Raw genomic sequence first — 90,789 nt, forward strand, 5'->3', positions numbered from 1 at the left:
TCGGCAAAATAGTCCTGCCAGCGCCAGACGGTGGTCTTCGAAACCCCGACCTCACGCATAATCGCCACGACGCCATGACCGTCCGCCGTCATCAGCACGATCCTCGCTCGCTTGGCGATCTTCTGAGCCGTGTTTCCATCGACGAGCAGTTGCTCCAGTTCCCTGCGAGCCTTGCGATCAAGTACAATCAAGTCATTTCCCATCCCGCGAGTGAATCATGTTCGCGACAAGCTGGGATTCAAATGTCAGTGACAGAACACTAGCGGACAAGACGCGTCGGGGTCTGCGGGGTCGCGTCGCGCACGGTAAGTCCGGCGGGGGCTGTGCTTCGGATATGAAGTCGTCAAGCAGTTCACTGCCGGCGGCGAGCCAATCCGCGGCGATCGAACGATAAACGAAGCCGAAGCGGCTGTCGTCCGGCGCATCTTCACAGATTACCTCTGTGGCAAATCCTCGCGCACGATCGCCTTCGAACTAAACCGCAAGGGTGTGCCTGGACCCCAAGGCGCCGAATGGGGACCATCGACCATTCACGGCAATCCAAAGCGCGGCGTTGGCATTCTCAACAACGAACTCTATGTCGGCCGCCTTGTGTGGAATCGGCTTCGCTACCTGAAGGACCCAGATACGGGCAAACGGGTTTCTCGGCTAAACCCCGAATCCGAGTGGGTGATTCTGGACGTTCCCGAATTGCGCATCGTCGATCAGGATACCTGGGACGCTGTGAAGACGCGTCAGCAGACGCTCGCCTACGAGCCCTCGGCCCCGGCGAGAACAAGCTTAACGACCGTCGGCGACCCAGGCATCTCTTCGCCGGTCTAGTGAAATGCGGTTGTTGCGGCCTCGTGGCAAAGGCAACGATTCGTCCCATTTGTACGCCACAGCTACCCCGCCGCAATATCTGCGCTCTCGATCCCTTTCTTGCTCGAAAAGCCTCGAGCCTAATGCCCCAGACCCGATCACGGTTCAGGGCAAAGGCATGAGCGGCAAGGACCAAGCGAATCGGATCGAGGGATTACGGGCGCCAGATAGTCTGAAAATGCCGCTCGCGACGAAGCGCCATCGCAAGAACCGTGGCATGCCGCCGCCCGCGACATTCGATATCGATACGCTGCCGGGCAGCTCCAACTTGACCGCATTAGAGGCGGCAGCGGTCATCCGGCGCACGCCCGGTGCACTTGAGCAGTGGCGGCGCGACCCGAACCACCCGCTGAAATGGCGCTACGTCGATGGCCGGCCACTCTATCGTGTCGATGCAGTGCGTGACTATCTGGCCAAGTGCGACAAAACCACTAAGACCCCTCAGCCGCATAATGCTCACGGAGACGCCCGAGGAGCTCGGCCTTGATCGGGTCAAGCGGATTCGTCCGCTGCAGGCGCACGATTTTGCCGACCCTTTTCGCGCCGACCAACTCCGCAATGTAGTCGTGAGCCGCTTCGAACGCCATCTTGCGGATGATCCACTGTTCGTCGTGATTGTAGACCTGATCGATTCCACTTGGCTTTTGCCCAACACACAGCCGCTGGATTTCGTTGTCGTAGCCACAGCGTGACATGATCGTGCGCAAGCTGCGCCTTAAGTCATGCATGGTGAACTTGGCGACGCTCGCTTCCTTGACCAGGCGGTTGACCATCTTTGTGAAGCCGGACATCTGGCCGCCGGTCTTTGGTGACGGGAAGACATAATCGGAGGTTGCCCGCTGGAAATGTTTCGCGGCCGCGAGCACCTCGTCAACGAGATGGGTCCGCGGCACGTCGTGGTGCAGGCCCATCTTGGTCCATGCCGCATCGAAGGTAATGCGGTCATCCATGATGTGCTTTCGCCACTCGATCATGGTTGGTTCGCTGCGACGCGGGCCACCGAGTAGGCACATGCGTGTCAATAGCCCAAAAGTCCCGAGCTTGCCGGACGCATGCCAGACTTTGATGATCTCCTCATCGGTCAGCGCGCGGCCCTTCGTTCGACGCCCGACCCTCTGCGCACGGGTTTCTTTGGGCGCGCGATAGCCGGCGAGGACGTTGTGCTCGACGTAACCTTCGCCGACGCACCATTCGAGGAAGGTGTGCGTGTGCTTGCGCAGGTCCTTGGCTGCGCCTCGCTTGCCGGTCTTGGCGATCCTGTCAACCGCCGCCATGATTTGCCGTCGCGTCAGCTCGGCGATGGCGTGGCCGAAATGATCCTTCAGACCGCGTTGCAGCGCCGACATGGCCGGTTTCCAGTTGACGACCTGGCGTCCGGTCAGGGACGTTTCGTAGGGGCCATCCTCAATGATCAGGGTCGCCAGCGTGGTGTACTGCTTCTTGGCCAGCTGTTGCCGCTTTGCCTCGCGTTTAGCGTCGTTCGGATCGACCCCAATGACCACCTCGCCGGCGGCGACGGTGGCAGCCTTGCGCGCGGCCTTCTCATTGAACTTGGGCCATGCGCCCAGCGTCTTGCGTTGGGTGCCTCTCGCCCCAGGCTTGGTGAACAGGAAGACCCAGGTCCGCCCACCAGTCGCGCGCATCCTGATGGCAAGCCCCGGCTGCTCTGTGTCGTGCAGATAGTGCTGCGATTTGCCCGGCGGCAGCGTGGCTGCGCGTATCGCCGCGTCAGTGAGCCTCAGGTAGTTCGCCGTCACCTCGGCTCTGAGACCCTTCTCGTTGTTTTCCATCGTTTGTGCCCTTACTCTTTGTGCCCTGGGACACGCTGAGAGAGATCCAAGAAACGGATCACAAACCGTTCCCCCAACGTTCCCAGCTCTGTTGTGCCCCATGGGAAAATTCACGAGGGGCACGGCCGGGACATACAAAATGTACCAAGGCCAGCTATGGCCTCCTAGGGGCCAATATGGCCACAAGTCCATGTTCTGCAAGGACTTTCAAAACTATACTATGGCGTGATTAGGTTGGCTATGGTCTACAGATTGTGGTTCACACGGGAGAGGTCCAAGGTTCGATCCCTTGTGCGTCCACCATTTCCTTTCCTGGTCGGCCGGGTGCGGACAATTGTCGACATTCTGGTGCCCTTCGGGACCGCCTCATCAAAAATGTCGAAAACAACCCCATGCAAAGTAGCCGACCCAAGCCGGATCAATGGGTTACGCCATTTCCGGACTTGATTGACCCGGGCAAAGCACCGGCAGGATGGCATCATCCGGCCACCGGCGACGACCAAGTCGCGGCCGAGGTTCCCGTTGCATCGTCGGCTTAAGGCGCTCAGCTCGGCGGGAGAGCATTCGCTCCACACGCGAGAGATCCATGGTTCGGTCCCATGTGCGCACACCGCTCTGGTTGGCTTGCTCGCTATCTCAACTGTAGCTTTTGCGCGCATCGACAATGCTGAAGCCAGTCTCGGCAAATCCTTCGCCTTCTCGGAAAGCTGGAATAGTTATCGTGCGGCGTCGCATCAAGTCAGCCCTGCACAGCGCCTCGGCGACACCTTGATCTGCTTCCGGCCAGCCGTCTCATGCTGCTGCGGTGGATCGAATCGTGAGTTCGCTGCTCTGGCGGACGGAACGCCATGTAATCCATAGATTACATTTTCCCGCTTGCAACGGCTGTAATCTATAGATTACAATCGAAGACATGATCGACGTTCGCGAAACGCCTGACTTCACCAACTGGCTTGCCGCGCTGAACGATCAGCGCGCCCGCTTGCAGATTGTTCGCCGCATCGAACGTGTTGCCGCTGGGAAACTTCGGAGACTCTAAGTCGGTCGGAGGCGCGATCAGCGAGCTTCGCATCAACCACGGACCGGGATACCGGGTTTATTACACTCGGCGCGGCAAGGTCGTCGTTATCCTGCTCTGCGGCGGCCACAAGCGGACCCAGAGTAAGGACATTCGGAAGGCCAAGGAAATCGCGGAGACATTGGAGGATTGAGGATGAAAGTCAGCAAACTGAAGAAGTTCGACGCCGCCGAACACCTTCGCACACCGGAGGCGCGCGCTGAGTATCTGAACATCGTTCTCGCCGATGGCGATCCCGCCGAAGTCCGTGACGCCCTCAATCTCGTCGCCCGAGCACAGGGCATGAGCGAGGTCGCCAAGGCCGCTGGCGTGACCAGAGAGGGGCTTTACAAGACGCTTGGCGAGAATGGCAATCCGGAGTTCGCAACCATCCTGCGGATCATCGGGGCCATGGGAATCCGGCTTACGGCCAAACCGGCGGGAGCCAAGCCGAAGAGGAAGAAAGCCGTGGCGTACTGGCGCCCGAAGCCGCCGATGAAGCCCGGCACATGAATCAAGAGCCTGCCGTCTACTTCGAGTGACGGCGAGCTATTGGACCTGTCTCTTCTGTCCCGACTCAGTTGGTGGTCGAGGACGTCCATCCACACAAGAAGGATCAGATACTCGGCCATGCCGTCGATGACATGAGCCGACGCTACACCCACGTTCCGCAGGCCCCGCGATCGAGGCGATCAGCACCCTGCCGACCATTCAGGAATGGCTTGATCAGGACTGGATGAAGACGCCGGTCGCCTTGGTCGGTCGCCGCGCCAAGACATTAAAGAAGCCCGAGCGCGAGGCGGGCATGGCTGCATATCGCTCCCCTAGCGGCATCTGATCTCTCCGCTCGTCCGGCCATTCCGGCTCATTGCCGGCGGCGGCGCGGTGCCGATGACGGCGTGACGGTGCGCCGGCCGAGCTTGCCGAGCAGGTCGCGAACCGCGCCGTCGAGTCCGTCGGGCGGGGTGACGTGATCGGCGAGTTGCGTGCCGGGCGGCCAACGGGAGGAGATGTCGTCATTTGTGGCCCGCTCCTTCGGCGCGTGAACACGCAGAGGAGACCGGCGCCTGCGGCGGGAGATCAGTTCGCGCACGCCGTACCCCGACACGAACCCGATCCCGGTGACGAGAACGACAATCAGAAGCTCCAGCATTGTGCTGTCCCGCAATCACCCTGCCGCAGTGCAATAAGCGCGACAATGCGGCAGGGGCTTGACCGGGACGGTTCCTTTTCACGGTATCGAGCAGAAAGCCACTCCACGCAGTCCTACGGGGTTTTGTTCGCGGGCCTCCTCGGCTACCTTCCCGGAACTCGCGGGGGCCGGGGAGTCTCGATGCGCAAGAGCAATGACTACATTCTGAAGCTGCGGCCGTGGTCGTTGTCGACGTTCGTCGTCGCCCTGCTTGCCGTGGTGCTTGCCACCGCGACGCAGGAGATGTTCGCGAGCTTCGGCATGCAGTTCTATTTCGCGGGCTTCGTACCGGCGATCCTGATTGCCGGCCTGATGGGCGGCGCACCGGCCGGCGCCTTTGCGACGATCATCACGGTTCCGATCGTCTGGTGGGCGTTCATGCCGCCCTATTTCGAGTTCGCCTGGCCGACTGCCGACGACTATGACAGCCTTGCGATGTTCCTGCTGTCGAGCGCGCTCCTAGTCTGTTTCTCGCAGCTCTACCGGGAAGCGCTGGCCATTTTGCGGAAGTAGGTGATCGGCGCAGCGCGCGGCGGCTCGCCGGCGATGGCAAGCCGGTCGGCTGCAGGGATCGCTCGTCCTCAGATCCCGAACATCCAGATCGCCACGATGGTGGCCAGTGTCGCCACGCCGCTGATTGTCCAGCCCACCGTGTAGAAGGTGTCCTCGGGTGCGGTGTCGAGCACCGTATTGGTGGTTTCCGTCATTGACCGCCAGCGCATGGCGTCTCTCCTCGGAACTCATTCCCTGTGAGATAACGCGGCTCGCGGTTCCCGGTTCCGCCCCCATGGCGGCGGCTGCGCCGTTCACGCGCAGCTCACGGACTGCTGATCGGCGTCGCGGAACCCTGCGACATTCTGTCCCGTTGAGGGTCGCCGGAAACCAACTTGGGAGAACCAATCCGATGCGAACACTGATCCTCGCCGCCACCGCTCTCGCCTTCGTCTCGTCCACCGCACTCGCGCAGGACAAGGCAGGCGGCAGCCCGGCCCCCGCAGCGCAAAGCGGTGACACGGCGACCAAGGGCGAGGCGACCAAGATGGCGCCGAAGAAGAAAGCGAAGAAAACCGCAAAGAAATCGAGCGCCAAGACGACGGGCGACGATGCGACCAAGCAATAAACAGAAACAATCGCACTCGGCGATCACGGAAAAGGCCGCCCGAAGGCGGCCTTTTTGCTGTCCCGGTGCGGAGCAGGGCAATCGCATTTGGAGAAATCTGGTGAAGAGCGCCCCTGCAACCGTCCTTCGAGACGCCCGCCTTTGGCGGGCTCCTCCAGCGACAAAGGCGAAGCCTTTGCGCGGGGATGAGGTCTCGTTTTGCGGCACAATAGCAGACCCTCATGGTGAGGAGCGCCGCTTGCGGCGCGTCTCGAACCACGAGGCCGAGTACGTGCGCAGCCGCCCAAGGGTCATATGCGATAGCCCTGCTGTGCGGAGACTGCCTCGGACCGTCACGTCGCAACCAAGTGCGCCGTGAGGCTTGGGGCAGTGAGGCATGGGATAGTGAGGCTTGAGGCAGTTAGAGCTGGACCGGTGAGACCGGGACCAGCGAATTCAGGTGCGGGAGAGGGAGCGAAAGAGGCGCAGAGCTGATAATCCGCACCGTCATCGGATCGTTCTGAAATTTGACCACCAGCTCCAGTAATTGCTCCACCTCCCGCGTCTTCAGTTGTGCCGTGCGCGGAGGGGCGACGCATGATCCAAACGGGCTATCACTGCAACGGAGAGAAAGATTCATCGATAAACTTAATGCTGGGCGCCATCGTCGCGCCTGGCTGCGAGCCCGCTCTCGCGCAGCCGCTCGGCGAACCAGCGTGACGCGGCGCTCTCGAGGGCTCCGCCTGCATAGACCTCGGAAAAGCTCACCCCGCTCGGACTGAAGATCACGAGAACGCCCATCGCATAGGCAAACCAGACATTCGGGTCGGTCAGCGCCTGCAGCTTGCGCTGGTCGTGCTCGACCGGCTGATGATTGCTCTCCTTGCGCAGTTCGATGGCCAGCAGATTGTTCGGGATGTCGCGCTGGTGCACGACGATATCGGGATAGATCGACTTGCCGAGGTGGTCGTCGGTCGAGATCGTCGAGCCGCGCGGCAGCCGCAGCGTGCGCTCGCCGAGCCGATCGTAGTTGCAATCGACCTGCCAGCCGGAGAACTGCTGCTCGACGTAGACCGCAAGCCGGTGAGTAAGCGTTCGCTCGCCGAGATCGCGCTCCAGCAGGAACATCTCCTGCGCATAAAACTCCCCGACCGCGGCTATCACCTTGTTCAGCTCAGTCTGCATTGACGCCTCCGACTGGACCAGGCCGCCGCCGCGGCCTTTCAGAACAATGCCTCTACATCTGCACTTCGATCAGCCGCGGTCCGGGCTCCGCAACGGCTTCCGCCAGCGCCTTGTTGAACTCGTCGGCTGATGTCACCGCCCTGCCCGGCACGCCCATGCCCCTGGCGAGCGCGACGAAGTCGAGCGTCGGCCGATCGATCTTCAGCATGTCCTGCGCCCGCTTGCCCGGCTCGCCGGCGCCGACGCCGTCGAACTCGCCGCGCAGGATCTGGTAGATGCGATTCGCGAACACGATGGTCACGACATTGAGCCCTTCGCGCGCCTGCGTCCACAGCGACTGGATCGTGTACATCGCGCTGCCGTCGCCGACCATGCAGATCACCTTGCGGTTCGGACAGGCAATCGCGGCGCCGGTTGCGACCGGCGTCGAGAAGCCGATCGAGCCGCCCATGTTCTGCAGCCAGTCATGCGGCGCGGCCGCCGCCGTCGGCGGGAAGAAACCCCGGCCGGTGGTGACTGACTCATCGACCATGATGGCGTTCTCGGGGATCGCACAGGCGATCGCCTGCGCGATCGTGCTGTGGTTGAGCGCGCCGGTCGGCTTGACCAGTTCCTGGTGCTGCTGCGGCTTGACGTCCTGCGCCGTCGCATGCAGCGCATTGGCAAGCGCCTCGAGGGCTGCGACCGAATTCTCGCCCCAGGCGGTCATGCGATGCACCTCGCAGCCTTCCGCCTTCAGCATGCTCGGCTTGTTCGGATAGGCGAAGAACGCCACGGGATCGTTGGCTTCGACCAGCACGATGTGACGGAAATTCTTCAGGATCGGCAGCGCCTGCTCGATCACATAGGGGATGCGGTTGATCGAGAAGCGGCCGCGGCCGCGCGCCATGCGCGGGTGATAGGTCTGGCCCATCACGGTGCAGCCGGTCTTGCCGGCGATGCGCTCGGCCAGCGCCAGCCCCTGCTCGGTCAGCGCGCTGCCGGTGACGAGCAGCAGCGTGCGTGCGGCATCGCCGTGCAGAATTTTTGCCGCGGTGTCGACCGCTTGCGGCGAGTAGCTCGGGCGCTGGTTGTCCACGGGCACTTCGGCGATGCCGTCGGCCTCGTTCCAGGCGGTATCGGCCGGCAGGATCAGCGTTGCGATCTGCGGCGGCGCGCTCTTGGCCGCGGCGATCGCGGCCGCGCCATCAGCGGCAACCGACTTGGCCTCGGGCGATGTGCGCACCCAGGACGACATCGGCCGCGCCAGGCCCTCGATGTCGGACGTCAGCGGCGCGTTGTAGCCGATGTGGTAGGTCGCGTGCTGACCGACGATGTTGACGATGCCGGAATGCGCCTTCTTGGCGTTGTGCAGATTGGCAAGGCCGTTGGCGAGACCAGGCCCGAGATGCAGCAGCGTCGAGGCCGGCGTTCCCTTCATACGGAAATAGCCGTCGGCCGCACCGGTGACGACGCCCTCGAACAGGCCGAGCACGCAGCGCATGCCCGGGACCTTGTCCAGCGCCGCGACGAAATGCATCTCCGAGGTGCCCGGATTGGTAAAACAGACATCCACGCCGCCTGCGACCAATGTCCGCACCAGGCTTTCCGCACCGTTCATGATCTCGCTCCCGCCAGAGTTGTTTCTTTGGGTTGGACCAGAGCATGATCCGACCCGATTGATCCGGTCATGCTGCTATCCTTTTGTTTGGTCGCGTTTTCTTTCCGCGAACCGGTATCCACTTCGCTTGAAAACGCTCCAGCTTTTGTTTGGTCGCGTTTTCTTTCCGCGAACCGGTGCCCGCTTCGCTTGAAAACGCTCCAGATCAACCATTCTTCATCCGCTTCGTCAAAGGCTTGGCCGGACAATGCAGGTATCGCTTCCGGTCTGTTGCCTTTTTAAACCGTGTTGCCCGAAAGTGCCTAAAGTCACGGCTTCGTCGCTTGCGAAACGCCGGCAATTGTGGCCTCTCTGGCTGTATATTTGATTGTTCGCGAGGACGATGACGATGCGCCCGACTGCCTTGATGTTTGCCGCGCTCACGCTCCTGGCAGGCGCCGGCCAGGCGCAGGCCCAATTTTTCGACTCCCGCGGCTACCAGTCTGAACCCTCGAGCTTCTTCGGTGGCGGCGGCGCAACCCCGATCCCGCGCTCCACCGTCAACTATCCGACCAACTATGCCCCCGGTACCATTGTGGTGAACACAGCCGAGCGCCGGCTCTATCTGGTGATGGCGAACGGGCAGGCGCTGCGCTACGGCATCGGCGTCGGCCGCGACGGCTTCCGCTGGGGCGGCGTCCACCGCATCAGCGCGAAGAAGGAATGGCCGTCGTGGACGCCGCCGTCGCAGATGCTGCGCCGCCGCCCCGATCTGCCGCGCCACATGGGCGGCGGCATCGAGAACCCGCTCGGCGCACGCGCGCTGTATCTCGGCTCGACGCTCTACCGGATCCACGGCTCGAACGAGCCGGAAACAATTGGTCAGGCCGTCTCGTCGGGCTGCTTCCGCATGACCAATGAGGACGTCACCGACCTCTATAATCGGGTCTCGATCGGCACCACCGTGGTGGTGAAGAACTGATCGCGTCGATTTCAACGGAACCAGGCGCCGCCATCCGGGTTGATCGCTGATCTTGCCTTGCGCTGCCGCAAGCGTTGCGGCAGCGTGATTCGGATGCGCCAACACCACGTTCTGATCCTGCTGCTGCTCGCCATTGTGCCGGCCGCGCCCCTCGCCGACGCGATCGTGCCGGCGACCGCCGCCGAGATTCCGGCAATCACGTCGCGCCAGCGCAACGAGAAGAAGGTCTTCACCGACGCCGAGATCGTCGAGGGTTTTCTGAAAACCGCGTTCGGCGCCGAATATCATCTCGCCGGACGGGTCGACCGCATCCGCAAATACGACGGTCCGGTGCGCGTGTTCGCCGACGGCAGCCGCGCCGACCGCAAGGCCCAGCTCGCCAAGGTCGTCGCCGACATCCGCAGCAAGGTGCAGCATCTCGACATCGCAATGACCGAGGACAACGACGCTGCTAACGTCGTGGTCAAGCTGGTGCGCGACCGCGAGCTCTACCGCACGATCGCAACCTTCTACGGCCAGGAGCGCGCCAAGGAAATCCGCTCCTCGCTCGACCCGCAATGCCTGTCCGGCTTCCGCAAGAACGAGAACTACGAGATCGAGCATTCCGATGTGATCCTCACCGTCGACAACGGCGATTTCGTCTTCCTCGACTGCGCCTATGAGGAGCTGCTGCAGTCGCTCGGCCCGATCAACGACACCGCAACGGTGCCATGGACCATGTTCAACGACAGCGTCTCGATGGGCTATTTCGACGTCTACGACCAATATCTGCTCAATCTGCTCTACGACCCCCGCGTCAAGCCCGGCATGAACGTGCAGGAGGTCAAGGCCGTGCTGCCCGCCGTGCTCGCCGACGTCCGCGCCTGGATAGCGAAGGTGAACCATCTGGAGTGATGGCATCTGCGAGTTCGGGAACGCACGTCCCGTCACACACTCCGGTGTCGTGCCTGCGAAAGCAGGGACCCATACTCCGCGGCGCTTGTTGTCGAAGGGACTCGTCGTACCAACATCGCTCACCAACAACCATTCTTGGTTATGGGTCCCTGCTTTCGCAGGGACGACGATGAGGATCGGTCGCAATTCAAGATGTCAAACAATGCGGTGTCATCACCCGCGCATGCGGGTGATCCAGTATTCCAGAGACGTTCGTGCTTGAGCTGAGAGGCCGCGGCGTAACTGGATCGCCCGGTTAAGCCGGGCGATGACAATTGAAGATCAGGACGGAGCTTCGCATTCTCGCGCGACGCGCACGCTTGAGGCAGCCACCGGCGGCAGGGTTCTCTCTCCCCTTGTGGGTGTTCAGACCGGGGACATGGCACGCAAGGGGGGAGCCTGACCGGCGTGCTCACCTCACCGCTATCCGATAGATGAGGATCACCACCCTGCCCGCTTGACCTTGCCCCTGCGGCCGCCTCCATAGAGGCGCGGTCAGACGACGCGAGGTGATTCGATGAATGCTGCTGCCGCCCGTTTCCTCAGCCCGTCCGAAGCTGCCAGGCAGCTCGGTATCTCGGCGAAAGCGCTGCGCCTGTACGAGGAGCGCGGCCTGATCGCGCCCGGCCGCACGCCGGCGGGATGGCGCGCCTATGGCCCGGCCGAGATGGCGCGCTGCGCCGAGATCGTCGCGCTGCGCGCGCTCGGCCTCAGCATCAATGAAGTGGCGCGAATCCTGAACGGCGACGCCGACATCCTCGGCCGCGTGCTGGCCGCGCATGAGGCCGCGCTCGAAGCGCGCATCCGCCAATGCGGCGACAGCATCGCCACAGTGCGCCGGCTCCGCGCCGACCTCGGCCGCGGCAAGGTGCCGGCGACGCGTGATGTGATCGGTGCGGTCAGGGCACGGCCGGCAATCGGCGTTGCGTTCGATCTGCCGTGGCCGTGGGGCGGCGAGCGCTTCGAGTTGCGCGACATCAAACGGCTGAACTACATCGTCGGCCCGCTCGGCAGCGGCAAGACGCGCCTCGCGCAGCGGCTCGCCGAGGCGCTGCCCGGCGCCAGCTTCGTGGGGCTGGACCGCGCAGCCGACGGCGGCGCGGCCGTGTGCGCGCGCCTCGACGCCGACCCGGCTCTCAAGGCGAGGGTGGAGGCGAGCCGTGCCGTCCTGCTGTCCGACGGCGCCGCGGACTCGGCCGCCCTGACCACCCTGCTCGCATTGCTCGAGGCCTGCGATGGCGCGATCCTCGTGATCGACATGCTCGAACAAGGACTCGATGCGGCCAGCCAGGAAGCCATGATCGCATATCTGCGCCGTCGCGGACCGGAGGCGCGACCCTTGTTCTTCCTCACGCGCTCCAGCGCAATCCTGGACCTCGACGCGATCGGCGAGGATGAAGCGATCATCCTGTGCCCCGCCAATCACAGCGTGCCGGTTTGCGTCACGCCGGTGCCCGGCGCGGTGGGCTATGAAGCGGTCGCGACCTGCCTGGCCTCGCCGGAGGTGCGCGCGCGCACCGAGGGCATGGTTGCGTGGCGGCCGTCATGACTTCTCGTATTGGTTGCATTGTAATAAAACGACAATGTACGACATCGGACGGATGCGCGCCAAAAAGTGTGCTATAGCACACCCAATGATCGAGCTTCCCCGTACCCAGGCCTTGCGTTGCTTCATCACGGTTGCCCGTGAGGGCACTGTATCGCGCGCTGCAGCGATGCTGAAACTGACCCAGCCGGCGGTCAGCCTGCAACTCAAGGCGCTGGAGGAAAGCATCGGACTGCAGCTGTTCAATCGCACACCCAGCGGCTTCACGCTGACCGAGGCCGGCGCTGCCCTGCTGCCGCTGGCGCACCGCGCGGTGGCGGCGGCATCCGACTTCAAGGCGATGGCGGATTCGCTGAACGAGGCGCAGCGCGGCACGCTGCGTGTCGGCACCATCCTCGACCCCGAATTCACCCGGCTTGGGCCGTTCGTGCGCAGCCTTGCGATGTCCTCGCAGCGCACCGAAGTGTTTTTGCGCCATGGCGTAAGCGACGACGTGCTGGCGCAGATCGGCCGGGGCGAGCTCGACGTCGGCTACTATGTCGACGCCACGCCGCCGGACCAGCTGGTCCATCACAGTTTCGCCGAGCGGACCATCGCCGACGGCCGCTACCAGCTGGCGCCGCTGCTCAGCTACGACTATCGCGTCATCGCGCCGATCGGCTGGCGGGACCGGGTGATCGGCAAGGGCTGGGCGGAGCTTGCCGAGCTGCCCTGGCTCGCGACACCGCCGCATTCCGGCCACCGGCGGCTGCTCGACGACATCTTCCGCCCGCTCGGCGCCCTGCCGAAGCGCACCGGCTACACCGATCAGGAAGAGGCGATGATCGACTTCGTCGAATCGGGCCTCTGCCTCAGCCTCGCGCGCGACAGCGTGCTGGCGCCGCGGCTGGCGCGCCCGCATCAGTTCGTGGTCGCCGACAGGGTGAAGCTCACCTGCGATCTCTCCTTCGCCAGCCTTGCCGCACGCCGCCAGGAGCCGGTGATCGCGCACGCCTTCGCAGCCGTGCGCGCGGTGTGGAATATAAAGCCGGCGATCGCCGGCGCCGGACCGACACGGACGCGCAAGGTCGCGAAGAACGTGTAACGCGGACTTGCGCCTTCCTACTTCAAAGCCAGGCTGGTGCAGTATGCGGAGACTTCACCGCTTCTCCAACCGGCGTTCAATCCGGTTTCCGTGCACTGATTATAGCTCTTGAAGGGGATGCCGCCGGGCCCGATGTTTCGGCATCCGGTGTAGGCGGACGCTCCGGCTGACCAGGAGCATCCGATCCATGGGCGGTCGCCCGACCTCATGCTCGTGACGCAACCGCCGACGCAAAATACTGAGGTCGCAGCCGTATGCGGAGACGCGTTTCTGTGAGCCGCCGCGTGCTGCTTCGATCTGTGTTGCGCTGCGACGTGGCTTGGTGCCTCTACCGAAATGTTAGGAAGCGGGTTGGGCTGCGACCACGCTGGGCCGTTTGATCCGCATACCAGCGACACGATCGACAAAACAGCGATAGCGAAATTCGTGACGAAGGGCGACGAGTCTTTCATAGCCATGTCCTCCCAAGATGCCGGACGGCAATTCCATCCCGGGATGCAGGCTAGCACACATTCAACCGCCCGAAATTTCTAATCGGGGTGTCGGCAGGTCATCGTGAGCCGAGACCTAGGCGGCAACGACCAGCGGTCGCGTCATCTCCGCCATTGTCGGCACCAGCGACGGCGCCTCACAATCCTGCCGAGCGAGTTCATCCACGAGCTCTTGCAGCCTTGGCGGCAGATCGGCGTAATCGCCGCGCAGGGCATAGCGCAGCCGCTCGCCGATCTCTTCGCAGATGGCGCGCGCGTGCTCGGGCGCGATCGGATGATGCTTAGTCATGGACATGGACCGCTTGCGACGACGGCGCGTCGTCGAACTGCACGTCTGCCACCACGGATCCCGCATGCCGAGATGCGATCAAGACGAGGATCCGAACAATGCTGAACATGGTTCGTACTCCCTTTTCCTGTCCTTCAATAACAGGAGGTCATTGCCGCCCGATTAGGGAAACTGGTTCGCGCGGCCTTTAAGGAAGTGGTAAACGTGAAGTTTCAGGGACGCGGATTGTCGCGCAACGTGCCCCCGGCGATTGCCCTCGCCCTGCATCGCGCAGCCCCAACCCGATGCCCGGACCGGGCGAGATCGAGATCCGGCCGCTGGACGAGATGGGCTGATCTTGGCTGAGGCTTCGGCGCCGCGCCGCCTGCCCAGATGTCCCCAATCAGGGGGACAGACGTATCACGCGGAATCAATATGATGCGAAACCGGATGCCGGTCGGCTATCATCGGCGGCGCATTATAGAAAAAAGAACCTGCTGGGAGGATTTGCAATGAAGCTGGCCATGGCCGGACTCTGGGTCGTCGCGAGTGCGATTCTGATGGCGCCGGATGCACGTGCAGACATCAAGGTCGGCGTCGTGGTGTCCGCATCCGGACCGGGCTCGGCGCTTGGCCAGCCGCAGATGCGCACCATCGCCGCGCTGCCGAAGGAGATCGGCGGCGAAAAGGTCACCTATATCGCGCTCGACGACGAGTCCGATCCCACCAAGGGCACGCAGAATGCCCGCCGCCTGGTGATCCAGGATGGCGTCGACATCCTGATCGGCTCCTCGCTCACCCCCGTGACCATGCCGATGCTCGACGTCGCCTTCGAATCCAAGACGCCGATCATCTCGCTCGCCGCGGCCACCGCGATCGTGCAGCCGATGGACGACCGCCGCCGCTGGGCGTTCAAGGTGGTCCCCAATGACGATCTGATGGCAGCTGCAATCCTGAAATACATCGCGAAGTCCGGCATCAAGACGCTCGGCTATATCGGCGTCTCCGACGGCTATGGCGAAGGCTATTACAAGGAAGTGTCGCGGCTGGCACCGACGCTCGGCCTCACCGTCACAACCCATGAGGTCTATGCGCGTGCCGACACCAGCGCGATGGGCCAGGCGCTGAAGGTGATCGCCACCAACCCGGAGGCCGTGTTCATCGCCTCCGCGGGCACCCCGGCCGTGCTGCCGCAGGAGGCGCTGCGCAGCCGCGGCTACGCCGGCAAGATCTTCCAGACCCACGGCGTTGCGTCGGAAGAATTTATCAAGCTCGGCGGCGCCAATGTCGAGGGCGCGATCTTCACCGGCGAGGCCTTCACCATCGCCGACGATCTGCCGGCGAACGATCCGTTCCGCCAGGCCCGCGACGCGTTCGCGTCGGCTTACGAGAAGGTCAACGGGCAGAAGCCGAACATCTTCGGCGCGCACCTGTGGGACGCCGTCACGCTGTTCAAGCGGGCAGCGGCGAACGCGCTGAAATCAGCAACGCCCGGCACCCCCGAATTCCGCGCCGCGCTGCGCGACGAGCTCGAGCGCGGCAAGGACGTCTATTTGAACAACGGCCTCTCGACGATGAGCCCGACCGACCACAACGGCTATGACGAGCGCTCGGCGTTCCTGATCAAGGTCGAGGGCGGCAAGTTCCGGCTGGTGAAATAGCGGCCGGTCGCCGGCCGCTGCGCCTCACACCTTGCCCGATCCGCAGACGCCCTTCAGCGCCTGCCATTCGGCGCCCGACAGCAGCGGCTCGCCGGTGAGCGAAGTGCCGGCATCGGCCCTGCCCATGCGTTCGAGGCGATCCTCGGTCAGCGGATGGCCGGAGACGAGCGAGAACCCCTTGCCGCCTTCCTTGCCGGTGACACGGAACATCAATTCGCCCATCGGCTTCGCCGGGCGGCCGAGCTTGTGCATGGTCTCGATCGCAAACGTGTCGGCATTGGTCTCGGCGTCGCGCGAATAGGATGACGTCACCAGCGAGCGCGAGGCGAAGATCAGCGCGCCGGAGCCGGTGATGTCGCCGAACAACAATCCGATCAGGAACGAGGTGCCGCCATTGTGGATCAGCTCGCGCATGCTGTCGCGATGCCGGAGATGGCCGAGCTCATGCGCCAGCACGCCGGCGATCTCGTCGGGGTTCTCGGCCTTCTCCAATAGCCCCTCGAACAGATAGACCTTGCCGCCCGGCAGCGCGAAGGCATTCGGCACCGGCGTCGCCATCACGCCCGACTGCACTGAATTGTCGAAGCCCGCGGACCCCCGCAGCTTGCCGACCAGCTTCGCGAAGGCCGCCTGTCCCGCCGCGTTGCTGCATGGCTTGCCGTCGAACAGCACCTTGACCTGCGCCTCCGCGACATCGCCGAGGCGGCGTTCGAAGGAGTCGGGCACCAGCGGCGTCAACCGCTCGGCGGCCAAGGGAACGCCGAACAGCACCACCAGCACGATCGACACCGCAGCCGCAAGCGACCAGCCGACGATCGCGGCGACGCCCCTGCGATTCGGCAGGTCGGCCTCGAGCGCGTCGCAGCGTGCGACGAGCTCGGCCATGAGCTGGGCGTCGCGGATGTCGAGCCGCGCCAGCGATGGCGCGGTCAGGCAGCTCAGCCGCAGCAGGCCGGACGGGCTGTCGGCGCGGCGGATGTCGTGAAACTCCCAGCGCGCCAGCTCTTCGCCGTCTTCCCTGATCTCCAGCGCATCGGACAGTGCGAGCGCGACGATGCGCCGCCGGTTCGACAGGCCGTCGAAGAAGACGCCGACGCGAGCCGGCGTCGCCGCGGAGCTGGTCTCGCTGGACTCGGATTCCATGTCCCTAGAAACCCGCGACGTCGAGGCCGTCGGCAAAACCTTCACCGAGCGCATTGGCGAGATCGCCGCGCGCGGTGACGTTGGCCGCCGCGCCGATGTTATGCACGATGGTCGAGGACAGCACCCGGACCCAGAGATCGCGCATCAGATAGACCCGCATCACCACGTTCATCGCCAGTGCAAAGGCGAGATAACCGATGCCGAGCAGGACGATCAGGGGAATGCTCTTGGCGAACGCCTCGGTCTTGAAGAAGCTCTCGATCGAGGAGCCGTCCATGCTGGCGACCAGGAAGGTGCAGAGCACGAGATAGGCCGCGAACACCATGCCGAGCAGCACGACCCAGCCGATCACCTTCCAGTACAGGCCGATCAGCGCGCTGCGGCGCAGGGTGGATTCCAGCCTGACCTCGCCGAAGCGGATGCCCGACAGCCACCAGCGCCACTCGATCGCCTTGAACGCCGCATAGGCGAAAGGCGCGAAGATCGTGCTGTAGAGCGCGAACGGCATCAGAAGCCAGAGCCACCAGCCGCGCTTGAAGAAATCCCAGCCACGGCCCTCGAAGGAGCCCTGCAGGTCGCCGTAATAGGAATGCCGCATCTTGTAGCGTTCCAGCGCCGCCTCGCGCCATGGCAGCGCAAGGCCGAGCGTGATCACGACGAGCACGCCCCACAGCGAGGCCTTGAGCGCATAGATCCAGCCCGAGCCGCTCATCCAGAAGCGGACGCCGCGCCACACCGTGCGGGTCAGGCGGTAGCGCCGCGCGCGATAGATCGCGAACTGACCGAACAGGTAGAAGAAGGCGACCAGCGGCAGCGAGGCGAACGCCTTGAGATGCTCCGCCTCGATGCCGATCAGGAAGTAGCCGAGATAGATCGGCACCAGGATCGCGAGCGCGACCAGAAAGCCGATCAGGAGCTCCTTGCCGCGGCCGGTATATTCCGGCGCGTCGCCATCGATCTGGGTGTTCGACCAGAGCTGACGGCGGATGTCGGTGGTGAGCCAGAACCGGTAGAAGCCGACCGTGACCAGTTCGAGCCCGGCGCCGCGCGCGACCAGGCGGAAGAACTCCGTCCGGCTCCCTGAAAACGCCACCGGCATCGGCGGCGGGACCGGTTGCGGGGGCGGCTGCGGCGGCCCCAGCGGGGTCCAGCTCATGTCGTTCACGGGGCCAACTCCAGGACGGGACAATCTCTGCGTATCAAAACCACAGGTTTGTCGCTGCGAGTGTGATCCAGGTTTCACACAAGGTCGAGATCGCCGGCCGATTTTTGGTGGGGTGCGGTTGGCCATGCCTTAACGGCATCGCCGCAAACAGCGCAGTCCTTGATGCGGGTATCGCCCCCGGCCGGAGCAAGATGGCCCCCTCGGCAGTCAAAAGCGAGCTTCGAACCCAAGGCGGGAATTGCATGACTTACGGATGAGGCGACGAGGAAACATGCCGCGCAAGCGAGGAAGGGTAGCGATGAGCAAGTGGATAGTGTCGGCATGCTTTCTAGCACTTGCGCCAGCTCCCGCCGCTGCGGTCGACGTACGGCTGGATTCCTACCGCAATCCAAAGAATGAGAATTTTCGCATCTTCAATCATATGTATCTGGACGGCGTCAGGGGCGGCCTGATGGCTTCCAATGCCTGGTTGAAACGGCACGGCGACCGACTGCTGTTCTGCATGCCCGACACCCTCGCACTGACCAGCGAGCAGACCGAAGAGATCATGCTCAAGTCCGCCGACAAGCGGTCCGCCAAAGGCGAGATGGTGGTCGCTCTCCTGCTGCTATGGGGCATGCAGGACAGCTATCCGTGCGAGAAAACCGACGGCCAATAGACCCCGCCGGTGCCGTCGGCACACCGCCGCCCAACCAGATCAAACGCCGTTTCAAACAGGCGTGGTCGCAGCGCGCGGTCCCGCCACCGCCGGAAGGGCCCGGATTCGGCCGCTTTGGCCTGACATCAATGCGGCCAAATGCGCGTCGAGAGCCCTTGCGCAAACCGCGGAATGAGAATGTAATTCGGTAAAACATGTCGCGCCGGCGATGCCCCGGCTGCGCAACGGTTGAGGAGCCGCTCATGCACGGGACCATCGATCTGGTCAAAGACACCAATCTGGACGCCGCGCGCGAACGCGCCAACACGCTTTCGCTCTCGGATTACGATCCCGGCCATCCCGAGCTGTTCAAGACCGATACCTTTTGGCCGTATTTCGACCGGCTGCGCCGCGAGGATCCGGTGCACTACTGCAAGGATTCGATGTTCGGTCCGTACTGGTCGGTCACCCGCTACAACGACATCATGGACATCGAGACCAACCACGCGGTGTTCTCCTCGGCCGCCTCGCTCGGCGGCATCACCATCCGCGACGTGCCGCCGGACCTGCGCCGCGAAAGCTTCATCGCGATGGACCAGCCGCGCCATTCGGCGCAGCGCAAGACCGTGGCGCCGATGTTCACGCCGACGCACCTCGACGAGCTCGCGATCAATATCCGCAACCGCTCGACCGAGTGCCTCGACAATCTGCCGCGCGGCGAAGTGTTCGACTGGGTCGACAAGGTCTCGATCGAGCTGACCACCCAGATGCTCGCGGTGCTGTTCGACTTCCCGTGGGAGGACCGCCGCAAGCTGACGCGCTGGTCCGACGTCGCGACCACCCTGCCCGGCGCCGGCGGCCTGGTCGCCACCGAGGACGAGCGGCAGGCCGAACTGATGGAGTGCGCGAGCTATTTCGCAAGGCTCTGGAAAGAACGAGCTGACCAGCCGCCGAAGAGCGACCTGCTCTCGATGATGGCGCACAGCGACGCCACGCGGAACATGGATCCGAAGAACTTCCTCGGCAATCTGATCCTATTGATCGTCGGCGGCAACGACACCACGCGCAACACGCTGTCCGGCAGCATCTATGCGCTGAGCAAGCATCCGGAGCAGTACCGCAAGCTCAAGGAGAACCCCGCCCTGATCGACAGCTTCGTGCCCGAGGTGATCCGCTGGCAGACGCCGCTCGCCCATATGCGGCGCACCGCGCTCGCCGACTTCGAGTTCCGCGGCCGCCAGATCAAGAAGGGCGACAAGGTCGTGATGTGGTACGTCTCGGGCAACCGCGACGAGGAGGCGATCGAGAAGCCCTACGAATTCCTGATCGACCGCGCCCGGCCGCGCACCCATATCTCGTTCGGCTTCGGCATCCACCGTTGTGTCGGCCTGCGCCTTGCCGAGCTGCAGCTCAAGATCATCTGGGAAGAGATCCTCAAGCGCTTCGACACCATCGAGGTGGTGGACGAGCCGCAGCGGGTGTATTCCAGCTTCATCAAGGGCTACGAGACGCTGCCGGTGCGCATTGCGGCGTGATGCGCATCCGCTATCGTGTCGAAACATTTGCGTCGCTTGGCCTGAGTTAGGAAGGCCCAATCGGATGGGTTCCCTCCCCGCTTGCAGGGGAGGGTTAGGGAGAGGGGTAAGCCGCACGGACAGTGCTCGGCTCACCCCTCTCTCCAACTCTCCCCCGCAAGGGGGGAGAGAGCCCAACCACCTCCCGTGCGGCTTTGGCAGATTATGTGGAGAGAAATCATGAACGTCCACGCCGCGATCCGTGCCGACCGGGCCGAGCTAGAGCGCCAGGCGCGCGAGGAAGCCTATGCGACGCCGCTGAAGGATTTTCATCCTGGCGCGCCACGGTTATTCCAGAGCGACACGCTGTGGCCGTGGTTCGAGCGGCTGCGCAAGGAAGAGCCGGTGCATTACTGCACCAATGCGCCGATCGAGCCGTATTGGTCGGTCGTGAAGTACAACGACATCATGCATGTCGACACCAGCCACGGCATCTTCTCCTCGGACTCCACGCTCGGCGGCATCTCGATCCGCGACGTGCCGCCCGGCTATGACTATCCGAGCTTCATCGCGATGGATCAGCCCAGGCACGCCCATCAGCGCAAGACCGTCTCCCCGATGTTCACGCCTGATCATCTCGACGAGCTGGCAAAGCTGATCCGCCAGCGTTCGGCCAGCGTACTCGACAATCTGCCGCGCAACGAGACCTTCAATTTCGTCGAGCGCGTCTCGATCGAACTGACCACCCAGATGCTGGCGACATTGTTCGACTTCCCCTGGGAAGAACGGCGCAAGCTGACGCGCTGGTCCGACGTCTCCACCGCCTTGCCGAAGAGCGGCATCGTGAATTCGCCAGAACAGCGCCGGCAGGAGATGGACGAGTGCTACGCCTGTTTCTCGAAGCTCTGGAACGAGCGCGTCAACTCAGCCCCGAGGAACGATTTGCTGTCGATGATGGCGCATAGCGACGCCACGCGGCACATGGACCCCGACAATCTGATGGGCAACATCATCCTGCTCATCGTGGGCGGCAACGACACCACGCGCAACACCATGAGCGGCTCGGTGCTGGCGCTGCACGAGCATCCGGACCAGTTCAGGAAGCTGAAGGAGAACCCCGCGCTGATCGACACCATGGTGCCGGAGGTGATCCGCTGGCAGACGCCGCTCGCGCATATGCGGCGCACCGCCCTCCAAGATACGGAGATCGGGGGCAAGACGATCAGGAAGGGCGACCGCGTCGTGATGTGGTACGTTTCCGGCAACCGCGACGACGAGGTGATCGACCGCCCCGACGAGTTCATCATCGATCGCGCCCGGCCGCGCATCCACCTGTCGTTCGGCTTCGGCATCCACCGCTGCGTCGGCATGCGGCTGGCCGAGTTGCAGCTCAAGATCGTCTGGCAGGAGATGCTGAAGCGCTTCGATCGCATCGAGGTGGTCGGCGAACCGAAGCGGGTCTATTCCAGCTTCGTGCGCGGCATCGAGAACCTGCCGGTGCGGATCCCGGGCTGAACCTAGATAATTCTTGGCTGCAAGTACGATCGGCCCTATGTCTGCCTGATGTGGTGGGTTAATGCGCCGCTCCAGGCCGCCCTTTTTGGTGCGCTATCCGGCGGTGTCCTGCAGTTTGGGCCAGTTGACACGACATGAACCGAAAAGAACGGCGTGCGGCCAATAAGCAACGCGACGAGTCCGCAAAGAGGCCAGCCGCACCTGCCTTCGGCTCCTCGGGCGTCAGCATCGCCGATCTCGCCGCGGAGGCAAGCCGCTTCTACGGGATGCGCCGCTTCAGCGAAGCGCAGGAGATCTGCCGGCAAATTCTCGCGCGTGAGCCTGCCCATGTGCAGAGCCTGAACCTTCTTGGCCTGATGGCGCAGGCAGCCGGCGATCACCGATCAGCCGTGAAGACTTTCGCGAAAGCAATTGCTTCGGACGAGGTCAACGCCGCCTGCCACTACAACGCCGGCAATTCCTACCACGCGCTGGGCAATCGCGCCAAGGCGGCCGCGCATTTCAGCAAAGCGCTGGCGCTCGGCATGGATGCGAAAGCCGTCGGCTTCATCATGCAGAACCCAACCGTCACCGCCTATGTCGGGCGGATTGCCGGCAAGTGGCCGCTGCCGGTCACGAACACCGAATTGTTCGGCACTGACAGCGTCGCCCCGCTTGCGCGCGACCTGTTCCTGCGCTCGGCAATGGAAGCGACGACGCTGGCGAGCATGCAGCTCGAGGTGCTGCTCGGCTTTGCGCGGGCCGAACTGCTGCGGCGCGCGGGCAATCAGGACTCTGTGGACGACGAGATCGTTGGCTTTGCCTGCGCGCTCGCCCGGCAATGCTTCATCAACGAATATGCCTACGGACAAAACCAGGCGGAAGGCGAACTTGCAGGCGCGCTGCGCGATCGATTGCTGCAGGACCTGGCATCAGGCGCCGCGATCATGCCGCTCACGCTGGCGGTGGTGGCGGCCTATTTCCCGCTTCATGCCCTGCCGGCGGCGGATGCACTGCTGCGCCGAGACTGGCCCGCGACCGTCGCCGGCCTGTTGCGGGTACAGCTTCGTGAGCCGCGCGAGGAGACGGAAGAGCGCAGCGCCATTCCAACGCTCACCCCGATCAAGAACGACGTATCCGTCGAAGTGATGCGCCAGTACGAGGAAAATCCCTATCCGCGCTGGACCGTCAATCCGCTGACGGCCTTCGCGGCCGATCGGGCGCGGGGACGGAGCGTGGTGACAGCGGAGCAGAAAGCCGAACTGGATATTCTGATCGCGGGCTGCGGCACCGGCTCGCACGCGATCCAGATCGCGCAGGTCTATCCGAACGCCCGCTTGCTCGCGGTCGACATCAGCATGACCAGCCTCGCCTATGCGCGCCGCAAGACACGCGAGCTGGGCTTGCGCAACATCGCATATGCACAGGCGGATATCCTGGAATTGGGCTCGATCGGCCGCACCTTCGACAGCATCGAGTCGGTCGGCGTGCTGCACCATCTTGCTGAGCCGATGGCCGGGTGGCGGGTGCTGGTCCCGCTGCTGCGGCCGGGCGGCACGATGCGCATCGGCTTGTACAGCGAGCTGGCGCGTCGCGTCATCGTGGAGGCCCGCGCCCGCATCGCCGCGCGCGGCTATCGCGCCACCGCCGACGACATCAGGCGATGCCGCCAGGACATCTTCCGTGAGGCGGAGCAATGGAAACCGCTGATCGGCGCCAAGGACTTCTACAGCATGAGCGGCTGCCGCGATTTGCTGTTCAACGTCATGGAACACCGGCTCTCGATCCCCGGGATCGCGGCATTCCTGAACGAAAATGACCTGACTTTCCAGGGCTTCGAGCCGTTTGACGATCCGGCGGTGCTCGACCAATTCCACAAGCAGTTTCCAGGCACGGCCGACGAGGCCAATCTGGATCAGTGGCACCGCTTCGAGGCCGATCACCCCGAGACGTTCTGGGACATGTACGTGTTCACGGCGGGCAAGAGCGCGCCCTGACGGCAGGGCGCTAGAGCATGATCCGGAAAAGTGTGAAGCGGTTTTCCGAAAAGATCATGCTCAAACAATGAGCTAAAGCGCGATGGCGATTCAGCCCAATCTCATCGCGCTTTAGCGCGCGTGTTGGCCTTTGTTGGTCGGCAGCGGGCAATTGGTACAGACCCTGTCGTCGCACATCCGGCAGATCGTGAAGCGATCCATCTCAGATGTGTCCTGCCTTGCCAGCAGCTCGCGGATCAGCGTTGCGAGTTGCTTCCGTTCGGCCGACGACAGCACATCCAGCAGTGACGTCACGGCGGAAATCCGCGACGCCAGCAGTTCGTTCCGGGACGCGGCGCCTGTCACCGTCAGGTGCAAGGCAACCTCGCGGCCGTCCTTTCCCGGACGGCGTTCGACAAGCCGATCCGAAACCAGACGATCCACCAGCCGGACCGTTCCGGAATGCGACAGGCCGAGGATCCGCCTCAGCTTGTCGTTGGTCATGCCCTGGCCGTAGCCGATGACGATGAGGGCCGCAGGCGTCTCGCCGCCGCGACCGACGACCTCCCGCGCGCCTTGCTCGATACGATCCATGACGGCCAGCGACAGCGCACCCAGCAGATTGGCGATTCCGTTTTCCATGCGGTGGATAATATGTGCGCTGCGCACAAAAAACAACTTGACCAGATATGTGCGCTGCGCACATATTCGCTCGGGAGAGCAACGACGACGAAAAATGGAGCGTAGCGATGACGACCCGAAGCACCGCACTGGCAATGCCTGATGCCGCCGGCAGCGAACCCGCCCTGAAATACGTCCAGGCCAACGGCGTGCGGTTTGCCTATCTCGAACAGGGCAGCGGACCGCTTGTCATGTTCATGCACGGCTTTCCCGACAACGCCTGGTCCTACCGCAAGCAGCTGCAGGTGTTCGCGGATGCCGGGTATCGCGCGGTCGCGCCGTTCCTGCGCGGCTATGCGCCGACCGAGATTCCGGCCGACGGCATCTTCGATCCGATCGCGCTGGGCCAGGATCTCGAAGCGCTGATCGCGGCGCTAAGCGACGACGGACAGGCCCGCGTCGTCGGCATGGATTGGGGCGGCACCTCGACCTTCCAGGCGCTGGCCACGGCGCCGTCAGCGATCAAGGCCGCGGTGGTGATGAACACCGCGCACCCGATCACAATCGCGAGCCTCAGGAGCGATCCCGATGCCGTTCGATCGGTCTTCCATGTCTATTTCTTTACGGTGCCTGGCGCTCACTCGGCGGTCAACATCGAGGGGCTTCCCTTCGTCGACTACCTTTGGAAGTTGTGGTCGCCAACCCTGGAGAACGACGAGCATCTCCGCTCGGTCAAGGAGACGCTCAGCTCTCCCGGCACCATGAAGGCGGCGCTGAAATACTACAATGGCCTGGTCGATGCGGGAGTTGCGGGCCGGTTGCCGATCAAAGACATGCATACGCCGACGCTGACGATTTATGGCGGCAACGATCCGACAGCGCGGTACTCGTTGAAGGAAGAGCCGCTCTTCAAGGGACCACATCAGCGCGTTGTCCTGCCCAGCGTCGGGCACTTCCCGCACCTGGAGCGTGAGGCCGAGGTCACCGGTCTGATCATGGACTGGTTCGCAACGCACGCCCCCGACTGAGTGGGCGTGCCGCAACCAACGACCGCGACAACTACACCATCTTTCAATCCTCTGAACAGGAGTGCGCGCAATGGACGCCACGACACAGCAGCAATACGCCGAAGCGTTTCACGGTCTTCACAAGACGGGCGATCCGCTCGTCCTGTTCAACGCCTGGGACGTCGCCACCGCCAAGGCAATCGCGAAGAGTTCGCCGGCGGTGGCGACCAGCAGCGGCGCAGTCGCGGCCGCGCTCGGCTACGCCGACGGCGAAAACGCCCCGCTCGACATGGTGGAAGGCCTGGTCTCGCGGATGACCGCTTCGGTCCCGGTTCCGGTATCGATCGATCTGGAGGCAGGATATGGCGACACGGCGGAGGCGGTCGCTGATACGGTGGCCAGGATCCTGAAAGCCGGCGCCATCGGCATCAATATCGAGGACGGGCTTGTTGGCGGAAAGCGGCAACTCATCAGTCCCGAGCAGCACGCCGCCAAGATCAGGGCCGTACGGGCCACCGCGCAACAGCTCGGAGTTCATCTCTTCATCAATGCGCGGACCGATCCGTTTCTGCTGAAATTCGGCTCGCCCGAGCAATGCCTGAACGAAGCGGCAAGACGTGCGAAGGTCTATGCCGATGCCGGCGCCGACGGAATTTTCGTACCGGGCTTGACCGACCTCGCGCTGGTCGAGCGGCTCGTCCAGCTGGCGCCGCTGCCGGTCAACATCATGGTGACGCGGGGCGTTCCGGAAATTCCGGAGCTCGCCCGTGCCGGTGTTCGCAGGGTGAGTCTTGGGCCGTGGCCGATGATGGCGGCGATGCGCGTCATCGGCCAGGCCGCCGCCGCGGTCGCTGCGAGCAAGCAGTACGGTACGTTTCTGCAGCCGAACGCGTGAGCGGGGAAAATCGCCAACGACCCTAAATCCGCAACTTGTCATTGCGAGGAGCGAAGCGACGAAGCAATCCATCCTCCACGCGTGAGGAGGGATCGATTGCTTCGCTCAGCTCGCAATGACGGGGGTATACAATTCCGGCATAGCTGCGCGAGCCAGATGCGACGGGATTCAAGCTTCCCCTCGCGCTAAGCTTCCCGCTGTGAGGACGCGCCATTGCGCATCCCTAGCCGAGGCCGTCATGGACCAGATTGCCGCTCACCAGGACAGCGCGACCAGCCGGGACTGGCCGGTTGCGATCTACCGCACGCTGAAGGATTTTGGCGTGGCGCAAGTGTCCTACGTTCCCGATGCCGGACATTCCAAGCTGATCAAGCTGTCGCACACGGATGCCGACATCAAGACCACTGTGCTGACGACCGAGGAAGAGGGCGTGGCGCTTTCCGCCGGCGCCTGGCTCGGCGGCGACCGCGCGGTGCTCTTGATGCAATCGAGCGGCGTCGGCAATTGCGTCAACATGCTGTCGCTGATGGCGAGCTGCCGCTTTCCGCTGCTCACACTCGTGACGATGCGCGGCGAATGGGCCGAGTTCAATCCGTGGCAGATCCCGATGGGCCGGGCGACGCCGCAGGCGTTCGAGATCATGGGGACGACCGTGCTGCGGCTGGACAACCCCGACGACGCCGAGGAGGTGATCTCGGCGGCAGCTTCGCTCGCCTATGACGGCGACCAGCAGGTCGCGGTCTTGATCTCGCAGCGGATGATCGGCCGCAAGAAGTGGACCAGGGAGACGCATTGATGTCAGCGCTAACAGGCACTCTCGATCGCCGCGCCGCCGTGAAGGCGCTGCTCACCGAGCGCGGCGAGTTGCTCGTGATCTCCGGGCTCGGCTCCTCGTCCTATGATTTGTTCGATGCCGGCGAGCATCCCGGCAATTTCTATCTCTGGGGCGCGATGGGCGGCGCCGCGATGGTGGGGCTCGGCCTCGCGCTGGCGCAGCCGAAGCGGCCGGTGCTCGTTATCACCGGCGACGGCGAGCAGTTCATGGGGATCGGCAGCCTGCTGACCATCGCGACCAAGCAGCCCGGCAATCTCTCGATCGCGGTGCTCGACAACGGCCATTTCGGCGAGACCGGCATGCAGCTCAGCCACTCCGGCCTCGGGGCCAAGCTCGAGGTGATCGCAAGCGGCGCGGGCATCAGCAACGTTTCCGATATCGCCGACATCGCCGGCCTCGAAAGCTTCCGCGCGAGCCTGCGCGATCTCGGTGGCGGCCCGCGGCTGGCGCGGATCAGGATCGCGGCCGGCGAAGTCGAGCGCGCGCTGCCGCCGCGCGACGGCACATATCTCAAGAACCGTTTCCGCGCTCATCTCGGATTCAAGGTGAGTTGATGCGCAGCCGCGCTCAGGCGAGCTGGATATCCCAGAGCCCCTCGGCGCGGCACGCGGCGACCTCGTCGCGCAGCAATCTTGCGATCAGCGTGATGGCGTTGGAGCCGGGATGCTCGACCGGCGAGGCCAGGGTCAGCTCGCGCCGCGGCGCCGGCCGCGCAATCGGCGCGGTCTCGAGCCGGCCTTCCGCGACCTCGCCGCGCACCGAGGACGGCGGCAGCATGGTATATCCGAGCCCCTCCTCGACCAGGCTGGTCAGCACGCGGAACGAGTCCGCCTCGAGCTTGACGTCGAGCGTGACCTTCTTCTTCGCCGCCGCATGCTCGATCATGGCGCGGAGCCCGTGCGAATGACTGGGCAGCACCAGGCGCTGGCGCAGCAGCCAGCCGATCTCGACCTGCTTCTTCTGCTTCAGCCCGCTGCCGCGCGGGCCGACCGCGACGATGCTATCGCGTCCGAGGCTGTGCACCGCCAGATGCAGATCGACCGACGGGCCATAGATCACGGCGAGGTCCATCTCGCCGCGATGCAGCCACTCGATCAGATGGCCGCTGTAGCTTTCGACGATGCAGAGCGAAATGCCGGGATAGCGCTCCACCGTGCGGCGCGCCAGCCGCGCCGAGATCACACAGCTCACCGTCGGCACCAGCCCGAGCACGACGCGCCCGGACGGCGCGCCGCCGGCGGACTGGATGTCATCCCGGATCTGGTCGATCTGCCGCACGATACCGCCGGTGCGCGCGAGCAGCAGCCGGCCGGCATCGGTCAGCACCATGCCGCGGCCGTTGCGCGTGAACAATTCGGTGCGCAGCTCGTGCTCCAGGAGCTTGATCTGCCGGCTCAGCGCCGGCTGCGCGACCCGCAAGGTATCGGATGCCTTGCTCAGACTCCCGAGTTCCGCGACGCACGCAAAGGTCCTAAGCTGGCGGAAATCCATACTTGCCAATCCTGGAAGGCAGGTTCATACGCTATAACAAAACAGCATAGGGAGTTTACCGAGGCCCCACAACAGCGGGCGTTTTCCTCACGCGAACTGGTTTCCACTTCGCTCGAAAATGCTCTGGCGCAATCTCTCGGCAAGACGAAACCCAACAAGACGAAACTCAACAAGACGAAACAATGACCGCACACGATCAGCACACCGACGACCATTCCGACATCCGCGACGCCGTCGCAAAACTCTGCGCGCAATTTCCCGGCGAATACTGGCGCAAGCTCGACCGCCAGATGGCCTATCCGAAGGAGTTCGTCGATGCGCTGACGGAGGCCGGCTATCTCTCGGTGCTGATCCCCGAGGAGTATGGCGGCGCGGGCCTGAAGCTGTCGGCGGCGGCGGCGATCCTGGAAGAGATCCAGCGCGCCGGCTGCAATGGCGGCGGCTGCCACGCCCAGATGTACACGATGGGCACCGTGCTCCGGCATGGCAACGACGCGCAGAAGGCCAAGTATCTGCCGAAGGTCGCGACCGGGGAATTGCGGCTGCAGGCGTTCGGCGTCACCGAGCCGACCAGCGGCACCGATACGTCCTCGCTGAAGACTTTCGCGCGCCGCGAGGGCGACCATTACATCGTCAACGGCCAGAAGATCTGGACCAGCCGCGCCGAATATTCCGACCTGATGATCCTGCTCGCGCGCACCACGCCGAAGGAGCAGTCCAGGAAGCGCACCGACGGGCTTTCGGTGTTCATCGTCGACATGCGCGAGGTGAAGGGCAAGGGTCTGGAGATCCGCCCGATCCGCACCATGATGAATCACGCCACCACCGAGGTGTTCTTCACCGACATGAAGGTGCCGGCGGAGAATCTGATCGGCGAGGAAGGCAAGGGTTTCCGCTACATCCTCTCCGGCATGAACGCCGAGCGCATCCTGATCGCGGCCGAATGCGTCGGCGACGCCAAGTGGTTCATCGCCAAGGCCACCAACTACGCCAAGGAGCGCAGCGTGTTCGGCCGGCCGATCGGCCAGAACCAGGGAATTCAGTTCCCGATCGCCAAAGCCTACGCCTCGATGTGCGCCGCGGAATTGATGGTGAAGGAAGCCACCCGCAAGTATGAAGCGGGTCTCGATTGCGGCGCCGAGGCCAACATGGCCAAGATGCTGGCGGCGGATGCTTCCTGGGAAGCGGCCAATGCCTGTGTGCAGACCCATGGCGGGTTCGGCTTCGCCGAGGAATACGACGTCGAGCGCAAATTCCGCGAGACCCGGCTCTACCAGGTGGCGCCGATCTCGACCAATTTGATCCTGTCGTTCGTTGCCGAGCACGTGCTCGGCATGCCCCGCTCCTATTGAGTTGCTTGACCATGCTGCCACTTGAGGGACTGACCGTCATCGCCGTCGAACAGGCGGTTGCCGCGCCGTTCTGCTCGTCACGCCTGGCCGATGCCGGCGCCCATGTCATCAAGATCGAACGGCCCGAGGGCGATTTCGCCCGCGGCTACGACGCCGCGGCGAAGGGCCAGAGCAGCTATTTCGTCTGGCTCAACCGCGGCAAGGATTCCGCCGTGGTCGATCTCGCCACCAAGGAAGGCCGCGCGCAGCTCGAGGAGCTGATCGCCGGCGCCGACGTGCTGCTGCAGAATTTGAAGCCGGGCTCGATGGACAAGCTCGGCTTCTCGCGCGAGCGGCTGCGCAAGGAATATCCGAAGCTGATCATGTGCACGATCACCGGCTACGGCGACACCGGTCCGTACGCCGACCGCAAGGCCTATGACCTGCTGATCCAGGCCGAGAGCGGCCTCGCCTCGATCACCGGCGGCCCCGAGGGCGCCTCGCGTGTCGGCATGTCGATCGTCGACGTCGCGACCGGCGCCACCGCGCATGCGTCGATCCTCGAGGCGCTGATCGGGCGCGGCCGCACCGGCGAGGGTGCCGATATCCGCATTTCGATGTTCGACGTGATGGCCGACTGGCTCACCGTGCCGCTGCTCAATGCCGAGGACGGCAAGTCGCCGAAGCGGATCGGCCTCGCCCATCCCTCGATCGCGCCCTACGGCGTGTTCCGCTCCAAGGACGGCAAGGAGATCCTGATCTCGATCCAGAGCGAGCGCGAGTGGAAGACACTGTGCGCCAAGGTGCTGGGACAGCCTGGCCTGCCCGACGATCCGCGCTTTGCCAACATGGTCGAGCGCGTGCGCAACCGCGCGTTGACCGACCAGATCGTCAGCGACAGCTTTGGCAGGCTCACCCGCGAGGACCTGCTGGCGAAGCTCGCCGAGGCCGACATCGCCTTTGCCGAGGTCAACAGCATGGACGACCTCGCCAGGCATCCGCATCTGCGCCGCATCGAGGTCGACACGCCGAACGGCAAGCTCAGCTATCCGGCGCCGGCTGCGATCGTCGTCGGCGAGGACAGGCACTACGGCAAGGTGCCCGCGATCGGCGAGCGCACCAAACGTTCCTGAAATCCCTCCTGCCCGGGCAACACAGTCATGACCGATAAACTCGACCTCGATCATCTCCGCCAGTGGATCGGCCGCTCCCAGGAGGCCTCCGACGTCGTCACCAGATATCTGGTGATGGGGCTGCGCGCGACGCTGTTCCAGGAGATCGGCGAGCCGCAGGCCGGCGATGCCGCACCGTGGACCACGCATTGGTGCCTGGCACAGCCGGTATTTCCGATGTCGCAGCTTGGCCCCGACGGCCACCCGACCCGCGGCGGCTTCCTGCCGCCGGTGCCGCTGCCGCGCCGGATGTGGGCCGGCGGCGAGCTCGAATTCTTCGACGCACTGCGGGTCGGCGACGACGCGAAGCGGACCTCGCGCATTGCCGACGTCACGGTGAAATCGGGCTCGACCGGCACGCTGTGCTTCGTCTCGGTCAACCACGAGGTGACGACGTCGCGCGGGCTGGCGGTCCGCGAGCGGCAGGACATCGTCTATCGCGAGATGACGGGCACGCCCGCCGCAGCGCCCGCCAAGGCGCCGCCGCCTCCCCCGGCCGCACAGCATCGCGAGAGCCACGTCTCCGACCCGGTGCTGCTGTTCCGTTATTCGGCGCTGACCTTCAACGGCCACCGCATCCATTACGATCGCGACTACGTCACCAAGGTCGAGGGCTATCCGGGCCTGATCTTCCACGGCCCGCTGCAGGCGTCCTTCATCGTCGAGCTCGCCGCCAAGCTGCGCGGCGGCAAGCCGCCGAAGAAGCTCACCTATCGCGGCGTGCAGCCGCTGTTCGAGGGCAGCGAGTTCTCGATCAACGCCAACGACAGAAACGGCGGCATCGAGCTGTGGACCGCGAATGCCGAGGGGCAGCCGACCATGAAGGGCACCGCGACCTGGTAGGGCGCGAGCACGACGCAGATCAGAATGCGAGGGAATACGAGGCGCTTTCATCAGCGCCTCGTATTCCGTATTGTGATCGCATTCATCCCTGGATCGCAGATCATGAGTCGCTTCTGGAGTTCGGTCGTCCACAATCTGTCGCCATACGTGCCCGGCGAGCAGCCGAAGATCGATGGCCTCGTCAAGCTCAATACCAACGAAAACCCCTACGCACCTTCGCCGCGCGCGCTGGCGGCGATCGCCGCGACGACGGATCGCCTGCGGCTCTATCCGGATCCGCGCGCATCCGCCCTGCGCGAGGCGATCGCTGCGCGCTACGGCGTCTCGGCGGACGAGGTGTTCGTCGGCAACGGCTCGGACGAGGTGCTGGCTCACGCCTTCCCGGCGCTGCTGAAGCACGACGCGCCGCTGCTCTTCGCCGACATCACCTACAGCTTCTACCCGGTGTACTGCCGCCTCTATGGTGTCAGCTATGAAACCGTGCCGCTCGATGCCGCGATGCGAGTGAACCTCGCCGACTACCGGCGGCCGGGCAGCGCCATCCTGCTGTGCAATCCCAACGCGCCGACCGGCATCGCACTGCCGCGTGCCGCGGTCGAGGCGCTGGTCACCGAGCATCCCGACCGGCTGGTGGTGGTCGACGAGGCCTATGTCGACTTCGGCGCCGAGAGCGCCGTGCCGCTGGTCGCGCGCCACGACAATCTGCTGGTGATCCAGACGCTCTCGAAGTCGCGCGCGCTGGCTGGATTGCGCGTCGGCTTCGCCATCGGCCAGCGCCCGCTGATCGAGGCGCTGGAGCGGGTCAAGGACAGCTTCAACTCCTATCCGCTGGATTGCCTGGCGATCGCGGGCGCGGTCGCCTCGATCGAAGACGACGCGTGGTTTGAAGAGACCCGGCAACGCATCATCAGGAGCCGCGAGGCGCTCGCCCGCGGCCTCTCCGAGCTGGGCTTCGAGGTGCTGCCGTCGCTGGCGAATTTCGTGTTCGCCCGCCATCGCCGCTATCGCGGCGCGGATCTCGCCGCGAAGCTGCGGGAGCGCGGCGTCCTGGTCCGGCATTTCCAGAAGCCGCGGATCGAGGATTTCCTGCGCATCACGGTCGGCACGGACGATGAATGCGGCCGCCTGATCGGCCTGCTGCGTCAGATGGTCTGATCCCGTTTCGGCCGTCGCTGGAACCGAATGCCGGCTTGCGCGTTCCCCGCCCTGACGGAGGACGCCATGCTTAGAGACGAACAGGTCGCGGTTCTCTGCGACATCGCGCAATCCATCGCCTTTGCCGACGACGTGCAAGGCGAAGTCGACCGGCTCATCAAGGAGGGATACGTCGCCAAAGACGGCGACCTCTACGAGCTGACGCCCAAGGCCGAGAAGGTTTTGTCCGAGCGCGGCGCCAGCCTCAATCGGGCATGACTCGACACATGCGCGATGAGATTGGGTTGAATTGTCATCGCGCTCGAGCCGTGAGCATGATCTCCGCGCAAATACTCCGCGTCTGGCGCGAGTAAAACCGCTCCGCACTTTTCCGGATCATGCTCTAGCAACCACGCCGCAGGCGTGCACCGCGTCGCGGTGATCTTGATGCCGAGCCCTGCGGCGCGCTACTGCATTGGGCGGACATGGTCGCCGAGCGAACGCCCAAATATCAAAGAGAGCGCGACGCGCGATCGGAGGCCTTCAAGGCGACCCGCTGAATTTTCCGACGCCGCCGGTGCCAGCGGACGACGCGAAAGCATTCGCACCGTCGCAGCCTCTCGATCACACGGGGCCGATCCGGCCGAGCCCCGCATAACACAGGAGACCACCATGCCATTCGCCCGTATCGACCTGAAGCGCGGCAAGTCCGCCGAATTTCGCAAGACGCTGGGCGAGATTGTCTACACGGCGATGCGCGACGTCATCAATGTACCGGAGAATGACAAGTTTCAGATCATCACCGAGCATGACCGCGGCGACCTGAACTACGCCGAAAGCTATCTCGACAACACCTACAGCGACGATCTCATCTTCATACAGATCACCCTGAATGCCGGGCGTTCGGTCGAGATGAAGAAGGCGTTCTACAGGCGGATCGTGGACGATTTCCAGAGCCAGTTGCAGGGACGCCCGGACGATATCTTCATCAACCTGGTCGAAGTCGCCAAGGAAAACTGGTCGTTCGGCAACGGCATCGCGCAATACGCGAGCTGAATGCGGAACAGGGATGAGCCGGACGGACGGCCGCCGGTTCGCACGAATGCCGGCCGTCCGCCGCTTGCGGCCGGCGTTGCCAGCACGCATAGTGCGGCCCGTGCACGAACAACAACAAGCAGGGAGGCAACCATGAGGACGATCGCAGCCGCGCTGTGCGCGCTCGCGCTGATCGCAACCGGTGCGCAGGCACAGACGCTCAAGGATTTCATGGCGACAGTCATGAAGAAATGGACCGCGCCGTTCGAACCCTTCGAGCTGGTCGACAATATCTACTACGTGGGCACCGACGGGATCGCGGTCTACATCATCAAGTCGTCGCAAGGGCTGATCCTGATGGACACGGCGATGCAGCAGTCGACCGGCATGATCAAGGACAACATCGCCAAGCTCGGCTTCAAGGTGGCCGACATCAAATACATCCTCAACACCCACGCCCATCTCGATCACACCGGCGGCTTCGCCGAGATCAAGAAGGAGACCGGCGCGCAACTGATCGCCGGTGAGCGCGACAAGCCCCTACTTGAGGGCGGTTACTATCCGGGCGACGAAAACAACGCCGATCTTGCCTTTGCGCCGGTGAAGGTCGACCGCATCGTCAAGGAAGGCGACAAGGTAACGCTCGGCGATGCGACGCTGACCGCACACACCACGCCCGGCCATTCGCCCGGCTGCACGAGCTGGGAGATGAGCGTCAAGGACGGCGACCAGGAGCGTAACGTGCTGTTCTTCTGCAGCGGAACGGTGGCGCTGAACCGGCTGGTCGGCCGTCCGACCTATCCCGGCATCGTCGACGACTACCGCTCGACCTTCGCCAAGGTCAAGGCGATGAAGATCGACGTGCTGCTCGGGCCGCATCCGGAGGTCTACAACATGCAGGCCAAGCGCGCGCAGATGAAGGACGGCGCGCCGAACCCGTTCGTCAAGCCGGGCGAAAACGTTACCTATGTGGCGGGGCTCGAGCAGGATTTCGACAAGCAGCTCGCCAAGCAAACCGCGGCGTTGCAGAAGGCCAACTAGCGGCATCATTTCCCGCCGTTGCCGTGGCAACTATAGGTGCAGCGGCTTGACATCGTCAGGCAATCCATCGACAGGTGGATTGCCTTTCCGCTTTTGCCGCCCGCAATGGACGGAACGTAACGAGACACAGATGGGAGCCGCCCGATGTCATCGCGCAAACCCGCCGCCAGCAAAGGCCAGACCGTCACCGTCAAGGACGCCACATTCGGCCTCCTGCGCGCCTGGGGCATCAACAAGGTGTTCGGCAATCCCGGCTCGACCGAGCTGCCGTTCCTGAGCGACTGGCCCGACGACATCGACTACGTGCTCGGCCTGCAGGAGGCGTCCGTCGTCGGCATGGCCGACGGCTATGCGCTGGCGACCCGCAATGCGGGCTTCGTCAATCTGCATTCGGCGGCCGGCGTCGGCAATGCGCTCGGCAACATCTACAACGCCTATCGCAACCAGACCCCGCTCGTGATCACCGCCGGCCAGCAGGCGCGTTCGATCATGCCGCTGCAGGCATTCCTCTATGCCGAGCGCGCCTCCGAATTTCCGCGGCCTTACGTGAAATTCGCCGTCGAGCCGGCGCGCGCCGAGGACGTGCCCGCCGCGATCGCGCGCGCCTATTATGTCGCGATGCAGCCGCCCTGCGGGCCGACCTTCGTCTCGGTGCCGATCGACGACTGGGCGCATGCGACGCAGCCGCTCGAGGCGCGCCAGGTCAGCCGCGAGGTCGGGCCCGATCCGGCCGCGATCCAGTCGCTGGTGGCCGCGCTCGGCGAGGCCAAGCGCCCTGCCCTCGTCGTCGGCCCCGCCGTGGATCGCGCGCAAGCCGTCGATCTCATGGTGAAGGTCGCCGAGAAGATGAAGGCCGCGGTCTGGGCCAGCCCGTTCTCGGCGCGCTGCTCGTTCCCCGAGCGGCATCCGCAATTTGCCGGCTTCCTGCATGCCGCACCGGGCCAGCTCTCCGATGCCCTGCGCGATCACGATCTTGTCGTCGTGGTTGGCGCACCGGTCTTCACGTTCCATGTCGAGGGTCATGCCGCGATCTTCGACGGCGCGACCACGATCTTCCAGATCACCGACGATCCCGATGCCGCCGCGATGACGCCGACCGGCTACAGCATCGTCGCGACGATGAAGCCGGCGCTGTCGGCACTGCTCGAGATGCTGCCCGAGACCAGGCGTACCGCGCCGGCTGGCCGCATCCTGCCGCCGGCGCCCGCGGCCGGCGACCCGATCCCCGCGGAATACGCGCTGCACGCGCTCTCGGCCGCAATGGGACCGCACGATGCGCTGGTCGAGGAAGTGCCGTCGCACCGTCCGCTGATGCAGAAGGCGATGCCGATGCACGGCCAGGACAGCTTCTACACCATGGCGAGCGGCGGCCTCGGCTACAGCCTGCCGGCCGCGGTCGGCATGGCGCTCGGCCGCCGTGTGGGGCGCACGGTCTGCCTGATCGGCGACGGCTCGGCGATGTATTCGATCCAAGCGCTGTGGACCGCCGCACGGCGCAAGCTGCCGCTGACCGTCGTCGTGCTCAACAATTCCGGCTACGGCGCAATGCGCTCGTTCAGCCAGGTGATGCAGGTGCGCAACGTGCCGGGCCTCGACCTGCCCGGCATCGATTTCGTCAAGCTCGCCGAGGGCATGGGCTGCGATGCGACGCGGGTGACGAAATCGGCCGAGCTTCCGGGCGCCTACCAGCGCGCCCTCTCGCATCAAGGCGCCAGCCTGATCGAGGTGATGGTGGATTCCGCGGTGCCGCTGCTCTACGCGCAGAAGGGCTGAGCGGCCAACGGCAGCCTTCGTTAGTGGGCATTGAGATTGCGTCGAATGGCAACCGCGACGGCACCGCGCTCCCTCGCCCCGTTCTTACGGGGAGACGGTTGGGGTGAGGGGCCGTCTCCGCGTATACGGTGATAGCTGCGTCTGCGGAGACTCCCCCTCACCCGGAACGCATCTAGCGATGCGTTCCGACCTCTCCCCGCACGCGGGGCGAGGCGAAGCGGAGTCCGTCGCTCGATTAGAAGCAAGCTCATCTGCTCTAGTTCGAAGGCACTGGCTCCTGCTCCTGCACCCGCTCTGACGGCGTCGGCACCTCGCAGCCGGTTGCACAACAGCGTCCGGGCTGCTTCGACACCCGCTGTCCCTCATCGACAAGACCGCGGCCGAGCAAATTCTCGACCAGCTCGGCCTTCTCCATAACCGGATAGTTGCGCCAGATCTCGCGCTTCATCGCCTCCGGCGAGCCGCCGCCGTGCAGTGAGATCACCGAGTACCAGCCGGCTTCGTGCGAAACCGTGAGGTCCTCGATCAGCCGCGCCACCTCGGCGCGCTGCTCGGCCGGAATGTCGGGGCGTCCGCCCATGACCGCGGCGAGCGAAGCGCGCGTCTCGGGATTGTGGTCCTCGTCGGGCCCTGGCAGCGCGACGATCAAGCCGCCGGAGACGTAATGCGCCACGCGGTGCATGTCATAGATCTTGGTTGCCAGCAGCAGCTTTCCGATGTTCGAAAACACCGCATCCGGCATCACGGAGCCGGCCGGATCTCTGGTGCAGTAGACCGAGGAGGCCACGCCGCAGGCATAGAAGCTCTCGGTGATGGTGATGAGTTCGACCATCGCCTCGCGGATATGCGCGTGCTTCTCGGCATCGAGCCCGTTGGCCTCGATCATCAGGGCGCCGGCGCCGATCAGGAGATCGCCGAAGCCGGCGCGCGCACCGATGCAGGAGTGCCGGTGATGCGTGGCATAGGACGTGGTGAGGAAACCGCCCTCCTCGGTCTCTCCGGCGAGGAAAACGCGGTCATGCGGCACGAACACATCGTCGAACATCACGACGCCGACCGACTGGCCGTACTTCGCCGAGAATTTCGCCGATGCATCGCCGGGCCGGCCGGCCGGCCGCGCGACGATGGTGACGCCGGGCGCATCGATCGGCACGGCGCAGCAGACCGCAAAGTCCTTGTCATCCGGCACATGGGTGCGGCACGGCATGACCAGGAATTCGTGCATGTAAGGCGCGCCGGTGACGATCGCCTTGGTGCCGCGGATCACGATGCCGTCGGGGCGGCGCTCCCTGATGTGAACATAGACGTCAGGATTGGCCTGGAGGCCCGGGCGCTTGGAGCGGTCGCCCTTGGCATCGGTCATGGCGACGCCGAGCGTCAGATCCTGGTCCTGCACCTCGTGCAGATAGTCGAGGAAGCGCTGGCTGTAGTCGGTGCCGTGCCGATCGTCGGTCAGCCTGGTCGCCTGATAGAGGCCATTCAGTGCATCATGGGTGAGATAGCGCTGGGCGCAGCCCGACGTCCTGCACACCAGCCGCACCGCCTCGAGCTTGTAGAGCAGGTCCTGCGAGCTCTCATTGATGTGGAGCATGCGGTTGACGGTCTTGCCCGACGTGCTCTGCCGCGCAGTCATGATCGGCGCATGCTCGGCGCGGTGGGCGAAATCGTAGGTGACGCCGACGCCCGCCACGCCCGGCGCCAGCAACGGCTCGTCGGCAACACTCGCCACGGCCTCGCCATTGACGAACACACGCGGCCTGTAGCGGCGCAGGGATTCCCGGTAGTCCGCAGCCGTCATCAGCATGGCGTTTCTCCCTTGCTCTTTTATTCTAACACTGTTAAATTATCTAACGCTGTTAGAATTGAGTCAAGGACGGATTCGCCGGACCATGCAGATGCGCGAGAGCAGGAAGGAAGCGGTCAGCCGCCACAAGCGGGAGCTGATCCTCGACGCGGCGCGCAGCGTGTTCGCCGAAGAAGGCCTCGAGGGCGCGAGCCTGCGGGCAATCGCGACGCGGGCCGGCTACAGCCCGGCGGCGCTGTATTTCCACTTCGATTCCAAAGAGGCGATCTATGCCGAGGTGCTTCGGCAATCGCTGGCCTCGCTCGGCGAAGCCGTCAGCGCGGCGGTCGCGACGACGCGCGGCGCCAAGCAGAGGCTGCATGCTGCCGGCATGGGCTTCTTCCGCTATTATGCGGACCATCCGCGCGATCTCGATCTCGGCTTCTACCTGTTCCGCGGCGGCATGAAGCCGGCCGGGCTCGGCCACGACCGCGACCACGAGCTGAACGCCGCGCTGGAGGCCGCGCTGCATCCGATCGCCGAAGCCGCCGAGGCGCTCGGCGCGTCCAGGCGGAAGGCGAATACGGTGATGGTGGACTGCTTCGCCCACGCGACCGGCCTCTTGCTGTTGCTGCACACCGGCCGCATCAGGATGTTCGGCGCCTCGGCGCCCGATCTGATGGACGCGTATCTGCGCGACAGCATCGCGCAACTCGGTAAGGAGTGAGGCCACCTCACGTGAGGATGGCACTGGCGGAAGGGTTCCCTCCTCCCTTGCAAAGGGGGGAGGGAGCCTGACCAGCGTGCTCACCTCACACCGCGGCGACGCGCGCGGTCAGTCTTCCCCGCGAGTCACTTCCCGTGCGTCTCCCGCATCTTGGCCTGGATCTTGGCCATGCCGCCGATCCAGCGGTCGTAGTTCTCGGTCTTCTTGCGCATATAGCCGAGCACCTGCGGGTGCGGCAGGATCAGGAAGGTCTCCTGCTCGATGCCCTTGAGCGCATCCTGCGCGACCTGCGCCGCGGAGAGATCGCCGTCGCCGGATTGCGGCCCCCTCGGGATCGAGCGCAGCATGTTGGTGTCGACGCCCTGCGGGCAGAGGATCGAGACCTTGATGTTGTCGGCGCGGTGCGAGATCGCGAGGTTTTCCGCAAAGCCGACCGCGGCATGCTTGGTGGTCGAATAAGCCGGGCTGCCGACCTGCGACAGCAGGCCTGCGGCCGAGATCGTGTTGAGGAAGTAGCCGCCGCCGCGTGCCTTCATGCGCGGCACCAGATGCCGCGCGGCATAGACATGCGCCATCACATGGATCGCCCAGCTCCGCGACCACGGCTCGTCCGAGGTTCCGCCGGCATTTTTCGACAACGGATCGAAGCCGCCGCCGATGCCGGCATTGGAGCAGAACAGCGCGATCGGGCCGAACATGCGCTCGGTCTCGTCGATCACGTGCAGGATGTTCTTCTCCTGCCCGACGTCGCATTTGAAGGCGGCGCCGCCGACCGAGGCCGCGACCCTCTCGGCCGCTGCGTGATCGAGATCGACCACCACGACCTTGGATGCACCCTCGGCGTGGAACGCCTCGCACAGCGCCTTGCCGATGCCATTGCCACCGCCGGTGACCACCACGACTTTACCTGCCACCTGCATGGCCATCCTCCCGATATCTTGATTTCAGAGCATGATTCGGAAAAACCGGTCTTCAGAACAGACCATGCTCAAACAAGGAGCGATCATGATAGCGCATCTTTTGCCGACGCATGATCTTTTCGAGAGCCGGTCCGCCCCTGTGCGTAAGGCCGATGGACGCTCAGCTCGCCAGCACGACGTCGAACACCGCCGTATAGTGGCAGGCGGCCCCGAGCAGCACGAAGCCGTGCCAGATCGCATTCTGGAAGCGCAGCCGCCGCCAGGCGTGGAAGATCACACCAAAACTGTAGAGAATGCCGCCCGCCAGCACGAAGCCGAGCGCCATTGCCGGCAGTGCCTTGATGACGGCGTTGTAGAGCATGATGCCGCTCCAGCCCATCGCGAGATAAAGCCCGACCGCGAGCCGGTCGAAGCGGCCGGGATAGCGCAGCTTCAGCCAGATCCCGACGATCGCGACGCACCACACGCCGACCAGCAGCGCGATCGCGAAATAACTGTCCTTCAGTTCCACGATAAACGGCGTATAGGTCGCGGCGATCAACAGATAGATCGCGGAGTGGTCGAAGCGCCGCAGCACCCATTTGGCGCGCGACACCGGCCAGAGATTATACGTCGCCGACAGCACCAGCATCGCGAGCAGGCCCGCGACATAGACCGACACCACGGCAATGTCGAATGGGCCGGCATAGACCGCGGTCAGCACGATCAGCGCGGTGGCGGCGATCAGCCCGAAACAGATGCCGACGATGTGGACGACGCCGTCGGCGATCAGTTCGGCGCGATCGTAGTTCCACAGCGCGGCGCCGGCCGCGTGGATCGAGCTTGAGGCGAGTTGCTTCAGCCGAAAGATCGTCATGCAGGCTTTCCTGTGGGCCGATGGAATATGGGTATCGCCGATATGGCGGCGCGTTCAATCCCTCGCCTGCAAAGGCGCCGGAAATGTGAAGCTTGATTTCGGCCCCATAATCGCCACCTTGCGGGTGATCGCCCGCCCCTTTTGGTCTTTCGTTAGCCCTCCATGCCCCCCAGCTTCTCTGAAATCGTCGAGGAAGCGCGTCTCTCGGCGCGGGCGCTGCTCGACTATGGCGAGGGTTTTTTCAACCCGACGGTACGGCTTGGCGTCACCGGCCTGTCGCGCGCCGGCAAGACCGTGTTCATCACCGCGCTGGTGCACGGCCTGACCCGCGGCGGCCGCTTCCCTGTGTTCGAGGCCTATGCCTCGGGGCGAATTGCGCGCGCCTATCTCGCACCGCAGCCTGACGATGCGGTGCCGCGCTTCGCCTATGAGAACCATGTCCGTACATTGGTCGAGGAGCGGACTTGGCCGAGCTCGACCACCGACATCTCAGAGCTCCGGCTCGTGATCGAGTATCAGCGGCAAAATGGCGCGGACCGCACGCTGACCCTCGACATCGTCGACTATCCCGGCGAGTGGCTGCTCGACCTGCCGCTCCTCAACAAGAACTACGAGCAATGGTCGGCGGAGAGTCTCGCATTGTCCCGCGAGCCGTTGCGCGCAAAACTCGCGGCGCCGTGGCACGCGCATCTGGCAACGCTGAAGCCCGAGGCCAAGGAGGACGAGCAGGCCGCGCTCATCGAGGCAAGACTGTTCACCGACTATCTGCGTGCCTGCCGCGACGAGCGCTTCGCGATGAGCCTGCTGCCGCCCGGCCGCTTCCTGATGCCGGGCAACCTTGCCGACACGCCGGCGCTGACCTTTGCGCCGCTCGACGTGCCTATGGACGGCAGCGCGCCCGACGGCTCGCTGTGGGCGATGATGCGGCGGCGCTTTGAAGCCTATAAGGACGTCGTGGTGCGGCCGTTCTTCCGCGATCACTTCGCGCGGCTCGATCGTCAGATCGTGCTGGCCGATGCGCTTGCGGCATTCAACGCCGGCCCCGAGGCGCTGCAGGATCTCGAGGCCGCGCTGGCCGGCATCCTGGACTGCTTCCGGCTCGGCCGCAGCACAATCCTGAGCACGCTGTTCCGGCCGCGCATCGACCGCATCCTGTTCGCAGCGACCAAGGCCGACCATCTGCACCACCAGAGCCACGATCGCCTCGAGGCCGTGCTGCAGCGGATCGTGGCCAAGGCCGCCGAGCGCGCCGAATATGCCGGTGCCGACATCGACGTGGTGGCGCTCGCCGCGGTGCGTGCCACGCGCGAGGCGCAGGTCGCACGCGGCCGCGACCGGCTGCCGTCGATCCTCGGCACGCCGGCGCCGGGCGAGGTCGCCAATGGCGAGCGGCTCGACGGCGAAACCGAGGTTGCGACCTTCCCGGGCGACCTGCCCGACAATCCGGAGGAGCTGTTCAACCGCGGATTCCGTGGCCTCTCCGGCTCAGGCGCCGAGGCCGCCGACTATCGCTTCCTGCGCTTCCGCCCGCCGAAGCTGGAACGAAATGGCGATGCGGAGCCGGCGCTGCCTCACATCCGCCTTGACCGCGCCCTCCAGTTCCTGATTGGAGACAAACTGCAATGAACGAGAAGACGCCCCCGCGGCGGCCGGCGACGTTCAAGCTCGACGATCCCGGCGTGGTCGTGATGGATCCGGACGACAGCGGCCGCCTCACCCGCGGCACGATCCAGATCGTGCCTGAGGCCGAGCCCGCGCAGCTCCCGGTGCCGACAGATACGCCGCTGGTGCCGGCGCGCCGCGGCTTCCGCTGGGGCACGCTGTTCTGGAGCGCGGTCGCAGGCCTCGTGGTGCTCGGCACCGGGCTTGGCGTCATCAACCTGGTCGAGGATCTGTTCGCGCGCAACGAAGGCCTCGGCGTCCTCGGACTGGCGCTTGCCGTCATCGCCGCAGTGGCGCTGGCAGTCGTCACCACGCGCGAGCTCGTCGGCCTGGCGCGGCTTGCGACCATCGAGAAGCTGCATCTGCGCGCCGCAGAAGTGCTGATCAGCGACGACCGGGCCGCAAGCCGGACTGTCGTCGCCGACCTGCTCAAGCTTGCGCACCAGACCCCGCAGCTCGCCCGCGCCCGCAGCGCGTTGCAAAGCCACACCGATGACATCATCGACGGCGCCGACATGATCCGCCTCGCCGAGCGCGAGCTGATGGCGCCGCTCGACGAGGAGGCGCGGCGGCTGGTGTCGACGGCCGCGCAGCGCGTCTCCGTCGTCACCGCGGTCAGCCCGCGCGCGATGATCGACGTGCTGTTCGTGTTCGTGGCGAGCTTGCGGATGATCCGCCAGCTGGCGCGGCTCTATGGCGGCCGGCCGGGCGCGCTCGGCATGATCCGCCTGCTGCGCCAAGTGATCGCGCATCTGGCGATCACCGGCGGCATGGCCGCGAGCGACAGCCTGATCCAGCAGATGCTCGGCCACGGCATCGCGGCAAAGCTCTCGCAGCGGCTCGGCGAAGGCATGCTCAACGGCCTGTTGACGGCGCGGCTCGGCCTCGCCGCGATCGACGTGACCCGCCCGCTCCCCTTCAACGCCTTGCCGCGCCCGGCGCTCACCGATCTGGCGAAGGACCTGATCCGCAAGCGCGAGGACGAGGAGTAGCGGCGTGGGCTAGGTGAAGGCACGTTTGCATCGTGCCCGCCATCCACGTCGTACTCGCGACAAACACAGCTGTCGTCCCTGCGAAAGCAGGGACCCATACGCCGCAGCGGATGTTATGAGCGGGGCTCGTCGTTCCAGCAACGCAGGATAATCAGCATCGGTGGTTATGGGTCCCTGCTTTCGCAGGGACGACGTCGAGTGTGTTGCGCCGCTGGCGCGGAAACATACCCCTCATCCGGCGCGCAAATGCGCGCCAGCTTCTCCCACAGGAGGAGAAGGAAGAAGTATCGCCAACACCCGCCAGCGGAAGAAGGTCGTGTCCGGCGGCGGCGACAGATCGGGTGTCCAGCCGCTGATCTTCTCCAGTGAATAGGTGTCCATCGCCATGCCGCGCCAGCTCCGCGTCACGCGCTCCAGCGGCTGACGCACCGCGGTGGTTCCGTTCCACAGCGGCAGGTTGTTCTCGGGTTCGCGCCCGACATAGAGGCCGGTGTGACCGCGGATCTGACTCATGCCGGGATCGGCAAAGCCCTGGAAGCGGCCGCGCTCATTGATCTCGATGACGGGCACCCGCCCGCGCAGCAACCAGCGCAGCATCGCATAGGTCCGGTAATCCGTGGTCGCGACCCAGGTCGCGCCGGTGGCCTGCACCTGCGCCAGGGCGCGCGCTGCCACCACATCATAGCCTGCCTCGGTGCCGATCGGATCGGTACGGCCGATCAGATTCCACGGCGCGAACATGTAATAGAGAAAGACGCAGACGACGAACACGATGCCCGACGTGATCGCGGTCCGTGCCCAGGAGACCGTCGATTTGACGAGCCCGACCGACCACCCCTCGAACGGCATCCGCGTGACGTTGATGGCGACCGCGGCAAAGCCGGCCGGCCACAGAAACATCGGCCAGGTGTCGCCGACTCGCAACGTCAAAGACTTCCAGAGGAAATAGATGAACGGCACCAGCACCGCCGTCGCCAGCAGGATCGCAACCGGCTCCTGCTTGACATAGCCGCGCCATGCCGTCAGCGCCGTGCCGAACAGCGTCACCGGCAGCAGCACGAAGCCGACCAGGCCGAACTGCATACCGATGAACTCGCCCAGTGTGCGGAGCGTGAGGTCGCGCTCGGTCGTGGCGCGCACCGCCTGGAAGCGGAACGAAGCCCAGTCGTGCTCTGCATTCCAGATCAGCACCGGCGAGAACACGATGACCGCGATCAGTGCGGCGAGGTAGGGGTACGGGCTGCGCAACCAGCGCCATCGCCAGTCCGGCACCAGCGCAAAGGCGAGCACCGCCGGCGCGAACATGATCGCGGTGAATTTCGACAATAGCGACAGCCCGGCAAACAGCCCGGCGGCGAGCCACCAGCGCCCGTCATTGCTCTGCGCGAGCCGCACCAGCGACCACAGCATCGCGACCGAAAACGGGATCAGCGCGGTGTCGGGCGCGACCTTGGCCATCAAGAGCCCGTAGTAAAGCGCGGCGTCCGGCAGCAGCAGCGCCAGCATCACGGCGCGGACATTGTTGGCCGTGACGCGGCGGACGATGTCGGCGAGCAGGAGCTGGGTGGCCAGCATCGCCACGATGCCGCCGAGGCGGACCCCAAGATTGGTGTCGCCGAGGATCGCGGTGCCGAAGCGGATGAACCAGGCGACCATCGGCGGATGGTCCAGGAACGACAGCACGTTTTCCTTCGACCAGGTCCAGTAATAGGCCTCGTCGGTGCGCAGATCGAGCGCATGGGCATAGACCAGCCGCATCGCGGTCATGGCGACGATTACGGCAATGACGCCGCGCCAGTCCGGCGCATGCGAACGGGCCGGCTTAACGCTGATGTTATCGGCTCCAGGTTCGGCTTGGGTTATCGTCACGGCGCGCTTTTTGTTCGACTCTTAACGGCGTGTCAACGTGCTGCAGTGCCCGCTATCTCGGCTCGTCAGGACCGTAGTGGTGTTCAGCACGGGAATTAAACACTAGACTTGCCAATCATGAATCACATGGCCTCCCCCTCGCGCGAGCACCTGCAGGACATGGCCCGCGGCGTCGGCCTGCGGCAGGTCCGCCTGGCCACGGGCGCGATCATGTTCGCCTACCTGATCAGCCATTTCCTCAACCATGCGCTCGGCAATATCTCGACCGAGGCCATGGCGATCGGGGTGCACTACCACACCGAGTTCTGGCAGTTCCTGCCGGTCGCCATCGTGTTCTACACCGCCTGCCTCGTGCACACCGCACTCGGTATCTGGGCGCTTTTTCAGCGCCGTGAGTTCCACTGGAAGGCGATCGAGCCGCTGCAGCTCACGCTCGGCCTGAGCATCCCGATGCTGATCCTCGTGCATATCGTCGGTGTGCGGCTCGGCCAGACCCTCTACGGGCACGAAAAGCTCTACCCGCAGGAACTCTACACCTTCTTCATCTCGTCGCCGAACCGGCTGTGGCAGATGCTGGCGGTGCTGGTGATCGCCTGGGTGCATGGCTGCATCGGCCTGTATTTCTGGCTGCGGCTACACGCTTTCTTCAAACGCGCCGCGCCGTTCCTGCTCGCCGCAGCCGTGCTGATCCCGACGCTGGCCATGCTCGGTATCTATCAGGGCGGTCGCGCCACGATGGCCGACTATCAGGACCCCGACTGGCGGCGCGAGGAGCTATCGGTGCAAAAGCTCGGCACGGCGGCCCAGGCAACCACGCTCGAGAAGATCACCGATGACCTGACGATCGGCTATCTCGGCCTGCTCGGCCTCGTGCTGCTCGCGCGCGGCGCGCGTGCCCTGCTCGAACGGCGCGGCGGCATGATCGCACTATCCTACGGCAATGGTCGCACGCTGCGGGTGCCGAAAGGACTGAGCGTGCTGGAAGCGAGCCTGCGCTACAACGTGCCGCATGCCAGCGTCTGCGGCGGCCGCGCGCGCTGCTCGACCTGCCGCATCCGCATCATCGGCGATCACACCGCCCTGCCCGAGCCTTCGCCGCGCGAGGCCTTCGTGCTGCACCGGGTCGGTACTGACGATCCGTCGATCCGGCTGGCCTGCCAGTTACGGCCGACCGCCGACCTGACCTTCTTCCAGCTATTCCTGCCGCACACGATGTCGGCGAACGCACACGCCGCCAATCCGACGCGGGTCGGCCAGGAGCGCTATCTCGTCAGCATGTTCGTCGACATGCGTGGCTCAACGCAGCTCGCCGAGAAGCGGCTGCCGTTCGACACCGTGTTCATCGTCAACCGCTTCCTTGGCGCGGTGTCGCAGGCGGTGCTGGAAGCCGGCGGGCGGCCCAACCAGTTCATCGGCGACGGCATGCTCGCGCTGTTCGGGCTCACCACCGACCGGCACGAGGCCTGCCGCCAGGCGCTACGCGCGGCGGCGCTGATCGCAGCCAATATCGATGAGCTGAACCAGTTCCTGAGCCACGATTTGCGTGAGCCGATCCGCTTCGGCATCGGCATCCATGGCGGCGAGGTGATCGTCGGCGATATCGGCTATCGCGACCACATGGTGTTCACCGCGCTCGGCGATGCCGTCAACGTCGCGGCAAGGCTGCAGGACATGACGAAGGCGCTGGCTTGCGAGGCGGTCATCTCCGACGAGGTGCGTGTCACCGCAGGGCTGGCCGACGATGTCCTGCCGGCTCAGGAGGTCGCGATCCGCGGCCGCCACGAGCCGATGACCGTGCGCACCGTCGAGGCGACGCGCATCCTGTCCGCGCTGGTCGACGACCGGCGTGCCGTCGCGGCCTGACCGGTTCATCTCCGCTTCAGCCCAGTGTGACCTGCCGCACATCCGAAGCCGCGTTCAGCAGAGATGCTCGAACGTGCCCGGTGCCGGATGCGACTGACTGGCGATGGGTAACACTGCAACCGCGCCGCGACAGAGTTCAACGCGCATCTGAAGGAGACGACCATGCTTCGCAAAGTCACGCTTGCTCTCGCTACTGCCGCAACCCTTGGTGCCGCCGCGCTGGCGCCGACCTCGGCTTCGGCCAAACCGTTCTTCTGGCATCCGTATCACCATCATTCCTGGGGCGGCCCGGGCATCTCCGTCGGCTTCGTCGATTCCGGCTGCTACGCTACCCGCCTGGTGCTGACGCCCTATGGCTATCGCTATCGCACCGTGAACGTCTGCTACTGATCGAAACCTTCTGCTTGGATGGAAATGCCCCGGTCGCCTGATGCGACCGGGGCTTTTCGTTGTTGCGTCGCAACGCCAAAGCGCGATGAGATTGGGGTGGATCGTCATCGCGCTTTAGCTCCTTGTTCGCGCATGATCTTTTCGGAAAGCCGCTTCACACTTTTCCGGATCATGCGCTGGTGGACGCTGCGAAAGCTCAATTGACTTGGGATTGTCAGGTGCGACATTTGTCGCCGCGCGCATTCCATGATGCGAAGGCGCGCATGGCAAGATGAGCTGGTGATGACCAGCTCACGACAGAACAGCTTCGGAGGAAGCGGAATGCTCGATCGACGAGACTTGATGAAGCGCGCCGGGTTGGCCGCTTTGGTGACGGGGCTGGGATCAAGGGGCGCATTCGCCCTCGACACCGTGACGCTGCCCTTCGGCAATGGCGAACGGCCGCTGGTGCGCTACCCGCAGAAGCGCCCGATGATCGGCCTGACCAGCCGGCCGCCGCAGCTGGAAACGCCGTTTGCGATCTTCAACGACGGTCCGCTCACGCCGAACAACGCGTTCTTCGTCCGCTACCACCTCGCCGGCGTCCCCTACGATCTCGACCCCGACACCTTCACGCTCGAGATCAAGGGCAAGGTCGACAAGCCACTGAAGCTGTCGCTGAAGGATATCCGGAAGCTGAAGGCGACCGAGCTCGTCGCCGTCAACCAGTGCTCCGGCAACAGCCGCGGCTTCTTCAATCCGCGCGTCGCCGGCGGCCAGCTCGGTAACGGCGCGATGGGCTGTGCACGCTGGCACGGCGTGCCGCTGAAGACCGTGCTCGACATGGCCGGTGTGCAGGCCGGCACCAAGCAGGTCACCTTCAACGGCATGGATGGTCCGGTGATGGACACGACGCCCGATTTCGTGAAGGCGCTCGACATCGACCATGCGCGTGACGGCGAAGTGATGCTGGCCTGGGGCATGAACGGCGAGGACCTGCCGTTCCTCAACGGCTTCCCGCTCCGCCTCGTGGTGCCCGGCTACTACGGCACCTATTGGATGAAGCACCTCAACGAGATCACCGTGATCGACAATGTGTTCGACGGCTTCTGGATGAAGTCCGCCTACCGGATTCCGGATACGCCGAACAACGCGGTCGAGCCCGGCACCGCGCCGAAGGCGACGATCCCGATCAACCGCCTCACGGTGCGCTCGTTCATCACCAACGTTGCCGACGGTGCCAAGCTGAAGGCCGGCCGCACCATGCTGCGCGGCATCGCCTTCGACGGCGGCAAGGGCATCAAGGAGGTCGCGGTCTCGACCGACGGCGGCAAGACCTGGACGCCGGCCAAGCTCGGCAAGGATCTCGGCAAATACGCGTTCCGCGAATGGAAGCTGCCCGTGAAGCTCGCCGCGGGCCCCGCAGATCTGAAAGTGCGCGCCACCAACAATGCCGGCGACACCCAGCCGATGGATCCGTTGTGGAATCCGGCCGGCTATCTGCGCAACGTCGTCGAAACCGTGCGCGTCACCGCGGCGTAAGGAGAAGCATCATGACCAGCAAGCTGCTTCCATCCCTCGCCGCGATCGCCATGTTGTCGGTCGGCGCCGCGATTGCCGCGCCCGTCAACTACGCACTCCCCGAGGAGACCGCGGCCTTCAAGCCGGGTCCCAACCTCGAAGTGGTGCAGAACAACTGCACCGCCTGCCACTCGGCGGACTACATCAAGACCCAGCCGCAGGGTGAGAAGTTCAAGAAGGACTTTTGGCAGGCCGAAGTGACCAAAATGATCAAGGTCTACGGCGCGCCGATCGGCGAAGCCGACGTCGGCAAGATCGTCGAGTATCTTTCCGCGACCTATTGAGACGCGGTCGATCTGTCCCCGCACGCCGGCCGAAAGCCCGTGCGCGGGGCCATCGATCCGATCCGAATTCAGCGGAACCGACCCGTTTTTGCAGCGCATCAATTGACCACGAAACAGGCAAACCGGCATTAAATCCCCGCAAAGCGGGTTGTTTCCGGTCAGAAACACACCGCCGTTTGATCTACCCAGCTTTTTTCAAAATGCTATCCTGTGCAGCACGGACAAGCCGGTTTGTGCGGGGGCCGGGTGGTCTGTTTTCGATTGATTCCGCGGAGACGACTGGAATGCCCAAAGGTACAGTGAAGTGGTTCAACCCGACCAAGGGTTACGGATTCATCCAGCCCGCAACGGGCGGCAAGGACATTTTCGTGCATATTTCGGCGGTTCAGAAGGCTGGTCTTCAGAGCCTCAACGAAGGCCAGACAGTTGAATACGAAGAGATTGCAAATCGCGGCAAGACGTCAGCCGAAAACCTCAAGGTCTAGCGCAACAGCGCCAGACCGGGCGGCGCACTCTCGGACGCCATCCGGGAGTGGGGGCCGATCCAAACACCAGACAATGTGACGTTCGGCGGGGCGAGCACCACGTCCGCGCGCAACAACATTGATTTTTCCTGCGGCCGCCATCGTCAGCGCGCCGACGTTTTATCATTTGCTCCGGGAACTCCGCACAGCACGCTGTTGTTGGCCGCTCATTACCCAAAATTGCGCATCGTGATCAGTGTCGAACGCCCGGTGGTGCGCGACTAAGCCATTCCGATCACAGACAAGTGCCACCCTGGCCGGTGCCGCACGGCACCCGCTTCGACAGCTCCTGGACCTTGCGCTTCGACTCGGCCTGCGCCAGTACGTCGAACACGCTTGACGGCGCAAGCTGCGTTGCCTTGCGGAAGTCCTCGGTCGCCTTGTCGGCATGGTTGAGCGCCTCGTGCGCCTTGGCGCGGGCGAACAGGCCCTCCACCGTCTCCCTTTGCGCAATCGCCCGGTCGAGATCGTCGACCGCCTTGTCGTAGTTGCGCAGTGCCGACCAGGTGATGCCGCGCAATGTCAGCGCCGGCTGATAATCGGGCCGCGCAGCGAGCACGAAGTTGAGATCCTTCATCGCGTCATCCGGCTTCTTCAGGCCGAGATAGGCCCGCGCGCGCAGCACGTGCGGGAAGGCATCGTTGGGCGCCTGCGTGACGATCTGGTCGAAGGCGGCGATGGCGCGGTCGTACTGCGAAGAGGTCAGCATCGCGAGCCCGCGGCCGAGCTGCGCCGTGGGATTGTTCGGACTTCGCTCCAGCACGCCGTCGATATCGACCAGTCCCTCATCAGCCCGACCCTTGAGCATCAGCGCAAGGCCGCGCCACGATTTGGCGATCAGATTGGTCGGCGCCAGCGCCAGGGCCTGATCGAAATCCAGCAGCGCCTTGTCAAGCTGGTTGAGGCCGATATAGGCGAGCCCGCGTTCGGTGAACGCGAGCGTCTCCTTCGCATTGAGCGAGATCGACTGATCGTAATCGGCGAGCGCGTCCTGCACCTTGCCGCTGCCGGCCTTGACGAGACCGCGCGCCAGGTAAGCCAGCGAATTGTTCTGATCGAGCGTGATGGCGCGGCCGGCGTCGGCCACGGCCTCATCGAACTGCCGCATGCCGGCGGCATTGAGCGCGCGGAATGCCAGCAGCTGGGGATCGTTCGGCTTGAGCTTGAGCAGGGTGCTGAGATCGTTGCGCGCGTCGGCCAACCGGCCGAGCCGTGAATAGGCCAGTGCGCGCAGCCGCAGCGCAGCCTCGTTGCGGGGATCGCCGCCCAGCACCTGGGTGAGATTGGCAACGGCGCCCGCGTAGTTGCCCTGTGCGACGAACTGCTTGGCCTGCTCGATCTGCTGGTTACCCGCGGCCGGCGCGGCTGGCCGCGCCGCCGTTGTACCTGGAGCTTGCGTGGCGGGCGGAGGGCCGGCGGCACCTGCCTTGGTCAGCTCGGCCTGCATCGCGACCGCCTGCTGGCGCTGCTGCTGGATCTCCTTGTTGTCGGGAAGAACCGTCAACAGCCGGTCGAAGTCGGCAATGGCGCGGGCATAGTCGCCCTTGGCGCTGTAGAGCTGGGCGCGCGCGAAGTAGGCGTTGCGCTCGGACTGCGGCGCCTGCGCGATCGCGCGCGAGAAATCATCGATCGCGTGATCCAAGTCGCCCTTGCGGCGATAGGCCTGGCCGCGCCAGTAGAACGCATTCGGCGTGCTTGCATTGACGGCAATCGCGGTGTTTGCGTCGGCCAGCGCCGCATCGGGCTGTCCGGATTCGACATAGGCCCGCGCGCGCCCGACATGGGCCGCGGGGAGATCCTGCCGCAGCGTGATCGCCTGGCCGTAATCCGAGATCGCATCGCTCCAGGCGTGCTGGTCGGCGCGCAGATTGCCGCGCGCCAGGAAGCCGAACGGGTTCTTCGGCTCGAGCTCGATCGCGCGGTCGAAATCGGCGCGGGCCTGATCCATGCTGCCCTTGCGCTGCTGGACGTAGCCGCGCGCGATCAGCGCCGGCACGAATTGGCCGTTCAGCTGCACCGCCGCGTCGGCATCGCTGAGGGCCTGATCGACCTTGCCGCGCGCGATGTAGAATCGCGAGCGGCCGGTCAAGGCCTTGGTGCGATCCTCCGTGGAGCGTGCGGTATCGCTGATGATGCCGGAACACGCCGCCTCGGCCTTGTCCGTCGGCGGCCCGCTGCAATCCTCGACATCACCCGCGCGGGCCGGGCCGGCGAGCACAGGCCAAAGCAACAGTGCAAGCGTCGGCAAGAGTAGGAAACGAGCACCGCCGATAGCGGCATCGATGCAGGTCGAATGTGAACGCATGTGGTAGCCTCGGGTTGACCGAATGCTGCCGGTTTTAACGCCTCACTTGGTTCTTATGGTGATGGGCGCTGAACGTTTATTTTGGAACCTTGTTGTTCGAATCTTGGCGTTTGGTTCCAGCCCCGATGACGCAGGTCGCTAACCCTCCCATCGACGGGGATGGAACACCTCGAAACGCGCACTGCCGTTCAATCTTCCGTAACCCACTGAGCGACGGTCATGACGTCAGGCGGTTGCAGATAGCCGCGGGGCCAGAGATCGACAACCCATTCCACCTTGGTCGCGCGCTCGAGCAGAACCGCGGTGTTGTGCGGCGTTTGCCCCAACGAAAATCCACGGTAGTGGGGATCTCCCACAGTGTGGAACTTGAACAGGTTCCACGACTGCATCACCAGCATCAAGCTGGTGGTGTTACGCGTCGTGTCCCAGCAATCGTAATTGTGCTTGTCGTCGTTGGCGCGGAAGTCCGCTTTCGCGACGCGCTTGTCGGTGCCGAGGATTGGTCCCATCCGGCGGTCGAACCAGATCACGGCCTTTTGCACGGCTGCGCGTTCGGCGGCGGCATTGGCCCGGCCGGTGGCCATGATCTTGGTCAAGGCCGCTCTGTCGGCTGCGCTGAAGTCGAGCATCTCGCGGCGCCGGCAGACGAAGCCGTAGCACACCGTCATCGCCGAGGCGGACGGTGGATAGATCGAGACCGATGTATAGAGCTGCATGACACCCGAGCTGAGCTCGGCCGCGCGGGCCGGAGCGGCCGATGGCAAGGACAGCATGAGCATGGAAAGCGCGCCGGCTAATCCGGCCCGCATCGCTTGTATCGGCTGATCGGCGTCTTTCATGAACCACTGCCCCAACTCAACTAGACGATTAACGCGGGTGCGCAGCGATGCCAATACTCCTGCGCATGGCTGTGGATCAGATCGGCGGCATGTCAGCCGACCGGCAGCGGCGCATCGCGCTTGACTTCCTCCATCACCGCATAGGTTCGCGTCTCGCGCACGCCCGGCAGTGCCAGCAGGGTTTCGCCGAGAAACCTGCGATAGGCGGTCATGTTGGCGACGCGTGCCTTGACCAGATAGTCGAAGCCGCCGGCTACCATGTGACACTCCAGCACTTCCGGCGCGGTCTGGACCGCCCTGGCGAACTTCTCGAAGACATCGGGCGTGGTCTTATCGAGCAGCACCTCGACAAACACCAGGAGGCCGAGCCCAAGCCGGTGCGGATTGAGCCGCGCGCCGTAGCCCTCGACGAAGCCGTCGCGCTGCAGCCGCTTCAGCCGCTCACCGACCGAAGTCGGTGACAGACCGATCCGTTCAGCCAGTTCCACATTGGCAATCCGGCCATCCCCTTGCAGGATCGAGAGGATTTTGCGGTCAATCTTGTCGATATCTGTCATATTTGCGGCAATTTATTAATTTGTCCAGATTTTCTAAGGCAAATTGGCTAATTTGTCTATCGAGTTACGGTTCACCTGCGCGTAGGTATTCGCGTGTAACCCCAAGGAACCGCCATGCCAGACCCGCTCCCGCCGCCGTTCAGCGCGCCCTACGCACCCGATGACAGCGCCATCGCCGCCCGCATGCGCCAGGACGCGAGGCCCGGCGCCGACCAGGAGGTCCGGATCGACCGCACGGCGACGCGCCTGATCGAGGCGATCCGGGCGAACGACGATCCGCTCGGCGGCGTTGAGGACATGCTGCGGGAGTTCGCGCTGTCGACCAAGGAGGGGCTGGCGCTGATGGTGCTGGCGGAAGCGCTGTTGCGGGTGCCTGACGCGCGCACCGCGGATCAGTTCATCGAGGACAAGCTCGGCCAGGGCGACTTCATCAACCACGAGACCAGATCGAGCGCGTTCCTGGTCAACGCCTCGGCCTGGGCACTTGGCGTATCGGCGCGCGTGATCCAGCCCGGCGAGACCCCGCAGGGCACGATCGGGCGGCTGACGAAGCGGCTCGGTGCACCGGCAGTGCGCGCCGCGACGCGGCAGGCGATGCGGCTGATGGGGAGCCATTTCGTGCTCGGCGAGACCATCGAGGCGGCGCTGGCGCGCGCGCAATCGCACACGGCGCGCGGCTCGCGCTATTCCTTCGACATGCTCGGCGAAGGCGCGCGCACCGCCGACGACGCGCAGCGCTATTTCGAATCCTACGCCCGCGCGATCGAGGCGATCGGCAAGGCGGCCGGCGATCAGGCCCTGCCCGACCGGCCCGGCATCTCGGTCAAGCTCTCCGCACTGCATCCGCGCTTCGAGGCGGTCAGCCGCGCGCGGGTGATGACCGAGCTGGTGCCGCAACTGGTCGATCTCGCGCGCCGCGCCAAGGCGTACGACCTGAATTTCACCGTCGACGCCGAGGAAGCCGACCGGCTGGAGTTGTCGCTCGACGTCATCGCCGCGGCGTTCGCCGACCAGTCGCTTGCCGGCTGGAGCGGTTTTGGGCTCGCGATCCAGGCCTATCAGAAGCGCGCCGCCAAGGTGATCGACTACGTCGATGCACTGACGCATGCGCTGGACCGCAGGATGATGGTGCGCCTGGTCAAGGGCGCCTATTGGGACACCGAGATCAAGCGCGCACAGGAACGCGGGCTCGACGGCTATCCGGTGTTCACCCGCAAGGCGATGACCGACCTGAACTACGTCGCCTGCGCGCGAAAGCTGCTGGCGCTGCGGCCGCGGCTGTTCCCGCAATTCGCCACCCACAACGCGCTGACGGTCGCGACCGTTCTCGAACTCGCCGGCGATCCCAACAGTTTTGAATTCCAGCGACTACATGGCATGGGCGAGGCGCTGTACGCGCAGCTCGGCGATGACAGGCCGGAGATCGCCCACCGCACCTATGCGCCGGTCGGCAGCCATCGCGACCTGCTCGCCTATCTGGTGCGGCGCTTGCTCGAGAACGGCGCCAACTCGTCCTTCGTGGCACTGGCCGCCGACAATCGCGTGCCGATCGCGGATCTGCTGCGCCGCCCGGCCGAGATCATAGGTAGCGACAACAAGGCTTCGCACTCCGCGATTCCATTGCCGGCCAATCTCTACCGCCCGGAGCGCGAGAACTCGCACGGCATCGAATTCGGCGAACGAAAGGCGCTCGACGCGTTGGCATCCTCGATTGCCGTCGAACGCAGGACTGCGCTCCGCGCCGTCAGCACATCAACAACCGAACAGGCGGCTGCCGCCGTCACCGCTGCGCGCCGTGGCTTCAAGGCCTGGAACGGCACGCCGGCCACGCAACGTGCGGCCGTGCTGGACAAGGCCGCCGATCTGCTCGAGCAACGCCGCGCCCACTTCCTCGCCTTGCTGCAGAGCGAAGGCGGCAAGACACTCGATGACGCACTCTCCGAGGTACGCGAGGCGATCGACTTCTGCCGCTACTATGCAGCGCTCGGCCAAAAGCTGTTCGGCAAAGGCGAGACGATGCCGGGGCCGACCGGCGAGAGCAATGTGCTGGAGCTGCGCGGCCGCGGCGCGTTCGTCGCGATCTCGCCGTGGAATTTCCCGCTCGCGATCTTCCTCGGCCAGGTGACGGCGGCGCTGATGGCAGGCAATGCGGTGATCGCAAAGCCGGCCGAGCAGACCCCGCGCATCGCAGCCGAGGCTGTCGCGCTGCTGCATCAGGCCGGCGTGCCGGCATCGGCGTTGCATCTGATCCAGGGCGACGGCGCGGCCGGCGCCGCGCTGGTCAGCCATCCCGCCATTGCCGGCGTCGTCTTCACCGGCTCGACGGAAGTGGCGCGCTCGATCAACCGCACGCTCGCCGCCAAGGACGGCCCGATCGTGCCGCTGATCGCCGAAACCGGCGGCATCAATGCCATGATCGTCGACGCCACCGCGCTGCCCGAGCAGGTCGCCGACGATGTCGTGACCTCGGCGTTCCGTTCCGCAGGCCAGCGCTGCTCGGCGCTGCGGCTGCTGTTCGTGCAGGACGACGTCGCCGACCGCATGATCGAGATGATCGCGGGCGCCGCACGCGAACTGAAGATCGGCGATCCCTCCGATGTGTCGACGCAGATCGGACCGGTGATCGATGCCGAGGCCAAGCAGCGGCTCGATGCGCATATCGCACGGATGAAGCAGCAGGCGCGGGTGCATCTTGCCGGCGAGGCGCCGGCCGGCAATTTCGTCGCGCCGCATATCTTCGAGCTGTCGGCGGCAAGCCAGCTGAGCGAGGAGGTGTTCGGCCCGATCCTGCATGTCGTGCGCTACCGCGCCGAGCGGCTGGGCGACGTGCTGGCCGAGATCGAGGCGACCGGCTTCGGGCTGACGCTCGGCATCCATTCGCGCATCGACGACACGATCGAGCACGTGATCGACCGTCTCCAGGTCGGCAACATCTATGTCAACCGCAACATGATCGGTGCGGTCGTCGGCGTGCAGCCGTTCGGCGGCAGCGGCCTCTCCGGCACCGGCCCCAAGGCCGGCGGCCCACATTACCTCGCGCGCTTCGCCACCGAACAGACCATCACGATCAACACCGCCGCCGCGGGCGGCAACGCGGCGCTGATGGCGGGGGTGGAGTAAAGCCCATAAGCGACATGTCATTCCGGCATGGTGCATGAGCGCCAGGCCCGGAATGACTTGGTTGCATCGCGCCCCCGAGATGGGTCAAATGGCGGTCCGATCGGGATCATCGCGCGCGATAATTCCAGCTACCGGAAAAACACCAACAATCGCCACGGGAGCGACGGCACGATGGAAAAAGGCATTTTTGACGGGCTCAAGGTCCTGGACTGCGCGAGCTTCATCGCTGCGCCCGCGGCCGCCACCGTGCTGTCCGACTTCGGCGCCGACGTCATCAAGATCGAGCCGCCCGGCGCCGGCGACCCCTACCGCAATCTGCCCAACCTGCCCGGCTACCCCGCGAGCGAGCACAATTTCGCGTGGATGCTGGAAGCCCGCAACAAGAAGAGCCTGGCGCTCGACCTCACCAAATCAGAGGCACGCGAGGTGCTCTACAAGCTCGTCGCCGAGGCCGACGTCTTCATCACCAACATGCCGCCGCAGGTGCGCCAGAAGCTTGGCATCACCTACGACCATCTCGCCCATCTCAACGACCGGCTGATCTATGCCTCCTTCACCGGCTATGGCGAGAAAGGCGAAGAAGCCAACAAGCCCGGCTTCGACTCCAACGCCTATTGGGCCCGTTCCGGCCTGATGGATCTGGTGCGCGCCGACGAGGACACCACGCCGGCCCGTTCGGTCGCGGGCATGGGCGACCATCCCTGCGCGATGGCGTTCTACGGCGCGATCGTCACGGCGCTGTTCCAGCGCGAGAAGACCGGCAAGGGCTCGCACGTCTCGACCAATCTGATGGCCAACGGCGTCTGGGCCAACGGCGTGCTGGCGCAGGCCAAGCTCGCCGGCGCCAAGTTCAAGAAGCGCAAGCCGCGCGAGGAGGCGCTCAACGCGGTCACCAACCACTACAAATGCAAGGACGGCCGCTGGCTGATCCTGTCGCTGCTCAACGAAGACCGGCAATGGCCGACGCTGGCGCGCTGCATGGGCCGCGAGGACCTGGTCGCCGATGCACGCTTCGCCACCAAGGCGGACCGCCATGCGCGCTCGGTCGAGCTGATCAGGATTTTCGACAAGGTGTTCGCCGGCAAGGACCTCGCCGAATGGCGCAAGATCCTCGACGGCAACGGCCTGGTGTTCGGCGTTGTCGGCATTCTCGACGACATCCCGAACGACAAGCAGATGATCGAGAACGAGGTGCTGGTGCGCTTCGAGAACGACACCATGCTGACCGTCAACAGCCCGATCTTCATCGACGGCGCCAGGAAGGTGCAGCCGCGCAAACCGCCCGAGGTCGGCGAGCACTCCGACGAGATCCTGCGCCAGGCTGGTTACGACGAGGCCACGATCCAGAAACTGCGCGCGTCCGGCGCGGTGGCGTAGGGGCGGTTGGCTCATGACGTTGTCATGGCCGGGCTCGTCCCGGCCATCCATATCTTTCTGCTGGTAAAGGAAGACGTGGATGCCCGGGACAAGCCCGGGCATGACGGAGCAAGAATGCAATGCCCCGCTACCGCCTGCATTACTTCCCGGAATCCGGCAACAGCTACAAGCTCGCGCTAATGCTCACGCTGTGCGGCGAAACATTCGAGCCGGTGTGGACCGATTTCGGCGGCGGCGTCACGCGGACCGCGCAATGGCGCGCGACCGTCAACGAAATGGGCGAGATCCCGGTGCTCGAGGTCGATGGCGAGCGCCGCACCCAGACCGCGCCGATCCTGCTGCAGCTCGCCGAGGATTTTGGAAAGTTCGGCGCCGAAACGCCGGCAGAGAAATTCGAGCTGTTGCGCTGGCTGTTCTGGGATAACCAGAAGCTCTCCGGCTACATGGCGACCTACCGTTTCATGCGCACCTTCACGCCGTCGGCCGATCCCAAAATTCTCAGGCATTATCGCGCACGGCTCGACGACTTCCTCGGCATCCTCGACCAGCATGTCGGCAACAACGCCTTCATGATCGGGGCGCGGCCGACGGTGTCGGATTTTTCGATGATGGCCTATCTGCATTATCCTGATGACGAGACCGGCTACGATTTTGCCACCAGCCACCCCAGTATCAGCGCCTGGCTCGGCCGTATCGCCGCGCTGCCCGGCTGGAAATCGGCCTATGACCTGCTGCCCGGTCCGCGCCTGAAACACTACGTTTAAGAGATTATCTCTTCATCCAGGCCCAGACCAAGCCCACCGCAATGATGCCGATGATAACCGCGAGCCCGATCGCCCAGCTGCTGACGCGGACGGCGCTGACCGCCTGACGCTCGGCCTCATTGGCCGCGATCTCGCGGTTGCGCTGCTTGTCCTGCTCGGGAGCGCTCATCGGTCGGGTTCTCCGCTCAAGGGCTGGCTGTGCGGTCACGGTCGGGCACCGGAAAGCTAGCATCAAATAATGACGCCCGGGCGTGTGGGTTCCCGAGAACGCTAGCTAGCGGCCCTTCACGAAGCACATTCCCATGCGGGAGGTTTTCCCCGCAACCTGGCACGCGAGGCCCTCGGCGCAGGTCCAGCCGCGGAAACTGCGATCGGTCTCGGCCGGCTTGGCACCCGGCAGATAGCAATGCGCACCCCAGCCGTCGCTGTATTCGGTGCCGGCAAGCTCGGCGCTGCCGCGCAGTTGCGGCCGGTTGGAGAAGCCACGTGAAAAATCCGGCGCCCTGCCGTCGCCGAAGCTCGCGAGGATATCGCGGCGGCGCGCCTGGTCGCCGAAGAAATGCGGCGAGGCCGGCACCACCGTGGAGTTCGATGGCGTCGCCGCCATCCAGTCGACGCCCGGGAAATGGAAGCCGCCAATGCCGCGGGTCTGATGGCAGCCTGCGCAGGTGACATCGTTGAGACGCCGCTCGAAGCCGGCCAATGACTGGATGTTCTGCAGCTTCGTTCCGTCGGCGGCGGCCTTCTGCAACGCGCCGACCACGTCCCCTTCCGAAAACACTGCGTCGCCGGATGTGCCCTCGCCCTGCATCATGCCGAACTCGGGCTGCAGATCGCTGACGTCGAACCCGATCGGCGTTGGCGCGATCGCGCCGGTGGCGAGGAAGCGATCGGGGATCAGCAGAGTGCCGCGATCGAGCTCGGCAAAATGGCTGGGATCGAGCAGCCATGCCTTGAAGTCGTGCTTCAGCGCCTCGTCGGCGAGAATGCGGTCGCGGTCGATCTGGTTCTCCAGCGGCGCTTCCACAAAGCGCTTTGCCACACCGTCATAGTCGAACACCTTCAGCAGATAGTCGGTGCGGAAGTCGCGCACCGCGGATTTCGGCGCGTGCGCGATCTGCAGATTGGTCTCGACGCGATCGATATTGCGGGCGTCGATCAGATCGAGCGGACCGTTCTTGCCGAACAGTTTCTCCATCGTCGGCGGCGCAATGTCGGCCACGAGCCAGCGCCGCGCGATCTCACGGCAGGTGAGCGACGCGTCGTTGCCATTGCCCTTCGCTTTCAGCACCAGGTTCAGCGTCATCGGCAGCCGCTGCGACACCGCGTTCTCGCCGATCAGCGGCACATCGGTGCGCGTCAGCCGATAGATCAGCCGGATCTCGCCGCAAGCGTCGGGCGCCACATAGGCGCGGTCCATGCGGTTGACGATGCCGGCCAGCACGAAGCGAACATCAGCGGATTCAAGCAGCGTGCGATCGAACAGCTGGAATGCAAAGCCGTCGCCGACACCGATGCTCTCGTTCGGCAGGCTTGCTTGATGACTTGAGACATAGCGATCGAACTCGCGCTCGAGCGCTCCGCGCACCGGCACCATCGCGGCCAGCCCGAACAGCTCGCGGTTGGACAGCGGCGTATCGGCGGAACGTTCCGGCGCAATCATCCGGCCAAGACTGAGGCGGCCGTGATCGAGCTCGCGCAGGATCGCGGGATCGATGACCGCCGCGCCGCGCTCGAGCGCGCGATCCTCGGCGGCACATGCAGGCACGACGCCGCAGAGCAGAACGGACATCGCCAGGAGGTATCTCAGCACGCGGCTCATGCCCCCACTAACACCGCGCGGCAAACCCTATTCAAGAAAAAAGGCGCTTCACATCGCGGTGAAGCGCCTTGGTGTTGTCGCGTTTCGGCAATCAACGCGAAACGATCAGACCCTTGCTGGTGACGACCACCCAGCGGCCGTCCTGCTTGCGGATGGCATCGACGCGGCCGAGGCCGGGAACGGGATCGCCGGCATAGACCTCGTAGATGCCGCCACGCCCCTCAATGAGCGCGCCGCCATTTCCGACGTCGCGCAGCGCCCAGCCGTCGACCACCGGCAGGCGTCCGACCTCGGGCCTGGGGGCGGCAGGTGCTGCGGCAGTCGCCGGCGTGACCGAGCCCGTGACCTCGCGGGCCGGTGTCGCGGCGGCAACCGTCTGCGGGGCGCGGAGCTTGTCGACGGTCTCGCTGAGCTTGGCGAGCTTGCTCATCGGCTCGGCCTGGGCCTTCTCGACCTTCTCGATCCGGTCGCTGGCCTTGCTGAACTGGGCCTGGCCGGCCTTGGCGGTCTGCTCCACACTGGCCTTCAGCGCGGCAATCTCGGATTCGATCCGGGCGAGCGCAGCGTCGGCCGCTTCCTTCGCAGCCGCGTCCTTGGCTGCCGTATCCTGGGCGGAGGCAACGGCCGGGGTAGCGAGATGGCCAAGGCCTGCGGTCGCAAGCGCGCCGCCGATGGCCCCAGCCACGGTCGCCAGCGCAATCACGGCGGCCATCGCCCCGATCCGGCGCGTGCCGACCGGCTTGCCTGCTGCCTTGGCGGCCTGCTCGGCGCCTGGCCCGGAGGAGGTCGCCTCATGGTCCCAGGTACGGTCACCGGGCGCCATGATCATCAGCTTGCCCGGGAAACGCGGCTCCTCACGCTTGCCGGTCTCGACCTTGGGCACGTCCATGTTGGTCGGCTCGACCTTGGGTTCAACCTTGGCGTCAATCCGGGGCTCGACTTTGGGCGGCTCAATGCTCGGGGATTCGACCTTCGGCGCGTCCATCCTGGGCGCGTCGGCCTTCGGCGAGGTCTCTTCCTGCTCGGGCGCAAGCCGGGGAGCCTCGACACCGGCCATCACGGGTCCGCTGTTCGCCGCCGTTTCGGCGCCGGTTTGACCGCTGACCGGCTCGCTCTGCTGCTCACTCACGTTCAAAGTCTCCAGACTTGGTTGACAATTCGGTAACTTTTATTGCTTGCGAAATGGTTACCCCGCTCCGCCATTACCTAAATTTTAGGGAGTTTTCCGGGCCGGATTTGGGCGATGTTGCCCTGCGGCAATCTGCGCCGCTTCCGTTTGCGCGCGGCGCTTTCCCGATTAACATACCGCCATCTTCCAGCCAGAAGGCAGGAGAGCGCCATGACGATCGAGAAATGCATCAAGGAATTTGGTGTCGATGACGTCATTTTTGAGGAAGGCTCGACCGGCCGCGAGTTGTTCGTCGTGCTCGACGGCACCGTCGACATCGCCAAGATCGATGGCGGACACAAGACGGTCATCGTCAGCCTCGGCAAGGGCGAGTTCTTTGGCGAGATGGCCGTGATCGACGGCTCGGCGCGCTCGGCAACCGCCATCGCCTCCGCGCCCGCGACGCGGGTGATGCGGATCAATCACGCCCGCTTCGTCTATCTGGTCAGCCAGCAGCCGGCCTTCGCGCTGATGGTGATGGACGCGCTCTCGAAACGCCTGCGCGCATCCAATGCGGTCACTTACCGAGCGGCGGCTTCCCCATGAGCGAGCGCAAGCCAAGCCCGTTCAAGACGCTGTTCGACGCCGACGTCGCCACGCTGATCCAGGCCGCCGACGACGTCTACCAGATCCGCTTCAAGAACCGGGCGGCGAATGCCTATCTCGTGCGCGGCAGCAGGCGGACGATCATGATCGACGTCGGGCTGTCGACAAACTATCCGTCGCTGGTCGCCTGTCTCAACCATCTCGGGGTGACGCCGGACATGATCGACATGGTGGTGCTCAGCCACGAGCATCTTGATCATATCGGCGCGGCCTATCATTTCCACGGCAGCGCCTATATCGCCGCGCACCGGCTCGCCGCCAACAAGATCATGCTGCGCGACGACTTCTCGATGCTGCGCAAGATGTTTAACGAGCCGAACGTGCCGATCGACATCGACATCTGGCTCGAGGAAGGCAATCTGATCGATCTCGGCAATTTCCGCCTCAACGTGATGTACACGCCGGGCCATACCTCGGCCTGCATCACGCTGTTCGATCAGGACAGGGGCCTGCTGTTCGCAGCCGACACGCTGATGCCGGGCGGCGTGATGGGCGGCGTGTTCGGCTCCGGCTCGATTGCCGACTACATCCAGTCGCTGGAACGGCTGAAGGGCCTCAATTCGAAGATCCTGCTGTCCGGTCATGGCCGCCTGTCGGACACGCCGCAGGATGACGTGCGAATTGCGCTGCAACGTTCGCACGGCCTGCTTGAGGACACCGCACAACTGTTCGATGCGCTCGATGCGCGCTCGAATTTCGAGCCGATCATGCAGTCGGTGCGCGACCTCAACAAGCTCGACGACTGATTCAGTTCTTCCCCGTCATTGCGCGTTCACATTTGACAAACCCGCGCGCGGCCTGTTCAACGGCAGCAACAACACTGAAAAACAGGGAGCAAGGACCATGAAGCTTTACGACTCGATCGGACCCAATCCGCGCATCGTGCGCATGTTCATGGCGGAGAAGGGCATCGAGATACCCAAGCAGGCCGTCGACCTGCGCAAGGGCGAGAACCGCGAGGAAGCGCATCTGAAGCGCAATCCGCACGGCCAGATGCCGGCACTCGAGCTCGACTGCGGCAACTACCTCTCCGAGATCACCGCGATCTGCGAATATCTCGAGGAGAAGCACCCCTCGCCCGCCATGATCGGCACGACACCGGAAGAGCGCGCCGAATGCCGGATGTGGACGCGCCGCGTCGATCTCAACATCGCCGAGCCGCTCGCCAATGGCTACCGCTTCGGCGAGGCGCTGAAATTCTTCGAGAAGCGCATTCCGGTAGCGCCCGAGGCCTCGCCCGGGCTAAAGATGATCGCCGCCAACCGCATCAAATGGCTGAACGACCAGATGGCCGATGGCCGCAACTACATCTGCGGCGAACGCTTCACGCTCGCCGACATACTGCTCTATTGCTGGCTCGATTTCGGCAACCAGGTCGGCCAGCCGCTGGACCAGTCGAACGGCAATATCGTCGCCTGGTTCAACCGTGTCGGCGAACGGGCGTCGGTGAAGGCGTAGGCTCTCTCTCCGTCATTGCGAGGAGCGATAGCGACGAAGCAATCCATGCCTCCACAAATGGTGAGATGGATTGCTTCGCGGAGCCTGTCATCGGGCGCGCGTTCGCGCGACCCGTTGGCTCGCAATGACGAGGAGACAACAGCGCCCTAAATCACCACCGGCTTGTCCGGTAGCTCGTTCGGGCCGCCTGCCGCAGGCGGAAAATGCTTCGCCAGTTCCCGCGACACCGCCGCGATACCCTTGATCACGCCCTGCTCGAACCGGCCTGCCCGAAAATCCGCTTCCATCGCGCGGCAGATCGCTTCCCAGCCGGCGTGGCCGACCTTGGCGTCGATACCGCGATCGGCGACGATCTCGACGTCGCGGTCGGCGAGCAAGAGATAGATCAGCACACCATTGTTGTGATGGGTGTCCCAGATCCGTAAGTGCGAGAACACGTCGAGCGCCCGTTCCCGCGCCGGCTGGTTGCGGAACAGTGGCACCCCATCGAGCGCGCCCTCGACGACGAAGCGGATCTGGCCGGAATGGGTGGCCTCGCCGGCCTTGATCGCCCGCTCGATGGCGTCGAGCACGCGCGGCGGAAACTCCCGCCGCACCCGCCAGCGATGCTCGAGCAGATGCTTGCCGATGCGCTTGATGCTCATATGCCTACCAGCTCCCCGAGGCGCCGCCGCCGCCGAAGCTGCCGCCTCCGCCGCTGAAGCCGCCGCTGTCGCTCGAACTCGAGCCGCTGCTCCAGCCACCGCCGCCGGACCAGCCGCCGGAATACCCGCCGCCGCGCCGGTATGGTCCCGAGCCGGCCGCCGGCCCGCCGAAATTCAACCCGCCAAAGATCAAGGCCGCGACAGCGGCGAACACCCCGACCACCAGGGCGGTGGCGAGCGAGCCGGCCACCAGCCAGGTGAAGACGCCGACAATGCCGCCGGTCGCAGCCGAGCCCAACAGCCGCCCCAGCATCGCGCGCAGTGCGCTCGCCACGATGATGACGACAAAGATCGTCACCGGATTGGCGAGATCGACGAGGTTGGGGCCTTGCCAATGTTCGGGCTCCGGCGCCGGCAATTGCTCGCCATTGACCAGGCGGATCATCCGGTCGACGCCGGCCGAGATGCCGCCGGCGAAATCGCCGGCCTTGAATTTCGGCGTGATGTCCTCGTCGATGATGCGGTGGGTGACGACGTCGCTCAGCACGCCTTCGAGGCCGTAGCCGACCTCGATGCGCAAGTGCCGGTCATTCTTGGCGACGACGAACAGCGCGCCGTCGTCGACCTTCTTGCGCCCGATCTTCCAGGCCTCGGCAACGCGGATCGAGAACTGCTCGATCGTTTCCTCGCCGGTGGTCGGCACGATCAGGACCGCGATCTGGCTGCCCTTGCGGGTCTCCAGATCCTTGAGCCTGTCGGTCAGCGATGCGACATCGCTCGCCGACAGCGTCCCGGTTTGGTCGACGACGCGGCCGGTGAGCGGTGGCACCGTGACCTCGGCCAGCGCCGGGCACACGAAACCCAGCAGGAAGGCGAGCAGGATGACGCGTGCGGCGGTCATCGCGTTGGGGGGCACGCCGACGCTATTTCGACGGCGCGGGGGCCGGCGCCGGATTGAAATCGACCTTCGGCGCGGTCGAGATCTCCTTCTCGTTGTCGACCGTGAAGTTCGGCTTGTCCTTGTAGCCGAACACCATCGCAGTCAGATTGTTCGGGAAGGTGCGGATGCCGACGTTATAGTCCTGCACCGACTTGATGTAGCGGTTGCGCGCCACGGTGATGCGGTTCTCGGTGCCCTCGAGCTGCGCCATCAGGTCGCGGAACAACGCATCCGATTTCAGCTGCGGGTAGTTTTCGGTGACGACCAAGAGCCGCGAGAGCGCGCTGGTGAGTTCACCCTGCGCCTGCGTGAATTTCTGGAACGCGGCCGGATCGTTGAGCACCTCGGGCGTCGCCTGGATGCTGCCGACCTTGGCACGCGCGTTGGTGACGCCGAGCAGCACGTCCTTCTCCTGCTGCGCAAAGCCCTTCACCGAGTTGACCAGGTTCGGCACGAGATCCGCGCGCCGCTGGTACTGGTTCACCACTTCCGACCAGCTCGACTTGACCTGCTCGTCATTGGTCTGGATCGCGTTGTAGCCGCAGTTGGTCAGGCTCAATGTCGCCAGCGCTGCCAGCACGGTCCAAAGCTTGCGCATGAAGATAGTCCTCCCGGGTGGATTCTCTCTCACGGTAGCAGATTTTCGCCTGACAATCCCACGTGGCGGGATTCGCGGCGGATTTTGCAGATGATGGCCCTTGCCTATCCCTCCCCGCGCCGTTCATCATGCCAGGAAAATTGATCCTGGGAGGATCCATGGCGTCTGAACAATTCGAGACGATTGTTGTCGAACGGCCCGAGCCCACGATTGCGCGAATCGTGATGAATCGCCCCGAGGCCCGCAACGCCCAGAATCTGCAGATGACCTACGACCTCAACGCCGCCTTCGACCAGGCGGTGCAGGACGACGCTGTCAAGATCATCATCCTCGCCGGCAACGGCCCGCATTTCTCATCCGGTCACGATCTGCGGCCTACGGCTAAGAACCAGGCGGGCGTCGATTTCCCGCCAGTCGGAAATTGGGGCGGTTTTGCCGAACCCAATGCCCATGGCCGCTTCGCGCGCGAGCAGGAGATTTATCTGCAGATCACCCGGCGCTGGCGCAATCTGGCAAAACCGATGATCGCGGAGGTGCACGGCAAGTGCATCGCCGGCGGGCTGATGCTGGCCTGGGCCTGCGACCTGATCGTCGCGAGCCATGATGCCGAGTTCTGTGATCCCGTGGTGACGATGGGCGTCTGCGGCGTCGAGTGGTTCGTGCACCCCTGGGAGCTCGGCGCCCGCAAGGCCAAGGAGATGCTGTTCACCGCCGACGTCTGGGGCGCCGACGAGGCGCATCGCCTCGGCATGGTCAATCACGTGGTGCCGCGCGCCGATCTCTCCTCCTTTACGCTGGCGCTGGCCCGGCGGATCGCCGCAAAACCCGCCTTCGCGCTGAAGCTTTCGAAGGAGGCGGTGAACCGCTCCGTCGACATCATGGGGCAGCCTGCTGCGATCGATCAGGCCTTCGCGCTGCATCAGCTCTGCCACGCCCACAATCTTCAGGAGTTCGGCATGGTGGTGGACCCTGCGGGTCTCCATCCTTCCGTCAGAAAAAATGCCAACGTGAAGTAGAGCAGATGGACCTTACCCTCAGCGACGAGCAGCGCCTGCTGCGCGAAAGTGCCGACCGCTTCGTGGCGGGAACCTTCACCGCCGAACATCGCAAGAAGACTGCGAACGATCCGCTCGGCTTTTCGCCCGCGATCTGGAAGCAGTTCGCTGAGCTCGGCTGGCTGGCGCTGCCGATCACCGAAGCCCATGGCGGGCTCGGCGGCGGCGCGATCGAAATCGGCATCCTGATGGAAGCATTCGGCCGCGGGCTGGTGTCCGAGCCCTTCCTCTCCACGGTCGTGATCGGCGCCGCGCTGGTCGCCGAATGCGGCACCGAGGCGCAGCAGCAGGCGATCCTGCCTGATGTTGCCGGGGGTGGACTCACCCTCGCCTTCGCGCATTCGGAGCGCGCCGCACGCTTCGATCTCGCCCGTGTCGGCACGACAGCCACCAAGACCGCCGACGGCTGGCGGCTGAATGGCGGCAAGATCGCCGTGCTCGACGGCGCGGCCGCCAATCAGATTATCGTCTCGGCCCGCGTCGCCAACGCCAATGGCGCGTCCGGCAGGCTTGTCCTGTTCCTGGTGCCGGCTGGCGCGCCTGGCCTCACTCTGCGCGACTACGCGCGCCTCGGTGGCGGACGCGGCTGCAATCTCGATCTGAAGGATGTGCAATTGCCCGCCGACGCGCTGCTCGGCGACGGTAGCGATGCGCTGTCCGCGATCGAGACCGTGGTCGACCGCGCAATGGCTGCGCTGGGCGCCGAGGCGGTCGGCATCATGCAGACGCTGCTCGACACCACGCTCGAATACACCAAAATCCGCAAGCAGTTCGGCCAGCCGCTATCGGCCAACCAGGTGATCCGCCATCGCCTCGCCGATGTGGCGATGCAGGTCGACGAAGCGCGTTCGATGGCGCTGCGCGCCGCGCTGATGGCCAACGCCGAACCCGTGGCGCGCGGCCGTGCAGCGTCCGGCGCCAAGGCGAAGATCGGCAAATGCGCGCGCTTCGTCGCCGAGCAATCGGTGCAGCTGCATGGCGCCATGGGCGTCACCGAGGAACTCGACATCGGCGCCTATTTCAAGCGGCTGCTTGCCTTCGATACGTTGTTCGGCGGCAGCGCCCATCATTATCGCCGCCATGCCGCCCTGAGCGGCCGCGCCCACGCCTAACGGAGAGCGCACCATGGATCTCACCTTCAGTGCCGGGGAACGCGCCTTCGAGCAGGAAGTCCGCGACTACATCGCCAGTAGCCTGACGCCGGAAATGAAGCGCGCCACCGCGCTGACGCCGTCGGTGTTCTCCGATCCCGATATCGGCATGGCCTGGCAGCGCGCGCTGCACCGGAAGGGCTGGGGCGCGCCGGGCTGGCCGGTGGAGCATGGCGGTCCGGACTGGACGCCGGCGCAACGCTGGATCTTCGAGGCCGAGTGTGCCCGTGCCGGCGTGCCCAATGTCAACGTGATGGGCGTGAAGATGGTCGGCCCCGTCATCATCGGCTTCGGCTCGCCGGAGCAGCAGAATTTTTATCTGCCGCGGATTCTGTCCGGAGAGGATTATTGGTGTCAGGGCTATTCCGAGCCGGGCTCGGGCTCCGACCTTGCCTCGCTGAAGACCCGCGCGGTGCGCGACGGCGACGACTACATCATCAACGGCACCAAGATCTGGACCACGCATGCCCACCACGCCAACCGCGTGTTCGCGCTGGTGCGCACCAATGAGGGCGAGCGGCAGCAGGACGGCATCAGCTTCATCCTGATCGACATGAAGACGCCCGGCATCACCACGCGCCCGATCCTGACCATCGGCGGCGACCACGAGGTCAACCAGGTGTTCTTCGACGACGTCCGCGTGCCCGTCGCCAACCGCGTCGGCGAGGAAGGCAAGGGCTGGACCTACGGCAAGTACCTGCTCGAATTCGAGCGCGGCTCGGGCATCGCCTCGGCCAAGCTGCGCGAGGCGCTGAAGACGATCTCAGACCTCGCTGGCTCCGACATCACCGGCCACGCCATCGAGGACCCCGACATCGCGATGCGGATGTCGGAGGTCGAGGTCGACATCGATGCGCTCGAGATGACCGAGCTCAGGGTGCTGTCGGCGCTACAGACCGGGCAGAACCCGGGTGCGGTGTCGTCGCTGATCAAGCTACGCGTCAGCGAGATCCGCCAGGCGGTGACGCGGCTCGGCGTCGACGTGATCGGCCAGGACGGCCTTGCGGTCGAGCCGGCGCGGCCGTTCTACAAGCTGAACCACGAGCCGGCGATCCCGGAAGAGCTGTTGCCGGTGGTGCCGGAATATCTCAACGGGCGGGCGTATACGATCTTCGGCGGATCGTCGGAGATCCAGCGCGACATCATCGCCAAGATGGTGCTGGGGCTGTAGCGCGCGCCGGGACGCGCTCGCCATCCCGTCACCCTCCCCTGGAGAGAGGTGACGGTGGAGGAACTTCCCGCCAAGTGCGCGCCGCCAAAATATCGAAAACAACCCCATGCAAAGGAGCTGGCGGCTGCCGGCGTTCGACCAGGCAACTTGACACGCCGGGCAAATCAGGGATAGATTTCCAATATTCCGAAATCATGCAAGCGCCGCCTTGTAAGCGCCTCCTCGCCCGAGGGTGGCGACGCTGGCGGGCTACGCGCCCGCCTTGGCGTCCCGGATCGCCTGCCAGATCTTCACCGGTGTCAGCGGCGTGTTCAGCTGGGTGATCCCGACCTCGCTCAGCGCATCCATCACGCCGTTGGTGATGCAGGGCGGGCCGCCGATCGCACCCGACTCGCCGCAGCCCTTGGCGCCCAGCGGATTGGTCTTGCAGGGCGCGGAGGGATCGAGCGTCACCGTGATCGGCGGAATGTCCGAGGCGCGCGGGATGCAATAGTCCTGATAGCTTGCGGTCAGAAGCTGACCTTCCTCGCTGTAGGCCACGCCTTCGTACAGGGCCTGGCCGATGCCCTGGACAACGCCGCCATGCACCTGCCCCGTCACCAGCATCGGATTGACCGCGACGCCGACGTCGTCGACCGTGGTGTAGCGCACGACCCGCGTGACGCCGGTTTGGGGATCGATCTCGACCTCGCAGATATGGGTGCCGTTCGGCCAGCTCGGGCCGTCGACATTGCCCTCGCTCTCGACCGAGAGCTTTGCGCCGCTTTCCTTAGCCGCGATCTCGAACAGGCTGATGCGCCTGTCAGTGCCGACCACAGTGAGGAAGCCGTCGCGATACTCGATGTCCTCGACGGAGGCTTCCAGCAGATGGGAGGCCTTGTCGCGCGCCTTGTTGATCATGTCGTTGGTGGAGACCGCAACCGCGGTGCCGCCGACGAACAGCGAGCGAGAGCCGACGCTGCCGAATCCGGTGGCGAGATCCGTGTCGCCCTGGATGACGTCGATCTTCTCCATGGCAATGCCGAGCGTATCGGCGATCATCTGCGTGTAGGTGGTGGCGAGGCCCTGCCCCATCGCCATGGTGCCGGAATGCAGGATCACGCGGCCTTCGGCGGTCGCATGCAGCGAGACGTTCTCGGTGTGGGCGCGGCCGCCGGTCCATTCGATGTAGCTGGTCAGGCCGCGGCCGTAGAGCAGGCCCTTCTTCTTTGCCGCCTTCTTGCGCGCGGCAAAGCCGTTCCAATCGGCCAAATCGGAGGCGCGCTCCAGCATGTGGGCGAAGGCGCCGGAATCGTACACCTGCCCGACCGCATTGGTGTAGGGCAGCTGCGCCGGCTTGATGTAGTTGACCTTGCGGATGGTGCGCGGGTCCATGCCGATCTGGCGCGCGGCGGCACCGAACAGCCGCTCGACGATGAACACCGCCTCCGGCCTGCCGGCGCCGCGATAGGCGCCGACCGGCGCGGTGTTGGTCATCACCGACTTCACCTCGAAATGCACCAGCGGCAGATCGTAGACTCCGGTCTGCACGAACGGGCCGAGCACCAGCGGAATGATATTGGCGGTGCCCGACGAATAGGCGCCGGTGCCGCCGATAGAGCGCACCCGATAAGCCAGCACGCGGCCCTTGGCGTCGAGCGCGAACTCGCCGGTCGAGGTGAGGTCGCGACCGTGGGTGCCGCCGACGAACTCGTCGGTGCGGTCGCCGCGCCAGCGGATCTTCTCATTCAGCTTGATCGCCGCATAGGCGACGATGCCGTCTTCCGGATACAGGCTGGTCTTCTGGCCGAAGCCGCCGCCGATGTCGCCGACCAGCACGCGCACGCTGTCCTTCGGCCGCTTCAGGATCGATTCCGCCAGCAGATCGCGGGTCGAGCCCGGGGTCTGCGACTGCACATGGAGAATCAGCCGTCCGGTCTTGTTCTCGATCTCGGCAATGGTCGAGCGCGGCTCCATCGCCGAGGGCACCAGGCGCTGGCTGACCAGGTCGAGCGACACTTTATGCGTGGCGCCGGCGAAGGCTGCCTCGACCTTGGCGGCGTCGCCATAGCTCATCGCGGCCACGATATTGTCGGGCGCCTCCGGCCAGACCACCGGCGCACCAGGCTTGATCGCCTCGACCGGATCGACCACCGAGGGCAGCACCTCGTAATCGATCTCGATCGCTTCGGCCGCGGTCTGCGCCAGCACGCGCGAGGTTGCGACAACAGCCGCGACACCCTCGCCCGCGTAGCGCACCACCTCATGCGCCAGCAGGCGCCGCGGCGGCACGGACATCGGCGAGCCGTCGGGCCGCTTGAAGATCGCGAGCGTCGGCAGCGTGCCGATATCGTCCTTCACGAGGTCGGCGCCGGTATAGACCGCCGCAACGCCGGGCATCTCCAACGCCGCCTTGACGTCGATCGACTTGATGTTGGCGTGGGCATGAGGCGAGCGCAGCACGTGCAGCCAGAGCGTGCCATCCGCGGGCTTGTCGTCGATGAAATGCCCCTTCCCGGTGATCAGCCGCTGGTCTTCCAGGCGCTTGACCGGCTGGCCCGCACCAAAACGCATGTTGCCGGGAAGAATGTTCATCAGTGAGTCCTTCGAGCTTCCAAGAATTTGGCGGGGGTTTTAGCGGATTTTGGCGGCCTGACAACCGCGCCACGAGGACGTCCATCCCGCGGCAGGGGCGTGGCCGCGCCGGTGGCACTCGGCCGGCCAGAGACTACATTATTGCGCTCGGCCGATATCGACGACGGCGACCTCGACATCGCGCGTCGAACCATCGCGGTTGACGCTCAGGCGTACCTTCTTGCCGACCCCGATTTGCTCAATCTGATCGGCCAGGTCGGACAGCCGGTGGACCGGCTTGCCATCGACTGCGGTGATCACGTCGCCCAGTTCACCGGTTGATAGATCGACGCCACGGAGCCCAACGCGCTCGGCCGGCGAGCCCGGTGTCGTGCGCACCACGATCAAGCCTTCGGCGCCCAGACGCGTGGCGACCGCCTCGTTGGCGGTCACGATGCCAATCCCCGGCGTCGGCACGCGGCCGTTGCGGATCAGTTCGGGCACGACGCGATTGACGACGTCGACCGGGATCGCAAAGCCGATGCCCGCATTCGAGCCTGACGGCGAGAGGATCGCCGTGGTTACGCCGATCAAGCGGCCAGCGGAATCAAGCAATGGGCCACCAGAATTACCGGGGTTGATCGCCGTGTCGGTCTGGATCACGTTGGATATCTCGCGCCCGCTGGAGGTCGGCAGCCTGCGCTTGAGCGCGCTGATGATACCGCTGGACATCGACTGGTCGAGCCCGAACGGGTTACCGATCGCATAGGCAAACTGGCCGACCTTGAGATCAGCCGAACTACCGAGCGCCAACGGCTGCGGCAGGCTGCGCGCGCTGCGTATGCGCAGCACCGCCAGATCGTAGTTCGGCGCCGTGCCGACGATCTCGGCGCGCACCGCTTCCCCTGAGGCAAAGCGGATCGCGACCTGGGTTGCGCTCTGCACCACGTGGTTGTTGGTGACGACATGGCCGTCATCGTCCCAGACAATGCCGGTGCCGGACGCCGCACCGCCTTCCTGCTCCTCGCTCAGCGGATTGGCCGCGGTCTGCGTCACGACCTGGACGACCGACGGCGAGGCCTTCTCGAATATGTCGACGTTGGCCTTTTCGGCGTCCGCCAGCGCGCCGCGGTCGGCGACCGCGCGGGCAGCCGGGCCGCTCCACGGGGCCTGTCGCATGTTGCCGGCCGCGAGGATGAGCAGGATGGCCGCGACGACGGCAAGGACCGCAAGATGACGTCGGTTCATGGAGCCTTCACTCGGTTGCGCCGATAAACGCGCCCAGGCGTCGGAGGTTGCTGGGCTCGCCGTGGCGACAAATGCCACACTTTTCGGCCTTGACAAGGCCAAGTGCGATGTTGTCGCGCAAACCGGACCCATGAAACCGAGCTGCCGGTTTTGAGTTGTTCCTTTAATGCGTCGCACTCTCCGGTACCGGCTTCGGCCGGATCGCCCGGCCCCAAGCGGCAATCCATCCCGTATTGATCGGAGCTTTCGGCATGACCAAACAAACCCGGTTCAATATCGGATATGCCGTCACAGCGATCATCGCGGTTTTCCTGATTCAGTACATGATCACGACCGTGAACAGGGTCGCGGTGATTCCCTACAGCGAATACCAGCAACTGCTTCGCCAGGGGAAGGTCGACGCGGTTGGCATCTCCGACCGCACCGTGCAGGGCATGCTGAAGGAGCCGCTGCCCGGCGGGCAAAAGCAGTTCGTGACCACGCGGGTCGACCAGGATGTGGCACAGGAGCTCGAGAAGTACCACGTCCGCTTCACCGGGCAGATCGAGAGCACTTTCCTGCGCGATCTGTTGTCATGGGTCATGCCGGTGCTGCTGTTCTTCGGCCTGTGGTGGTACATCGGCAAGCGCGCAGCCGAGAGCGGCGGTCTCGGTGGCGGGCTGATGGCGATCGGCAAGAGCAAGGCCAAGATCTACGTCGAATCCAATACCGGCGTGACCTTCGGCGACGTCGCCGGCGTCGACGAGGCCAAGGACGAGCTGCGCGAAGTCGTCGATTTCCTGAAGAACCCGACCGACTATGGCCGGCTCGGCGGGCGGATGCCGAAGGGTGTGCTGTTGGTCGGACCTCCCGGCACGGGAAAGACCCTGCTGGCGAAAGCGGTGGCCGGCGAGGCGCGTGTGCCGTTCTACTCGATCTCGGGATCGGAATTCGTCGAGATGTTCGTCGGCGTGGGCGCGGCGCGGGTGCGCGACCTGTTTCAGCAGGCGCACGAGAAGGCGCCGGCGATCATCTTTATCGACGAGCTCGATGCGCTCGGCCGCGCCCGTGGCATCGGCCCATTCGCGGGCGGTCACGACGAGAAGGAACAGACGCTGAACCAGCTCCTCGTGGAGCTCGACGGCTTCGACTCGCGCTCCGGCCTTGTCATCCTGGCCGCCAGCAACCGGCCGGAAATCCTCGATCCTGCACTGTTGCGCGCCGGCCGTTTCGATCGCCAGGTGCTGGTCGACCGTCCCGACAAGAAAGGACGAATTGCGATCCTCAACGTACACATGACGAAGGTTCGGACCGATCCCGACGTCGACCCAGACGCGGTAGCGGCGCTGACTCCAGGGTTCACCGGCGCCGACCTTGCCAATCTCGTCAATGAGGCGGCGCTGCTGGCGACCCGGCGCGGCGCCGAGGCGGTCGGCATGAGCGACTTCAACCACGCCATCGAGCGCATGGTCGCCGGCCTCGAAAAGCGCAACCGCCTGCTCAATCCGAAGGAGCGGGAGATCGTGGCCTATCACGAGATGGGCCATGCACTGGTCGCGCTATCGCTGCCCGGCGTCGACCCCGTGCACAAGGTCTCGATCATCCCGCGCGGCGTCGGCGCGCTCGGCTACACCATCCAGCGGCCGATCGAGGATCGCTTCCTGATGACGAAGGAGGAGCTGGAGAACAAGATGGCGGTGCTGCTCGGCGGCCGCACCGCGGAGTTGATCGTGTTCAGGCATCTCTCGACCGGCGCGGCTGACGACCTGCGCCGCGTAACCGACATCGCTCGCAGCATGGTGACGCGCTATGGCATGTCCGAAAAACTCGGCAGCGTTGCCTATGACCGCGAACCCGGCAGCTTCCTGGCCGGAGCCGATCGGCCCTATCCCGTGCGCGAGCGTGACTATGCGGAGGACACGGCGGCCTCGATCGACGATGAGGTGCGCGCGATCGTTGACCGCGTGTTCCAGCGCACCGAGGGCATTCTGACCGCGCGCCGTGGCATCCTCGACCGCGCGGCCAAGCAGCTGCTGGAGAAGGAGACGCTCGAACGGAGCGATCTAGAGGGCCTGATCCGCGACACGCCGCCGGAAGGCTTGAGACTGGTGTAGGCCAACGCGACGTCCGCGGCAGAGAGAGAGAGAGAGAGAGAGAGAGAGAGAGAGAGAGAGAGAGAGAGAACCGATCGCGGCATGGCGCTCGAGGGCGGTTTCGCTCCGTCTCACGCCAGGTCGCGCAACGCTGCCTCAACCACCTTGCGCTGCTCGGCCGTGAGCGGCGCCTGCGGCGGCACGGGGTCGCCGACATCGTAGCCCTGGCTCGCGAGCCCGGCCTTGATGCAGGCGGCGAGGTTGAAGCGGGCGAACGCCTCGTTGATGCGCCAGAGCTTGCGCTGCAGGACCATCGCCTCGTCCCAGCGGGTGCGGCGGCAGAGGTTGTAGAGTTCGACGCTTTGCCGCGGGATGATGCAGGCGGGGCCGGCCATCCAGCCATGGCCGCCGATCAGCATCACCGCGGCCGGAATATGGGCAGACGCCGAGAACACTTTCAGGCTGTCGCCACAGCGGTTCATGATCGACAGCAGCCGGCCGGTGTTGGTCGAGGCATCCTTGATGTAGCCGATCCGCGGATGCTCGGCGAGGCGCGCGATGACGTCCAGCGTGAGGTCGGAGCGCTGGAAATTCGGATTGGTGTAGATCACGACCGGAATGTCGACGGCGTCGGCGATGGCGCGGAAATAGGATTCCACCTGGGCGTCGCCGATCGGAAAATACGCCTCCATGATCGCGAGAATGCCGGTCGCGCCACGCTTCTGATAGGCCTTGGCCTGCGCTACCGCATCCGCCGTCGAGGTCGATGCGACGCCGGCCACCACGGGCACGCGGCCCTGCGCGGCCTCGATCGTGGTCTGCACCACCTGCATGCGCTGCGCATTGTTGAGATAGGCGAATTCGCCGGTCGAGCCGAGCGGCGTCAAGCCATGGACGCCGGCCTTGATCAGATCGTCGCAGAGCCGGCCCAGCACCTCGGTGCGGACATGGCCGGCGGGATCGACCGGAGACACCAGATACGGAAAGACGCCGTGAAAATCAGCCATTTGCGAGCCTCGTTGACGGCGAGACATAATCGGGATCGTGCGCAAAGGGAAGCGGCTCGCCGCTGCGCAAGGCGCCGAGCACCGCGGCAAAGTCGGTTGCCGCGCGGAAACCGAGCAGTCGTTCGGCCTTGCCCGCGTCGTAGATCCGGCCGATCGATGTCGGCAGGTGCCAGCCGCGCCGCGCGAACAGTGCCGGCGCATCAGGGAAATGGCGCGCGATCACGTCTGCCGCGTCCGTCTTGAGCGCGGCGACATCGCTTCGTACAAACGGCGTCGGCGCGCTGATCACAAAGACCTCGAAGCCTCGGATTCTTTCGAGCGCGACGACATGGGCATCGGCGGCATCCTCGACCGTGAGGCGGCGGTGCAGCAGCTCGATCGCTTTCAGGTTCTCGCCATGGATGTCGCGGATCGTGTCGTCGTCCTCGGGGAAGAAACGGCTGGTGCGCAGCACCGCGCAGTTCAGCCCATGCTCGCGGCTGTACAGCCGGCACAGCCCTTCGGCGGCGAGTTTTGTAACTCCGTAGATGTTGCGCGGCTCGAGCGGCCCTGTCGTCTCGTCGAGCCAGACCGCCGCATGACCTTCATCGTCGCGGATCGCCTGCGAGATCATCAGCGAGGTCGTCGAGGTGAAGACGAAACGGCCGTGGCCGGCGGCCGCGGCTGCCTGCAGCAGGTTGAGCGTGCCGGTGACGTTGACGTCGACAAAGGCCTGCAGCGAGAACCGCGCGATATCCGGCTTGTGCAGCGCGCCGCCATGGATCACGGCCTCGATGCCGTGATCGCCGAACACGCGGTCGACCACCGATCGGTCGGCCACCGAGCCGACGACACCGGTCGCCTCGCCAGGGACGACGTCGAGACCGATCACGTCATGGCCGGCCTGTCGCAGCCGTGGCGCAAGGAAGCGACCGAGCCAGCCGGAGGAGCCTGTCAACAATACGCGCATGAATTCCGCCCGGCCCCGCGCCCTCAGAATACCTTGGCGATCGCGGCCTGCGCGTCGCCCTGGATCTGCTTCAGATGATCGGGCCCGCGGAAGCTTTCGGCGTAGATCTTGTAGACATCCTCGGTGCCGGACGGACGCGCCGCAAACCAGCCGGCCTCGCTCTCGACCTTGATGCCGCCGAACGGCTGATCGTTGCCCGGCGCCTTGGTGCGGACCGCGCGCACGGGATCGCCGGCGAGCTGCGTCATGTTGAGCTGCTCGGGCCCGAGCGCCTTCAACGCGTTCTTCTGCTTCGGCGTCGCCGCGACGTCGATGCGCTCGTAATAGGGAACGCCGAGCTCGGTGGTCAGCTCCTTGAACAACTCGCTCGGATCGCGGCCGGTTTTGGCGATGATCTCCGCCGCCAGCAGACCGAGGATGATGCCGTCCTTGTCCGTCGTCCACACCGAGCCGTCGCGCTTGAGGAACGACGCGCCGGCGCTTTCCTCACCGGCAAAGCCGAAGCCGCCGCTGCCGAGCCCTTCGACGAACCATTTGAAGCCGACCGGCGTCTCGACCAGCTTGCGGTTCAGCTTCTTGGCCACGCGATCGATGATCGAGCTCGACACGATGGTCTTGCCGATCGCGGAATCCTTGCCCCATTGCGGCCGGTGCGCGAACAGATAGGCGATCGCGGTGGCGAGGAAGTGGTTCGGGTTCATCAACCCGTTCGAGCGGGTCACGATGCCATGGCGGTCGGCATCGGTATCGTTGGCAAAGGCGACGTCGAAACGGTCGCGCATCCCGATCAGGCTCGCCATCGCATAGGGCGACGAGCAATCCATCCGGATCTTGCCGTCCCAGTCCGCAGTCATGAAGCGGAAGGTCGGATCGACCGCATCGTTGACGACGGTGGCGTTGATGCCGTAGCGCGCGATGATCGGTTGCCAGTAGTGCACCGCCGCGCCGCCGAGCGGATCTATGCCGATCTTGACGCCGGCAGACTTGATCAACGCGAGGTCGACCGTGTTGCCGAGATCGGCAACATAAGGCGTAATGTAGTCGTGCAGATGCGTGGTCGCGGCCTTGCGCGCGCGATCAAAGGGTATCCGCGCGACGCCCTTGAGGCCGGCCTCGATGTAGCGGTTGGCGCTCTTCTCGACGACGGCGGTGACATCGGTGTCGGCCGGGCCGCCATGCGGCGGATTGTATTTATAGCCGCCGTCCTCCGGCGGATTATGTGACGGCGTGATGACGACACCGTCGGCAAGACCGGTGCTGCGTCCCTTGTTGTAGCTCAGGATGGCGTGCGAGATCACAGGCGTCGGGCTGTAGCCGCCCTTCGCGTCGATCATGATCTCGACACCGTTGGCCGCGAACACTTCCACCGCGCTGGCCAAGGCCGGCTCGGCCAGCGCATGGGTATCGATGCCGATGAACAACGGGCCGGTGAGCCCCTTCTCGCGCCGGTAGTCGCAGATCGCCTGCGTCGTGGCGAGGATGTGGTCCTCGTTGAACGAATTCTTCAGCGACGAGCCGCGATGGCCCGACGTGCCGAAGGCAACACGCTGGGTGGGGTCGCCGGCGTCCGGCTTGCCGGCAAAATAGGCCGTGACCAGCCGTGGCACATTGGCGAGCGAGGCGGGATCGATGGGTTTGCCGGCGGCAGGATTTGGTGCAGTCACGTGACCTCTCAGATCTGGTGTCGCCGACCATCAACACAACGAGCGATGCCATTGCGTGATATCCGGGCGTGCTACCATGCTGGCTTACGTTCAATCAAGCCGAGGGCTTTTCGTTCCTTGACCCGCTGCAGCAATCCGTCAGGAGACATCGATCTGCTGCACCTTCTCGCGCAGCTCGTCGACCAGCACCCGCTTGTTCTCGGAATAGTCGACCGGCATCACGACGAGGTGCACGCCGCCGCCGGCGAAGGCCCGCTCCAGGGTCGGCACGATTGCCTCCGTGCTCTCGATCCGCGAACCCTTGGCGCCGTAGCTCTCGGCGTATTTGACGAAATCCGGATTGCCGAAGGTGAGGCCGAAATCGGGGAAATTGTCGACCGCCTGCTTCCAGCGGATCATGCCATAGGCAGAGTCCTCCAGGATCAGGATCACCAGATCGAGCTTGAGGCGGACCGCGGTTTCGAGCTCCTGCGAGTTCATCATGAAGCCGCCGTCGCCGCAGACCGCGAGCACGCGGTTCTTTGGATACAGCATCGCCGCCATCATCGCCGACGGCAGGCCGGCACCCATGGTCGCGAGCGCATTGTCGAGCAGCAACGAGTTCGCCAGCAGCGTGCGGTAGTTGCGCGCAAACCAGATCTTGTACATGCCGTTATCCAGCGCGACGATGCCGTCGTCGGGGATGACCTGCCGCACATCGTGCACGATGCGCTGCGGCGTCGGCGGCCAGCGGCCCTCGGTGGCGCGATCGGTGATCTTCGCCAATATGCCTTCGCGCAGGCTGAGCAGCGCACTCGCATGCGGCAGCTTTCCCTCGACCCGATCGGCCAGCAGTTCGAGGCTCGGCCCGACATCGCCGATCACCTCGCATTGCGGGAAATAGACCTGCTCGACATTCGCCGCCGTGTAGCTGACGTGAATCACCTGCGGCCCCTTCGGGCCCATGATGAAGGGCGGCTTCTCGACCGTGTCGTGCCCGATCGCGATAATGAGATCGGCGCGGTCGATCGCCTCATGCACATAGTCGCGCTCGCTCAGCGCGGCGGTCCCCATGTATTGATTGGTGCCGCCGGATACCGTGCCCTTGCCCATCTGGGTGGTGAAGAACGGGATCTTGGTCCGCCGCACGAAGTCGCCGATTCCGGCGGTAGAGCGCGGGCGGGATGCCGCCGCGCCGAGCATGATCAGCGGGCGCTGCGCTTTCAGGATCATGTCGGCGGCGCGGTCGAGCGCAGCCGCATGCGCGATCGGAATTTCGATCGGATGCGGATGCACCAGCTCGACCGGCGCAATCTCCTCGCGCGCGATGTCCTCCGGCAGTTCGAGCAGCACCGGCCCAGGCCGTTCCTGGGTCGCGATCCGGAAGGCGTCACGGACCAGCGTCGGAATGGTGGCGCCGCTGACGATCTGCAGCGACAGCTTGGTCAGCGGACGGAACGTGTTGACGATGTCGACGATCTGGAACTTGGCCTGCCGGCTGCTCAAGATGCCCTTCTGGCCCGTGAGCATCACCATCGGCATCGCGCCGAGCAGCGCATAGGCCGCGCCGGTGGTGAGGTTGAGCGCGCCGGGGCCGAGCGTCGTCATGCACACGCCGGGCCTTCCGGTCAGCCGGCCATAGGTCGCCGCCATGAACGCCGCAGCCTGCTCGTGACGGGTCACGATCAGCTTGATCGAGGATTTGCGCAGGCTCTCGACCACGTCGAGATTCTCCTCGCCGGGGACGCCGAACACCCGTTCCACGCCCTCATTCTCGAGGGCCGCGACCAGCAAATCGGAACCTTTGACCATGTCAGCCTCGCATCGTTGATTGCATGCCGCGCACGGAGCATAGCCGCATCGCGCGCCGCCGGAAACTCCCTCGCGAGCTCACGGCTAGTGCGCCCTGATCCAGGCATCAGCAGCGGGCAGCACGCGCGCGGCAAGATCGGCCGAGATCGCGATCGCTTGCGAGGCGCGCGCCACCATCACCCGCCCGCCGCCGGTCGATTGCGGCGGGGCAAACGCGGCCAGTTCCGCCGCGTGGGCCTGATCGGCAAAATTGGTCATGAAGTTCGGCACGAACTGATCGCGGAAGTTCGGCCCCTGCTTGGCCAGCAAGGTATCGAAATTGGCCTGGACGAAGTCCCAGGCAAGCTGCGGCTGCTCGCCCACGGACGCAACCGCATTGATCATCCCTGTCACGATCGTATCGGGCAACTCGTTGGTCAACGTCAACGCCAGCGTCGCGCGCGCCAGCTCGGCATCGCGGGCACTGGCCGCCGCCAAATAATAGCGCAACCGCTCATTGGTCGCCGTGCTGTTGCGCGCGAGCGCCAGCAGCCTGTCATAGGTCGCGCGATCGGCCGTGCTGCCGACGACATGAGTGACCGCATCGCGCAGCGCGGTTGGAAGCGAGTTGGGATCATCCAGGAACGCCGCAAAGCGCCGCTTCGCTTCCGCCACGACAGAGGCGTCGCCGAGATCGCCAAGTGTCGAGATCAGGCTTGCGCGCAGCAGCGCAGTGTCATCGTCGCCTGAACCGCCGCCATCCCATCCGATCCGATCGAATACCGGGCGCAACTTCGCCCGGGCGTAGGCCTGGATTACCGGCCGTTCGCTGCGGTCGTGCGACAGCCGATTCAGCGCAGCGAATGTCGAGATCACCTGATCCCACACCGCGCGATGGTCGCCGGCATCGAGCGCATCGAGCAGCGCGAGATAGGACGGCGCCTCGGCGCGGCCGGCCTGAACCAGCGCCCAGCTGTCAGTGACGACATTGAGCCGGTCGGCGACCTGCATTTGCGGGAAGGCGTTCAGCAATGCCGCGCGGTTCTTCGGCCCGTACTCGACCCTGAAATAGCCGACGTCGCCGAGATTGACCTTGATCGCATCTCCGCAGGCGCCGGCCGGGATATCGCCGCTCCCCTTCAGCAAGATCTCGTCAAACGGCTTGCCGGGCGCCGGTCCCACCGCAACCGGAATCTGCCAGCTGTGGGCCGGCAGCGGCGGATCGCGGGCTGGCGCGATCACGAACCGATCCTGCCGCAATGTCAGCCGTTGCGCGGCACCATCGCAGGCCGTCTCGGCCACCACCAGCGGCACGCCGTCCTGCTCGGTGAAGGAGGCGGCGATGCCGGTGATCGTCTTGCCGCCGGAATTTTCAAGCGCCTGCCAGAGATCGGCGGTCGTCGAGTTGCTGTAGGCATGCGCGGCCATGTATTTGCGGATGCCGTCGCGGAACGCCTGCTCGCCGAGATAGGTCTCGAGCATGCGGATCAGTGCCTGGCCCTTGCTGTAGGTGATGGCATCGAACGCCGTGACCGCCTCGCTGTGATCGGCGATCGGCTGCTGCACCGGATGCGAGGTACGGCGCGCATCGAGCGCCATGGCGAACTGTTTCGCGCCGTAGCCGTTCAGCCAGCTCTGCCATTGCGGATAGAACCGCTCCGAGGCCTTGGTCGCCATCCAGCTCGCAAAGCCCTCGTTGAGCCAGAGATTGTCCCACCACGCCATGGTGACCAGATCGCCGAACCACATATGCGCCATCTCGTGCGCGATGATGGCGAAGATGCCGCGCCGCGCGGTCTCGGCATTGATCGCGGGGTCGAACAGCAGCCGGCTCTCGAAGAAGGTGATGCCGCCCCAATTCTCCATCGCACCGCCGAACCCGCCCGGAACCGCAATCAGGTCGAGCTTCGGCAACGGATATTTCACGCCGAAATAGTCGTTGTAGTAGGCGAGCAGCTTCACCGCGCTGTCGAGCGCGAACCGGCCCTGCCCGCTCTTACCTTCCGTCGTCACCACGCCGATCATGACGCCGGCCGCATCCGCCGTGACGCGCTCGAGCTCGCCGACCGTGAGCACGAACAGATAGCTCGACATCTTCGGTGTCGGCGCGAACGCAACCTTCTTGAGATCGCCTGCGACCGGCTCCTCACTCGTCACAGGCATGTTGCCGACCGCGAGCAGATTGCGCGGGATCACGACGGTCAACGCAAAGCTCGCCTTGAACGACGGCTCGTCCCAGCATGGAAAGATGCGCCGGGCGTCGGCCGGCTCGAGCTTGCTGGAGATCAGCCGCTTGATCCCGGTCGGGGTCGGATAATCGACCGAGAACAGGCCGGTGCCGAATTTGTTGATCTGCGCCGTGAAGGCAATGCGCAGCTTGTGACGGCCCACCGCAAGCGGCTTGGCGAAGGTCAGCATCGCGGTCTGCGCGGTAGCGTCGGTCGCCACGACCGCGCGCTGCGCACCGTTATCGATCGTAACCTCGCCGAATGTCGTGTTGATCGCGTTCAGCGTCAGCTGCGCAGTCGCCTCGCGCACCTCGATGTCGACGGTCTCGACGCCAGGCAAAGCGAGGCTAGAGAAATCCGGCGTCAGCTCGATCGCGTAGTTCAGCGGAATGACTTTCTTCGGCAGCTTTCCGGGCGTGCCGTCGAACGAAAATGTCTGCTCGGCCTGCGGGGTCGCGGCCGTCGCCAGCAGCAAGCCGATCGCCGTGGCAAGACGACGCAGCAGCGCGGTTCGAAGATGGGTTGCAGGCTTGTTCATCGCGCGCGGCTCGCCAGGATTGCAGGGATTTTCGGATGTCATTGCGGAAGGGCTAGCCGGCAATCTAGAGGAGAAAATGTCGCCACAAAACTGACAACTCCGCGACATCGGGATCACAACGGTTCGGATCGATTGGCGTACCGCTCGCTGCGGCGCTCCGGCCTCTCGGCCCTTGTTGCTCAACGGCGGGATGGAAGGCTAACCTGCGGCGGGCATTCCAGCCGCGGCATCCGGCGACGGGAGAAAACAATGTTTGGAAAGTTCTCGCGCCGGCAGTTTGCGGGCCTTGCAGGCCTCTCGGCGCTCGGCCTGCCTGGCGCGGGTGAGGCCGCGAACCAGGTTCCGCGGCCGGACGGCGCGAACTTTCCCGCCGGCTTCGTCTGGGGCACCGCGACCTCATCCTATCAGATCGAGGGCGCGGTCAATGAGGACGGCCGAGGGCGATCGATCTGGGACACATTCACCCGTACATCGGGCAAGATCGAGGACGGCTCTACCGGCGATCGCGCCAACGACCACTACCACCGCTACAAGGAGGACGTCCGCCTCATCAGGGATCTCGGCGCCAGGGCCTATCGCTTCTCGATCGCCTGGCCGCGGGTGTTTCCCGATGGCACCGGCGCGCCGAATCCGAAGGGCCTCGACTTCTACAACCGCCTGGTCGACGAGATGCTCGCCAACGGCATCGAGCCCTACGCCACGCTCTATCACTGGGACCTGCCGCAGGCGCTGCAGGACCGCGTCGGCGGCTGGCGCTCGCGCGACACCTCGAAGGCGTTCGGCGACTACGCGGGCTATGTGGCGCAGCGGTTGACCGACCGGGTCAAGAACATCTTCACCCTCAACGAGGTCGGGCGTTTCCTGCCGTTCGGCTATGCGCTCGGCGTCGACGCGCCCGGGCTGAAGCTGCCGCCGGCCGAGGTGAACCAGGCGCGCCACCACGTCGCGCTGGCGCATGGGCTTGCGGTGCAGGCGATCCGCGCCAAGGGCCGTGCCGGCACGCGGGTCGGGCCGGCCGAGAACATCACCGCCTGCGTGCCCGCATTCAACACGCCGGAGAACATCCGCGCCACCGAGATCGCGACGCGCGAGCTCAATGCGGGTTTCCTCGGTGTCGTGCTCGAAGGCAAGTACACCGAGGGCTTCCTGCAATATGCCGGCGCCGACGCCCCCAAATTCACGGCGGACGAGTTGAAGATCATCTCGCAGCCCAACGATTTCGTCGGGCTGAACATCTATGCGCCGCAGTGCTACATTCTCGCCACGGACGGTGCCCCCGGCTGGAAGCCGCTGCCGATGCCGGCTTCCTTCCCGCATATGAGCTCGGAATGGCTGCGGATCGCGCCGGAAGTGATCTACTGGGCGCCACGGATTGCCGCCAAGCTGTGGAACATCAAGAGCATCTACATCAGCGAGAACGGAACGTCCGGCGAGGACAAGATGCATCCTGACGGCCAGATCTACGACCTCGACCGCATCATGTTCCTGCGCAACTACCTCGCCCAATTGCAGCGCGCGACCGCCGAAGGCGTCCCGGTCCACGGCTATTTCCTGTGGAGCCTGATGGACAATTTCGAATGGATCTTCGGCTATCAGAAGCGCTTCGGCCTCTACCGGGTGGATTTCGAGAGCCAGGCGCGGGTGCCGAAGCTGAGCGCGGCGTTCTATCGCGACGTGATCGCGCGCAACGCGATCGGGGTGTGATGCTCGAAGGTCCTGTCCAGCCAGGAGCACCTCCCCTGATCCCGTCAACCGCGGGTCACGCCACCGCCTTGTACTCGGGCGCGGTCGCGAGGAAGCGGGCATAGGCGTCCGCGTCCGGTGGCGTGAACTTCTCGACGAGCGGGTTGCGGCGCGACGCCTTGGTGCCGATGTCCGCCAATAGCTCGTCGAAATGCTTGAAGTGGTAGGGCGCGACGCACAGCCCGCCATAGACGCCTGCTGCCGGACGCTCGACGCGCTTGAAGTTCAGCATCATCGCGATGTTGTCATGCATCTCGGCCGCGCTCGGCTGCCGCGCGAGCTGGCCGTCGGCGTAGCGCACCAGCCAGTTCGCCGCGAGTTCGGCGCACAGCACGGTGCAGAAGCTCGAGTTGAAGCCGACAAAGCCCATGTCGGGCAGATCGGGATTGGCGATCAGCCGATAGAGCCGGTACTGCCCGTCGGGCTCGACCAGCTTGTTCTGATACTCCTCGGGGAGGAACGGCACCCCGAGCTTGTAGCCGATCGCGAGCACCGCCACGTCGGCCGCGATGCGCTGGCCGCCGCTCATCACGATGGTCTTGCCGTCATAATGATCGAAGGTGCCCTGCACTGCCTTGATCCGGCCGTCGGCGACCATCGGATAGAAGCCGGGGGTCGCGATCGGTACCGAGCAGTTGACGCCGTCCTCGATCCGCTCCTTCGGCACCATGCCGCACTGCTTCAGCTTGAGCTGCATCTTCAGCATGCTCTCGAGCCCGCGCCAGTTGGCCCAGACGAACGGCTTTGCAACGGCATGCGCGAAGCGTCCCATCGGCCCGATGCCCCAGCTCGCAAACATCTGCTCCTGCGCGCGGATGTAGAGGATGCGCTTGAAGTTGACGAGGCCGCCGACGAAATAGGGAATCCGCCAGACCGGCTCGCGAAACACGATAGTGACCTCGCTGGCGCCGGAACTGACTGCATTCACAGCGATGTCGGTCGCCGATTTCGAGCCGCCGAGCACGACGACCTTGCGGCCCCTGGCGAGATCAGGATCGCCATATTGCGACGAGTGCAGGATCTGGCCGCCCTGCGCCTTGAAGCCGTCCTCGCCGGCCAGCGGCAGCGACTGTGGCTCGTTGAATTGCCCGGTGCAGACTGCCACGAAGTCGAAATCCTCGTGGCCGGCGGCGCCGTCGGTCGAGCGCAGCGCGAGCGTCCAGCCCGGTCTGCCGTCGGCGCGGCGCTGCATGGCCTCGACCTTGGTGTCGAACCGCATCGCGCCGTCGAGCCCATGGCTGCGCGCATAATCGCGCAAGTAGGCATGGACCTGCGGCCCCTTAGGCCATTCCGGATAGGATTGCGGCATCGCTCTGTCGGTGTAGCGATAGAGCTCCTTCGGGCTCTGGGTCTGGACGTCGGGATAGGAGCGCGCCGGCTCCCAGACCCCGCCGAGATCGCCGCTGCGCTCGATGATGGTCACCTTGTGACCGCGACCGGCAAAGGTCTTGGCGGCGGCGAGGCCGGAAATGCCGGCGCCGATGACGCACACTTGCTTCTGCTTGACCATGAAACCGCTCCGCGCTGAATGAACAAATGCATTGCTTGAGCGCATGCGTCCCCTTGATCGCCGGAGCCAACTCCGACGATTGCCGCCTCGCATACGCGCTGTCTGTTTGGTCGCCGGCCTGGAGCCATTCCGTTCCGATTGAATCGGAACGGGGCTCTAGATCTTGTTTTGACGCGTTTTCTTCACGCGAACCGGTATCCACTTCGCTCGAAAACGCTTTAGTCGTTGGCTTCCGGCGGCAGGAAGTCCACCTCGTGCTCGGCGGAAATACGCACAACCTCGACGGGGTCCTGCAGATTGTGCAGCTTCTCGAACAGCGCTTCGAGCTTCTGCATCGGCGACACCCAGAACAGCGCCCGCGCCGGCTTGTCGGACTTGTTGAAATAGCCGTGCGGAATGCCGCGCGGCATGCGCACGAGATCGCCGGCCTTGGCCTGCATCCAGACGCCATCAAGCTTGAGGTCGAGCACGCCTTCCTGCACCAGGATAAACTCGTCCTGGGTCGGATGGATGTGCACCGGCACGAATTGGCCGGGATCGCTGTTGGTCTCGAACGCGAAGGTCGAGTCGGTGACCGCCTTCGGATAGTAGATCTGGCCCAGGATATTCCAGGTCTTGCCGCCGTAGCCGGTGCCGGTTCGGGTAATGCCTTTCTCGAGCGTGCCCATGCAGCCTCTCCAGTTTTGATGCGTATTGCCGACACGGAGCCTGTCGCCAGCCGGTGTGGCTGTCTAGCCGATAAACGAATCCGCACCCGGCACGATCATGCTGCAATGCGGGAGCACCGAGCCGGCGGACTGCTGCCCAATGCCGCCGCATCCGCCTGCGCGCCGATCGGGCAGATTGCGCGACGAAACGGCGTTCCCCTTTGCCGGCGAATGCACTAGGCTGCCCGATGTTTTAGACCTCAAACAACTCCGGACGGCCGGCGTGACAGCTGTTGGCAACGAGGTTTCGGCAAGGGCAAGTTCGACAAGCGCAAGGCTCAAGGATTTCGCGCGCGTCGCGACGGCGCGTGTCGATGACGCGGCCGAAGCGATCGGCCGCATCTTCTGTCCGCACGATCTGACGCCGGTCGATCGTTCGGAGCGCGATTTCTCCGCGCACCACAATTGCGCTGGGTTCGACGGGTTCTCCGTCAACTATGTCGCCTATGGCGGATCGGTTGCGATCAATCCGGGTTGCCTCGACCGCTTCTTCCTGTTGCAGATGCCGTTGTCCGGATCGGCCGCGGTGCGGACCGCCGCGCGCGAGCTCACCACCGGGCCACGACACACCGCCTCGCTGCTGTCGCCGACGATTCCGACCGAGATGACCTGGCGCGGCGACTGCGCCCAGATCATCCTGCTGCTCGACCGCAAGCTGGTCGAGCATCGCGCTGCAGCCCTTGGCGGCGTTGCGGTCCGGCCGGTCGAGTTCGATCCGGCCGTCGCGTTGCACGGGCCGCGCGGCGAGATGCTCTCGGCCAGGATCGAGCAGCTCGTAACGACAGCCGAGCAGCTCGGGCCGCGCAAAACCCTGTCCGCGGTCGCGGCGGCCGATTGGCGCGAGTCGTTCCTCAATGTCCTGCTCAACGAGCAGCGGCACAGCCTGAGTTCTGCGATCGACGTCTTCAACGGCCGCACTGAGGCCCAGCCGGCCGCCTTGAAGCGCGTGCGGGCCTATCTGGAGACCCGCGCGGCCGAGCCGCTGGATCTTGCCGAGCTTGCGGAGATCGCAGGCACCGGCATCCGCGCGCTGCAACTCGGCTTCCGCCGTCACTTCGGCACCACCGTGTCCGAGATGCTGCTCGACATCCGTCTCGCCCATCTCAACGCCCGCCTCAAGACGGCGCGGCCGGGCGAGCGCATCGTCGATATTGCATTCGACCTCGGCTTTACCCATCTGAGCCGCATGGCGAGCGCCTACCGCGCCAAGTTCGGCGAGAGCCCGAAGGCGACCCTGCAGCGGCTGAGCTGAGCGGCAGTTCCGATCGGCACGGCCGCGCCCTGCCCATCCGGCCAGTATCGCCTTTGGCCGCAGCATCCCAGATTGAGGGAAGCCAATGGAGTTTCCCATGACCGAACCCAACATCCTCTCCTCGCTGTCATCAGCCCTTGCGGAGACCATCGCGCGCGCTGCGCCCTCAGTCGTCTCCGTGCATTCGCATCGCGCGCGCGCATCCGGCTTTGTCTGGAAGGCGGGCCTTGTCGTCACCGCCGACGAAGCGCTTGCCGACGAGGGCGAAATCGAGATCCAGTTCGCCGACGGCAGCCGCAGGCCAGCGACCGTCGCCGGACGCGACCACACCACCGACGTCGCGCTGCTGCGCGTCGATGGCGACGTCGCGGCGATCAAGCTCTCGACCGAAATCCCCGCGCTGGGATCGCTCGCGGTGATCGTCGCCGCCGACCACGGCGCGCCGATCGCGCGGCTCGGCATGGTCTCGCGGTCCGGCGCCGCCTGGCGCAGCCTGCGCGGCGGCGAGATCGACGCAAGGATCGAGCTCGACGTCCGGCTGCGGCACAGCCAGCAGGGCGGGCTGGCGCTGAATGCCGCGGGTGTGCCGTTCGGCATGGCGGTGCTCGGCCCGCGCCGCGTGCTGACGATCCCGGCCGCGACCATCGAGCGGGTCGCGACCCAGCTCGAGAAGAGCGGCCGCATCGCGCGCGGATATCTCGGCGTCGGGCTGCAGCCGGTCCGTCTCGACGATGGCATCGGCGCGATGGTGATGAATGTCGACAAGGCCGGCCCCTCGGCCGCCGCCGGTATTCGCCAGGGCGACGTGATCATCGCCGTCAATGGCGAGAAACTGTCGGGCGTGCGGGCGCTGTCGCGCGGCCTCGGGCCGCAGAGCGTCGGCACCGTCGTTGAGCTCACCGTGCATCGCGGCGGCGAGCCATTGAACTTCAAGGTAACGGTGGGAGAGAGGCCCGAGACGTGAGCAGCGTGCCTGCCCCCGACATCGTCATCGCGCTCGAGATCGACGATCCCGTCCTCGCAGACCGGCTGGCGACCCTGCTCGGCAGCGTCGCCGGCCTGCGGCTTGCCGCGCCGGGCGAACAGGCGACGATCGTCGCACGCAACCGGGAGGCGGCTGCTACCAGCGACTTCGAGCTGACGCCGCGCGAGCTCGACGTGCTGGCGCTGCTGGCCGAAGGCGCCTCCAACAAGATGATCGCGCAGCGGCTCGGGATTTCCGTCCACACCGCCAAGTTTCATGTCGGCTCCCTGCTCGACAAGCTCGATGCCACCGGCCGCACCGACGCCGTCGCACATGCGGCGCGGCGTGGGGTGATCAATTTGTGAGTCCTCTCGCCGTTGACGCCAAGCGGAGGTCCCTCCACCCGTCGTCCCGGCACAGGCAGGGACCCATACGCCGCAGCAGATGTGGTTAGCGGGACTCGTCGTTCCGCCATCGCGCAACAAGCCGCATTTGGGGTTATGGGCCTTCGCCGGGACGACGGCGAGTGAGTGGCGCGGGTTGTGAGTCACACATCTGCATTCTCGCGACATGATCACGCAGCCACTGGACGCAGCCACTGGACAACGACCCCAACTCAGTGATTGCGGAAAATTCCGCCGTGCGGACGCTTAGAGTCTGTCCGAGATCATGATGTTTTTTGACAGAGCTTTCGCAGCATGAGGCGGATTGAGGCCAGGCGCAAGAACGCCAAGGCCTTTCGGT

At 64.9% G+C, this 90,789-nt stretch carries 84 protein-coding genes; 50 read left to right on the top strand and 34 right to left on the bottom strand.

Translation table 11 applies throughout. The features are described from left to right. The coding region (locus tag ABIB78_RS32535; protein ID WP_429032197.1) for a helix-turn-helix domain-containing protein at positions 1-191 on the bottom strand (191 nt) is incomplete at its 3' end. A 232-nt stretch (positions 192-423) separates the two neighbouring features. On the opposite strand from ABIB78_RS32535, the gene ABIB78_RS32540 reads away from it, so the two are divergent. Together ABIB78_RS32540 and ABIB78_RS32545 are read left to right on the top strand one after the other, a co-directional pair. Then, positions 424-822: a recombinase family protein gene (locus tag ABIB78_RS32540; RefSeq protein WP_429032364.1), complete on the top strand. Its 399-nt coding sequence runs from the start codon at positions 424-426 to the stop codon at positions 820-822. Positions 823-979: 157 nt separating this feature from the next. Next, the gene (locus ABIB78_RS32545; protein WP_429032199.1) at positions 980-1,348 is read left to right on the top strand and encodes a hypothetical protein; all 369 of its coding nucleotides are present in this window, start codon (positions 980-982) and stop codon (positions 1,346-1,348) included. Here the strand turns inward: ABIB78_RS32545 and ABIB78_RS32550 are convergent. Continuing rightward, on the bottom strand, positions 1,293-2,651 hold the full coding sequence (locus ABIB78_RS32550) for a tyrosine-type recombinase/integrase (RefSeq protein ID WP_429032200.1): 1,359 nt from the start codon (positions 2,649-2,651) through the stop codon (positions 1,293-1,295). The genes ABIB78_RS32545 and ABIB78_RS32550 overlap by 56 nt on opposite strands. A 913-nt stretch (positions 2,652-3,564) precedes the next feature. On the opposite strand from ABIB78_RS32550, the gene ABIB78_RS32555 reads away from it, so the two are divergent. Genes ABIB78_RS32555 through ABIB78_RS32565 form a run of 3 tightly spaced genes read left to right on the top strand, consistent with a single transcriptional unit; the run spans position 3,565 to position 4,221 of the window. Further along, positions 3,565-3,690 carry a hypothetical protein gene (locus ABIB78_RS32555; RefSeq protein ID WP_429032379.1) on the top strand — a complete coding sequence of 42 codons (126 nt, stop codon included), beginning with the start codon at positions 3,565-3,567 and terminating at the stop codon, positions 3,688-3,690. After that, positions 3,659-3,862: a type II toxin-antitoxin system RelE/ParE family toxin gene (locus ABIB78_RS32560; protein ID WP_429032367.1), complete on the top strand. Its 204-nt coding sequence runs from the start codon at positions 3,659-3,661 to the stop codon at positions 3,860-3,862. Before ABIB78_RS32555 ends, ABIB78_RS32560 begins: the two co-directional genes overlap by 32 nt. 2 nt (positions 3,863-3,864) lie before the next feature. Continuing rightward, the gene (locus ABIB78_RS32565) at positions 3,865-4,221 is read left to right on the top strand and encodes an addiction module antidote protein (RefSeq protein WP_429032202.1); all 357 of its coding nucleotides are present in this window, start codon (positions 3,865-3,867) and stop codon (positions 4,219-4,221) included. 352 nt (positions 4,222-4,573) lie between these two features. Here the strand turns inward: ABIB78_RS32565 and ABIB78_RS32570 are convergent, their stop codons facing one another. After that, complete coding sequence (locus ABIB78_RS32570; protein WP_429032205.1) at positions 4,574-4,861, bottom strand: hypothetical protein; 288 nt, start codon at positions 4,859-4,861, stop codon at positions 4,574-4,576. A gap of 180 nt (positions 4,862-5,041) precedes the next feature. Between ABIB78_RS32570 and ABIB78_RS32575 the strand changes: the two genes are divergently transcribed. Continuing rightward, entirely contained in the window at positions 5,042-5,413 is a 372-nt protein-coding gene (locus ABIB78_RS32575) for a DUF4118 domain-containing protein (protein ID WP_429032207.1), read from the top strand. A 68-nt stretch (positions 5,414-5,481) separates the two neighbouring features. Here ABIB78_RS32575 and ABIB78_RS32580 read toward each other — a convergent pair whose 3' ends face one another. Then, positions 5,482-5,622, bottom strand: a complete 141-nt coding sequence (locus ABIB78_RS32580) for a hypothetical protein (protein WP_429032209.1) — start codon at positions 5,620-5,622, stop codon at positions 5,482-5,484. Positions 5,623-5,804: 182 nt separating this feature from the next. Between ABIB78_RS32580 and ABIB78_RS32585 the strand changes: the two genes are divergently transcribed. Continuing rightward, complete coding sequence (locus ABIB78_RS32585) at positions 5,805-6,020, top strand: hypothetical protein (RefSeq protein ID WP_429032211.1); 216 nt, start codon at positions 5,805-5,807, stop codon at positions 6,018-6,020. Positions 6,021-6,647: 627 nt separating this feature from the next. On the opposite strand, the gene ABIB78_RS32590 is transcribed toward ABIB78_RS32585, so the two are convergent. From ABIB78_RS32590 to ABIB78_RS32600, 3 genes are read right to left on the bottom strand one after another with little or no spacing between them, the layout of a single operon-like run. Then, positions 6,648-7,184 (bottom strand): hypothetical protein, encoded by a 537-nt coding sequence (locus ABIB78_RS32590; protein WP_429032212.1) that lies wholly within the window; start codon positions 7,182-7,184, stop codon positions 6,648-6,650. A 52-nt stretch (positions 7,185-7,236) separates the two neighbouring features. Beyond that, the gene (locus ABIB78_RS32595; RefSeq protein WP_429032214.1) at positions 7,237-8,784 is read right to left on the bottom strand and encodes an acetolactate synthase large subunit; all 1,548 of its coding nucleotides are present in this window, start codon (positions 8,782-8,784) and stop codon (positions 7,237-7,239) included. Further along, positions 8,781-9,032, bottom strand: coding sequence for a hypothetical protein (locus ABIB78_RS32600; protein WP_429032216.1), 252 nt, complete (start codon positions 9,030-9,032; stop codon positions 8,781-8,783). Before ABIB78_RS32600 ends, ABIB78_RS32595 begins: the two co-directional genes overlap by 4 nt. Before the next feature lie 140 nt (positions 9,033-9,172). Between ABIB78_RS32600 and ABIB78_RS32605 the strand changes: the two genes are divergently transcribed. The 4 genes from ABIB78_RS32605 (at position 9,173) to ABIB78_RS32620 (ending at position 13,308) form a co-directional block, all read left to right on the top strand. After that, the gene (locus ABIB78_RS32605) at positions 9,173-9,745 is read left to right on the top strand and encodes a L,D-transpeptidase (RefSeq protein WP_429032219.1); all 573 of its coding nucleotides are present in this window, start codon (positions 9,173-9,175) and stop codon (positions 9,743-9,745) included. Between the two features lie 93 nt (positions 9,746-9,838). Next, positions 9,839-10,639 (top strand): DUF2927 domain-containing protein, encoded by an 801-nt coding sequence (locus ABIB78_RS32610; protein WP_429032221.1) that lies wholly within the window; start codon positions 9,839-9,841, stop codon positions 10,637-10,639. A gap of 556 nt (positions 10,640-11,195) precedes the next feature. Then, the gene (locus tag ABIB78_RS32615; protein WP_429032224.1) at positions 11,196-12,227 is read left to right on the top strand and encodes a MerR family transcriptional regulator; all 1,032 of its coding nucleotides are present in this window, start codon (positions 11,196-11,198) and stop codon (positions 12,225-12,227) included. An 85-nt stretch (positions 12,228-12,312) separates the two neighbouring features. Beyond that, positions 12,313-13,308, top strand: coding sequence for a LysR family transcriptional regulator (locus ABIB78_RS32620; protein WP_429032226.1), 996 nt, complete (start codon positions 12,313-12,315; stop codon positions 13,306-13,308). Between the two features lie 567 nt (positions 13,309-13,875). Here ABIB78_RS32620 and ABIB78_RS32625 read toward each other — a convergent pair. Beyond that, positions 13,876-14,094 (bottom strand): hypothetical protein, encoded by a 219-nt coding sequence (locus ABIB78_RS32625; protein WP_429032227.1) that lies wholly within the window; start codon positions 14,092-14,094, stop codon positions 13,876-13,878. Between the two features lie 485 nt (positions 14,095-14,579). Between ABIB78_RS32625 and ABIB78_RS32630 the strand changes: the two genes are divergently transcribed. Next, the gene (locus ABIB78_RS32630) at positions 14,580-15,728 is read left to right on the top strand and encodes an ABC transporter substrate-binding protein (RefSeq protein WP_429032230.1); all 1,149 of its coding nucleotides are present in this window, start codon (positions 14,580-14,582) and stop codon (positions 15,726-15,728) included. A gap of 24 nt (positions 15,729-15,752) precedes the next feature. Here ABIB78_RS32630 and ABIB78_RS32635 read toward each other — a convergent pair whose 3' ends face one another. Together ABIB78_RS32635 and ABIB78_RS32640 are read right to left on the bottom strand one after the other, a co-directional pair. Beyond that, positions 15,753-16,871 (bottom strand): M48 family metallopeptidase, encoded by a 1,119-nt coding sequence (locus ABIB78_RS32635; protein WP_429032232.1) that lies wholly within the window; start codon positions 16,869-16,871, stop codon positions 15,753-15,755. Positions 16,872-16,875: 4 nt separating this feature from the next. Next, the gene (locus tag ABIB78_RS32640) at positions 16,876-18,027 is read right to left on the bottom strand and encodes a DUF898 family protein (RefSeq protein WP_429032370.1); all 1,152 of its coding nucleotides are present in this window, start codon (positions 18,025-18,027) and stop codon (positions 16,876-16,878) included. Positions 18,028-18,307: 280 nt separating this feature from the next. On the opposite strand from ABIB78_RS32640, the gene ABIB78_RS32645 reads away from it, so the two are divergent. The 4 genes from ABIB78_RS32645 to ABIB78_RS32660 all read left to right on the top strand — a co-directional run bounded on the left by ABIB78_RS32645 (position 18,308) and on the right by ABIB78_RS32660 (position 23,678). Next, positions 18,308-18,694 (top strand): hypothetical protein, encoded by a 387-nt coding sequence (locus ABIB78_RS32645; protein WP_429032234.1) that lies wholly within the window; start codon positions 18,308-18,310, stop codon positions 18,692-18,694. Positions 18,695-18,936: 242 nt separating this feature from the next. Continuing rightward, the gene (locus tag ABIB78_RS32650; RefSeq protein WP_429032236.1) at positions 18,937-20,208 is read left to right on the top strand and encodes a cytochrome P450; all 1,272 of its coding nucleotides are present in this window, start codon (positions 18,937-18,939) and stop codon (positions 20,206-20,208) included. Positions 20,209-20,427: 219 nt separating this feature from the next. Then, positions 20,428-21,702 (top strand): cytochrome P450, encoded by a 1,275-nt coding sequence (locus tag ABIB78_RS32655; protein WP_429032238.1) that lies wholly within the window; start codon positions 20,428-20,430, stop codon positions 21,700-21,702. Positions 21,703-21,836: 134 nt separating this feature from the next. After that, positions 21,837-23,678, top strand: a complete 1,842-nt coding sequence (locus tag ABIB78_RS32660) for a methyltransferase domain-containing protein (RefSeq protein ID WP_429032241.1) — start codon at positions 21,837-21,839, stop codon at positions 23,676-23,678. A 111-nt stretch (positions 23,679-23,789) separates the two neighbouring features. Here ABIB78_RS32660 and ABIB78_RS32665 read toward each other — a convergent pair whose 3' ends face one another. Continuing rightward, on the bottom strand, positions 23,790-24,326 hold the full coding sequence (locus ABIB78_RS32665; protein WP_429032372.1) for a MarR family winged helix-turn-helix transcriptional regulator: 537 nt from the start codon (positions 24,324-24,326) through the stop codon (positions 23,790-23,792). Positions 24,327-24,406: 80 nt separating this feature from the next. On the opposite strand from ABIB78_RS32665, the gene ABIB78_RS32670 reads away from it, so the two are divergent. The 4 genes from ABIB78_RS32670 (at position 24,407) to ABIB78_RS32685 (ending at position 27,569) form a co-directional block, all read left to right on the top strand. After that, positions 24,407-25,306, top strand: a complete 900-nt coding sequence (locus ABIB78_RS32670) for an alpha/beta fold hydrolase (protein ID WP_429032244.1) — start codon at positions 24,407-24,409, stop codon at positions 25,304-25,306. 70 nt (positions 25,307-25,376) lie between these two features. After that, positions 25,377-26,180: an isocitrate lyase/PEP mutase family protein gene (locus ABIB78_RS32675; protein ID WP_429032246.1), complete on the top strand. Its 804-nt coding sequence runs from the start codon at positions 25,377-25,379 to the stop codon at positions 26,178-26,180. A 238-nt stretch (positions 26,181-26,418) separates the two neighbouring features. Continuing rightward, the gene (locus ABIB78_RS32680; protein ID WP_429032249.1) at positions 26,419-26,976 is read left to right on the top strand and encodes a phosphonopyruvate decarboxylase; all 558 of its coding nucleotides are present in this window, start codon (positions 26,419-26,421) and stop codon (positions 26,974-26,976) included. Further along, entirely contained in the window at positions 26,976-27,569 is a 594-nt protein-coding gene (locus ABIB78_RS32685) for a thiamine pyrophosphate-dependent enzyme (RefSeq protein ID WP_429032252.1), read from the top strand. The genes ABIB78_RS32680 and ABIB78_RS32685 overlap by 1 nt, the downstream gene beginning before the upstream one ends. A 13-nt stretch (positions 27,570-27,582) precedes the next feature. Here the strand turns inward: ABIB78_RS32685 and ABIB78_RS32690 are convergent, their stop codons facing one another. Further along, the gene (locus ABIB78_RS32690; protein WP_429032255.1) at positions 27,583-28,506 is read right to left on the bottom strand and encodes a LysR family transcriptional regulator; all 924 of its coding nucleotides are present in this window, start codon (positions 28,504-28,506) and stop codon (positions 27,583-27,585) included. 182 nt (positions 28,507-28,688) lie between these two features. Between ABIB78_RS32690 and ABIB78_RS32695 the strand changes: the two genes are divergently transcribed. The 8 genes from ABIB78_RS32695 to mdlC all read left to right on the top strand — a co-directional run bounded on the left by ABIB78_RS32695 (position 28,689) and on the right by mdlC (position 36,835). Next, positions 28,689-29,858, top strand: coding sequence for an acyl-CoA dehydrogenase family protein (locus ABIB78_RS32695; RefSeq protein ID WP_429032258.1), 1,170 nt, complete (start codon positions 28,689-28,691; stop codon positions 29,856-29,858). 11 nt (positions 29,859-29,869) lie between these two features. Further along, on the top strand, positions 29,870-30,970 hold the full coding sequence (locus tag ABIB78_RS32700) for a CaiB/BaiF CoA transferase family protein (RefSeq protein WP_429032261.1): 1,101 nt from the start codon (positions 29,870-29,872) through the stop codon (positions 30,968-30,970). A 27-nt stretch (positions 30,971-30,997) separates the two neighbouring features. Further along, positions 30,998-31,852 carry an FAS1-like dehydratase domain-containing protein gene (locus tag ABIB78_RS32705; protein ID WP_429032264.1) on the top strand — a complete coding sequence of 285 codons (855 nt, stop codon included), beginning with the start codon at positions 30,998-31,000 and terminating at the stop codon, positions 31,850-31,852. 102 nt (positions 31,853-31,954) lie between these two features. Next, the gene (hisC, locus tag ABIB78_RS32710) at positions 31,955-33,007 is read left to right on the top strand and encodes a histidinol-phosphate transaminase (protein ID WP_429032267.1); all 1,053 of its coding nucleotides are present in this window, start codon (positions 31,955-31,957) and stop codon (positions 33,005-33,007) included. Between the two features lie 66 nt (positions 33,008-33,073). Further along, positions 33,074-33,265, top strand: a complete 192-nt coding sequence (locus ABIB78_RS32715; RefSeq protein ID WP_050423827.1) for a hypothetical protein — start codon at positions 33,074-33,076, stop codon at positions 33,263-33,265. A gap of 393 nt (positions 33,266-33,658) precedes the next feature. Continuing rightward, positions 33,659-34,042, top strand: a complete 384-nt coding sequence (locus ABIB78_RS32720) for a tautomerase family protein (protein ID WP_429032270.1) — start codon at positions 33,659-33,661, stop codon at positions 34,040-34,042. A 132-nt stretch (positions 34,043-34,174) separates the two neighbouring features. Continuing rightward, positions 34,175-35,062 (top strand): BJP family subclass B3 metallo-beta-lactamase, encoded by an 888-nt coding sequence (gene blaBJP / locus ABIB78_RS32725; protein WP_429032273.1) that lies wholly within the window; start codon positions 34,175-34,177, stop codon positions 35,060-35,062. 144 nt (positions 35,063-35,206) lie between these two features. Beyond that, on the top strand, positions 35,207-36,835 hold the full coding sequence (gene mdlC, locus ABIB78_RS32730; RefSeq protein ID WP_429032275.1) for a benzoylformate decarboxylase: 1,629 nt from the start codon (positions 35,207-35,209) through the stop codon (positions 36,833-36,835). Between the two features lie 256 nt (positions 36,836-37,091). Here mdlC and ABIB78_RS32735 read toward each other — a convergent pair whose 3' ends face one another. Then, a complete protein-coding gene (locus tag ABIB78_RS32735) occupies positions 37,092-38,639 on the bottom strand; it encodes a 4-hydroxyphenylacetate 3-hydroxylase family protein (RefSeq protein ID WP_429032278.1) in 1,548 nt (515 codons plus the stop codon). Between the two features lie 91 nt (positions 38,640-38,730). Between ABIB78_RS32735 and ABIB78_RS32740 the strand changes: the two genes are divergently transcribed. After that, the gene (locus tag ABIB78_RS32740) at positions 38,731-39,345 is read left to right on the top strand and encodes a TetR family transcriptional regulator (protein WP_429032280.1); all 615 of its coding nucleotides are present in this window, start codon (positions 38,731-38,733) and stop codon (positions 39,343-39,345) included. Positions 39,346-39,470: 125 nt separating this feature from the next. Here the strand turns inward: ABIB78_RS32740 and ABIB78_RS32745 are convergent, their stop codons facing one another. After that, positions 39,471-40,265, bottom strand: a complete 795-nt coding sequence (locus ABIB78_RS32745) for an SDR family oxidoreductase (protein ID WP_429032283.1) — start codon at positions 40,263-40,265, stop codon at positions 39,471-39,473. A 160-nt stretch (positions 40,266-40,425) separates the two neighbouring features. Continuing rightward, complete coding sequence (trhA, locus tag ABIB78_RS32750; RefSeq protein ID WP_429032286.1) at positions 40,426-41,121, bottom strand: PAQR family membrane homeostasis protein TrhA; 696 nt, start codon at positions 41,119-41,121, stop codon at positions 40,426-40,428. Between the two features lie 162 nt (positions 41,122-41,283). Between trhA and ABIB78_RS32755 the strand changes: the two genes are divergently transcribed. Both ABIB78_RS32755 and ABIB78_RS32760 read left to right on the top strand, forming a co-directional pair. After that, a complete protein-coding gene (locus ABIB78_RS32755; RefSeq protein ID WP_429032289.1) occupies positions 41,284-42,747 on the top strand; it encodes a YcjX family protein in 1,464 nt (487 codons plus the stop codon). Next, positions 42,744-43,775, top strand: a complete 1,032-nt coding sequence (locus ABIB78_RS32760) for a YcjF family protein (RefSeq protein WP_429032291.1) — start codon at positions 42,744-42,746, stop codon at positions 43,773-43,775. Before ABIB78_RS32755 ends, ABIB78_RS32760 begins: the two co-directional genes overlap by 4 nt. 231 nt (positions 43,776-44,006) lie before the next feature. Here the strand turns inward: ABIB78_RS32760 and ABIB78_RS32765 are convergent, their stop codons facing one another. After that, a complete protein-coding gene (locus ABIB78_RS32765; RefSeq protein WP_429032375.1) occupies positions 44,007-45,542 on the bottom strand; it encodes a glycosyltransferase family 39 protein in 1,536 nt (511 codons plus the stop codon). A 219-nt stretch (positions 45,543-45,761) separates the two neighbouring features. Here ABIB78_RS32765 and ABIB78_RS32770 point away from each other — a divergent pair, with 219 nt between their 5' ends. From ABIB78_RS32770 to ABIB78_RS32790, 5 genes are all read left to right on the top strand, one after another. Beyond that, complete coding sequence (locus ABIB78_RS32770; RefSeq protein WP_429032294.1) at positions 45,762-47,507, top strand: adenylate/guanylate cyclase domain-containing protein; 1,746 nt, start codon at positions 45,762-45,764, stop codon at positions 47,505-47,507. Between the two features lie 162 nt (positions 47,508-47,669). Then, positions 47,670-47,897 (top strand): hypothetical protein, encoded by a 228-nt coding sequence (locus ABIB78_RS32775; protein ID WP_429032296.1) that lies wholly within the window; start codon positions 47,670-47,672, stop codon positions 47,895-47,897. A 321-nt stretch (positions 47,898-48,218) separates the two neighbouring features. Beyond that, a complete protein-coding gene (locus ABIB78_RS32780; RefSeq protein WP_429032297.1) occupies positions 48,219-49,418 on the top strand; it encodes a molybdopterin-dependent oxidoreductase in 1,200 nt (399 codons plus the stop codon). Positions 49,419-49,429: 11 nt separating this feature from the next. Continuing rightward, positions 49,430-49,741 carry a c-type cytochrome gene (locus tag ABIB78_RS32785; protein WP_429032299.1) on the top strand — a complete coding sequence of 104 codons (312 nt, stop codon included), beginning with the start codon at positions 49,430-49,432 and terminating at the stop codon, positions 49,739-49,741. Positions 49,742-50,025: 284 nt separating this feature from the next. Then, positions 50,026-50,226 (top strand): cold-shock protein, encoded by a 201-nt coding sequence (locus ABIB78_RS32790; RefSeq protein ID WP_029080322.1) that lies wholly within the window; start codon positions 50,026-50,028, stop codon positions 50,224-50,226. 274 nt (positions 50,227-50,500) lie between these two features. Here ABIB78_RS32790 and ABIB78_RS32795 read toward each other — a convergent pair whose 3' ends face one another. From ABIB78_RS32795 to ABIB78_RS32805, 3 genes are all read right to left on the bottom strand, one after another. After that, positions 50,501-52,570, bottom strand: coding sequence for a tetratricopeptide repeat protein (locus ABIB78_RS32795; RefSeq protein WP_429032302.1), 2,070 nt, complete (start codon positions 52,568-52,570; stop codon positions 50,501-50,503). 188 nt (positions 52,571-52,758) lie between these two features. Next, on the bottom strand, positions 52,759-53,379 hold the full coding sequence (locus tag ABIB78_RS32800) for a hypothetical protein (RefSeq protein WP_429032378.1): 621 nt from the start codon (positions 53,377-53,379) through the stop codon (positions 52,759-52,761). Between the two features lie 122 nt (positions 53,380-53,501). Beyond that, positions 53,502-53,966: an Lrp/AsnC ligand binding domain-containing protein gene (locus tag ABIB78_RS32805; protein WP_176529485.1), complete on the bottom strand. Its 465-nt coding sequence runs from the start codon at positions 53,964-53,966 to the stop codon at positions 53,502-53,504. A gap of 114 nt (positions 53,967-54,080) precedes the next feature. Between ABIB78_RS32805 and putA the strand changes: the two genes are divergently transcribed. The 3 genes from putA to ABIB78_RS32820 all read left to right on the top strand — a co-directional run bounded on the left by putA (position 54,081) and on the right by ABIB78_RS32820 (position 59,227). Then, a complete protein-coding gene (gene putA / locus ABIB78_RS32810) occupies positions 54,081-57,086 on the top strand; it encodes a bifunctional proline dehydrogenase/L-glutamate gamma-semialdehyde dehydrogenase PutA (protein ID WP_429032304.1) in 3,006 nt (1,001 codons plus the stop codon). A 171-nt stretch (positions 57,087-57,257) separates the two neighbouring features. After that, the gene (locus ABIB78_RS32815; RefSeq protein WP_429032306.1) at positions 57,258-58,463 is read left to right on the top strand and encodes a CaiB/BaiF CoA transferase family protein; all 1,206 of its coding nucleotides are present in this window, start codon (positions 57,258-57,260) and stop codon (positions 58,461-58,463) included. Positions 58,464-58,582: 119 nt separating this feature from the next. Continuing rightward, a complete protein-coding gene (locus tag ABIB78_RS32820; RefSeq protein WP_429032308.1) occupies positions 58,583-59,227 on the top strand; it encodes a glutathione S-transferase family protein in 645 nt (214 codons plus the stop codon). 4 nt (positions 59,228-59,231) lie between these two features. On the opposite strand, the gene ABIB78_RS32825 is transcribed toward ABIB78_RS32820, so the two are convergent. The 3 genes from ABIB78_RS32825 to ABIB78_RS32835 all read right to left on the bottom strand — a co-directional run bounded on the left by ABIB78_RS32825 (position 59,232) and on the right by ABIB78_RS32835 (position 62,184). Beyond that, complete coding sequence (locus ABIB78_RS32825; protein ID WP_429032310.1) at positions 59,232-59,396, bottom strand: hypothetical protein; 165 nt, start codon at positions 59,394-59,396, stop codon at positions 59,232-59,234. A 105-nt stretch (positions 59,397-59,501) separates the two neighbouring features. Then, entirely contained in the window at positions 59,502-61,049 is a 1,548-nt protein-coding gene (locus ABIB78_RS32830) for a hypothetical protein (protein WP_429032311.1), read from the bottom strand. A gap of 91 nt (positions 61,050-61,140) precedes the next feature. Continuing rightward, the gene (locus ABIB78_RS32835; RefSeq protein WP_429032313.1) at positions 61,141-62,184 is read right to left on the bottom strand and encodes a hypothetical protein; all 1,044 of its coding nucleotides are present in this window, start codon (positions 62,182-62,184) and stop codon (positions 61,141-61,143) included. Positions 62,185-62,388: 204 nt separating this feature from the next. On the opposite strand from ABIB78_RS32835, the gene ABIB78_RS32840 reads away from it, so the two are divergent. The 3 genes from ABIB78_RS32840 to ABIB78_RS32850 all read left to right on the top strand — a co-directional run bounded on the left by ABIB78_RS32840 (position 62,389) and on the right by ABIB78_RS32850 (position 64,281). Then, positions 62,389-62,763, top strand: a complete 375-nt coding sequence (locus tag ABIB78_RS32840) for a Crp/Fnr family transcriptional regulator (protein WP_429032315.1) — start codon at positions 62,389-62,391, stop codon at positions 62,761-62,763. Then, positions 62,760-63,569 carry an MBL fold metallo-hydrolase gene (locus tag ABIB78_RS32845; protein WP_429032316.1) on the top strand — a complete coding sequence of 270 codons (810 nt, stop codon included), beginning with the start codon at positions 62,760-62,762 and terminating at the stop codon, positions 63,567-63,569. The genes ABIB78_RS32840 and ABIB78_RS32845 overlap by 4 nt, the downstream gene beginning before the upstream one ends. Positions 63,570-63,666: 97 nt before the next feature. Further along, the gene (locus ABIB78_RS32850; protein WP_429032318.1) at positions 63,667-64,281 is read left to right on the top strand and encodes a glutathione S-transferase family protein; all 615 of its coding nucleotides are present in this window, start codon (positions 63,667-63,669) and stop codon (positions 64,279-64,281) included. A gap of 146 nt (positions 64,282-64,427) precedes the next feature. Here the strand turns inward: ABIB78_RS32850 and ABIB78_RS32855 are convergent, their stop codons facing one another. Genes ABIB78_RS32855 through ABIB78_RS32865 form a run of 3 tightly spaced genes read right to left on the bottom strand, consistent with a single transcriptional unit; the run spans position 64,428 to position 66,463 of the window. After that, positions 64,428-64,925: a TPM domain-containing protein gene (locus ABIB78_RS32855; RefSeq protein ID WP_429032321.1), complete on the bottom strand. Its 498-nt coding sequence runs from the start codon at positions 64,923-64,925 to the stop codon at positions 64,428-64,430. 4 nt (positions 64,926-64,929) lie between these two features. Next, complete coding sequence (locus tag ABIB78_RS32860) at positions 64,930-65,826, bottom strand: TPM domain-containing protein (RefSeq protein ID WP_429032323.1); 897 nt, start codon at positions 65,824-65,826, stop codon at positions 64,930-64,932. A gap of 22 nt (positions 65,827-65,848) precedes the next feature. Next, a complete protein-coding gene (locus tag ABIB78_RS32865) occupies positions 65,849-66,463 on the bottom strand; it encodes a LemA family protein (protein WP_429032326.1) in 615 nt (204 codons plus the stop codon). 158 nt (positions 66,464-66,621) lie between these two features. On the opposite strand from ABIB78_RS32865, the gene ABIB78_RS32870 reads away from it, so the two are divergent. Genes ABIB78_RS32870 through ABIB78_RS32880 form a run of 3 tightly spaced genes read left to right on the top strand, consistent with a single transcriptional unit; the run spans position 66,622 to position 69,840 of the window. Further along, positions 66,622-67,479 carry an enoyl-CoA hydratase gene (locus tag ABIB78_RS32870; RefSeq protein WP_429032327.1) on the top strand — a complete coding sequence of 286 codons (858 nt, stop codon included), beginning with the start codon at positions 66,622-66,624 and terminating at the stop codon, positions 67,477-67,479. Between the two features lie 5 nt (positions 67,480-67,484). Then, the gene (locus ABIB78_RS32875; RefSeq protein WP_429032330.1) at positions 67,485-68,630 is read left to right on the top strand and encodes an acyl-CoA dehydrogenase family protein; all 1,146 of its coding nucleotides are present in this window, start codon (positions 67,485-67,487) and stop codon (positions 68,628-68,630) included. Between the two features lie 13 nt (positions 68,631-68,643). Continuing rightward, entirely contained in the window at positions 68,644-69,840 is a 1,197-nt protein-coding gene (locus ABIB78_RS32880) for an acyl-CoA dehydrogenase family protein (RefSeq protein ID WP_429032332.1), read from the top strand. Positions 69,841-70,089: 249 nt separating this feature from the next. Here ABIB78_RS32880 and ABIB78_RS32885 read toward each other — a convergent pair whose 3' ends face one another. Together ABIB78_RS32885 and ABIB78_RS32890 are read right to left on the bottom strand one after the other, a co-directional pair. Next, positions 70,090-72,414 (bottom strand): xanthine dehydrogenase family protein molybdopterin-binding subunit, encoded by a 2,325-nt coding sequence (locus tag ABIB78_RS32885; protein WP_429032334.1) that lies wholly within the window; start codon positions 72,412-72,414, stop codon positions 70,090-70,092. 138 nt (positions 72,415-72,552) lie between these two features. Next, positions 72,553-73,641, bottom strand: a complete 1,089-nt coding sequence (locus ABIB78_RS32890) for a S1C family serine protease (protein ID WP_429032336.1) — start codon at positions 73,639-73,641, stop codon at positions 72,553-72,555. Positions 73,642-73,892: 251 nt separating this feature from the next. On the opposite strand from ABIB78_RS32890, the gene ftsH reads away from it, so the two are divergent. Then, positions 73,893-75,734 carry an ATP-dependent zinc metalloprotease FtsH gene (ftsH, locus tag ABIB78_RS32895; protein ID WP_429032339.1) on the top strand — a complete coding sequence of 614 codons (1,842 nt, stop codon included), beginning with the start codon at positions 73,893-73,895 and terminating at the stop codon, positions 75,732-75,734. Positions 75,735-75,844: 110 nt separating this feature from the next. On the opposite strand, the gene ABIB78_RS32900 is transcribed toward ftsH, so the two are convergent. From ABIB78_RS32900 to ABIB78_RS32920, 5 genes are all read right to left on the bottom strand, one after another. Next, positions 75,845-76,720 carry a dihydrodipicolinate synthase family protein gene (locus tag ABIB78_RS32900; protein WP_429032342.1) on the bottom strand — a complete coding sequence of 292 codons (876 nt, stop codon included), beginning with the start codon at positions 76,718-76,720 and terminating at the stop codon, positions 75,845-75,847. After that, positions 76,713-77,669 (bottom strand): NAD-dependent epimerase/dehydratase family protein, encoded by a 957-nt coding sequence (locus ABIB78_RS32905; RefSeq protein WP_429032344.1) that lies wholly within the window; start codon positions 77,667-77,669, stop codon positions 76,713-76,715. Before ABIB78_RS32905 ends, ABIB78_RS32900 begins: the two co-directional genes overlap by 8 nt. A 23-nt stretch (positions 77,670-77,692) precedes the next feature. Further along, positions 77,693-79,333 carry a phosphoglucomutase (alpha-D-glucose-1,6-bisphosphate-dependent) gene (gene pgm, locus ABIB78_RS32910; protein ID WP_429032346.1) on the bottom strand — a complete coding sequence of 547 codons (1,641 nt, stop codon included), beginning with the start codon at positions 79,331-79,333 and terminating at the stop codon, positions 77,693-77,695. Between the two features lie 138 nt (positions 79,334-79,471). Beyond that, the gene (locus tag ABIB78_RS32915) at positions 79,472-81,124 is read right to left on the bottom strand and encodes an acetolactate synthase large subunit (protein ID WP_429032347.1); all 1,653 of its coding nucleotides are present in this window, start codon (positions 81,122-81,124) and stop codon (positions 79,472-79,474) included. A gap of 84 nt (positions 81,125-81,208) precedes the next feature. After that, positions 81,209-84,052 (bottom strand): M1 family metallopeptidase, encoded by a 2,844-nt coding sequence (locus ABIB78_RS32920; RefSeq protein WP_429032349.1) that lies wholly within the window; start codon positions 84,050-84,052, stop codon positions 81,209-81,211. Between the two features lie 66 nt (positions 84,053-84,118). On the opposite strand from ABIB78_RS32920, the gene ABIB78_RS32925 reads away from it, so the two are divergent. Next, complete coding sequence (locus ABIB78_RS32925; RefSeq protein WP_429032351.1) at positions 84,119-85,573, top strand: GH1 family beta-glucosidase; 1,455 nt, start codon at positions 84,119-84,121, stop codon at positions 85,571-85,573. Between the two features lie 55 nt (positions 85,574-85,628). On the opposite strand, the gene ABIB78_RS32930 is transcribed toward ABIB78_RS32925, so the two are convergent. Together ABIB78_RS32930 and ABIB78_RS32935 are read right to left on the bottom strand one after the other, a co-directional pair. Then, the gene (locus ABIB78_RS32930) at positions 85,629-87,122 is read right to left on the bottom strand and encodes a flavin-containing monooxygenase (RefSeq protein ID WP_429032353.1); all 1,494 of its coding nucleotides are present in this window, start codon (positions 87,120-87,122) and stop codon (positions 85,629-85,631) included. Between the two features lie 218 nt (positions 87,123-87,340). Continuing rightward, a complete protein-coding gene (locus tag ABIB78_RS32935) occupies positions 87,341-87,790 on the bottom strand; it encodes a cupin domain-containing protein (protein ID WP_429032356.1) in 450 nt (149 codons plus the stop codon). Between the two features lie 262 nt (positions 87,791-88,052). On the opposite strand from ABIB78_RS32935, the gene ABIB78_RS32940 reads away from it, so the two are divergent. From ABIB78_RS32940 to ABIB78_RS32950, 3 genes are all read left to right on the top strand, one after another. After that, positions 88,053-89,081 (top strand): AraC family transcriptional regulator, encoded by a 1,029-nt coding sequence (locus ABIB78_RS32940; RefSeq protein WP_429032357.1) that lies wholly within the window; start codon positions 88,053-88,055, stop codon positions 89,079-89,081. 97 nt (positions 89,082-89,178) lie between these two features. Beyond that, positions 89,179-90,045: a S1C family serine protease gene (locus tag ABIB78_RS32945; protein ID WP_429032359.1), complete on the top strand. Its 867-nt coding sequence runs from the start codon at positions 89,179-89,181 to the stop codon at positions 90,043-90,045. Next, positions 90,042-90,410 carry a response regulator transcription factor gene (locus tag ABIB78_RS32950; protein ID WP_429032362.1) on the top strand — a complete coding sequence of 123 codons (369 nt, stop codon included), beginning with the start codon at positions 90,042-90,044 and terminating at the stop codon, positions 90,408-90,410. The genes ABIB78_RS32945 and ABIB78_RS32950 overlap by 4 nt, the downstream gene beginning before the upstream one ends. Positions 90,411-90,789: the final 379 nt, after the last annotated feature.

The organism is Bradyrhizobium sp. I1.14.4 (genome assembly GCF_050435825.1).
Taxonomy (GTDB): domain Bacteria; phylum Pseudomonadota; class Alphaproteobacteria; order Rhizobiales; family Xanthobacteraceae; genus Bradyrhizobium.

What these genes read in the sequence shown, in the direction of transcription:
- ABIB78_RS32545 (WP_429032199.1), top strand. Translation starts at nt 980, where the DNA reads ATGAGCGGCAAGGACCAAGCGAATCGGATCGAGGGATTACGGGCGCCA.
- ABIB78_RS32550 (WP_429032200.1), bottom strand. Translation starts at nt 2,651, where the DNA reads ATGGAAAACAACGAGAAGGGTCTCAGAGCCGAGGTGACGGCGAACTAC.
- ABIB78_RS32555 (WP_429032379.1), top strand. Translation starts at nt 3,565, where the DNA reads ATGATCGACGTTCGCGAAACGCCTGACTTCACCAACTGGCTTGCCGCG.
- ABIB78_RS32565 (WP_429032202.1), top strand. Translation starts at nt 3,865, where the DNA reads ATGAAAGTCAGCAAACTGAAGAAGTTCGACGCCGCCGAACACCTTCGC.
- ABIB78_RS32570 (WP_429032205.1), bottom strand. Translation starts at nt 4,861, where the DNA reads ATGCTGGAGCTTCTGATTGTCGTTCTCGTCACCGGGATCGGGTTCGTG.
- ABIB78_RS32575 (WP_429032207.1), top strand. Translation starts at nt 5,042, where the DNA reads ATGCGCAAGAGCAATGACTACATTCTGAAGCTGCGGCCGTGGTCGTTG.
- ABIB78_RS32580 (WP_429032209.1), bottom strand. Translation starts at nt 5,622, where the DNA reads ATGCGCTGGCGGTCAATGACGGAAACCACCAATACGGTGCTCGACACC.
- ABIB78_RS32585 (WP_429032211.1), top strand. Translation starts at nt 5,805, where the DNA reads ATGCGAACACTGATCCTCGCCGCCACCGCTCTCGCCTTCGTCTCGTCC.
- ABIB78_RS32590 (WP_429032212.1), bottom strand. Translation starts at nt 7,184, where the DNA reads ATGCAGACTGAGCTGAACAAGGTGATAGCCGCGGTCGGGGAGTTTTAT.
- ABIB78_RS32595 (WP_429032214.1), bottom strand. Translation starts at nt 8,784, where the DNA reads ATGAACGGTGCGGAAAGCCTGGTGCGGACATTGGTCGCAGGCGGCGTG.
- ABIB78_RS32605 (WP_429032219.1), top strand. Translation starts at nt 9,173, where the DNA reads ATGCGCCCGACTGCCTTGATGTTTGCCGCGCTCACGCTCCTGGCAGGC.
- ABIB78_RS32610 (WP_429032221.1), top strand. Translation starts at nt 9,839, where the DNA reads ATGCGCCAACACCACGTTCTGATCCTGCTGCTGCTCGCCATTGTGCCG.
- ABIB78_RS32615 (WP_429032224.1), top strand. Translation starts at nt 11,196, where the DNA reads ATGAATGCTGCTGCCGCCCGTTTCCTCAGCCCGTCCGAAGCTGCCAGG.
- ABIB78_RS32620 (WP_429032226.1), top strand. Translation starts at nt 12,313, where the DNA reads ATGATCGAGCTTCCCCGTACCCAGGCCTTGCGTTGCTTCATCACGGTT.
- ABIB78_RS32625 (WP_429032227.1), bottom strand. Translation starts at nt 14,094, where the DNA reads ATGTCCATGACTAAGCATCATCCGATCGCGCCCGAGCACGCGCGCGCC.
- ABIB78_RS32630 (WP_429032230.1), top strand. Translation starts at nt 14,580, where the DNA reads ATGAAGCTGGCCATGGCCGGACTCTGGGTCGTCGCGAGTGCGATTCTG.
- ABIB78_RS32635 (WP_429032232.1), bottom strand. Translation starts at nt 16,871, where the DNA reads ATGGAATCCGAGTCCAGCGAGACCAGCTCCGCGGCGACGCCGGCTCGC.
- ABIB78_RS32640 (WP_429032370.1), bottom strand. Translation starts at nt 18,027, where the DNA reads ATGAGCTGGACCCCGCTGGGGCCGCCGCAGCCGCCCCCGCAACCGGTC.
- ABIB78_RS32645 (WP_429032234.1), top strand. Translation starts at nt 18,308, where the DNA reads ATGCCGCGCAAGCGAGGAAGGGTAGCGATGAGCAAGTGGATAGTGTCG.
- ABIB78_RS32650 (WP_429032236.1), top strand. Translation starts at nt 18,937, where the DNA reads ATGCACGGGACCATCGATCTGGTCAAAGACACCAATCTGGACGCCGCG.
- ABIB78_RS32655 (WP_429032238.1), top strand. Translation starts at nt 20,428, where the DNA reads ATGAACGTCCACGCCGCGATCCGTGCCGACCGGGCCGAGCTAGAGCGC.
- ABIB78_RS32660 (WP_429032241.1), top strand. Translation starts at nt 21,837, where the DNA reads ATGAACCGAAAAGAACGGCGTGCGGCCAATAAGCAACGCGACGAGTCC.
- ABIB78_RS32670 (WP_429032244.1), top strand. Translation starts at nt 24,407, where the DNA reads ATGACGACCCGAAGCACCGCACTGGCAATGCCTGATGCCGCCGGCAGC.
- ABIB78_RS32675 (WP_429032246.1), top strand. Translation starts at nt 25,377, where the DNA reads ATGGACGCCACGACACAGCAGCAATACGCCGAAGCGTTTCACGGTCTT.
- ABIB78_RS32680 (WP_429032249.1), top strand. Translation starts at nt 26,419, where the DNA reads ATGGACCAGATTGCCGCTCACCAGGACAGCGCGACCAGCCGGGACTGG.
- ABIB78_RS32685 (WP_429032252.1), top strand. Translation starts at nt 26,976, where the DNA reads ATGTCAGCGCTAACAGGCACTCTCGATCGCCGCGCCGCCGTGAAGGCG.
- ABIB78_RS32690 (WP_429032255.1), bottom strand. Translation starts at nt 28,506, where the DNA reads ATGGATTTCCGCCAGCTTAGGACCTTTGCGTGCGTCGCGGAACTCGGG.
- ABIB78_RS32695 (WP_429032258.1), top strand. Translation starts at nt 28,689, where the DNA reads ATGACCGCACACGATCAGCACACCGACGACCATTCCGACATCCGCGAC.
- ABIB78_RS32700 (WP_429032261.1), top strand. Translation starts at nt 29,870, where the DNA reads ATGCTGCCACTTGAGGGACTGACCGTCATCGCCGTCGAACAGGCGGTT.
- ABIB78_RS32705 (WP_429032264.1), top strand. Translation starts at nt 30,998, where the DNA reads ATGACCGATAAACTCGACCTCGATCATCTCCGCCAGTGGATCGGCCGC.
- hisC (WP_429032267.1), top strand. Translation starts at nt 31,955, where the DNA reads ATGAGTCGCTTCTGGAGTTCGGTCGTCCACAATCTGTCGCCATACGTG.
- ABIB78_RS32715 (WP_050423827.1), top strand. Translation starts at nt 33,074, where the DNA reads ATGCTTAGAGACGAACAGGTCGCGGTTCTCTGCGACATCGCGCAATCC.
- ABIB78_RS32720 (WP_429032270.1), top strand. Translation starts at nt 33,659, where the DNA reads ATGCCATTCGCCCGTATCGACCTGAAGCGCGGCAAGTCCGCCGAATTT.
- blaBJP (WP_429032273.1), top strand. Translation starts at nt 34,175, where the DNA reads ATGAGGACGATCGCAGCCGCGCTGTGCGCGCTCGCGCTGATCGCAACC.
- mdlC (WP_429032275.1), top strand. Translation starts at nt 35,207, where the DNA reads ATGTCATCGCGCAAACCCGCCGCCAGCAAAGGCCAGACCGTCACCGTC.
- ABIB78_RS32735 (WP_429032278.1), bottom strand. Translation starts at nt 38,639, where the DNA reads ATGCTGATGACGGCTGCGGACTACCGGGAATCCCTGCGCCGCTACAGG.
- ABIB78_RS32740 (WP_429032280.1), top strand. Translation starts at nt 38,731, where the DNA reads ATGCGCGAGAGCAGGAAGGAAGCGGTCAGCCGCCACAAGCGGGAGCTG.
- ABIB78_RS32745 (WP_429032283.1), bottom strand. Translation starts at nt 40,265, where the DNA reads ATGCAGGTGGCAGGTAAAGTCGTGGTGGTCACCGGCGGTGGCAATGGC.
- trhA (WP_429032286.1), bottom strand. Translation starts at nt 41,121, where the DNA reads ATGACGATCTTTCGGCTGAAGCAACTCGCCTCAAGCTCGATCCACGCG.
- ABIB78_RS32755 (WP_429032289.1), top strand. Translation starts at nt 41,284, where the DNA reads ATGCCCCCCAGCTTCTCTGAAATCGTCGAGGAAGCGCGTCTCTCGGCG.
- ABIB78_RS32760 (WP_429032291.1), top strand. Translation starts at nt 42,744, where the DNA reads ATGAACGAGAAGACGCCCCCGCGGCGGCCGGCGACGTTCAAGCTCGAC.
- ABIB78_RS32765 (WP_429032375.1), bottom strand. Translation starts at nt 45,542, where the DNA reads ATGACCGCGATGCGGCTGGTCTATGCCCATGCGCTCGATCTGCGCACC.
- ABIB78_RS32770 (WP_429032294.1), top strand. Translation starts at nt 45,762, where the DNA reads ATGAATCACATGGCCTCCCCCTCGCGCGAGCACCTGCAGGACATGGCC.
- ABIB78_RS32775 (WP_429032296.1), top strand. Translation starts at nt 47,670, where the DNA reads ATGCTTCGCAAAGTCACGCTTGCTCTCGCTACTGCCGCAACCCTTGGT.
- ABIB78_RS32780 (WP_429032297.1), top strand. Translation starts at nt 48,219, where the DNA reads ATGCTCGATCGACGAGACTTGATGAAGCGCGCCGGGTTGGCCGCTTTG.
- ABIB78_RS32785 (WP_429032299.1), top strand. Translation starts at nt 49,430, where the DNA reads ATGACCAGCAAGCTGCTTCCATCCCTCGCCGCGATCGCCATGTTGTCG.
- ABIB78_RS32790 (WP_029080322.1), top strand. Translation starts at nt 50,026, where the DNA reads ATGCCCAAAGGTACAGTGAAGTGGTTCAACCCGACCAAGGGTTACGGA.
- ABIB78_RS32795 (WP_429032302.1), bottom strand. Translation starts at nt 52,570, where the DNA reads ATGCGTTCACATTCGACCTGCATCGATGCCGCTATCGGCGGTGCTCGT.
- ABIB78_RS32800 (WP_429032378.1), bottom strand. Translation starts at nt 53,379, where the DNA reads ATGCGGGCCGGATTAGCCGGCGCGCTTTCCATGCTCATGCTGTCCTTG.
- ABIB78_RS32805 (WP_176529485.1), bottom strand. Translation starts at nt 53,966, where the DNA reads ATGACAGATATCGACAAGATTGACCGCAAAATCCTCTCGATCCTGCAA.
- putA (WP_429032304.1), top strand. Translation starts at nt 54,081, where the DNA reads ATGCCAGACCCGCTCCCGCCGCCGTTCAGCGCGCCCTACGCACCCGAT.
- ABIB78_RS32815 (WP_429032306.1), top strand. Translation starts at nt 57,258, where the DNA reads ATGGAAAAAGGCATTTTTGACGGGCTCAAGGTCCTGGACTGCGCGAGC.
- ABIB78_RS32820 (WP_429032308.1), top strand. Translation starts at nt 58,583, where the DNA reads ATGCCCCGCTACCGCCTGCATTACTTCCCGGAATCCGGCAACAGCTAC.
- ABIB78_RS32825 (WP_429032310.1), bottom strand. Translation starts at nt 59,396, where the DNA reads ATGAGCGCTCCCGAGCAGGACAAGCAGCGCAACCGCGAGATCGCGGCC.
- ABIB78_RS32830 (WP_429032311.1), bottom strand. Translation starts at nt 61,049, where the DNA reads ATGAGCCGCGTGCTGAGATACCTCCTGGCGATGTCCGTTCTGCTCTGC.
- ABIB78_RS32840 (WP_429032315.1), top strand. Translation starts at nt 62,389, where the DNA reads ATGACGATCGAGAAATGCATCAAGGAATTTGGTGTCGATGACGTCATT.
- ABIB78_RS32845 (WP_429032316.1), top strand. Translation starts at nt 62,760, where the DNA reads ATGAGCGAGCGCAAGCCAAGCCCGTTCAAGACGCTGTTCGACGCCGAC.
- ABIB78_RS32850 (WP_429032318.1), top strand. Translation starts at nt 63,667, where the DNA reads ATGAAGCTTTACGACTCGATCGGACCCAATCCGCGCATCGTGCGCATG.
- ABIB78_RS32855 (WP_429032321.1), bottom strand. Translation starts at nt 64,925, where the DNA reads ATGAGCATCAAGCGCATCGGCAAGCATCTGCTCGAGCATCGCTGGCGG.
- ABIB78_RS32860 (WP_429032323.1), bottom strand. Translation starts at nt 65,826, where the DNA reads ATGACCGCCGCACGCGTCATCCTGCTCGCCTTCCTGCTGGGTTTCGTG.
- ABIB78_RS32865 (WP_429032326.1), bottom strand. Translation starts at nt 66,463, where the DNA reads ATGCGCAAGCTTTGGACCGTGCTGGCAGCGCTGGCGACATTGAGCCTG.
- ABIB78_RS32870 (WP_429032327.1), top strand. Translation starts at nt 66,622, where the DNA reads ATGGCGTCTGAACAATTCGAGACGATTGTTGTCGAACGGCCCGAGCCC.
- ABIB78_RS32875 (WP_429032330.1), top strand. Translation starts at nt 67,485, where the DNA reads ATGGACCTTACCCTCAGCGACGAGCAGCGCCTGCTGCGCGAAAGTGCC.
- ABIB78_RS32880 (WP_429032332.1), top strand. Translation starts at nt 68,644, where the DNA reads ATGGATCTCACCTTCAGTGCCGGGGAACGCGCCTTCGAGCAGGAAGTC.
- ABIB78_RS32885 (WP_429032334.1), bottom strand. Translation starts at nt 72,414, where the DNA reads ATGAACATTCTTCCCGGCAACATGCGTTTTGGTGCGGGCCAGCCGGTC.
- ABIB78_RS32890 (WP_429032336.1), bottom strand. Translation starts at nt 73,641, where the DNA reads ATGAACCGACGTCATCTTGCGGTCCTTGCCGTCGTCGCGGCCATCCTG.
- ftsH (WP_429032339.1), top strand. Translation starts at nt 73,893, where the DNA reads ATGACCAAACAAACCCGGTTCAATATCGGATATGCCGTCACAGCGATC.
- ABIB78_RS32900 (WP_429032342.1), bottom strand. Translation starts at nt 76,720, where the DNA reads ATGGCTGATTTTCACGGCGTCTTTCCGTATCTGGTGTCTCCGGTCGAT.
- ABIB78_RS32905 (WP_429032344.1), bottom strand. Translation starts at nt 77,669, where the DNA reads ATGCGCGTATTGTTGACAGGCTCCTCCGGCTGGCTCGGTCGCTTCCTT.
- ABIB78_RS32915 (WP_429032347.1), bottom strand. Translation starts at nt 81,124, where the DNA reads ATGGTCAAAGGTTCCGATTTGCTGGTCGCGGCCCTCGAGAATGAGGGC.
- ABIB78_RS32925 (WP_429032351.1), top strand. Translation starts at nt 84,119, where the DNA reads ATGTTTGGAAAGTTCTCGCGCCGGCAGTTTGCGGGCCTTGCAGGCCTC.
- ABIB78_RS32930 (WP_429032353.1), bottom strand. Translation starts at nt 87,122, where the DNA reads ATGGTCAAGCAGAAGCAAGTGTGCGTCATCGGCGCCGGCATTTCCGGC.
- ABIB78_RS32935 (WP_429032356.1), bottom strand. Translation starts at nt 87,790, where the DNA reads ATGGGCACGCTCGAGAAAGGCATTACCCGAACCGGCACCGGCTACGGC.
- ABIB78_RS32945 (WP_429032359.1), top strand. Translation starts at nt 89,179, where the DNA reads ATGACCGAACCCAACATCCTCTCCTCGCTGTCATCAGCCCTTGCGGAG.